At 69.3% G+C, this 113,715-nt stretch carries 101 protein-coding genes (2 of these 101 running past the window's edge); 61 read left to right on the top strand and 40 right to left on the bottom strand.

The window, feature by feature from the left end; translation table 11 throughout:
- The 5 genes from rsmB to FD678_RS16875 all read left to right on the top strand — a co-directional run.
- Positions 1–336, top strand: partial view of a 16S rRNA (cytosine(967)-C(5))-methyltransferase RsmB gene (rsmB, locus tag FD678_RS16855; protein ID WP_140726520.1) — the end only. The gene continues 975 nt to the left of window position 1, outside the view; the window shows 336 of its 1,311 coding nt (coding positions 976–1,311); its start codon lies beyond the left edge, outside the window; it ends in the stop codon at positions 334–336.
- A 45-nt stretch (positions 337–381) separates the two neighbouring features.
- Positions 382–2,103 carry an ArnT family glycosyltransferase gene (locus tag FD678_RS16860; RefSeq protein WP_140726524.1) on the top strand — a complete coding sequence of 574 codons (1,722 nt, stop codon included), beginning with the start codon at positions 382–384 and terminating at the stop codon, positions 2,101–2,103.
- Between the two features lie 112 nt (positions 2,104–2,215).
- Positions 2,216–3,496, top strand: a complete 1,281-nt coding sequence (locus FD678_RS16865; protein ID WP_140726910.1) for an O-antigen ligase family protein — start codon at positions 2,216–2,218, stop codon at positions 3,494–3,496.
- A 308-nt stretch (positions 3,497–3,804) separates the two neighbouring features.
- On the top strand, positions 3,805–4,644 hold the full coding sequence (locus FD678_RS16870; protein WP_140726527.1) for a glycosyltransferase family 2 protein: 840 nt from the start codon (positions 3,805–3,807) through the stop codon (positions 4,642–4,644).
- A gap of 199 nt (positions 4,645–4,843) precedes the next feature.
- Positions 4,844–5,881 carry a CDP-glycerol glycerophosphotransferase family protein gene (locus tag FD678_RS16875; protein ID WP_140726530.1) on the top strand — a complete coding sequence of 346 codons (1,038 nt, stop codon included), beginning with the start codon at positions 4,844–4,846 and terminating at the stop codon, positions 5,879–5,881.
- A gap of 502 nt (positions 5,882–6,383) precedes the next feature.
- Here FD678_RS16875 and FD678_RS16880 read toward each other — a convergent pair.
- The 4 genes from FD678_RS16880 to FD678_RS16895 form a co-directional block, all read right to left on the bottom strand.
- The gene (locus FD678_RS16880; RefSeq protein ID WP_140726533.1) at positions 6,384–7,880 is read right to left on the bottom strand and encodes a PH domain-containing protein; all 1,497 of its coding nucleotides are present in this window, start codon (positions 7,878–7,880) and stop codon (positions 6,384–6,386) included.
- Complete coding sequence (locus FD678_RS20290) at positions 7,877–8,428, bottom strand: PH domain-containing protein (protein WP_218569804.1); 552 nt, start codon at positions 8,426–8,428, stop codon at positions 7,877–7,879. The genes FD678_RS16880 and FD678_RS20290 overlap by 4 nt, the downstream gene beginning before the upstream one ends.
- A gap of 52 nt (positions 8,429–8,480) precedes the next feature.
- Positions 8,481–9,608, bottom strand: coding sequence for a GTP cyclohydrolase II RibA (gene ribA / locus FD678_RS16890; protein WP_140726536.1), 1,128 nt, complete (start codon positions 9,606–9,608; stop codon positions 8,481–8,483).
- Between the two features lie 103 nt (positions 9,609–9,711).
- Positions 9,712–10,626, bottom strand: a complete 915-nt coding sequence (locus tag FD678_RS16895) for a lauroyl acyltransferase (protein ID WP_140726539.1) — start codon at positions 10,624–10,626, stop codon at positions 9,712–9,714.
- A 90-nt stretch (positions 10,627–10,716) separates the two neighbouring features.
- Between FD678_RS16895 and dtd the strand changes: the two genes are divergently transcribed.
- The 3 genes from dtd (at position 10,717) to FD678_RS16910 (ending at position 14,612) form a co-directional block, all read left to right on the top strand.
- Positions 10,717–11,157 carry a D-aminoacyl-tRNA deacylase gene (gene dtd / locus FD678_RS16900; protein WP_140726542.1) on the top strand — a complete coding sequence of 147 codons (441 nt, stop codon included), beginning with the start codon at positions 10,717–10,719 and terminating at the stop codon, positions 11,155–11,157.
- Between the two features lie 141 nt (positions 11,158–11,298).
- Positions 11,299–13,170 (top strand): RNA polymerase sigma factor RpoD, encoded by a 1,872-nt coding sequence (gene rpoD / locus FD678_RS16905; protein WP_140726545.1) that lies wholly within the window; start codon positions 11,299–11,301, stop codon positions 13,168–13,170.
- Positions 13,171–14,150: 980 nt separating this feature from the next.
- The gene (locus FD678_RS16910; RefSeq protein ID WP_140726548.1) at positions 14,151–14,612 is read left to right on the top strand and encodes a hypothetical protein; all 462 of its coding nucleotides are present in this window, start codon (positions 14,151–14,153) and stop codon (positions 14,610–14,612) included.
- Positions 14,613–14,760: 148 nt separating this feature from the next.
- Here the strand turns inward: FD678_RS16910 and FD678_RS16915 are convergent, their stop codons facing one another.
- From FD678_RS16915 to FD678_RS16935, 5 genes are all read right to left on the bottom strand, one after another.
- Positions 14,761–14,940: a hypothetical protein gene (locus FD678_RS16915; protein ID WP_140726551.1), complete on the bottom strand. Its 180-nt coding sequence runs from the start codon at positions 14,938–14,940 to the stop codon at positions 14,761–14,763.
- Between the two features lie 134 nt (positions 14,941–15,074).
- A complete protein-coding gene (locus FD678_RS16920) occupies positions 15,075–15,668 on the bottom strand; it encodes a hypothetical protein (RefSeq protein ID WP_140726554.1) in 594 nt (197 codons plus the stop codon).
- A gap of 14 nt (positions 15,669–15,682) precedes the next feature.
- A complete protein-coding gene (locus FD678_RS16925; protein ID WP_218569805.1) occupies positions 15,683–15,889 on the bottom strand; it encodes a helix-turn-helix transcriptional regulator in 207 nt (68 codons plus the stop codon).
- 31 nt (positions 15,890–15,920) lie between these two features.
- A complete protein-coding gene (locus FD678_RS16930) occupies positions 15,921–16,298 on the bottom strand; it encodes a DUF2513 domain-containing protein (RefSeq protein WP_140726560.1) in 378 nt (125 codons plus the stop codon).
- 5 nt (positions 16,299–16,303) lie between these two features.
- On the bottom strand, positions 16,304–16,810 hold the full coding sequence (locus FD678_RS16935; protein WP_140726563.1) for a hypothetical protein: 507 nt from the start codon (positions 16,808–16,810) through the stop codon (positions 16,304–16,306).
- Between the two features lie 624 nt (positions 16,811–17,434).
- On the opposite strand from FD678_RS16935, the gene FD678_RS16940 reads away from it, so the two are divergent.
- Both FD678_RS16940 and FD678_RS16945 read left to right on the top strand, forming a co-directional pair.
- Positions 17,435–18,154: a hypothetical protein gene (locus FD678_RS16940; protein ID WP_140726566.1), complete on the top strand. Its 720-nt coding sequence runs from the start codon at positions 17,435–17,437 to the stop codon at positions 18,152–18,154.
- A gap of 2 nt (positions 18,155–18,156) precedes the next feature.
- A complete protein-coding gene (locus FD678_RS16945) occupies positions 18,157–18,684 on the top strand; it encodes a PIN domain-containing protein (protein WP_140726570.1) in 528 nt (175 codons plus the stop codon).
- Between the two features lie 235 nt (positions 18,685–18,919).
- Here FD678_RS16945 and FD678_RS16950 read toward each other — a convergent pair whose 3' ends face one another.
- Positions 18,920–19,351, bottom strand: coding sequence for a hypothetical protein (locus tag FD678_RS16950; protein ID WP_140726573.1), 432 nt, complete (start codon positions 19,349–19,351; stop codon positions 18,920–18,922).
- A gap of 229 nt (positions 19,352–19,580) precedes the next feature.
- On the opposite strand from FD678_RS16950, the gene FD678_RS16955 reads away from it, so the two are divergent.
- Positions 19,581–20,009, top strand: coding sequence for a helix-turn-helix domain-containing protein (locus tag FD678_RS16955; protein ID WP_140726576.1), 429 nt, complete (start codon positions 19,581–19,583; stop codon positions 20,007–20,009).
- A gap of 143 nt (positions 20,010–20,152) precedes the next feature.
- Here the strand turns inward: FD678_RS16955 and FD678_RS16960 are convergent, their stop codons facing one another.
- Positions 20,153–20,464, bottom strand: a complete 312-nt coding sequence (locus FD678_RS16960; RefSeq protein ID WP_140726579.1) for an EthD family reductase — start codon at positions 20,462–20,464, stop codon at positions 20,153–20,155.
- Positions 20,465–20,728: 264 nt separating this feature from the next.
- On the bottom strand, positions 20,729–21,568 hold the full coding sequence (locus FD678_RS16965; protein ID WP_140726582.1) for a helix-turn-helix transcriptional regulator: 840 nt from the start codon (positions 21,566–21,568) through the stop codon (positions 20,729–20,731).
- Positions 21,569–21,667: 99 nt separating this feature from the next.
- Here FD678_RS16965 and FD678_RS16970 point away from each other — a divergent pair, with 99 nt between their 5' ends.
- The 12 genes from FD678_RS16970 (at position 21,668) to FD678_RS17025 (ending at position 45,390) form a co-directional block, all read left to right on the top strand.
- Complete coding sequence (locus FD678_RS16970; protein ID WP_140726585.1) at positions 21,668–22,573, top strand: SDR family oxidoreductase; 906 nt, start codon at positions 21,668–21,670, stop codon at positions 22,571–22,573.
- A gap of 548 nt (positions 22,574–23,121) precedes the next feature.
- Positions 23,122–24,759 (top strand): alpha-L-fucosidase, encoded by a 1,638-nt coding sequence (locus FD678_RS16975; RefSeq protein ID WP_140726588.1) that lies wholly within the window; start codon positions 23,122–23,124, stop codon positions 24,757–24,759.
- 22 nt (positions 24,760–24,781) lie between these two features.
- Positions 24,782–27,724: a glycoside hydrolase family 31 protein gene (locus FD678_RS16980; protein WP_218569806.1), complete on the top strand. Its 2,943-nt coding sequence runs from the start codon at positions 24,782–24,784 to the stop codon at positions 27,722–27,724.
- Positions 27,725–27,734: 10 nt separating this feature from the next.
- The gene (locus FD678_RS16985) at positions 27,735–29,660 is read left to right on the top strand and encodes a glycoside hydrolase family 97 protein (RefSeq protein ID WP_218569807.1); all 1,926 of its coding nucleotides are present in this window, start codon (positions 27,735–27,737) and stop codon (positions 29,658–29,660) included.
- 55 nt (positions 29,661–29,715) lie between these two features.
- Positions 29,716–32,139 (top strand): glycoside hydrolase family 127 protein, encoded by a 2,424-nt coding sequence (locus tag FD678_RS16990; protein ID WP_140726591.1) that lies wholly within the window; start codon positions 29,716–29,718, stop codon positions 32,137–32,139.
- A 118-nt stretch (positions 32,140–32,257) separates the two neighbouring features.
- Complete coding sequence (locus FD678_RS16995) at positions 32,258–34,600, top strand: exo-alpha-sialidase (RefSeq protein ID WP_140726595.1); 2,343 nt, start codon at positions 32,258–32,260, stop codon at positions 34,598–34,600.
- Between the two features lie 5 nt (positions 34,601–34,605).
- Positions 34,606–35,994 carry a glycoside hydrolase family 27 protein gene (locus FD678_RS17000; protein ID WP_218569808.1) on the top strand — a complete coding sequence of 463 codons (1,389 nt, stop codon included), beginning with the start codon at positions 34,606–34,608 and terminating at the stop codon, positions 35,992–35,994.
- Positions 35,995–36,203: 209 nt separating this feature from the next.
- Positions 36,204–38,168 (top strand): sialate O-acetylesterase, encoded by a 1,965-nt coding sequence (locus FD678_RS17005; RefSeq protein WP_177497867.1) that lies wholly within the window; start codon positions 36,204–36,206, stop codon positions 38,166–38,168.
- 80 nt (positions 38,169–38,248) lie between these two features.
- On the top strand, positions 38,249–40,318 hold the full coding sequence (locus FD678_RS17010) for a beta-galactosidase (protein WP_140726601.1): 2,070 nt from the start codon (positions 38,249–38,251) through the stop codon (positions 40,316–40,318).
- Positions 40,319–40,478: 160 nt separating this feature from the next.
- Complete coding sequence (locus FD678_RS17015) at positions 40,479–41,687, top strand: glycoside hydrolase family 27 protein (protein ID WP_140726604.1); 1,209 nt, start codon at positions 40,479–40,481, stop codon at positions 41,685–41,687.
- 118 nt (positions 41,688–41,805) lie between these two features.
- Entirely contained in the window at positions 41,806–44,394 is a 2,589-nt protein-coding gene (locus FD678_RS17020) for a glycoside hydrolase family 2 protein (protein ID WP_218569809.1), read from the top strand.
- Between the two features lie 9 nt (positions 44,395–44,403).
- Complete coding sequence (locus FD678_RS17025; protein ID WP_218569810.1) at positions 44,404–45,390, top strand: alpha/beta hydrolase; 987 nt, start codon at positions 44,404–44,406, stop codon at positions 45,388–45,390.
- Positions 45,391–45,435: 45 nt separating this feature from the next.
- Here the strand turns inward: FD678_RS17025 and FD678_RS17030 are convergent, their stop codons facing one another.
- Entirely contained in the window at positions 45,436–46,440 is a 1,005-nt protein-coding gene (locus tag FD678_RS17030) for a LacI family DNA-binding transcriptional regulator (protein WP_140726607.1), read from the bottom strand.
- A gap of 94 nt (positions 46,441–46,534) precedes the next feature.
- On the opposite strand from FD678_RS17030, the gene FD678_RS17035 reads away from it, so the two are divergent.
- The 5 genes from FD678_RS17035 (at position 46,535) to FD678_RS17055 (ending at position 51,272) form a co-directional block, all read left to right on the top strand.
- A complete protein-coding gene (locus FD678_RS17035; RefSeq protein ID WP_140726610.1) occupies positions 46,535–47,587 on the top strand; it encodes a sugar phosphate isomerase/epimerase family protein in 1,053 nt (350 codons plus the stop codon).
- 27 nt (positions 47,588–47,614) lie between these two features.
- Entirely contained in the window at positions 47,615–48,841 is a 1,227-nt protein-coding gene (locus FD678_RS17040) for a nucleoside permease (protein ID WP_140726613.1), read from the top strand.
- 12 nt (positions 48,842–48,853) lie between these two features.
- Complete coding sequence (locus FD678_RS17045; protein WP_140726616.1) at positions 48,854–49,999, top strand: Gfo/Idh/MocA family protein; 1,146 nt, start codon at positions 48,854–48,856, stop codon at positions 49,997–49,999.
- A 99-nt stretch (positions 50,000–50,098) separates the two neighbouring features.
- Positions 50,099–50,956, top strand: a complete 858-nt coding sequence (locus tag FD678_RS17050) for a sugar phosphate isomerase/epimerase family protein (protein WP_140726619.1) — start codon at positions 50,099–50,101, stop codon at positions 50,954–50,956.
- 19 nt (positions 50,957–50,975) lie between these two features.
- Positions 50,976–51,272 carry a c-type cytochrome gene (locus FD678_RS17055; RefSeq protein WP_218569811.1) on the top strand — a complete coding sequence of 99 codons (297 nt, stop codon included), beginning with the start codon at positions 50,976–50,978 and terminating at the stop codon, positions 51,270–51,272.
- 99 nt (positions 51,273–51,371) lie between these two features.
- Here FD678_RS17055 and FD678_RS17060 read toward each other — a convergent pair whose 3' ends face one another.
- From FD678_RS17060 to FD678_RS17125, 14 genes are all read right to left on the bottom strand, one after another.
- On the bottom strand, positions 51,372–52,106 hold the full coding sequence (locus FD678_RS17060) for a 3-keto-disaccharide hydrolase (RefSeq protein WP_218569812.1): 735 nt from the start codon (positions 52,104–52,106) through the stop codon (positions 51,372–51,374).
- Positions 52,107–52,150: 44 nt separating this feature from the next.
- Complete coding sequence (locus tag FD678_RS17065) at positions 52,151–52,699, bottom strand: gluconate 2-dehydrogenase subunit 3 family protein (RefSeq protein WP_140726622.1); 549 nt, start codon at positions 52,697–52,699, stop codon at positions 52,151–52,153.
- Positions 52,699–54,384 (bottom strand): GMC oxidoreductase, encoded by a 1,686-nt coding sequence (locus FD678_RS17070; RefSeq protein ID WP_140726625.1) that lies wholly within the window; start codon positions 54,382–54,384, stop codon positions 52,699–52,701. The genes FD678_RS17065 and FD678_RS17070 overlap by 1 nt, the downstream gene beginning before the upstream one ends.
- Before the next feature lie 29 nt (positions 54,385–54,413).
- Complete coding sequence (locus tag FD678_RS17075) at positions 54,414–55,292, bottom strand: hydroxypyruvate isomerase family protein (protein WP_140726629.1); 879 nt, start codon at positions 55,290–55,292, stop codon at positions 54,414–54,416.
- 490 nt (positions 55,293–55,782) lie between these two features.
- Entirely contained in the window at positions 55,783–57,003 is a 1,221-nt protein-coding gene (locus FD678_RS17080; protein ID WP_140726633.1) for a ferritin-like domain-containing protein, read from the bottom strand.
- Entirely contained in the window at positions 56,960–57,820 is an 861-nt protein-coding gene (locus FD678_RS17085) for a phosphate/phosphite/phosphonate ABC transporter substrate-binding protein (RefSeq protein ID WP_177497869.1), read from the bottom strand. Before FD678_RS17085 ends, FD678_RS17080 begins: the two co-directional genes overlap by 44 nt.
- A gap of 13 nt (positions 57,821–57,833) precedes the next feature.
- The gene (locus FD678_RS17090) at positions 57,834–58,958 is read right to left on the bottom strand and encodes an acyl-CoA dehydrogenase family protein (RefSeq protein ID WP_140726636.1); all 1,125 of its coding nucleotides are present in this window, start codon (positions 58,956–58,958) and stop codon (positions 57,834–57,836) included.
- 243 nt (positions 58,959–59,201) lie between these two features.
- Positions 59,202–59,777 carry a thioredoxin family protein gene (locus tag FD678_RS17095; protein ID WP_140726639.1) on the bottom strand — a complete coding sequence of 192 codons (576 nt, stop codon included), beginning with the start codon at positions 59,775–59,777 and terminating at the stop codon, positions 59,202–59,204.
- Positions 59,778–59,779: 2 nt separating this feature from the next.
- Positions 59,780–60,481: a cytochrome c biogenesis CcdA family protein gene (locus tag FD678_RS17100; RefSeq protein ID WP_140726642.1), complete on the bottom strand. Its 702-nt coding sequence runs from the start codon at positions 60,479–60,481 to the stop codon at positions 59,780–59,782.
- A gap of 185 nt (positions 60,482–60,666) precedes the next feature.
- On the bottom strand, positions 60,667–61,083 hold the full coding sequence (locus FD678_RS17105; RefSeq protein WP_140726645.1) for an organic hydroperoxide resistance protein: 417 nt from the start codon (positions 61,081–61,083) through the stop codon (positions 60,667–60,669).
- 35 nt (positions 61,084–61,118) lie between these two features.
- A complete protein-coding gene (locus FD678_RS17110) occupies positions 61,119–61,628 on the bottom strand; it encodes a cytochrome P460 family protein (protein ID WP_140726648.1) in 510 nt (169 codons plus the stop codon).
- Positions 61,629–61,651: 23 nt separating this feature from the next.
- Positions 61,652–62,665: an alpha/beta fold hydrolase gene (locus FD678_RS17115; RefSeq protein WP_140726653.1), complete on the bottom strand. Its 1,014-nt coding sequence runs from the start codon at positions 62,663–62,665 to the stop codon at positions 61,652–61,654.
- Between the two features lie 38 nt (positions 62,666–62,703).
- The gene (locus tag FD678_RS17120) at positions 62,704–64,044 is read right to left on the bottom strand and encodes an epoxide hydrolase family protein (protein WP_140726657.1); all 1,341 of its coding nucleotides are present in this window, start codon (positions 64,042–64,044) and stop codon (positions 62,704–62,706) included.
- Positions 64,045–64,114: 70 nt separating this feature from the next.
- Entirely contained in the window at positions 64,115–64,849 is a 735-nt protein-coding gene (locus FD678_RS17125; protein WP_140726660.1) for an SDR family NAD(P)-dependent oxidoreductase, read from the bottom strand.
- Positions 64,850–65,173: 324 nt separating this feature from the next.
- On the opposite strand from FD678_RS17125, the gene FD678_RS17130 reads away from it, so the two are divergent.
- The 3 genes from FD678_RS17130 to FD678_RS17140 all read left to right on the top strand — a co-directional run bounded on the left by FD678_RS17130 (position 65,174) and on the right by FD678_RS17140 (position 68,124).
- The gene (locus FD678_RS17130) at positions 65,174–65,968 is read left to right on the top strand and encodes an alpha/beta fold hydrolase (RefSeq protein ID WP_140726662.1); all 795 of its coding nucleotides are present in this window, start codon (positions 65,174–65,176) and stop codon (positions 65,966–65,968) included.
- A gap of 96 nt (positions 65,969–66,064) precedes the next feature.
- Positions 66,065–66,805: a response regulator gene (locus FD678_RS17135; protein ID WP_140726667.1), complete on the top strand. Its 741-nt coding sequence runs from the start codon at positions 66,065–66,067 to the stop codon at positions 66,803–66,805.
- The gene (locus tag FD678_RS17140; RefSeq protein WP_140726670.1) at positions 66,802–68,124 is read left to right on the top strand and encodes a sensor histidine kinase; all 1,323 of its coding nucleotides are present in this window, start codon (positions 66,802–66,804) and stop codon (positions 68,122–68,124) included. Before FD678_RS17135 ends, FD678_RS17140 begins: the two co-directional genes overlap by 4 nt.
- Positions 68,125–68,187: 63 nt before the next feature.
- Here FD678_RS17140 and FD678_RS17145 read toward each other — a convergent pair whose 3' ends face one another.
- The gene (locus tag FD678_RS17145) at positions 68,188–68,532 is read right to left on the bottom strand and encodes a VOC family protein (RefSeq protein ID WP_140726673.1); all 345 of its coding nucleotides are present in this window, start codon (positions 68,530–68,532) and stop codon (positions 68,188–68,190) included.
- A 605-nt stretch (positions 68,533–69,137) separates the two neighbouring features.
- On the opposite strand from FD678_RS17145, the gene mdoH reads away from it, so the two are divergent.
- The 5 genes from mdoH to hemC all read left to right on the top strand — a co-directional run bounded on the left by mdoH (position 69,138) and on the right by hemC (position 75,482).
- Entirely contained in the window at positions 69,138–71,063 is a 1,926-nt protein-coding gene (mdoH, locus tag FD678_RS17150; RefSeq protein WP_140726676.1) for a glucans biosynthesis glucosyltransferase MdoH, read from the top strand.
- A gap of 1,016 nt (positions 71,064–72,079) precedes the next feature.
- Positions 72,080–72,745 (top strand): alpha/beta hydrolase, encoded by a 666-nt coding sequence (locus tag FD678_RS17155; protein WP_140726679.1) that lies wholly within the window; start codon positions 72,080–72,082, stop codon positions 72,743–72,745.
- 3 nt (positions 72,746–72,748) lie between these two features.
- Positions 72,749–73,831 (top strand): sensor histidine kinase, encoded by a 1,083-nt coding sequence (locus tag FD678_RS17160; protein ID WP_140726682.1) that lies wholly within the window; start codon positions 72,749–72,751, stop codon positions 73,829–73,831.
- The gene (locus FD678_RS17165; protein ID WP_256661971.1) at positions 73,812–74,537 is read left to right on the top strand and encodes a LytR/AlgR family response regulator transcription factor; all 726 of its coding nucleotides are present in this window, start codon (positions 73,812–73,814) and stop codon (positions 74,535–74,537) included. Before FD678_RS17160 ends, FD678_RS17165 begins: the two co-directional genes overlap by 20 nt.
- Positions 74,538–74,561: 24 nt before the next feature.
- Positions 74,562–75,482 (top strand): hydroxymethylbilane synthase, encoded by a 921-nt coding sequence (gene hemC / locus FD678_RS17170; protein WP_140726688.1) that lies wholly within the window; start codon positions 74,562–74,564, stop codon positions 75,480–75,482.
- Positions 75,483–75,535: 53 nt separating this feature from the next.
- Here the strand turns inward: hemC and FD678_RS17175 are convergent, their stop codons facing one another.
- A complete protein-coding gene (locus FD678_RS17175) occupies positions 75,536–76,336 on the bottom strand; it encodes a DUF481 domain-containing protein (protein ID WP_140726691.1) in 801 nt (266 codons plus the stop codon).
- 169 nt (positions 76,337–76,505) lie between these two features.
- Entirely contained in the window at positions 76,506–77,123 is a 618-nt protein-coding gene (locus FD678_RS17180) for a hypothetical protein (RefSeq protein ID WP_140726694.1), read from the bottom strand.
- A 95-nt stretch (positions 77,124–77,218) separates the two neighbouring features.
- Between FD678_RS17180 and FD678_RS17185 the strand changes: the two genes are divergently transcribed.
- Positions 77,219–78,184, top strand: a complete 966-nt coding sequence (locus tag FD678_RS17185; RefSeq protein ID WP_140726697.1) for a helix-turn-helix transcriptional regulator — start codon at positions 77,219–77,221, stop codon at positions 78,182–78,184.
- Positions 78,185–78,291: 107 nt separating this feature from the next.
- On the opposite strand, the gene FD678_RS17190 is transcribed toward FD678_RS17185, so the two are convergent.
- Positions 78,292–78,870 carry a lipocalin family protein gene (locus FD678_RS17190; protein WP_140726700.1) on the bottom strand — a complete coding sequence of 193 codons (579 nt, stop codon included), beginning with the start codon at positions 78,868–78,870 and terminating at the stop codon, positions 78,292–78,294.
- A gap of 132 nt (positions 78,871–79,002) precedes the next feature.
- Here FD678_RS17190 and FD678_RS17195 point away from each other — a divergent pair, with 132 nt between their 5' ends.
- Complete coding sequence (locus tag FD678_RS17195) at positions 79,003–79,314, top strand: hypothetical protein (RefSeq protein ID WP_140726703.1); 312 nt, start codon at positions 79,003–79,005, stop codon at positions 79,312–79,314.
- Positions 79,315–79,384: 70 nt separating this feature from the next.
- Positions 79,385–81,493, top strand: a complete 2,109-nt coding sequence (locus tag FD678_RS17200; protein WP_140726706.1) for a prolyl oligopeptidase family serine peptidase — start codon at positions 79,385–79,387, stop codon at positions 81,491–81,493.
- Between the two features lie 53 nt (positions 81,494–81,546).
- On the opposite strand, the gene FD678_RS17205 is transcribed toward FD678_RS17200, so the two are convergent.
- Positions 81,547–82,737 carry a pyridoxal phosphate-dependent aminotransferase gene (locus tag FD678_RS17205; protein ID WP_140726710.1) on the bottom strand — a complete coding sequence of 397 codons (1,191 nt, stop codon included), beginning with the start codon at positions 82,735–82,737 and terminating at the stop codon, positions 81,547–81,549.
- Between the two features lie 80 nt (positions 82,738–82,817).
- Between FD678_RS17205 and FD678_RS17210 the strand changes: the two genes are divergently transcribed.
- From FD678_RS17210 to FD678_RS17245, 8 genes are all read left to right on the top strand, one after another.
- Positions 82,818–83,054: a DUF1653 domain-containing protein gene (locus FD678_RS17210; protein WP_140726714.1), complete on the top strand. Its 237-nt coding sequence runs from the start codon at positions 82,818–82,820 to the stop codon at positions 83,052–83,054.
- A 539-nt stretch (positions 83,055–83,593) separates the two neighbouring features.
- Positions 83,594–85,759: a S9 family peptidase gene (locus tag FD678_RS17215; protein ID WP_140726717.1), complete on the top strand. Its 2,166-nt coding sequence runs from the start codon at positions 83,594–83,596 to the stop codon at positions 85,757–85,759.
- A 33-nt stretch (positions 85,760–85,792) separates the two neighbouring features.
- On the top strand, positions 85,793–86,224 hold the full coding sequence (locus tag FD678_RS17220) for a YbaN family protein (RefSeq protein ID WP_140726720.1): 432 nt from the start codon (positions 85,793–85,795) through the stop codon (positions 86,222–86,224).
- A gap of 57 nt (positions 86,225–86,281) precedes the next feature.
- A complete protein-coding gene (lptM, locus tag FD678_RS17225) occupies positions 86,282–86,536 on the top strand; it encodes an LPS translocon maturation chaperone LptM (protein ID WP_140726723.1) in 255 nt (84 codons plus the stop codon).
- The gene (gene dapF / locus FD678_RS17230) at positions 86,533–87,387 is read left to right on the top strand and encodes a diaminopimelate epimerase (protein ID WP_140726726.1); all 855 of its coding nucleotides are present in this window, start codon (positions 86,533–86,535) and stop codon (positions 87,385–87,387) included. The genes lptM and dapF overlap by 4 nt, the downstream gene beginning before the upstream one ends.
- Entirely contained in the window at positions 87,384–88,058 is a 675-nt protein-coding gene (locus tag FD678_RS17235; protein WP_177497871.1) for a DUF484 family protein, read from the top strand. The genes dapF and FD678_RS17235 overlap by 4 nt, the downstream gene beginning before the upstream one ends.
- The gene (gene xerC, locus FD678_RS17240; RefSeq protein WP_140726733.1) at positions 88,055–89,002 is read left to right on the top strand and encodes a tyrosine recombinase XerC; all 948 of its coding nucleotides are present in this window, start codon (positions 88,055–88,057) and stop codon (positions 89,000–89,002) included. The genes FD678_RS17235 and xerC overlap by 4 nt, the downstream gene beginning before the upstream one ends.
- Before the next feature lie 104 nt (positions 89,003–89,106).
- Positions 89,107–89,580 carry a DUF1203 domain-containing protein gene (locus tag FD678_RS17245; protein ID WP_140726736.1) on the top strand — a complete coding sequence of 158 codons (474 nt, stop codon included), beginning with the start codon at positions 89,107–89,109 and terminating at the stop codon, positions 89,578–89,580.
- A 3-nt stretch (positions 89,581–89,583) separates the two neighbouring features.
- Here the strand turns inward: FD678_RS17245 and FD678_RS17250 are convergent, their stop codons facing one another.
- Complete coding sequence (locus FD678_RS17250; RefSeq protein WP_140726739.1) at positions 89,584–89,976, bottom strand: group III truncated hemoglobin; 393 nt, start codon at positions 89,974–89,976, stop codon at positions 89,584–89,586.
- Positions 89,977–90,121: 145 nt separating this feature from the next.
- On the opposite strand from FD678_RS17250, the gene hslV reads away from it, so the two are divergent.
- Complete coding sequence (gene hslV, locus FD678_RS17255; RefSeq protein WP_140726742.1) at positions 90,122–90,673, top strand: ATP-dependent protease subunit HslV; 552 nt, start codon at positions 90,122–90,124, stop codon at positions 90,671–90,673.
- A gap of 90 nt (positions 90,674–90,763) precedes the next feature.
- Positions 90,764–92,131 carry an ATP-dependent protease ATPase subunit HslU gene (gene hslU, locus FD678_RS17260; RefSeq protein WP_140726745.1) on the top strand — a complete coding sequence of 456 codons (1,368 nt, stop codon included), beginning with the start codon at positions 90,764–90,766 and terminating at the stop codon, positions 92,129–92,131.
- A 741-nt stretch (positions 92,132–92,872) separates the two neighbouring features.
- Here the strand turns inward: hslU and atpC are convergent.
- From atpC to FD678_RS17285, 5 genes are all read right to left on the bottom strand, one after another.
- The gene (gene atpC, locus FD678_RS17265; protein WP_140726748.1) at positions 92,873–93,292 is read right to left on the bottom strand and encodes an ATP synthase F1 subunit epsilon; all 420 of its coding nucleotides are present in this window, start codon (positions 93,290–93,292) and stop codon (positions 92,873–92,875) included.
- Between the two features lie 96 nt (positions 93,293–93,388).
- The gene (locus FD678_RS17270) at positions 93,389–93,844 is read right to left on the bottom strand and encodes a nucleoside deaminase (protein ID WP_140726751.1); all 456 of its coding nucleotides are present in this window, start codon (positions 93,842–93,844) and stop codon (positions 93,389–93,391) included.
- Positions 93,841–94,335, bottom strand: a complete 495-nt coding sequence (locus FD678_RS17275) for a GNAT family N-acetyltransferase (RefSeq protein ID WP_140726753.1) — start codon at positions 94,333–94,335, stop codon at positions 93,841–93,843. Before FD678_RS17275 ends, FD678_RS17270 begins: the two co-directional genes overlap by 4 nt.
- A gap of 23 nt (positions 94,336–94,358) precedes the next feature.
- Positions 94,359–95,438 carry an HlyD family secretion protein gene (locus tag FD678_RS17280; RefSeq protein WP_140726757.1) on the bottom strand — a complete coding sequence of 360 codons (1,080 nt, stop codon included), beginning with the start codon at positions 95,436–95,438 and terminating at the stop codon, positions 94,359–94,361.
- Entirely contained in the window at positions 95,435–97,084 is a 1,650-nt protein-coding gene (locus FD678_RS17285) for an MFS transporter (RefSeq protein WP_140726761.1), read from the bottom strand. Before FD678_RS17285 ends, FD678_RS17280 begins: the two co-directional genes overlap by 4 nt.
- Positions 97,085–97,172: 88 nt before the next feature.
- On the opposite strand from FD678_RS17285, the gene ubiE reads away from it, so the two are divergent.
- The 3 genes from ubiE to FD678_RS17300 all read left to right on the top strand — a co-directional run bounded on the left by ubiE (position 97,173) and on the right by FD678_RS17300 (position 100,825).
- Entirely contained in the window at positions 97,173–97,934 is a 762-nt protein-coding gene (ubiE, locus tag FD678_RS17290; RefSeq protein WP_140726765.1) for a bifunctional demethylmenaquinone methyltransferase/2-methoxy-6-polyprenyl-1,4-benzoquinol methylase UbiE, read from the top strand.
- A gap of 116 nt (positions 97,935–98,050) precedes the next feature.
- Positions 98,051–99,979, top strand: a complete 1,929-nt coding sequence (locus tag FD678_RS17295) for a M1 family metallopeptidase (protein WP_140726770.1) — start codon at positions 98,051–98,053, stop codon at positions 99,977–99,979.
- Positions 99,980–100,108: 129 nt separating this feature from the next.
- A complete protein-coding gene (locus FD678_RS17300; RefSeq protein WP_140726773.1) occupies positions 100,109–100,825 on the top strand; it encodes a hypothetical protein in 717 nt (238 codons plus the stop codon).
- Between the two features lie 186 nt (positions 100,826–101,011).
- Here the strand turns inward: FD678_RS17300 and FD678_RS17305 are convergent, their stop codons facing one another.
- On the bottom strand, positions 101,012–101,944 hold the full coding sequence (locus tag FD678_RS17305; RefSeq protein ID WP_140726776.1) for a carbohydrate kinase family protein: 933 nt from the start codon (positions 101,942–101,944) through the stop codon (positions 101,012–101,014).
- A 275-nt stretch (positions 101,945–102,219) separates the two neighbouring features.
- Between FD678_RS17305 and FD678_RS17310 the strand changes: the two genes are divergently transcribed.
- From FD678_RS17310 to FD678_RS17345, 8 genes are all read left to right on the top strand, one after another.
- Positions 102,220–103,266, top strand: coding sequence for a rod shape-determining protein (locus tag FD678_RS17310; RefSeq protein WP_140726779.1), 1,047 nt, complete (start codon positions 102,220–102,222; stop codon positions 103,264–103,266).
- Positions 103,267–103,386: 120 nt separating this feature from the next.
- Positions 103,387–104,370: a rod shape-determining protein MreC gene (mreC, locus tag FD678_RS17315; protein WP_140726783.1), complete on the top strand. Its 984-nt coding sequence runs from the start codon at positions 103,387–103,389 to the stop codon at positions 104,368–104,370.
- On the top strand, positions 104,367–104,846 hold the full coding sequence (gene mreD / locus FD678_RS17320) for a rod shape-determining protein MreD (RefSeq protein WP_140726786.1): 480 nt from the start codon (positions 104,367–104,369) through the stop codon (positions 104,844–104,846). The genes mreC and mreD overlap by 4 nt, the downstream gene beginning before the upstream one ends.
- An 18-nt stretch (positions 104,847–104,864) precedes the next feature.
- Positions 104,865–106,931, top strand: coding sequence for a penicillin-binding protein 2 (gene mrdA, locus FD678_RS17325; protein WP_140726789.1), 2,067 nt, complete (start codon positions 104,865–104,867; stop codon positions 106,929–106,931).
- The gene (rodA, locus tag FD678_RS17330; RefSeq protein WP_140726792.1) at positions 106,928–108,052 is read left to right on the top strand and encodes a rod shape-determining protein RodA; all 1,125 of its coding nucleotides are present in this window, start codon (positions 106,928–106,930) and stop codon (positions 108,050–108,052) included. Before mrdA ends, rodA begins: the two co-directional genes overlap by 4 nt.
- A gap of 182 nt (positions 108,053–108,234) precedes the next feature.
- Positions 108,235–109,362 carry a lytic murein transglycosylase B gene (gene mltB, locus FD678_RS17335; protein ID WP_140726795.1) on the top strand — a complete coding sequence of 376 codons (1,128 nt, stop codon included), beginning with the start codon at positions 108,235–108,237 and terminating at the stop codon, positions 109,360–109,362.
- Positions 109,359–110,684, top strand: a complete 1,326-nt coding sequence (locus FD678_RS17340; RefSeq protein WP_140726798.1) for a septal ring lytic transglycosylase RlpA family protein — start codon at positions 109,359–109,361, stop codon at positions 110,682–110,684. Before mltB ends, FD678_RS17340 begins: the two co-directional genes overlap by 4 nt.
- A 112-nt stretch (positions 110,685–110,796) precedes the next feature.
- Complete coding sequence (locus FD678_RS17345; RefSeq protein ID WP_140726802.1) at positions 110,797–112,083, top strand: D-alanyl-D-alanine carboxypeptidase family protein; 1,287 nt, start codon at positions 110,797–110,799, stop codon at positions 112,081–112,083.
- Positions 112,084–112,303: 220 nt separating this feature from the next.
- Here the strand turns inward: FD678_RS17345 and FD678_RS17350 are convergent, their stop codons facing one another.
- The gene (locus FD678_RS17350; RefSeq protein ID WP_140726805.1) at positions 112,304–113,371 is read right to left on the bottom strand and encodes a lipid A deacylase LpxR family protein; all 1,068 of its coding nucleotides are present in this window, start codon (positions 113,369–113,371) and stop codon (positions 112,304–112,306) included.
- A gap of 311 nt (positions 113,372–113,682) precedes the next feature.
- Between FD678_RS17350 and FD678_RS17355 the strand changes: the two genes are divergently transcribed.
- Positions 113,683–113,715 carry the 5' end (the start) of a CsgG/HfaB family protein gene (locus FD678_RS17355; protein ID WP_140726808.1) on the top strand. It continues 957 nt past the right edge of the window, so 33 of the gene's 990 nt are visible here — the first part of the coding sequence; it begins with the start codon at positions 113,683–113,685; its stop codon lies off the right edge, out of view.

Consider the following 113,715-nt stretch of genomic DNA (forward strand, 5'->3'; position numbering starts at 1 on the left):
CCGTGCTCGGCCACCGGCATCGTGCGCCGCCAGCCCGACGTGCTGCTGCATCGCCGGCCCGGCGACGTGGACGCGCTGGTCGCGCTGCAGGCGCGGCTGCTGGACGCGCTGTGGACCACGCTGCGCCCGGGCGGGCAACTGCTCTATACCACCTGTTCGATCCTGGCCCGCGAGAACCGCGAGCAGGTCGAGGCCTTCCTGGCACGCACGCCGGACGCGGCGGTGCGCCCGTTGCCCGAACGCTTCGGCCATGCCAGCGGCGCCGGCCGGCAACGGCTGCCCGGCGAGGATGGCTGCGACGGTTTCTTCTATGCCAGTCTCGCCAGGATCGGTTGAGAATCCGCATATTTCCGGATGGACCGTCCACTATCATCTGCGCCCATGCTGAAGACACGTTCGTCCAGGGAGTTCTGGTTGCTGGCGATCACCGCGTTGCTGGTGATCGGGGCGGGATTGGGATTGCGCGATCCATGGCCGTCGGACGAGCCGCGGTTCGCGCTGGTGGCCAAGCAGATGGTGGAGAGCGGCGACTGGCTGTTCCCGCACCGCGGCCACGAGCTGTACTCGGACAAGCCGCCGATGCTGATGTGGCTGCAGGCCACGTTCTACACGCTGCTGCGCGACTGGCGGGTGGCGTTCCTGCTGCCTTCGCTGCTGGCCGCGCTCGGCACGCTGGCCTGCGTGTACGACCTCGGCCGCCGGCTGTGGACGCGCCGGGTGGGCCTGTACGCCGCCTGGGCGTTGCTGTTCACGCTGCACTTCACCTTCCAGGCCAAGAAGGCGCAGATCGACCCGTTGGTCGTGTTCTTCATCACCCTGGCCAACTATGGCCTGCTGCGGCACCTGCTGCAGGGGCCGAACTGGCGCTGGTGGGTGCTGGGCTGGTTCTCCGCCGGCCTGGGCGTGATCACCAAGGGCGTGGGCGTGATCGCGCTGCTGGTGCTGCTGCCGGCGGCGGCGGCATCGGCCATGCAGTGGCGGCGCGTGCGCCTGCACGTGCGCGACCCGCGCTTCTGGCTGGGCCCGGTGGCGTTCCTGGCCGCGATCCTGGCCTGGCTGGTGCCGGTGGTCACCGCTGCGCTGGCGACCCAGGCGCCGGAGTACCGCGCCTATCTCGACGACATCCTGTTCCGCCAGACCGCCGGGCGCTACGCCAAGTCCTGGGACCATGCGCAGCCGTGGTGGTACCACTTCGGCACGATCGCGACGATGTGGGTGCCGACGGTGCTGGCGCTGCCCTGGGCGATCCCGGCCTGGCGCCGGCGGCTGCGCCGCCGCGACGCGCGCTACCTGCTGCCGCTGGCGTGGTGGGCGATGGTGGTGCTGTTCTTCTCGATCCCCAGCGGCAAGCGCGACGTCTACATCCTGCCCGCCTTGCCGATGGTGTGCCTGGCGCTCGCGCCGCTGCTGCCGGGGTTGATGCGCAAGCGCGGATACCAGTGGCTGCTGTTCGCGTTCACCGCGTTGCTGTCGTGCGCCTTCATCGGTGGCGGCCTGGCGATGCTGCTGGGGCATCCGGGCTTCGAGCAGAAGCTGATGGACAGCCGCGGCGTGGGCTCGGACGTGACGCATACGCTGGGCTGGATCGCGGCCGCGGTCGGCACCTGGGGCGTGGCGGGCCTGCTGCTGTGGCGCGTGCGCCGCAGCGCGATCGGCGTGGCCTCGCTGCTGGCCGCGTTCTGGGTGGCCTACGGCCTGGCGATCTATCCGGTGCTCAACGACTCCAGTTCGGCGCGCGGGGTCATGCGCCTGGCCAGCGAACGGGTGCCGGCCGACGGCGAACTCGGGCTGGTGGCATGGAAGGAGCAGAACCTGCTGATGTCGCCGCGTCCGGTGGAGACGTTCGGTTTCCGGGTGCCGTGGGAGGAACAACTGCGTCGCGGCGTGGCCTGGCAGGCGCAGCGCCCGGACCGGCGCTGGCTGCTGGTGCAGGAAGCGGCCCTGCTGCATTGCGTGGATCGCGAGCGCGCGAGCCTGGTCGGCGTGGCCAACCGGCGCGGCTGGTGGCTGGTACCGGCCGGCGCGATCCGGGGGGCTTGCGAGGCCAACGCGGAAGAGCGCGAACGCGAACGCCGCGAGCAGGGCAAGATCGACCAGGAATGATGCCCATGCAGCGCGACGTCCCGGCCGGGCAGGGCATGGATCGCCGCTTAGCTGCCGTTAGTGGAAACCCCTCGAAGATCAGCCCCCTCCGTTCCCGACCGCCCCGCCGATGATGCTGTTCGAATCCCGCCCCTCCGATGCCGCGACGCTCGCCCAGGGCGGCTCGCGCGTGGCGGTCGGGGTGGCGGAATTCGGCCTGTTCGCGCTGGGGGCGACCTCGCTGGCGATGCCGGGCGGGCTGCTGCCGTTCGGCCTGTGCCTGTTGGGCTCCTCGCTGCTGGCCTTCGGGACGCTGCGCTGCGGCGCCCGCGCGATGGGGCAGCCGCTGCGCTGGATGACCTGGCTCGCCCTGGTGGTGATGGCGATGGCGCTGGTGTCGGTGGCGCTGTTCGAGCACGGCCTGCGCGACGTGGACAACCGTTCGCGCTTCATCGTGCTGCCATGGGCGGCGATCTGGGCCTACAGCCTGCGCCCGCGCCTGGTGTGGCTGTGGTGGGGGGCGCTGGCCGGCATCGCCGGCGCGCTGGCGCTCGCGCTGTGGCAGGTGCTGGACGGCGCGCCGCGCGCGGAAGGCTGGACCAACGCGATCGTGTTCGCGGACGTGGTGCTGGTGCTGATGATGCTGGCGGTGTTCTGCCGCCCGCATGGGCGCTGGCCGCTGCTGGTGCTGGCGCTGCTGGCCGGCTGCGTGACCATCGTGCTCAGCGGCAGCCGCGGCGTCTGGCTGGGCCTGCTGTGCCTGCTGGTCGTGGTGGCCTGGAACGCACGCTGGCGCAATGGCCGCAGCCGCCTGCTGGTGCTGAGCGGTGCCGCGGTGCTGGCGGCCACGCTGGTGCTGACCGTGCCCGGCCTGAGCCGGCAGATGCGCCTGGTCGAACTGCAGTCCGACGTGCAGCGGATGGAGCATGGCGACGTGGATTCCTCGGCCGGCGCGCGCCTGGAGCTGTGGCACGTGGCCTACGAGGAATTCCTGGCGCATCCGCTGACCGGGATCGGGATCGGGCATTTCGACGATGCGATGAGGGCGCAGCCGGCATGCCGTGCCGATCCCGGGCTGGAGTACTGCAACCTCGGCCACGCCCACAACGACCTGGCCGAGTGGAGCGCCACCCAGGGCGTGCCCGGCCTGCTGCTGCTGGTCGGCGTGTACGGCCTGCCGCTGTTGCTCCTGCTGCGGCTGCACCGGGCCCGCGGGCCGTCGCCGCGGTTCCGCGGCGCCGCCGCGGCCGGGGCCATGGTGGTGATCGGCTACGTGCTGTGCGGCATGACCCAGTCGATGTTCGCGCACCATCTCACCGCCGGGCTGTACGTCTCGCTGGTGGGCCTCCTGGCCGGCCTGGCGCTGCGCGAGGTGCACGACCGCCGGGCCGCGGCGCGGGCGCCGAACCTATAATGCGCCAAGGGCCTGTTAACGCTATTGAGACAGGTCACGCCGCGCCTGGACGCGTGCGGGGCAAGGAAGGACGAGGAAGCTTATGTCGATAAGAGACCGAGTGATGACGCGGCACCATGCGTGCCCAGGCGCGGCCCTTCGGGTTGCCGTGCCCGGCGCCCAGGCGGCCGCGCGCGGCTTGAGCAGGCGGCCAGCCTGCCGCGGCGCCATGCACGACCGCCTGGGCGCCGGGCACGGCAACGTGACCTGCCCCAATAGCGTTAACAGGCCCTAGGCCGCGGCGCGGCGCGGCGCGACGGATTCCCAGCATGCACGAAGGCACCGGCATCGAGGGCGAGCGGCTTCCGCTCAGCCTGGTGGTGATGACCTACAACGAGGCCGACAACATCGCCCGTTGCCTGGACAGCGTGCCGTTCGCCGCCGAGAAGCTGGTGGTGGACTGCGGCAGCAGCGACGACACCGTGGCGATCGCGCGGGCGCATGGCGCGCGCGTGGTCGTGCAGCCGTGGCTCGGCTTCGGCCCGCAGCGCAACTTCGGCTCGGCGCAGGCCGCGCACGATTGGATCCTGGTGCTGGATGCCGACGAGTTCCTGTCCGAAGCGGGCGTGCGCGAATGCCGCCAGCGGCTGCCGGCGATCCTCGCCGGCGACGCCGCGGCGGTGTGGATGCGCCGCAGCACCTGGTACATGGGCGCGCCGATGCGCTGGTACCGGCCGATGGTCGGCGAGCGGCTGGCGCGGATCTACCATCGCGGCCGCGCGCGCTGGAGCGAGGCGCGCGTGCACGAATCGCTGCAGATGCAGGGCCGAGGCGAGGAACTGCGCGTGCCGTTCAACCACCTGCACAACCCGACCCTGGTGCACAAGGACCTGAAGGTGCTGCGCTACGCCGAGCTGAAGGCGCTGGACTGGCGCGACAAGGGCAAGCCGGTGCGGATGTGGCAGTGCCCGTTCGTGTTCGCCGCCGCCTTCTTCAAGGACTACGTCGTCCGCCTGGGCATGCTCGACGGCTGGCGCGGCTACGTGGTGGCGCAGACCGCGGCCAGCTATGCGGTCTACAAGCGCATGCGCTACTACGAGATGCGCCGCAACCCCGAGTCGGTCAAACTCGCCGCCGCGCAGTTGCGCAAGCACGATCTGGAACGTTGACGATGCAGCGCGGCGTGGATTGTTCCCAAGGTGCGAAGCCATTCGGGCGGCGGCGTGACGCAGTATCGGCACGCCCCGGACGGCTTCCCGGCGGATTGGTCGCCCGGCACCGCGCGCTTGCCCCGGTTGCCTGCCCAGGCCGCACCATGCAGCACCGGCCCGGTGCCGTCGACGACCAACGCATTTCGTGAGAAAGCCCATGCCAAGTCCCAAGCACTACCTTCTCTACGGCTCGGAGCGCTACGCGCTGGCGATCCTGCGCCCGATCCAGGCGGCGATCCGCGCGCGCGGCGACGAGGCGGCCTGGTTCTTCGACGGCCCGGGCGCGGAGGACCTCGCGCCCGACGAGACGCTGCTGACGGTGCGCCAGGTGCGCGAGTGGAAGCCGTATGCGGTGATCACCTCCAGCAACGCGGTGCCGCACTTCTTCCCGGGCGTGAAGGTCGAGACCTTCCATGGCTTCGATGCCGGCAAGCCTCGCCACATCTACATCCGCGGTTTCTTCGACCTGTACTGCACCACCGGTCCGCGCGACACGGCCGCGTTCGGCGCGCTGGCGCGCGAGCTGGGGCACTTCGCGGTCAGGGAAACCGGCTTCCCCAAGATCGATCCGTTCATGAGCCGGCTCGGCGACGCGCCCGAGCCGGTGCGGCAGCCGCCGGTGATCCTGTACCACTCCACGTTCTCGCCGTCGTGGAGCGCGGCGGGGATCCTGTACGACGAGGTCAAGCGGCTGTCGCGCACCGGCGAGTTCCGCTGGATCGTGACCTTCCACCCGAAGATGGACCCGGAGATGGTCGCCCGGTACAAGGCGCTGCAGAACGAGTACCTGACCTTCGCCGAGAACGACAACATCCTCGACCTGTTCCCGCAGGTGGACATGATGTGCTCGGACACGTCGTCGGCGCTCAACGAGTTCCTGCTGACCTACAAGCCGGTGGTGACGTTCAAGAACCGCCGGCCGGGACCGCAGTTGATCGACATCGACGATCCGGCGCAGTTCGAGCCGGCGATCCGGCGCGCGCTGGGGCGGCCGCCGGAACTGATGGCGGCGATCCGCGAGTTCGCCGACCAGTTGCATCCGTACCGCGACGGGCGTTCGAGCGAGCGCGTGCTGGAGGCGATCGACGAGTTCGTCGCGGCGGGCGGCCGCAATCCGAAGCCGAAGCCGGCCAATCTCTGGCGCAAGCTCAAGATCCGCAAGCGGATCGGGTATTGGGGGCGAGCGGGGTACTAGCGGGGCGTTTTCGCTGCCGTTGTGTGGTTTGGGCGTGGGAATCGGAGTCTGTGATTCCTTTGCGCAGTCCCTGCCGCCGTTGTCCCCGCGAAGGAAGGGGGGCCCTTCTCCCGCCGGGACATCAGCCCCCTTTTGGGGGGAAGGTGCCCCGAAGGGGCGGATGAGGGTACGGGCGAAGCCTCACGATCCTTACTACCGTCGTTCCCGCGAAGGTGGGGACCTAGCGTCTTTGCCTTTCACGCTATCGGTCTGTTCTCCGCCATCTATCTACCGTCATCCCCGCGAAGGCGGGAATCCAGGGACGTTGCTTTGGACGCCTTTTTCCGGCGAGCCCATGCACGTCGCCCTTCGGGTTTTTCCCGCCGTCTCCGCCGCTACGGAGGGGCCCGCGCCGCAGTGACATTCATGGGCCGTGGAGGTTGGCGCGCCGCCGCGCGAGGAGGCGTTACCCAATCCAAAGCAAAAGCACGAGCAACAGCAACAGCAACAGCAACAGCCGCTGTCACCACTCCAGCCGGTGTCGTGCGAGGCTGGTGCCCAGGCGTGCGTACAGTGCCTGCGCTTCCGCCAGGGGGATGAAGCGCAGGCGCAGCGGTGGCACGTTGCCGGTGGCGCCGGCGGTGTCCAGCCATAGCGTGGCGGTGCCGGTCAGGCGGTCGAGCGGGGAGCGCACCAGCCGCAGGGCCTGCAGCTTGCCGACCTCGGCGAAGCGCCACCAGCGGGTCCACCAGCCGCCACGTACCGCGACATAGCGCTCGTCCAGCGCATAACCCATGCGCCGGACCTGGTGCCAGGCGCGGAACATCGACCACGGCCACCACGCCAGCACCAGCAGCGACCACGCGCCGAAGCGCAGGAACAGCACGGCGGCCAGCGGCAGCAGCCATAGCGAGGGCAGGCTCAGCCGCCACCAGCAGCGCGTCGCCACGGGGTGCCAGGACGGCGGTGGCCAGTGCGCGCCCGGCAACAGGCGGTGCACGAGCGCGTCGCAGGCCTGCGGCGTGGCGATCGGGGCGAGTTCCTTCAGCGCGCGGCCCTCTTCGCCCTGGCTTTCCGATACGGCCGTGTCCACGCGCAGCTGGCGTCGCCCGAACAGGCGGTGCAGCACGCCTTCCCGCAACGTCCAGGCCTGGATGCGGCGGCGGGCGACGCTGGTGCGCAGTCGCGTCAGCAGGCCGCGCTCCACGGTGAGGCGCCGCTCCGATTCGCTCAGCCGGAAGCCGTGGTACTGCAGCAACGCCAGCATCACCGACAGCAGCCGCATCAGCGCGAGCACGACGACCAGCGCGAACGCGGCGAAGAGCGCGGTGGCCTCCACGCCGGGATGCAGTTGTTCGACGTAGCGGTAGGCCTGTTCGCCATGGTGCTCGACGAAGTCCGAGATCTGCCGTTCCGGGAACATCTGGTAAAGCACGCCGAACGCGGCGGCCACCACCACCATGCCGCGGTTGGAGATCAGGCCCAGCCGCACGATCTCGCCCGGGGACAGCGCCAGCAGTTCCTCGCCCGGCGCCTGCCCTCCTTCCGCGGGCACGGCCTGGCCGCGATGGCGGACCAGCTGCTCCAGCGCGAGCGCCTGGTCCAGGCGCAGCACCCGCATTTCCGCCTCGGGCTTGTCGCCGCCCGCCGATTCCAGCCGCACCTCGGCCACGCCGAACAGGCGGTGCAGCGCGGACTGGTGCACCCCCACGTTGTGGATGCGCGCGAACGGGATGTCGCGCCGGCTGCGGTGCAGCCAGCCGCTGCGGATCGCGATGCCGTCGGCGTCGATGCGGTAGCGATAGGTCAGGTAGCGCAGCACCGATACCGCGACCAGCCCGAGGATCGCGGCCAGGGTGACGAGCGGGGAGATCCATTCGTAGCGTTCGCCGCGGCCGCCGAACACCACCAGCGCGACGATCGGCACGAGGAATTGCTTCAGCTGCTGCAGCAGCACGAACAGCCACGACAGCGGGTGCAGCCGCTGTTCGGGGGCGGCGTCGGGGGAAAGGGCGCTCACAGCGCGTCGTCGTCCTGGTCGAGCTGGCGCGCCAGGCGGTCGCGCAGGCGTTCGGCGTCGTGCTGGTCGAGCCCGGCGATGGCGACGGTATTGAGCCGCGTGCCGGCGGTGTGCACCACCAGCGTGGTCAGCCCGGCGATCCGTTCGAGCGGCCCGCGGCGCAGGTCGAGGTGCTGCACGCGCGTGATCGGCACGCGCGTCTCGGTCTGCCACCAGCGTCCGCGCCGCAGCGCCAGCCCGTCCGCATCCAGGCGCCAGCGCGTCAGTCGCTGGCGCTTGCCGGACAGCCAACCGCCCATGCCCGCGCCGGCCAGCGCGAGCACGGGGATCAGCCACCACAGGCGCGGCGCGAGCGAAAGCAGGAGCGCGGTCGAGGCGATGGCCGCGAACGCGCCGGCCGACAGCGCGCCGGCGGCGGCGGCGAGGCGCACGCTCTGCGTCGGCAGCGCATGCCAGCCCGCATCGCCATCGGGCAGCGGCGGAGGAACGGGAAGGGCCGGATCGGACGTCGGATGCACGTGGCGCCGCAGGTTCGCGAAGGTGCGCACAGCATAACGTCGGCGCGCGAAGGCACGCGTGCCCGACGCGGCGGCGGACCGGCTACTGCGAGGCGAGGATCAGCGCGTCGACGTCGAGCGCATGGCCGGCGCGGGCGGCCTTGGTGCGCAGGTACTGCTCGTTTTCCTGGGTGATCTCGCCGGTGACGGGGACGCGCTCGGTGACCTCGATGCCGGCGGCGCGCAGGCGCTCCACCTTCGAGGGATTGTTGGTCAGCAGGCGGATGCGCGCGATGCCCAGGCCGCGCAGCATGGCCACCGCGCTGCCGTAGCGGCGTTCGTCGGGGCCGAAACCCAGCTGGGCATCGGCATCGATGGTGTCGAGCCCGGCGTGCTGGTAGCCGTAGGCGCGCATCTTCGCGGCGATGCCGGTGCCGCGCCCCTCCTGGTCCAGGTACAGCAGCACGCCGCCGCCGAGTTCCTTGAGCTTGGCCAGGCCGTTCCGCAACTGGTCGCCGCAATCGCACTTGAGCGAGCCGAACAGGTCGCCGGTCAGGCACGAGGAGTGCACGCGCACCGGCACCGGTTGCGACAGGTCGGGCTGCCCGACCACGATCGCCACCTGGTCGCGCTGGGCCACGCCGCCGCGGAACACCACGAACTCGCTCGTGCCGATGTCGCGCAGCGGCACCGGCGTGCGGATGACCAGTTCGTACGTGCTGGCGGCCGCCTTGGCGCAGCCTTCGTCGAGGTCGGCGAGGGCGAGCTGCTGGCAGCCGGCGAAGGCGCCATCGTCGGCGGCGATCTCCACCGCCAGCATCGCCGGCAGCAGCAAGCCCAGGCGCGCGGCCTCGGCGGCGCCGGCGTCGAGCGCGTCCCCCGGATGCCATTGCGGCGGCACCTGGGCGTCGCGCAGGTAGGCCAGCGACGCGAGCCGGTCGTAGGAGACGCCCGCCAGGCCGATGCGGGCGCCCTGCGGCGCGGCCAGGCCGAGGACGCCGGCACGGGTCGGGGTCAGGTACAGGTAGTGGCGTTGCCCGGCGGCCTGCGCGAAGGCCTGGTAGCTGCGCTCGGTGCTGCTGTCCAGCGCCAGCACCGCGCGCGCCTGGCCGGCGTGGGTGACGATCACCGGGCGGCCGGCGCGCAGTTCCGAGGCGGCGCGTTCGGCGCGGATCGCCGCCGGGTCGCCGAAGGCGGCGGGATGGGACGAAGGGGAGGGGGAAGTCGTCATCGGGATTCCTGATGAGGGCGCCGGAGGCCGGTCTCAATCGTGATCGGTATCAGCCTGCCGTGACACTGCGTCGCGCGCATGACCGCAATCGCCGGGCCGCCGGTCAGTGCGGGTGCCGTTCGGTGGCATAAGGGTTGGGCTCGCCGCTGCCCGGCGGGCGCAGCGTGTAGCGCTTGTAGGTCCACTGGTACTGGGCCGGGTCGCGCCGGGCGATGTGCTCGATCCCGGCATTGAGCGCGGTCGCGGCCACGACCGGGTCCGGGTCCGCCAGCAGCGGCGAGGCCGGCTCCACGTGCAGGGCGAACTCCAGTTCCGGGCTGGTGCGTTGGCACCACGCGTAGAGAACGGCGGCCCCGGTGCGCTCGGCCAGCCGGTTGACCAGGGTCATCGTCAGCGCGGGCACGCCGAAGAACGGCGCGAACACCCCGTCGCCCACCTTGGGTTGCTGGTCCGGCAGGATGCCGACCGCGCCGCCGGCCTTGAGCACCTTGAACAGCTGCCGCACCGCCGGCCCTTCCGCCCGCACCTGGGTGACGTTGTCGGCGCCGCGCACGATCTGCAGGAAGCCGTCCCAGGCCGGCGATTCGGGCGGGCGGTACACGATCGCGATCGGTCCGCGCTCGGCCAGCCACTGGTTCAGCAGTTCCCAGTTGCCGAAGTGCGGGGCGGCGACGATCACGCCCTTGCCGGCCGCCAGCGCGGCGTCGTACAGGTCCTGGTTGTGGCGGCTCAGCCGCGCCAGGTTGTCCTTGGCCGGCCAGGTCCAGGTCCGCAGCATTTCCAGCGCCTGGCGGGCGGTCGAATAGAGGATGTCGCGGTGCAGGGCCTCGCGCTGGCCGGGGGGCAGCTCGGGGTAGGCCAGTTCGAGGTTGCGGCGCACGACGCGGCTCTCGCGCGTATTCAGCGTGAGCCAGGTCCAGGCCAGCAGGTCGGACAGGCGCTTGAGCCACGACCAGGGCAGGTGGGCCAGCAACGAGACGCCCCGGTACAGCCACCGGGCACTGAATTCGGCTTTCATCCGCGAATTCTAAACAGGGCCCCGGCGCGGGCGTGACAGTCGCCGCTCGCATCGGCATGCTGCCGGCCCGGAATGCACAGGAGCCAGGCCGTGCTTGCCCTCATCCAACGCGTGTCGCAGGCCTCGGTGGAGGTGGATGGGCACATCGTCGGCCAGATCGGGCCGGGGTTGCTGGCCCTGGTCGGCGTCGAGCCCGGCGACGATCCGGCCCGCATCCGCAGGCTGGCCGAGCGGATGCTGGGCTACCGGGTGTTCGCCGACGACGCGGGCAGGATGAACCGCTCGCTGGCCGACACCGGGGGCGGCTTGCTGCTGGTCAGCCAGTTCACCCTGGCCGCGGATACTTCCTCCGGCATGCGCCCGGGCTTCAGCACCGCCGCCCCGCCGGCCGAGGCTGAACGCGCGTTCAATGAATTGGTGGCGATCTGCCGCGAAAAACACGCCGGCAGGGTGGAAACCGGACGCTTCGGTGCCCATATGGTCGTCAGCCTGGTCAACGATGGCCCGGTGACCTTCCTGCTGCGGCCCTGAAACGCCGCAAGGGGGATGGCCCAGTCGCCCTGCATTCCGGCGCACGGCGGCGGGGACGGTTTGTTGATGAACTATTCTCCGCCTGGCGCGGTATAATGCTAGGTTCTCCTTATTTCTTCCCAGCCGGTGGCGCGATCACTCATGGCGAACGAACGTCCTGCCCAGCAATCCGATATCAAGCAACTGATCAGCAAGGGCCTGGAACAGGGCTACCTGACCTACGCCGAAGTCAACGATCACCTGCCCGACGACCTGGTCGACCCGGAGCAGATCGAGGACATCATCGGCATGATCAACGGCATGGGCATCGATGTCCATGAAGTTGCGCCCGATGCCGAAACCCTGCTGTTGAACGACGGCAACACCGGCGGCCGCGAGGTCGACGACACCGCGGCCGAAGAAGCCGCGGCCGCGCTGAGCGCGCTCGACACCGAGGGTGGCCGCACCACCGACCCGGTGCGCATGTACATGCGCGAGATGGGCACGGTCGAGCTGCTGACCCGCGAGGGCGAGATCGCCATCGCCAAGCGCATCGAGGAGGGCCTGAGCCAGGTCCAGGCCGCGCTCGGCACCTTCCCGCTGTCGATCGAGATGCTCCTGAACGACTACGAGGAGCACAAGGAAGGCCGCAAGCGCCTGGCCGAGGTCATCGTCGGCTTCAACGACCTGATCGAGGAGGCCGATGCCGCCGCGGCGGCCGCCGCCGAACTGGCCGAGGACACCTCGGCCGACGCCGACAGCGATGACGACGAGGACGAGGACGACGTCGGCGGCGGCGACGAGGATGCCGCGCCGACCGGTCCGGACCCGGCCGAGGTCGCCGTCCGCATGGAGGCGCTGGGCACCGAGTACGCCAAGTTCAAGAAGGCCTATGCCAAGCACGGCCCGGAGCACAAGTCCGTGGCCAAGGCGCGCGAGGACGTGGCCGCGATCTTCGTCACCCTCAAGCTGCCGCTCAACCTGACCGACACCCTGGTCAACCAGCTGCGCGGCCAGGTCAACGCGATCAAGGACCACGAGCGCAAGGTGCTGCACCTGGCGACCAACGTCGCCAAGATGCCGCGCAAGGACTTCATCCGTTCCTGGGAAGGCAACCAGACCAACCTGGAGTGGGTGGACGACGCGCTCAAGCGCAAGCAGAAGTGGTCCTCGGCGCTGCGCGAGGTCAAGGACCAGATCATCGCCGAGCAGCAGGCCTCGATCGAGCTGGAGAAGGCCAACTACCTGACCCTGGCCGAGATCAAGGAGATCAGCCGCGCGATGGCCTACGGCGAGGCCAAGGCGCGCAAGGCCAAGAAGGAAATGGTCGAGGCCAACCTGCGCCTGGTGATCTCCATCGCCAAGAAGTACACCAACCGCGGCCTGCAGTTCCTCGACCTGATCCAGGAAGGCAACATCGGCCTGATGAAGGCCGTGGACAAGTTCGAGTACCGCCGCGGCTACAAGTTCTCGACCTATGCCACCTGGTGGATCCGCCAGGCGATCACCCGCTCGATCGCCGACCAGGCGCGCACCATCCGCATCCCGGTGCACATGATCGAGACGATCAACAAGCTCAACCGCATTTCCCGCCAGATGCTCCAGCAGTTCGGCCGCGAGGCCACCCCGGAGGAGCTGGCCAAGGAAATGGACATGCCCGAGGACAAGATCCGCAAGGTGATGAAGATCGCCAAGGAGCCGATCTCGATGGAGACCCCGATCGGCGACGACGAGGACTCGCACCTGGGCGACTTCATCGAGGACACCAACGTGGAGTCCCCGATCGACACGACCACCAACATCAACCTGCAGGAAACCGTGCGCGAAGTGCTGGCCGGCCTGACCCCGCGGGAAGCCAAGGTGCTGCGCATGCGCTTCGGCATCGACATGAACACCGACCACACGCTGGAAGAGGTCGGCAAGCAGTTCGACGTCACCCGCGAGCGCATCCGCCAGATAGAGGCCAAGGCGCTGCGCAAGCTGCGTCACCCGAGCCGCTCGGAGCAGCTGCGCAGTTTCCTCGACATCGATTGATTCTGCTTTTCGCTTTCTGATCGACATTGCGGCCGCGTATGCGGCCGCAGTGCTGTCAGGGGCCGGCTGCTTCCTTTAGCAATTCCTGCTTGCGGCGTAAGCCTCGTGCGCTCTGCGCTACGTAGTTCTGATGCCTGTTGTTGGTGTCGGCGTTCTTGCAGGCGAGCGAGCAAAAGCGTCGCTGGCGCCCGCTGAGTGGGACGTCACAGATAACGCAAAGCCTATCGGATTTCATTCGAGGATCATAAGCGTCCCCGGTAAAAGGGATGCCCCTATCACAACAAATTGGTAGGATGTCGTTACGGGCCTATAGCTCAATGGTTAGAGCAGAGGACTCATCGAAAGGTGACCCCGGCATCGAAAGGGCCGGTGGAAAAACGGGATGAATTCAGGGGAACCGCAGCGGTCTGGCCGGCGGCAATCCTGAGCCAAGCCGGCGGTACACCGTCGGAAGGTGCAGAGACTACCTGAGGGCTACAGTGCCCTTGATGACAGGCTAGAGCGTCCCGCACCCCACCAGCGCAAGCTGCGGGTGAAGAGATAGTCCGCGCCGGGGGAAACTCCGGAACAAGCGAATCCTTTGGTTCCAGGTTCGAGTCCTGGTGGGCCCACCACTGCTTCGCAGGCGCTGCCTCGTCTTGTGTTTTGTAAGCATAAGTTGTCCGTCAGGCCGCGCAGGGGCCCTGTGCGGCGACCGCGACCGCGGGCAAGGCTGGCATCGGCCCCGGCAAGCGCAATCACTCCCACTCTTCAATATTTCCGCTATCTCGCGTCTAGACGGCATATGCAAAAGCTAAGGCGAGCAATGGCGGCATACAAGCCAAACGGCCCTGCTGGACTGAAGTTTTTGCATCGAAGTCGATAGCGCACGCATCCCACGCGTATGGCCGCTCCCGACCCAAAGCTGCCCTTCCTTGGCGAGAGGATAAGTCAACCTGGGACCGTTCCTTCTCATCGAACCGTTCCTTCTCAATGCAGCCATGTCGGGCACTCGCGACGGCGGGACAACCTTGCGCGCCGTGATGCAGTCGCTGCCGAAGGATGGGCAGCGTGCCGTGTCGGCGGCCGTCATCAAGCGCATGGGTCTGCCGACACCGGGACAGGCGAGCATCGGCGCCGACCAGTTCAGCGCGGCGACGTTCCTCACGAACTGGAACCGCCTGAGCCCGGAGGGGCGGCGCGCGCTGTTCGACCGTTACGGGCCGGCTTTCAGTCAAGACATGAGCCGCATTGCCAGCGTGGCCGACAACATCAAGTCCGGCGCCAAGGTGTACGCCAACCCGAGCGGGACCGCGAATCGCTCGGCCTCGATCACCTATGGCGCGGCGCTGGTGGCTTCGCTGCTCGATCCATCGATGGCCACAACCGGCACGCTCGTAGCCGACGATGCGGGTGCGAACCTCACTGCACGAGCCTTTACCAATCCGAGCTTCGTGAAGTAGCTGGCCCACTCCACGGCCTTCCCGAATGCTTCCGTGGTCGCGCAGATCAACGGGCTCCGGCAGATCGCCGAGCGCGAGGACGATGAGGACTTGGCGAAGATCGCCGACGAACTACGGGCGCGCGCGGCAAAATGAGCCGCGCCACCTGTTATCTGTGCTTCTCAGCGCACTCGGAGTCCTTGGTTCTCAGGCAGCAGACGTAGGACCAATCCTCGCTGTGGCTTTCCTGCCGGATGACCGACTGATTCCAGGCGAGCGTTCCGCAGGACTTGAGGTCGATGGTCGGGCCGAGCAGGAACTCGCGCTCTTCCCCCGAGGTCTTGTCCATGTCGTAAGTAGAGGACGTTGTACGTCTGCTCCTCAAGCTGTTTGCAGGTGTATTTCGAATACTTCCGGCATTCGTCCTGTACGCAACCAGCTAGCAACGCTAGCAGCAGAGGGGCAGCCAGCAGCCATGCTCGGCTAGTCACAGCGCTCGTCCTCATCCGTGTCCTCGCAGTCACCATCTTCGATCATCTGCTGCTGGACTTCCTCTGCGTAGGCTTCGCACCCCTCAATGAAGGACTGCGAGTTGCCGCCGCAGTCGTCGGGGTCTTCGATCCCTCTTTGCTCTGCCCATCGGTAACCGGCCTCATGGCCACTGCAATCCTGTGTGCAGGTATAGCCTTGCCAGTAGCGAGGAGCGACCGCCGCACGAACCGGCACGCGCGGAGCGATTGCAGGGCGGGGTGCTGTCATAGGTGCCGCGTAGTACCCGACGACAGCGCAACCGGGAGCAGGCTTCGACGTGTAGAGGGAAGCGCCGGCACCATCGCGGCAGCGGTAGAGGATGGATGGCCCGGCCGGCGCGCTGGCCGGCAACGTCGGTGCTGCTGGTACGACCGTGTAGCGGATCGCTCGTGGGTCAGTGCTGCCCGTCGGTGGCGGCGTGGCCGTGTAGTGGCGCTTCCCGTCCTTCACGTAGGAGTAGACCACGCCATTGTCGGCCTGCTGTGCAGGCGCGCCAAGGGAGGCCAGCAGACCGCTCAGCAACAATGCTCCGCTGGTCCGTCGCATGATCTTCCCCGCCGCTATGGTGAAAGGGTGGACTCGTCCTGCTGGCCAGATTCCGCCACGCTATCACGGTCCCTAATCCGGGCGTCAATCCAAGCATCTACCTCGCTCTCCACCCAGCCCGACATATTCCGGCCTAGCCTCACTTGTTTCGGGAAGCCTGGGAGTGAGTAGATTCTGCTCCGGCTCATGCCTATCCGATGCATTACTTCGGGTAGGCGCATGATTCGCTCGTTCACGGTGGCGTGCCCATTGTTACGGAAAACTGAGCATCTGCTTTACCACGGCAGTCGCCAACTGCTTTAGCAGTTCCAAACTGACCGAGCCGCCTACCTTGGCGGTGCGTTCTTTGACCTTTTCCCATACCGCATCGTCCCGAAGGTCGGCAATGAAGTCATGGCCCTCCGGCGTGAGCCGGGTGATCATCACTGCTAAGGGAACGGTCGGATCGCTGCCGTCCGATGGATAAATAGGCTTCGGGCCTTCCGCAAGGCCGGACTTCACGATTAGGGCGAGGTGATACGCAACCTCTTGCTGCGTGTATCCCTCGACGGCGTGAGAGTTGCTGATGCGACTGGTTGCTTGTTCAAGGTCCAGCATGAGCTTGCGGATCAAATCATCGTCGCGGCGCATAGCGGTCAATTCTCCCCTTCAGTGGATAAGCGCATTGAATTCCCCGGAACATATAGGTCAATGAATCCGGGGTGTTTCGCGTTTGTCAGCCTGGCGAATACGTCTACCCCTTTGGCGAACTCTCTAAATTTCTTCTCTGGCATCTCCATCGCCACGACTTCTTCGCACACGGTGCAGGTAAGAACAGCCTGCCTCTTGGCATGTGTGAACCTGGTTGCCGTCCAAACGCCGCAGCGGAAGCAATTGCATGGCATTACGTCCGGTATGTGCTTTGCCATTGTCAGTACGTCCACATTTGGTGTGCGGCCTCGTCGAACCATAGCTCGATGTCCTCTTTCGGCCCCATGACGGAGCGGATTTTTTTTCGCCTGAGGATAGTTGCTTTCCAGCCACCTCCAGAAATCGAAGAAATAAAGCTTTTGATCGTCAACTTGGGCGTACTCTGGGAGAGTCCGCCACTTCGCGAACAATCCGGGGAACGCTTTTCGAGCTTCGGCTTTGGTCATCTTCATTGAGCTATAGCTCCGGGGTGGCGCGGCCACAGTTGTAGCAGCGACGGAAATTGGACAGTTGTTTCCCGTAATAGACCTTCCCCATTCGCACTCCGCCCAGAGGCCCGCTGCAATACCGGCAGTCCGGGCCATGCCCGCTATCCCATCGGTATAACCGCCACCCGAACACGGCTAAGAGCGTTGCTGTGGCCCCGAACCCCGCGAGCGTAATCCACTGCGCAGGTGTGTTCAGTTGCTCGAAGTACGGTGATGAACCCGCAATGCGCGACACCGCTGACGACAGCAGGATGCCGTCTGCTAGGGCCAGCAGCGGCCACGCCAGGCCGCGTGCGAAGATTGACCACCACCGCATACCCACTCTCCATGAAGGATGACGCTTAGATGCTGGCAGTTGCCTGTCGCACATTCTGAGACAGTGCCAAGCCGCGGCGCGGCGATGCCCGGCGACCCTTGACCCAGCAAGAGCCAAGCCCTGTCCAGTGGGCAGATGTCGCGATGCAGTCGGCTGAGGAGTAGGGTGGGCGGGCGGCCTCGGGTTCCCGCCCGTGTGCCGGTTGGGGCTAGAATCTGACTCTCAGGGCGCGAGACGGGGGAAATCTAGTGTCTGAGCCGCGTTGGACCTACATGCTGCGCATTCCGCACCGCAGCCCGACCCAGATGACAATGGGTCGGCTAGCCGAATACATGCGAGAGTTCTCGCAACTGTTGGGCGTGGAGAATGCGCCGATGTTCGCTGGCATCAAGAATGCAAGCATCGGACTGTGCGCAAAGATTCCAACAGTGCGTAGGGAATCTGCGTGGAAGAACGTGCAGAAGGCGAAAAGCGTTCCCGGCAGCGCGCCTGCACGGCACTTGAACGCCATTGAGAGCATGATCGGCGCAGACAGGTTCCGTGATGTTGAGCTGCGCGACAATACTAATAAGGTCATTTATTTGTTTCAGCCGAAGGTGCAGGTAGAAGTGGTCGCGATGACGATCAAACAGCAGGGTGAAGTGGATGGTGTCGTTACCGGCTTGGTCGGTGCCGACGACACCATGCACCTTTACCTGCGCGACGCTCTGTCGCGTGACTTGCGCTTGATCGTTAAGGACGAGGCCATGGCACGCGCGCTACTGGCCCATTTCCGGAAGGGGCATCTGCGCTTGCGCGTACATGGGACCTGGACTCGGACTGAGGATGGCTGGGTGCCAGAGGCTAGCAAGTGTGTGATAGACGGCTTTGAGGTGCTGGACGAAACTCCTCTCACCGAAGTGTTCTCTCAGCTTGCTTCGATACCCGGAAACGGTTGGTGCGATATCAAGGACCCGGATGCCGAATGGCGTGACCTGCGGGGGATCAATTGATCATGGACGATCTTCCCGCGATTGTCGCCATTGATGCGAACGTGTTGGTTTGCGCCTGCCAGAAGAAAGGAGACAGAAGGGAAAAGGTTTGGCATCTTCTGGAGTCAATCGACAAGAAGAAGGGCAAGGTGACAATTCCAACGCCCGCAATTGCTGAGTTCCTTGTGCATGCGGACCAAGCGGCGCTGGCTGTGCTGGATGCCTTGCAGAAGAAAGCCAGCATCTCCATAGCCAACTTCGATCTCGGAGCGGCTCACGAAAATGCGCAGCTCGATGCTGCTGCTATTGGCAGGAAGGACAAGAGGGATGGGAGCGAGCAACCTTGGCAGAAGGTCAAAATAGACCGCCAGATCGTCGCAATCGCTAAGGCCAATGGCGCAAAGCTGATCGTCTCTGACGATGCAGGTGTTCGGGCAAATGCGACCAGGGTTGGCATTCGAGCCATGCAGATTGACGACCTGCCAATTCCTGATCACGCGCGGCAGCGGAAGCTCCCGATTAAAGAACCGAAGCAACCCCGGAAGAAATAGCTGGTGCCGGGTTGCTGAATCGAGTCGCCTGGCAAAATGGTCGAAGTCGAGGATGATTCCCCAAAAGACAATTTGGGAGTCATCCCCAGCCATTAACGGAAATATTTCAAGCTAAATCAGTGGATTGCGTCTGCTGTTCGGTTGCTGGTGGGCCGCCAAAATGTTCTTGTAAGCATAAGTTGTCTGTCAGGCAGCGACCGCGGGGCAAGGCTGGCACCGGCCCCGGCAAGCGCAATCACTCCCAAAAAATTCGCAGTTGCTTACGATATTTCGGCTGACGGAAAACGAACCCAAATGGCGAGTTCTGCACCAGCGCATCCGCCATGTGGCCGCGAAATATCCTGGGGATCCGTCGGACAGATTCCTCCAGAATTCTCCGCCAAGCCTTGGCGTAATACGGGCTGGAGATTCCCCGGGTTTCCCATACGCCAATGTTGCGCAACGCCCGTTGGACGATCTTCGCGGCTTGCTCCTGCTCCATCCGAGCGGGGTCCGAGGCGATCTGGCGATGAATGCTTCGCAGCGCTCGATAGCGGACCTTGGATTGTTCGAGGGCAAGCCAACGCTTGGCCAGAGTGGGCGATACGGCACCACACTCTTCAATGTTTCCGCCACCTCGCGCGAGACAGCATATGCAAAAGCTAAGGCGAGCAATGGCGGCATGCAAGCCAAACGGCCCCTGCTGGACTGAAGTCTTTGCATCGAAGTCGATAGCGCGCGCATCCCATGTGTATGGCCGCTCCCGACCCAAAGCTGCCCTTCTTTAGCGGGAGGGTAAGTCAACCTGGAGCCGTTCTTTTGGTTCTTTTGGAGTCAACCTGGAACCGTTCTTTTGCACGATTCCGGAACTGGTCGCGGGTTTTTCGCGGCATGAACCCGCGGGGGAACTGCGTCGCTTGCTGGAAGCCACGTGGTCGGCATCGGGCTCGCGCGGCGACATGGATGCCGGCCGGGACACGGTCCGCGCCGCATCGGCGAAGCATGGCGAGCTTAACCCGACCCAATGCGCGGAGGTCGAAAACCTGCTGCGTCGCCGCCTGGCCGACGATATCGGTGTGGCGGACATGGCCCGTGTGGCCGGCCTCGGCACGCAGCACTTCATCGAGCGCTTTCGCAACACTTATGGCACTACGCCTGGCCAGTACTTGATCCGGGAACGGGTTCAGCACGCCAAGCGCCTGTTGGCCGAAACCTCTTTGAGCATCGCCGCGATAGCCGCCGAGTCGGGCTTCTCCAGCCATAGCCATCTGACCGATCGGTTCACGCGCCGCATGGGCATCGGCCCTTCGGAGTACCGCCGGCGCCGGCGAGGACAGGCAACGTAGCTTCTTGCCAAGCCGGCAGGGCTGCGCCTGACTTTGATATCCGGCCTAACCGAGGGAAGGGCGCGATCGGAACGCGCAAGGCCGTGAAGGCTTTCGAAACCGCAATGCCCGGCACGGGCGCCAGATCGACGCGGTCGCGCAAGTCATTCGACGATTTCGCTGATCTGCACGATGGGTACGATGTCCGTGTAGTTGGCGACGTCCGCGACGATCTCCGCGCGATGGGGACCGAACGCCTCCTGGAATGTCTCCAGGGACGGCGAGTAGACGTGGCACGCCGCGACGAACTCCGGCGCGCTTCCAGGCTCACGGCCCGCGAGGCCCTTGTCGATTTCGTAGCGCAGGCAGGCATCGCCGAGCCGTTCCTTGATCAGCGGCAGGTGGCTGGTGCGGTAGTAGTCGTGGTCGAACTTCGAGCCGCGATCGGCCGGGTAGTAGACGCTCATCTTGATCATGGTCGGGCTCCTGGCCGGACGCCTCTCCGCGTCCGGGTGGCCTTTATAGCTCACCGACTCGTGAAGCGCACCCAGATCCTGGGCGAAGCGATCCTGACTAGATCGAGCAGTTCTGGCGCTTTTCGATGCATCGCCAGGTTCCTCGGAAAGGACGCATCGCATCGGCGAGATCACCGTCGATTGACCGGTCCGCACGCCTCCCTGGGGAAACGATGGGCGATCGCTGCCCGCACGCAGTCCGCGCCGGAGGCGCGTGTCCGCGGATCAGGATTCCTGGGCGGGAGGCGAGGCCAGGAGCGCTCGGATCCGTTCGGCGTCGGCGGGCGTGGCGGGGTTGAAGACCATCATCGCCAGGTCCGGTCGGCCATCGACGGCGAAGACTGAGAATTCCAGTTCGAGCCGGCCCGCCTGCGGATGGTGGAGGCGCTTGCGGCCCTCGCTGTAGTCGGCGACGTCGTGGTCGCGCCACAGCGCCTCGAACTCGGGACTGGTCCGCGAGAGTTCCTCGACCAGATCGTCGATCTCGGCGCCGGCGCCGGCGCGCGCGGCATCGGCGCGGAAGGTGCCGACCACGAAGCGGGCGACGCTCCTCCAGTCCTCCTGCGCGGCGCGCACGCGCGCATCCGAGAACATCAGGCGCAGGATGTTGCGGCGTTCCGGCGGAAGCTTGCCGTAGTCGGTCAGCAGCGTCGCGGCCGCGCGGTTCCAGGCCACCACGTCCCAGGTCGCGGTCTTGAGGATGGCGGGGCTGGCGGGCATGGCGTCGAGCACGTTCTGCAGCCGCGACGCGACGCCGTCGAAGCCCTTGTAGCGCGGTTCCGGCGGGCGCCCGAGCGCGAGCATGAACATGTGCTCGCGTTCGGTCTCGGTAAGCATCAGCGCGGCCGCCAGGCGATTGAGGACCTCGGGCGAAGGCGCGCCGCCGCGGCCCTGTTCGAGCCAGGTGTACCAGGTCGGGCTGATGTTCGCGCGCTGCGCGACCTCCTCGCGCCGCAGCCCGGGCGTGCGCCGGCGGCCGCCGTTGAAGCCGAACGTGGCCGGATCGAGCCGGGTGCGGCGTTCGCGCAGGAAATGGCCGAGCGAGTGGCCGGAATCGGTGCTCATGCGCAACCTGTTAGTCGATATACCATGATAAAGACACTGCTTTTATGGGATCCAGCGTAGGCCGATAGTGCCCGTCCGTACAACACCGGGAGCATCTGCATGCGCGTATTTCTCACTGGGGCCACGGGTTTCATCGGGTCCCGCATCGTGCCCGAGCTGACGGCGGCCGGGCACGAGGTCGTCGGCCTGACGCGGTCGGAGGAAGGGGCCCGTCTGCTGGCCGCGGCCGGCGCGAAGGCGTACCGCGGCACGCTGGAGGATCCAGGCAGCCTCCGTGCCGGCGCCGACGCGGCGGATGCCGTGATCCATACGGCCTTCGACCACGACTTTTCCAACTTCGTCGCGAACTGCGAGAAGGACCGGCGCGTGATCGAGGCGCTCGGTTCCGCGCTCAAGGGTTCGAACCGACCGCTGCTCATCACCTCGGGCACCGGCATGGGTGGTGCCGGTGCCGGGCGGCTCGCCAGCGAGGACGTCTTCGACACGGAACATCCCAATCCGCGCGTGGCGTCCGAACTGGCCGGCGCCGCCTTGCTGGAAGCGGGCGTCAACGTATCCGTCGTGCGGCTGCCGCAGGTCCACGACACGGTGAAGCAGGGCCTGGTCACGCCTTACGTGGCGCTCGCGCGCGAAAAGGGCGTCGTCGCCTATCTGGGCGAAGGCACGAACCGGTGGCCGGCGGCGCACGTGCTCGACGTGGCGAGGTTGTATCGCCTGGCGCTGGAGAAAGGGGAGCCCGGCGCGCGCTACCATGCGGTCGCCGAGGAAGGCGTGCCGGTGCGCGAGATCGCGCAGGTGCTCGGCGAAGGCCTCGGGGTCCCGGTGGTCTCCCTCGCACCGGAAAAGGCGGCCGAGCACTTCGGCTGGCTGGCGATGTTCGTCGGTCTCGACCTGCGGGCTTCCAGCGCGCTGACGCGCGAACGGCTCGGCTGGCGGCCCGAAGGACCGGGGCTGATCGACGACCTGAAACGAATGGATTACGCCGCCGCGGCCGTGCATGAGTGAGGAAGCCGAGCCGCCGATGAAGCGGAGCGCGGATACGCGGATACCTCGTGCTTGCAGGAAGCACTGGAGCCTTGGGAAACCAAGGCTCTTTTGTTTTGGGGATCGGAGTCGATGCCTTCCGTCGCGGCAAGCGGGCAAAGAACGATCGGGTCGCAGATCGCCAAGGCATCGCGGAACAAGCCTGCCACCCGAGAGCGGCAGCGCCGATGCCGAACGAAAATCCATGGGGCACTCTGCGCAAGCGAACATCGCGAAGCGGATGCGCTCCGTCGCACCGGCGCGCGGGGAGAACGGCCGACATAGCCGCAGATCTCGCGCGGCAACGATGCATTAGTGACGATATGGATATTTGAAAAATAAAAAACGGGATCGTTCCCATCGGTGCGGACATCGTCGAGCCGCGAATATCGAAGACCACGGCGTATATGGGTTTATGTATATGTGCCCGACATTTGCGCATTTGTGGCATATGCATGCAGGCCACAGAATTCAGCGGCGTTTCAGTCGCACGGGCGTCTGCGCATTCGCCAGGAGGCACTCTTCTTACCATGAAGCTGTCCCGCCGATCTTTCGTTCAGTCCGCCGCCGCCGCGGCCACGCTGCCCATGTGGGGGGCACGCGCAGCAGCGCTGGCGCCGACCTTTTCGCCAACGTGGGATTCGCTGGTGGAGGGTTATCGAACGCCCGATTGGTTCCGCGATGCCAAGTTCGGCATCTGGGCGCACTGGAGCGCGCAGTGCGTGCCCGAGATGGGCGACTGGTATGCCCGCCATATGTACATCCAGGGCCACGGGCAGTACGAGCATCACCTGAAGACCTATGGTCATCCGACCAAGGTGGGCTTCATGGAGATGCAGAACCGCTGGAAGGCCGAGAACTGGGATCCCGAAGCGCTGCTCGATCTATATGTGAAAGCAGGCGCAAAATACTTCGTCGCACTTGCCAACCATCACGACAATTTCGATAACTACGCCTCGAAGTACCACGGCTGGAACAGCGTGCGCGTCGGTCCCAAGCGCGATCTTATCGATATCTGGGCCAAGGCGGCGCGCGCACGCGGCCTGCGCTTCGGCGTCAGCAATCATTCTGCGCACGCCTGGCATTGGCTCCAGACCGCCTACGGCTATGACGCAGAAGGTCCGTTCGCGGGCCAGCGCTACGATGCCTTCCGCCTGACCAAGGCCGATGGCCGCGGCACCTGGTGGGAAGGGCTGGATCCGCAGGAGCTGTACACCGGTCGCAACATGGTGATGCCCGATGGCTTTCATCGCGCACGCAGCGCTGCCGCCTGGCACGATGAGAACACCCGGGTCTGGGACGAGAAGCCGCCACTGCAGAATCCGGCGTTCGTGCGCCAGTGGTTCCTGCGCTGCCGCGACCTGATCGACAGCTACCGCCCGGACCTCCTCTACTTCGACAACTCCGGATTGCCGCTGGGCCAGGCGGGGCTGGACATCGTCGCCCATTACTACAACGCCAGCATGGCCTGGCATGGCGGCAAACTGGAGGCGGTGGTCAATGCCAAGATGCTGCCGCCCGAGCGGCGTGCCGGCGTGGTGGAGGATGTGGAGCGCGGCTTCCGCGAGAACATCGAGCCGTTGCCGTGGCAGACCGATACCTGCCTGGGCGATTGGCATTACTCGCGCTCGGTGTTCGACAAACACGAGTACAAGTCGGCCACCACGATCATCCACCGCCTGTGCGACATCGTGTCCAAGAACGGCAACCTGCTGCTGTCGGTGCCGTTGCGCGGCGACGGCAGCATCGATGCCGACGAGCGCAGGATCCTCACCGAGATCGCCGATTGGATGGGGCGCAATGGCGAGGCGATCCACGGCACGCGCCCCTGGCGCAGCTTCGGCGAAGGGCCGACGCGGGTGAGCGGTGGCATGTTCAGCGAGGGCTCGTCGCAGCCGTTCACGGCCGAGGACATCCGTTTCACCGCCAAGGCGGGCGCGCTCTATGCGATCGCGATGGGATGGCCGCGCGACGGGATATTGCGCATCGCTTCGCTGGCGGAGGAATCGGCGTTGGCGCCGGGTGCCATCGAGCGCGTCGAGGCGGTGGGCTCGCAAGAGAGCCTTCCGTTCCATCGCGACCACAAGGGCCTGGAAATCAGGTTGCCGGAAGCCCTCGCCGGACAAGCGGCGGTCGCGCTGAAGCTGCAAGGTCCGGGGCTCGCGTGAGCCCGCAGCGGGAGCATCGGGCATGATCCATCCGGTCGTTCGCCGCATGCTTGCCGGGAGCCTGGTAGGTGTCGCGCTGGCGGGTGCCGGGATGGCTTCGGCGGCAGAGCCGCCCAGCGCGCTGGACGCGGCGGGGCAACTGCGACGCCTGCCCGCCGAGGCCAAGGCCGGTTTCGGTTGGCTGCGCACCAAGGGCGGCGTCGAGTTCCAGGTGAACGGCACCATCAAGAGCGTGCTCTTCTACGGTCCCGGCATCGTGCGCGTGTCCGCGCACACGGGCGAAGCGTACACGCGGCAACCCAGCCTGGTCGTTATTGCGTCGCCGCAGGATCCCCCGCTGGACGTGGCCGAGTCCGCCGACGCACTCACTGTCGCAGGCCCCGCGCTGCGCGCCATCGTCGACAAGCGCAGCGGGGCGATCGCGTTCCAGCGGCCCGACGGCACGCCGTTGCTCCGCGAACAGGAAGCACCGGTGCTCACGCCGGGCACCGAACCTTCGGGGAGCAAGACCTATGCGGTCGAGCAGCGCTTCGCGCTGGCGGCCGACGAGTCGCTCTACGGCCTGGGCCAGTACAACGAGCCGTACATGGATTACCGCGGCCGCGAAGTGCTGATGGTGCAGACCAACATCGGCATCGTCGTGCCGTTCATGGTGTCCACGCGCCGCTACGGGCTGCTGTGGGACACGTACTCGAAGATGACGTTCTCCGACGGCCCGCAAGGCGCGGTATTCCGCGCCGAGAACGCGCCTGCCGGCGTCGACTACTACGTCGTGGCCGGCGACACGATGGACGGGGTGATCGCGGGCTATCGCCGGCTCACCGGCGCCGCGCCGATGTTCCCGAAATACGCGTTCGGGCTGTTCATGAGCAAGGAGCGCTATACCACGCAGCAGCGGCTGCTGGAGGTGGTGCGGCGCTTCCGCGAGGATCGTTTCCCGCTGGACGTGATCGTGCAGGACTGGCAGTACTGGGGCGGGCAGAAGAACGGCCAGTGGGACGGCAACTGGAGCGGCATGGTCTGGGACCGCGAGCGCTATCCGGATCCCGCCGGCATGGCGCGCACGCTGCACGATACGTTGCATACGCGGTTGATGGTGTCGATCTGGCCGTCGATCGGCAACGACACGGCGCTGGCGCACGAGCTCGATGCGAAGGGGTTGCGTTTCGAGCCGCTGCACTGGATCTCCAGGCGCGCACGCATCTACGACGCCTTCAGCGAAGAAGGCCGCTCCATCTACTTCAAGCATGCCAAGAAGGGCCTGCTCGACAACGGCGTCGATGCCTTGTGGATGGACGGCACCGAGGTGGAGGTGGGGGGCGCGGCGCACGATGCGGGCGAGGTGGAGGCCGACATCAAGCGGCTGGGCCGCAATGCCATGGGCGACTTCGGTCGTTATCTCAACGTCTACAGCCTGGTGGCGACGCGGGGCCTCTACGAAGGCCAGCGCGCGAGCGCCGACCTGGCCGACAAGCGCGTGCTCACGCTTACCCGTTCCGCATGGGCCGGGCAGCAGCGCTATGCGGCGCTGCCCTGGTCGGGCGACACCACGGCCGGGTGGGACGCGCTGCGCGCGCAGATCGCCGGTGGCCTGAACGTCTCGATGGCCGGCCTGCCGTACTGGACCCAGGATACCGGCGGCTTCTTCGTCAACGCGCCGGGCGGCGAGCGCGACCCGGCCTACCGCGAGTTGTTCGCGCGCTGGAACCAGTTCGGCATCTTCAATCCCGTCTACCGCATCCACGGCACCTCGATCGAGCGCGAGCCCTGGGTGTTCGAGGCGCTCGATCCGCCGGTATACCGATCGATCCGCCGGGCCGCCGAACTGCGCTACCGCCTGCTGCCCTACATCTACAGCCTGGCCTGGGCGAGCACGCACGATGGCTACACGATGATGCGCGGCCTGCCGATGGACTTCCCGGACCAGCAGGCGCTGCGCCGCGTCGACGACACCTACATGTTCGGCCCGGCATTCCTGGTGCAGCCGATCACGAGGGCGATGTTCCACGCCGAACTGCCGCCGCCGCCCACGGTGCCCGCGGCACAGTTGCGCACGCCCGATGGACAGCCTGGACTGGAACTCGAGTACTACCGCGGCACGGAGTTCGAGCAGCTCGCCAGCCGCACCGTCGATACGCAGGCCGATCACCATTGGCCGGACGCGCCGCTGGGCAGCGTGCCGCCCGGGCTGGACGGATTGCAGAACTTCTCCGCGCGCTGGCAGGGACGGATCGTCGCCGCCGAGGACGGCGAGCACGAGATCGGCGTAGAGGGCGACGACGGTTTCCGGGTCTGGCTGGACGACAAGCTCGTGGTCGACGAATGGAAGGAAGCCGGCGCACGCTTTGCAGGCGCGCGTATCGTGCTGCGCAAGGGGCAGGCGGTGCGCGTGCGCATCGACTACTTCCAGAAGGGCGCCGCCCGCGTGATGCGGCTGGCCTGGCGCACGCCGAGCGAACGCAGCGCGCTCGTCGAGCGCCAGCGCCGGCTCGACCTGCGGCAGGCCACGCTGCTGCCGGCCGGTACCGACTGGTACGACTTCTGGACCGGTCAGCGCCATGCCGGCGGCGCGAGCGTCGCGCGGCCCTATCCGATCGACGAGTTCCCGCTGTTCGTGCGCGCCGGCTCGATCGTGCCATTGGGCCCGGTGGTCCAGTACGCCGACGAGAAGCCGGATGCACCCTACGAGATCCGCATCTATCCCGGTGCTGACGGCCGCTTCACGCTCTACGACGACGACGGCAAGACCTACCGCTACGAGAAGGGCGAGTACGCCACCACCGTACTGAGCTGGGACGACGCGCGCCGCACGTTGCGCATCGGCGCCCGCGAGGGCGGTTTCCCCGGCATGGCCGGACAGCGCACGTTGAAGGTGCGGCTGATGCCGTCGGCGTCCGACGGTCGCGTGCAGACGGAAGTGGTGTACTTCCGCGGCGAGCCGATCGAACTTCACTTCAAGCCCTGAAGAACACGCCATGAAGATGCAGAAGAAAGTGTTGGCGGCGATGGTCGCCTTGTGCGGGACGGCCACGGCGGGATCCGCCTTCGCGAGCCCGCAGGTGATCGCCTCGCCGCACGGCAAGGCTGCCATCCGCGTCGAGGACGATGCCAGCCGGTTCTCGGTGACGTGGCGCGGGGAGACGGTGGTCGCCGCTTCGCCGCTGGGGCTGGAACTGGAGGGCGCGCCCGCCTTCGGCGCGCTGGCGCTCGAACGCCGCGAGGATGCCGAGGTGGACCGCGAGATCCCGCTGGTGGCGACCAAGGCGTCCGCGGCGCGCGACCGCTACCGCGGCGCGACGTTGACGTTCCGCGAAACGGGCGCCGCGGCGCGCAGGCTCATCATCGACGTGCGCGCCTACGATGACGGCGTCGCGTTCCGGTACCGCATCGAGGACAAGGCGCCGGTGCGCCTGGCCGGCGAGCGCACCGCCTTCGCGCTGCCCGGCGATCCGCAATGCCTGGCGACCAAGTACGAGCCGGCGCACGAGAACCCGTTCGAGCGCCTCGGGTTCTCGCAGCTGTCCGAAGGCGTGCGCTACGACGTGCCGCTGGTATGCACGAGCCGCTCGGGCCGCGCATCGCTGGCGATCACGCAGGCGTACCTGGAAGGCTATACGGGCGCATCGTTGCAGCGCGAGGGCGACGTGGTGCGGGTCAAGCTGTCGCCGGTGCCGGGCCGTGCCGGTCCGGCCTATGTTTCCAGCGGCGGCCTGCGCACCGCGTGGCGCGTGGTGATGCTGGGCGACCGGCCCGGCGACATGATCGGTTCGCAGCTCATCGGCAACCTCAATCCGGCGCCGGACGGCGATTTCGGCTGGGTCGTGCCCGGCAAGGCGGCCTGGGACTGGTGGTCCGGACCGCTGGAAGGCGTGAAGCCCGACGTGGCGACCTACCGCCATTTCATCGACTTCGCGGCCGAGTCGGGGTTCCCTTACTACCTGATCGACGCCGGCTGGTCCTGGGGCTCGGGCCCTTGCTGCGAGGCGCGGCCCGACACCGACATCACCCGTGCCGCCGACGACATCGACATGCCCGCGTTGGCGCGCTACGCCGCCGGCAAGGGCGTCGGGCTGCTGCTGTGGGTCCATTGGGAGCACCTGGCGCCGCGCATGGACGAGGTACTCGACACCTACCAGCGCTGGGGCATCAAGGGCATCAAGGTCGATTTCATGAACCGCGACGACCAGGAGATGGTCGCGTTCTACCAGCGCCTCGCCGCCGCCACCGCCAAGCGGCACCTGCTGTTGGACCTGCATGGCGCCTACGTGCCGGCCGGCCTCCAGCGCACCTATCCCAACTACATCACCCAGGAAGGCGTGCTGGGCGCCGAGTGGAACAAGATGGACCGGCGCGTCACGCCGCAGCACAACCTGATGCTGCCGTACACGCGCATGCTCGCCGGCCCGATGGACTACACGCCCGGCGGCTTCCGCAACGTCGCGCCGAAGGACTTCGAAGTGCGCGCCTCGCTGCCGCTGACCCAGACCACCCGCGGGCAGGCGCTGGCGATGTACGTGGTCTACGACAGCCCGCTGCAGATGGTGTCCGACAGTCCCGAAACGTACCGCGGTGCCGAAGGCTTCGAGTTCGTCCGGCGCGTGCCGACCGCCTGGGACGAGACGCGCTTCCTGTCCGGCGAGCCGGCGCGCGACATCGTACTGGCGCGGCGCTCGGGCACGACCTGGTACGTCGGCGCGATGACCGCCGACGAGGCGCGCACCGCGCGCGTGCCCCTGCAGTTCCTGCCCGCGGGCAAGTACCGCGCGACCGTGTGGGAAGACGGCGCCACACCCGACCAGGTCCGTCGCAGCGAACGCATCGTGACCGCGGGCGACGCGCTTGCCTTGCGCCTTTCGGCGGCCGGCGGCGCGGCTGTGGTCCTGGAGCCGGCCGACCGATGAGCGCGCAGATCCGCGACGCCATCGGTGGCCGCCGTCCTTTGCGGCATCGGTTGCCATGAACGTCGATCGCACCCACGGGCTCAGCCGGCGCGACTTCGTCAAGTCCGTGGCCCTGGCCGCGGCGATCCCGCGCCTCGCGTGGGCCGGCGATGCCGGCGGTGCGGGCGGCGGCGTCCGCATGTTCGCGCTCGCCGACGTCCAGCTCGGCGACGGCGTGTTCGCGCATTCGCATGCGCTCAACCGCCGTTACCTGGCCGCGCTGGAGGTCGATCGCCTGGTCGCGCCCTACCGGGTCGAAGCGGCGCTGGCGCCGCGCGCGCACAAGTATCCGAACTGGGAGTCGATGGGCCTGGAAGGGCACACGGCCGGGCACTACCTGTCGGCCCTGGCGCAGGAGGCCGCCCAGGGCGACGAGGAGATGCGCCGGCGCCTGGATTACATGGTGGCGGAGCTGGCGGCCTGCCAGCAGGCCAACGGCGACGGTTACGTCGGCGCCGTGCCCAACGGCCGCGCGCTGTGGAGCAGCGTCGCGACGGGCACCATCGATGCCGGTTCCTTCTCGCTGGGCAACGCGTGGGTGCCGTTCTACAACCTGCACAAGATGTTCGCCGGCCTGCGCGATGCCTGGTTGCATGCGGGCCAGCGCCAGGCCCGCGAGATGCTCATCGCCTTCGCCGACTGGGCCGACCGCCTGGTGGCCGGGCTCGACGACCGGCAGATGCAGGCGCTGCTCGCCACCGAGCATGGCGGCATGAACGAGGTGCTGGCCGACGTCTGCGCCATCACCGGCGACCGGCGCTACCTGGCCCTGGCGCGCCGCTTTTCGCATCGTGCGCTGCTCGATCCGCTGTTGCGCCGCGAGGACGCGCTGGACGGCCTGCACGCCAATACCCAGATCCCGAAGGTCATCGGCTTCGCCCGCATCGGCGAACTGGACGGCGACCAGGCCTGGATCGACGCGGCCGCCTTCTTCTGGGACACGGTGGTCCAGCGGCGCAGCATCGCCTTCGGCGGCAACAGCACGCGCGAGCATTTCAATCCGGTCGGCGACTTCGGCACGATGGTGGCATCGCCGGAAGGGCCGGAGACCTGCAACAGCTACAACATGCTGCGCCTGAGCATGCAGCTGTACCGGCTGGACCCGCAGCCGCGCTATGCCGATTTCTACGAGCGCACGCTGTTCAACCACATCCTCTCCAGCCAGCATCCGCGGCATGGCGGGCTGGTCTACTTCACGCCGATCCGCCCGCGCCACTACCGGGTCTACTCGCAGCCTCAGGAATGCTTCTGGTGCTGCGTCGGCACCGGCATGGAGAACCACGGCCGCCACGGTGCGTTCGCCTACGCCCACGACGCGCACGCGCTGACCGTCAACCTGTACATGGCCTCGCAGCTGCAATGGCGCGAGCGCGGGCTGGTCGTGCGCCAGGACACGCGATTCCCGGAAGCGCCATCGAGCCGGCTGTCGCTGCAGTTGCGCAAGGCGCAGCGCTTCCGGCTGCGCCTGCGCCACCCGCACTGGTTGGAAGGGCCGCTCGAGGTGCGCGTCAACGGCAAGCCCTGGCCACTGCAGTCCACGCCTTGCTCCTATGCCAGCATCGAGCGCGAGTGGGCCGACGGGGACGTCGTCGAGATCGACTTGCCCATGCGCACCCGCATCGAGGGATTGCCGGATGGCTCGGACTACGTGGCGATCCTGCACGGCCCGGTCGTGCTGGCCGCGCGCACCGGTACCGAGGACCTGGTCGGGTTGATCGCCGACGATGGCCGCGGCAGCCACGTCGCGGCAGGTCCGTTGCTGCCCCTGGATCGCGCGCCGATGCTGGTCGGCGACCGGGATGCACTGGCGGCCCGGGTCAGGCCCGTGCCGGGGCGCCCGCTCGCCTTCGAGGCCGGCGAGCTGATCCAGCCCGCCGCCTTCAAGTCGCTGCGGCTGGAGCCCCTGTCGCAGGTGCATGACGCGCGATACGTCGTGTACTGGCGTACCGCCACCGCGTCCGCCTATCCGGCGCTGTTGCGCAGGATCGAGGACGACGAACGCCAGCGGCAGGCGCTGGAGGATCGCACCCTGGACCACGTGGCGCCCGGCGAGCAGCAACCCGAGGTGGAGCACCGGTACCAAGGCCAGGACAGCAACACCGGCATCCACCTGGGGCGCCACTGGCGCGATACGGGGCGGTGGATTTCCTATCGATTGAAGGCGCGGGACGGCAGCGCCCCGGCTGCCGCCGTGGAACTGTTGCTCGCCTTCGACGGGGGAGACCGCAACCCGGGCTTCGACCTGCTGGTCGACGGGCGCCGGCTGGAGACGATCGCGCTGCAAGGCGGCGCAAGCGGCACGTTCGTCGAGCGCAGGATCGCCCTGCCGCAGGACCTGGCCCGGGCGGCGTTCGGCCAGGGCATCGAAGTGAAGCTGGTCGCCTCGCCGGGGCGGCGCACCAGCGGCCTGTTCGACCTGCGCTTGCTGCGGGGCGATTGAAGACCATGCCCGGAACAACGACGCACGCGTTGCGTGGAGCCGCGATGCCCAGTACGCGGGAAGCCATCGCGAAAGCGCGCCCTCTCACCTTTCCTTCCACCCACTCGGACTCGAACGCATGACAATCGCACGACGTCTGGCCGGATTCCTCCCCCTGTCGCTGTTCCTGCTCCTGTCCGCCTGCGGTGGCGACGGGGGATCGTCGCCGGTGGACGGCAATCCGCCGTCGTCGCCTCCGCCGGCGCCACCACCCACCTCTCCATCGCTGAACGGGCCGACCACCTATCGCTGGGGCAACGTCGCGATGGGTGGTGGCGGCTACGTCTCGGCGGTGGTCCCGAGCAGGACGCAGCGGAACCTGGTCTACGCCCGCACCGACGTGGGCGGCGCGTACCGATGGGACCAGGCCACGGGCCGATGGATCCCCCTGAACGACTTCCTCTCGGAAGACGATGTCGGCCTGATGGGAATCGAGTCGCTCGCGCTCGATCCCAAGGATCCGGCCGTGGTCTACCTGCTGGCCGGCACTTCGTACTTCAGCAACGGCAAGACGGTAGTGATGCGTTCCGGCGACTACGGCGCGACGTTCTCGCGCGTGACCGACGTGACCGCGCAGTTCCACGTCCACGGCAACGGCATGGGGCGCGGCAACGGCGAAAAGATGCAGGTCGACCCCGGCAACAGCAACGTGCTGTACGTGGGCTCGCGCGACAACGGGCTGTTCAGGAGCACCGATGCCGGCGCGAGCTTCGCGCGCGTGGGCTCGCTGCCGGTGACCACCACGCCCAACGAGGCCGGGATCAGCTTCGTGCTGCTGGACCCGACCAGCGTCGCCGGCGGAGTGGCGCAGCGCATCTTCGTGGGCGTGTCGCGCTACGGTTCGGTGGGTCCCAACCTGTACCGCAGCGACAACGCCGGCGGCAGTTTCACGCCGGTGGCCAATGCGCCGTCGGCGTACATGCCGCAGCGCGCGGCGCTGGCGGGCGACGGCAACCTGTACGTCACCTACGGCAACGGGGCCGGCCCGCACGGCAACTGGAGCCAGCCCGAGCCCATGGATGCCGGCCAGGTGTGGCGGTACAGCGTTTCCGGCGGCAACTGGACCAACGTGACCCCCGCGGGCATCAGCGGGGCGTTCTCCGGCGTGTCGGTGGACCCGAACAACCCGCAGCGCGTGCTCGTCTCGACCATCAACACCTGGATGCAGCAGGGCGACAACTGGGGCGACCAGTTCCTGCTCACCACCAACGGCGGCGGCAGCTGGACCAACGTGGTGCAGCGCGGCTTCGCGCTCGATACCGACGGCGTGACCTGGATCGGCGGCAACAGCATCCACTGGGCGAGCAGCATCGAGTTCGACCCGTTCGACACCCGGTCGGCGTGGGTGACCTCGGGCAACGGCGTCTTCCGCAGCGCGAACATCGAGGCCGTCCCGGCCACGTGGACCTTCGCGGTCAGGGGACTGGAAGAGACGGTGCCGCTCGGGCTGGTCAGCGTGCCGGGCGGGCCGCTGCTGTCGGTGATCGGCGACTACGACGGCTTCCGCCACACCAATATCGACGCCTATGCGCCGATCCACACGCCGCGCATGGGCACCACCCCCGGCCTGGCGGTGGCCGCGGCCAACACGCCGGTCGTGGTGCGCTCCAGCATCAAGCAGGTGTTCCGCTCGAGCGACACCGGCGCCACCTGGACCGAAGTGGCGACGAAGCTCCCGAGCGACAGCAGCAACACCCGGGACAGCGTGGTCGCCCTTTCGGCGAACGGCAACGCATTGCTGCACGCCATCCGGATCGGCGACGCCACGACGACCTACCGCTCGACCAACTTCACCAGCGCGAATCCGACCTGGACCACGGTGACCGGCCTGGGCACGAACGCCCTGCGCCCGGTGGGCGACCCGGTCAACGCGAACAAGTTCTATGCCTACGACAACAGCAACGGCGCGGTGCTCGTCAGCACCGACGGCGGCGCCAGCTTCGCCGTGGCCGCCACGCTTGCGGCCGGCGGTTCCACCTGGATACGCCCCGCCCCCGGCCGCGAGGGCGACGTGTGGGTGGCGCTGCGCTCGGGCGGGCTGAGCCGTTCGACCAACTCGGGCGCCTGGTTCGTCAAGCTGGCCAATGTGACCGACTGCAGCGCGGTGGGCTTCGGCAAGGCGATGAGCGGTGCCAGCTACCCGACCGTGTTCATCTGGGGCTCGGTCAATGGCGGCAAGCGCGGCCTGTACCGCTCCACCGACGAAGGCGCGAACTGGATCCGCATCAACGACGACGCCCACCAGTTCGGCGGCCCCGGCAACGCACAGTTCGTCGCTGGCGACATGAACGCGGCGGGCGTGGTCTACATGAGCACCGTCGGGCGCGGCATCGTCTATGGAGCGCCGGTGGCGACGCAGGCGAGCGGGCGCGCGCAAGCGAACGGCGCGCGCTTCCCCGACGGCTCGGGGCCCGCCAAGTGAGCGGCGTGGCCTCCCTGTCCCGGCGCGATGCGATCAAGATGGCGCTGGCCGCCAGCGTGGCCGCACCATGGCCGTCCGCAGCTGCCGGGCAGGGCGGCGCCGGTACCGGCGGGATCGTTGCGCAGGAGGCCGACGGCACGTCCGCGCGTCCGTTCCATGCCTGGGCGGCCACGCCGCCGATGGGCTGGAACAGCTGGGACAGCTTCGGCGCCAGCGTCACCGAGGCCGAGTACCTGGAGAACGCGCGCATCCTCGCCGAGCGCTTCCTGCCCTCCGGCTACGACGTCGCCACCGTGGACATCCAGTGGTACGAGCCCGGCGCGCGCTCGTCCCACTACCGCCCGTTCGCGCCGTTGCAGCTCGATGCCCACGGCCGCCCGCAGCCGGCGCCCAACCGCTTTCCCAGCGCGGCGCGCGGTGCCGGCTTCGCCCCGCTGGCCGCGCAGGTGCACCGTTTGGGCCTGCGCTTCGGCGTGCACATCATGCGCGGCGTGCCGCGCCAGGCGGTGGGCGAGTGCTTGCCGATCGCGGGCAGCCGCTGGCGTTGCGACGAGGTGGCCGATATCCGTTCCACCTGCGCCTGGAACACCGACATGTGCGGCGTGGATCCGGACCACCCCGGCGCCTTCGACTGGTATCGCGCGTGGTTCGCGCAGCTGGCCGGGTGGGGCGTGGATTTCGTCAAGGTGGACGACATCGCCGCCCCGAACTACCACGCGCGCGAAGTCGAACTGATCCGGCGCGCCATCGATGCCACCGGCCGGCCGATGGTGTTGAGCCTGTCGCCCGGCCCTTCGCTGCTGGAGCAGGCGGCGCACCTGCAGGAACACGCGAACCAGTGGCGCGTGTGCAACGACTTCTGGGACACCTGGCCGCAGCTGCGCGACAACCTGGCGAACCTGGTGAAGTGGGCGCCGCATGCGCGTCCGGGGGCCTGGCCGGATGCCGACATGCTGCCGGTGGGCAAGATCGGGCTGCGCAACTTCGACGGCGAAGGCCAGGGCGAGCGCGACACGCGCTTCACGCGCGACGAGCAGGTGCTGATGCTCACCGCATGGACCTGCGCCCGCAGCCCGTTGATCCTGGGCAACGACCTGCGCCAGCTGGACGAATGGACGCTGCGCCTGGTCACCAACCCGGAAGTGCTGGCGCTGCTGCGCGTGCCCGGCGTGCGCGAATGGCACAGCACCTCGCAAGGCCACCGCTTCGTCTGCAGCGGCCCGCAGGGCACCTGGGTGGCGTGGCTGAACGTTGGCGAGGCGCCGTGGAACGCGCCGCTGCCCGCCTGGCTACCCGAAGCGCGCCGCGACTGCTGGGCACGCACCGACCTGCCCGCGGGAACCCGCGACCTCGTCGTGCCACCGCATGGTGCGCGGCTGGTGCGCTGCGCCTGAGGACAGAACGTGGATCCAGGAACCTCGCCATGAAGAACGCTCCCGAGAGGCCGTGGTGCCAAACGTCGCGCACCCGGCCTTCCTCATCGCCGATCGTGCGCGTCCCCATCGGCGGCGCGATGTTCCTGGGCGCCACCGCTTCCGCCCACGGAAGCGACAGGGGCAGCAACGGTGCGGAACTGCGGAACGGTGACTCCACGAGGAACGCGATGAAGAATCCGCTGAAGAAGATCTCCCTCTCCCTGCTGCTCGCTTTGCTGGCCGCCAGCGCGCACGCCGAGGTGCGCCTCGCCAACGTGTTCGGCGAGCACATGGTGCTGCAGCGCGACCGCCCGCTGCAGCTCTGGGGCCAGGCCACGCCGGGCCAGACGCTGACGGTCGAACTCGCCGGCCGCAAGGTCAGCACGCGCGTGGGCGCCGACGGCCGCTGGCGCGTGCGACTCGCCCCGCTGCCTGCCGGCGGCCCGCACCGGCTGCGCGTCGAGGGCGACCAGACCGTCGAGCTGGACGACGTGCTGATCGGCGACGTGTGGCTGCTCGGCGGCCAGTCGAACATGGAGTGGCCGCTGGCGCAGACCGACACCGGGCCGCAGGAGGTGGCGTCGCCGCAGAACCCGCAGCTGCGCCAGTTGCGCGTGCCGCTGCGCGCCAGCGTGACGCCCGAGGCCGAGATCGCGGCCGCGCCCTGGGCGGTGGCCGAGCCGGGCAAGGTGGGCGAGTTCAGCGCGGTCGGCTACCACTTCGCGCGCCAGGTGCAGGCGGTGCAGGGCGTGCCGATCGGCCTGATCCAGACCGCCTGGGGCGGCTCGATGCTGGAGACCTGGGTGCGCCGCGACGCGGCGCTGCAGGACCCCGACCTCGCGCCCGCGGTGCGGGCGCTGCCCGCCGACAACGCCAGCTTCGGCACCGGCCTGCGCCAGCGCGTGCTCGGCCGGGTGGCGGCATGGCAACCGGGCCTGCCGTTGCAGGGCGTGGATGCGGGCGGCTGGTCCGCCGCCGCGGACATCGACCGCGACTGGCCCACGCTGCAGGCGCTGCACTATTGGGAAGGCGAGGGCCTGGCCAACCTGGACGGCGTGGTGTGGATGCGCAAACGGGTGGAACTCACGGCGGCCCAGGCCGCCGGCGCCGCCCAGCTGCACCTGGCCCAGGTGGACGATTGCGACGAGACCTGGGTCAACGGCCAGCGCGTCGGCGGCCAGTGCGGCTGGGAGCAGCCGCGGCGTTATGCGCTGTCCGCCGGCCTGCTGCGCACGGGCGCCAACTGGATCGCCGTGCGCATCACCGACACCGGCGGCAACGGCGGCATCCATGGCGATGCGGCCGACCTGCGCCTGGACACCGCGGCCGGCGCGATTCCCTTGACCGGCGCCTGGCGGGCGCGGGTGGAGCAGGTCGCGGCGCCGGCCGGCCCCGTCGCGAACGACGGGCCAACGCTGGGCCACAACGGCCTGATCGCGCCGCTGCAGGGCCTGGCCGTGCGCGGCGTGCTCTGGTACCAGGGCGAGGAGAACGCCGGCCGCGCCGCCGCCTATGCCGACGGCTTCAAGCGCCTGATCCAGGACTGGCGGCAGCAGTTCGGCGACCCGGACATGCCCTTCCTGTTCGTGCAACTGGCCGCCTGGTTCCCGCTGGCCGACAACCGGCCCGACGGCAACGCCTGGGCCGAACTGCGCGCGAGCCAGGCCGCGGCCCTGGCCTTGCCCCACACCGGCATGGCCACGGCCATCGACGTGGGCGACGCGGTCGACATCCATCCGCGCAACAAACGCACCGTGGGCCAGCGCCTGGCCGCGCTGGCCCTGCACGAGCTGGGCCTGCGCGCGGCGCCGGCCGGCGGCCCGCGCCTGATCAGCCAGTCCGCGCACGGCGGCGAGTTCCGGCTTCGCTTCGGCGACACCGCCGGCGGCCTGCACACCGCGCGCGCCGGCGAGCCACTGCGCGGCTTCTACCTGGCCGGCGCCGACCGCCGCTGGGAGCCGGCCGAAGCCCGCTTCGAGGGCGACGCGATCGTGCTGCGCAGCCCCACGGTGGCGGCGCCGGTGGCCGCACGCTATGCCTGGGTCAACAACCCGAGCGAGGCCAACATCGTCGGCGGCGACGGCCTGCCGCTGCCGCCGCTGCGCACCGACGACTGGCCGCTGGAGTCCGCCGCCCGCCGCTATGGACGCTGACCTCATGACCCATCCCGCGAGCGCTTCCATGAACCGTTTCCCGCGCGGCGCGCGCTTCCCCGCCTGATCCTGGATTTGCGATGACATCGAGAAAAACGATCCTGTGCACCCTGCTGTCGCTCGCAGCGCTGGCCTCGCCGGCCATCCGTGCGCAAAGCGCCGATGGCCGGACCGACTGGCCCGGCGCCGGCCAGCTCTACGTGGGCACCAACTACCAGCCCTTCGACCGCGCCGATCGCGCGCAGATCCAGCGCGACATCGACCGCATGAAGCAGGCCGGCATGAAGGTCGTGCGGATGGGCGACCTGGCCTGGGATTCCTTCGAACCGGAGGAAGGCCGGTTCGACTTCGCGCTGTTCGACTGGATCATGGACCGCATGCAGGCCGCCGGCCTGAAGGTGATCATGGACATCCCCGGGCAACCGGCGCCGATCTGGCTGCACAGGAAGTATCCGGGCGTTGACATCGTCAACCAGTACGGCATCCGCCTCGATCCGGCCGAGCGTTACATGGACGACACCAGCGACCCGGACTATCGGCGCCTGCTGGCGCGCCTGGCCGACACGATGACCAAGCGCTACGCCAAGCACCCCGCGCTGTTCGCCATCGGCTACAACAACGAGAGCGGCAACGGCATGGTGTCGTACTCGGAAGCCGATCGGCAGCGCTTCATCGGCTGGCTCAAGAAGCGCTACGGCACCATCGAGGCGCTGAACAAGGCCTGGGCCACGCAGCGCTGGTCCCGCCGCCTGAACACCTGGGACGAGGTGCGGCTGCCTTACATCGACGGCCCGGGTCCCTACGAGCGCTATCTCGATCTGCGGCGCTTCTGGTCGGAGCAGACCATCGAGGTGCTGGAACTGCTGGAGGCCGTGCGCGAGAGGAACGTGCCCGACAAGCCGGCCATCTCGAACCTGTGGGCCAGCGCCGATCGCAAGGGCTTCGACTACCTGGCCAGCTATCGCCGCTACGTGAGCTACGGCGCGATGGGCTTCTATCCCGGCGATCCGCTCAGCGCGGGATTCGAGGCCACCATGATGCGCGCCGGCATGAACGCGCCGATCTGGTTCAATGAGTTCACGGCCGGCGGGCCCGGCTACTACGGCACGCGCGGCCGTTCGCGCATGTGGGCCCACTTCGGCCTGCTGATGGGCGCCCAGGCGGTGATGCCCTGGACCTGGCACAGCCATCATGGCGGCGAGGAGCAGGCGCTGTTCGGCCTCATCGACCATGACGACCGCCCCTCGTGGAAGCTCGACGAGTTCGCCACCATCGCGGCCGAATTCCGCAAGCTGGAGAAACTCGGCTTCCCGCGCCTGCAGCGGCCCGAGGTGGCGATCGCCTACGCGTTCGACAACGTCATCGCGACCAACCCACCCCGGGAGGGCATGTCCAATACCGTGCGGCCCTACGTGAACCCGGGCTACCTGAAGCAGGCGCACGCCGCCTACGCGCCGCTGTTCCGGGACAACATCGACGTGGCCGTGATCTACCTCGGCAACGAGGACCTGGGCCGCTACAAGCTGGTGGTCGTGCCGGGCATGTACTTGCTGGACAAGGCCTCGGCGGACAACGTGCGCAAGTACGTCGCCGCGGGCGGGACGGTCGTGATGACGGCGCAATCGGCCAAGGTGAACGACCACAACCAGTGGTTCGACACGCCGCTGCCCGGCGGCCTGACCGACGTGTTCGGCCTGCGTACCAACGAGTTCTTCAACGCGGGCAGGGTGCGGGCGCGCATCGGCGGGGCCGACGTGGAGGGCGACAACGGCTTCGTCGAGGTGCTGGAGCCTTCGACCGCCGACGTGCTCGCGCGTTTCACCAACACCGACGGCCAACTGCCGGCGGTCACGGTCAACCGCTTCGGCAAGGGGCGCGCGATCTACGTCGGCACGGTGGCGCAGCCCGCGCTGATGGGAGCGCTGTTCCGCCAGCTCTACCCGAGCCTGGGGCTGGAGGCCGGCCCGAAGACGCCGGAGGGCGTCTACGCGCGGGTCGTGCAGGGGCGCAGCTACTACGTCAACACCACCGGCGAGCCCAAGGACATCCCGATCGAGGGCACGATGAAAGGCATCATCGGCGGGCGCAGCTGGACCGGCACGTTGACCCTGCCGCCGATGGGCGCCGAGTTGCTGGAACCGGGCCGATGAGCCCGCCGGTGCCGCAACCAGGCCTCATGGCATGACTTGCCGCCGTTCCTCGGGCCTTGCCTGGGTGCGGGCGAATGCACGCCGGCCTGGCCGGCGCCCGGCCCGCCAGGCGGCTTCAATCCATTCCATGGTTATCGACATCGCTCAAGAGGAATCGTCCATGCTCCAGCTTGTCCGACGCATCGCGCACGCCGTCATCCTGCTCGGCCTGGCCGCCGCCGCGCACGTCCACGCCCACGAGACGCTCAAGCTCGACGCGCCCAAGCCGCTGCTCGCCGCGGCGCCGCCGATGGGGTGGAACTCGTGGAACAAGTACGGGTGCAACATCGACGAGGCGCTGGTGCGCCGGCAGGCCGATGCGATGGTGGCTTCCGGCATGAAGGATGCCGGCTATCGGTACATCGTCATCGACGACTGCTGGCAGAAGGGCCGCGACGCCGACGGCAACATCGTCGCCGATCCCGAGCGCTTTCCCAGCGGCATCAAGGCATTGGCGGATTACGTGCATTCGAAGGGGCTGAAGTTCGGCCTCTATTCCGACGCCGGCGCGCTCACCTGCGGCGGCCGCCCGGGCAGCGCCGGCCACGAGTTCCAGGACGCGCGCCAGTACGCCAGGTGGGGCGTGGACTACCTGAAGTACGACTGGTGCTACACCGGCCCGCGCAACGCGGAAGCCGCCTACACCATCATGGCCAAGGCGCTGCGCGAGTCGGGGCGCGACATCGTGCTGTCGATCTGCGAATGGGGCGACAACCATCCCGAGCGCTGGGCCCAGCCGGTCGGCCACCTGTGGCGCACCACCGGCGACATCTACGACGCCTGGGAGGGCAAGAAGGGCTACTCGCTCGGCATGACCAACATCCTCGACCTGCAGGCCGAGCTCTGGCGCTACTCCGGGCCGAATGCCTGGAACGATCCGGACATGCTGGAAGTGGGCAACGGTGGCATGACGACCACCGAGTACGAGTCGCACTTCTCGCTCTGGGCGATGCTGGCCGCGCCGTTGATCGCCGGCAACGACCTGTCCACGATGGACGAGGACACCCGCCGCATCCTCACCAACGCGGACGTCATCGCCGTCGACCAGGATCCGCTGGGCCAGCAGGCCAGGCGCATCTGGAAGCAGGGCGACCTCGAGATCTGGGCGCGCCCGCTCCAGGGCGGCGACCACGCCGTGGTGCTGTTCAACCGCGGCAAGGCGCCGTCCGAGATGCGGGTGAGCTGGGACCAACTGCACCTGCCCGCCGGCCTGAAGGCCGACGTGAAGGACCTTTGGAGCAAGAAGGTCTACAGGAACGTGCGCGACGGCTACGGCGGCACGGTCGCCGCGCATGGCGTGATCATGGTGCGCATCACGCCGGTGCCGTGATCGGGCCGGCTGCGACCGTCATCGGAACCGAGGCCGCCGGGTGGAATGGCGGCCGTTCCCACCCCGGGACCGCGGCGCAACGCCGGCTCGGTCCTTCCATCGGACGCGGGATATCGACGTGAAGACGCTTCTCCGCATCGCCGCCGCCTTGTGCATCGGGTTGCTCGCGAACATCGCCGGCGCGACGACGCGCAGCAGCGAGGTCATCAACCGCGACTGGCTGCTCCAGTTGGGCAACCCGCCCGGCGCGCAGGAACCCGGCTACGACACCTCGCAGTGGCGTCGCGTGGACCTGCCGCATTCGTTCTCCGAACCGTACTTCCTCGGCACCGGGTTCTACGTCGGCCATGGCTGGTATCGCAAGCAACTGGACGTGCCGGCCAGCGCCATCGGCAAGCGCATCACCCTGGAGTTCGACGGCGTCTTCCAGGACGCGGTGATATGGGTCAACGGCCACCGGGCCGGCCGCCACGTCGGCGGCTACACCGGCTTCAGCGTCGACATCACGCCGTACGCGAAGGCGGGCCGCAACTTGCTGGCCGTGCACGTCAACAACGAATGGAACGCCCGCGTGGCGCCGCGCGCCGGCGAGCACGTGTTCTCGGGCGGCATCTACCGCAACGTGCGCCTGGTCGTCACCGATCCCGTGCACGTGGCCTGGTACGGCACCTTCGTGACCACGCCGCAGGTATCGGACGCGCGCGCCACCGTGCGCGTGCGGACCGAGGTGCGCAACGAACGCGACAGGGAAGCCCGGGTGACCCTGGTCTCGGACGTGCTGGACGCCACCGGCAAGCGCGTCGCCACGCAGCGCAGCGAGCAGGCCGTGCCCGCCACCGGCATGTTCGACTACGACCAGACCCTGCCCGAGATCGCCCGGCCGCGGCTGTGGTCGCCGGACCAGCCCTATCTGTACACGCTGCTCAGCCAGCTCTACGTGGACGGCCGGCTCGTCGACCGCTTCGAGACGCCGTTCGGCATCCGCACGGTCAAGTTCACCGCCGACCGGGGCTTCTTCCTCAACGGCAAGCATCTCTACCTGGTCGGCGCCAACGTGCACCAGGACCAGGCCGGTTGGGGCGACGGCGTGACCGACGGCGCGGCCCGGCGCGACGTGAAGATGGTCAAGGACGCCGGCTTCAACTTCATCCGCGGCTCGCACTATCCGCACTCGCCGGCCTTCACGAAGGCGACGGACGAACTTGGCATCCTGTTCTGGTCGGAAGCGCCGTTCTGGGGCATCGGCGGCTTCGGCGCCGACGGCAGTTGGCTGTCCAGCGCCTATCCGCCGGACCCGGCGGACAGGCCTGCGTTCGAGGCCAGCGTGCTGCAGCAGGTCGAGGAGATGGTGCGCATCCATCGCAACCGCCCGTCGGTCTTCGTGTGGAGCGCCAGCAACGAACCCTTCTTCACCAAGGGCGATGCGATGGAGGCGATGCGGGATTTCCTCAAGCGCGAGGTGGCGTTCTTCCACCGCATCGACCCGACGCGGCCGGTCGCCATCGGCGGCGCGCAGCGCGGCGGGATCGACAAGCTGGGCGACGTGGCCGGCTACAACGGCGACGGCGCGACGCTGTTCCTGGATCCCGGCGTGCCTTCGGTCGTGTCCGAGTACGGCTCCACCATGGTCAACCGTCCCGGCGACTACGCGCCCGGCTTCGGGCTCATGCCCGATACGCCGGACCAGAAGGACAACCCCCGGCCGTACGCGTGGCGCTATCCCTGGCGCTCGGGCGAAGCGCTGTGGTGCGCGTTCGACCACGGCTCCATCGCCTCCATCGAGTTCGGCTCGATGGGCTTCATCGACTACTTCCGCCTGCCCAAGCGCCAGTACTACTGGTACCGCAGTACCTACGCGGGCGTGCCGCCGCCGGCCTGGCCGGTGGACGGCACGCCCGCGCAGTTGCAGTTGAGCGCCAGCCAGACCGTCATCCACGGCACCCAGGGCCTGGACGATGCCCATCTGGTCGTCACCGTGCAGGACGAGCACGGCCGTGCGCTGAGCAACTCGCCGGACGTGACGCTGACCATCGTCAGCGGCCCGGGCAAGTTCCCCACCGGCCGCCGCATCGCCTTCAGCAACAAGTCGCTGGTCGCGATCCGCGACGGCCAGGCCGCGATCAGCTTCCGCTCCTACTACGCCGGCGAGAGCGTCATCGAGGCGACCTCGCCGGGCCTGAAGCCGGCGCGCATCACGATCACGACGACCGGGCCGGACCGCTTCGTTCCCGGCCAGTCGCCGCTCGCCCCCGACCAGCCCGTCGTCGCCTATCCGCCGTTCACCCGCATCGCGTTCCCGGGCGATCCGGTCAACATCGCGATCAACCGGCCGACCGCCAGCAGCGGCGCCGAGCCTGGCCACGAAGGCCCCAAGGCCAACGACGACCAGGAGCAGACCTGGTGGAAGGCCAGCGCCAAGGACGGTTCCGCCTTCTGGTTGATCCACCTGGAGAACGTCTACGCGTTGCATTGGCTGGCCCTGGTGATGCCCGACGACCAGGGCGCCGACTTTGTCGTCGAGATCAGCAAGGACAACACCGAATGGCAACAGGTCGGGGAGGGCAAGGGCGGGCGCAGGAGCTACGACTTCGCGCTGTTCGACAAGCCTCACGCCGCGGCCTTCCTGCGCATCCGTTTCCCCGACGTCACGCCCGAGCACCCTGCCGCACTGAGCGAGGTGCGGGTGATAGCGCTGCCCGAAAAATGAGGTTCCGACATGCACAACCGTTCAGTACACATCGCGTTTTCCAGTGCGTCCCCGATCGCCGGGTGGTCCATGCGGGTGATCGCGGCGCTGGCCTGTTGCCTGTTCGCCATCGCGGGTGCCGCGTTCGCGCAGGATCGCGCGCCGGATCAAGTACAGGTCACGCCCGAGCGGGCGCGCGCCAACTTCGCCCGGCCCATCGTGCTCGGTCCGGACGACGTACGCGCGTTTCCCGAGGCCCCGGCCGGGTTCCGCGACGAGCGGGCCGGCATCGCACGGGGCAGGGTGGAGACCTTCGCCTACCACTCCGGCGTTACCGGCACCACGCGCCAGGCCAACGTCTACCTGCCGGCCGGCTACTCGGCCAAGCGCAAATACCCGGTGCTCTATCTGCTGCACGGCATCGGCGGCAACCAGGACGAGTGGCGGGGCTATGTGCGCGCGCAAGCGATCCTGGACAACCTGATCGCCGACGGCAAGGCCGTGCCGATGATCGTCGTGATGCCCAATGGGCGCGCGCTGCCGGACGATCGCAGCCCGCCGGAAGACCGCGTGTTCACCCCGGAGAACGCCGCCGGTTTCGCCAGGTTCGAGCGCGACCTGCTCGACTTCCTGATCCCGGCGATCGAGGCGAAGTACCCGGTCCAGGCCGACCGCGAACACCGCGCGATCGCCGGGCTCTCGATGGGCGGCGGGCAGGCGTTGAACTTCGGCCTCGGGCATCCCGATACCTTCGCCTGGATCGGCGCGTTCTCGCCGGCCCCGAATACGCGGCCGCCGGCGGAGCTGCTGCCGGATCCGGAGGATGCGCGCGCGCGGTTCGCGCTGCTGTACCTGTCGTGCGGCAACCGCGATGGCTTGATCAACGTTGCGCAGGGCGTGCAGGCCTACCTGAAGCAGCACCGCATCCCGCACGTCTGGAACGTCGACGACCACGGCCACGACGGCGACAGCTGGGCCAACAACCTCTACTACTTCGCGCAGAAGCTCTTCCGCTGACCCGGCGCGCGCGCCTGTGCCGGCGCCGTGGCACGGCGAGTGCTCCTACGACGCGGGTGCCGCGGTCGACCCGCGCAGCATCAGGTTGAAATCCAGCGTCTGCTGGTGGGGGACTTCCACGGCCTCGACGATGGCGAGCAGGAGGTTGACGGCCCGGATGCCGATCTCGCGCATGGGCTGGGCGATCGTCGTCAACGGCGGCGTGAGGTAGCGCGAGGAGGCCAGGTCGTCGAAGCCGACGATCGAGAAGTCCTCCGGCACGCGGATGCCCAGGTCCCGGCACGCGGCGAGCACGCCCAGCGCCATCTGGTCGCTGAAGCAGAACGCGGCGGTGGGCGCGGGCGACTGGGCCAGCAGCTTGCGTGCCGCCGCGTAGCCGGATTCGACCGAGAAATCGCCCGGTACGGTCGTCATGAGGCGCAGCCGGCCGCGCGCCCTGGCGGCGGCCCGGGCGCCTTCCAGCCGTTGCTGGTGCAGCGGATTGTCGGGTGGACCGCCGACCACGGCGATCCGCTCATGCCCAAGGGCGTACAGGTGTTCCATCGCGGCGCGCGAGGCCGCGGCATTGTCGATATGGACGCTGGGGATGCCCAGCGCCGGGTCGAACTCGCATCCGTTGACGACCGGCGCGGTGGCGCCGAACTGCCTGACGATCTCCCGCGCCGTCGGCGGCAGCCGGTGCCCCAGCACGATCAGGCCGTCCGCCTCGTTGCGGCGGAGCATCTGCGCGTAGCGTTCCTCCCGCTCCGGCAGGTGCTGGGTATCGCCGAGCAGGACGGCGTAGCCGGCCGCCTGCGCGGCTTCCTCGGCCCCCTGCAGGATCTGCGCGAAGAACGGATTGGCGATGTCGGGCACCGTGACCAGGATCTTGCCGCTGCGCTGGGTCTTGAGGGTCCTGGCCGCCGCGTTGGGGACATAGCCCAGCACGGCGGCGGCCTGCTCGATGCGCTGCCGCGTGGCCGGCAGGACCTTCTCCGGCCGGGAGAGCGCGCGGGACACGGTGCCTGCCGAGACTCCGGCATGCCTTGCGATGTCGTAGATGGTGGGCATGCCCTAGTCTGGCCTCCGTCGATGCGGTGCACAACGATTGTTCCGGGGTTCCCATGCTAGGATCGTGCAATCGATTGCATCAAGATGGAATGGCATGAAAACGCTCAAGGGTCCGGCGCTGTTCCTCGCGCAGTTCATCGGTGACAAGCCTCCGTTCGATCGATTGGACACCTTGGCCGGATGGGCCGCCGGGCTCGGCTATTCTGGCGTACAAGTGCCCACCAACGCGCCGCACCTCTTCGATCTCGCCCAGGCCGCGCAGAGCCAGGCCTATTGCGACGACATCGCCGGCATGCTGGCCGGGCACGGCATCCGGATCACCGAGCTGTCCACGCACCTGCAAGGGCAACTGGTCGCGGTCCACCCGGCCTACGACGCCTTGTTCGACGGCTTCGCCCCGCAGGAAAAGCGCGGCGATCCCGCCGCCCGGCAGGGCTGGGCGGTCGAGCAGCTGATGCTCGCGGCCAAGGCCAGCCAGCGCCTGGGGCTCGCCGCGCACGCCACCTTTTCCGGCGCCCTGGCGTGGCCTTATTTCTACCCGTGGCCGCAACGGCCAGCCGGCCTGGTGGAAGAGGCCTTCGCCGAGCTCGGCCGCCGCTGGCGCCCGATCCTGGATGCGTTCGATGCCTGCGGGGTGGACCTGTGCTACGAGCTCCATCCCGGCGAAGACCTGCACGACGGCGCGACCTTCGAGCGGTTCCTCGAAGCCGTCGACGACCACCCGCGCGCCAAGATCCTCTTCGACCCCAGCCACCTGCTGCTGCAGCAGATGGACTACCTGGGCTTCATCGACCGCTATCACGAGCGGATCGGCATCTTCCACGTCAAGGACGCCGAATACCGCGCCAGCGCGCGCAGCGGCGTCTACGGCGGCTACCAGAACTGGATCGATCGCCCGGGGCGGTTCCGGTCGCTGGGCGATGGCCAGGTCGACTTCAAGGCGATCTTCTCCAAGCTGGCCCAGTACGACTTCCCGGGCTGGGCGGTGCTGGAGTGGGAGTGCTGCCTGAAGCATCCGGAAGACGGCGCACGGGAGGGCGCCGCCTTCATCCGCGACCACATCATCCGCGTGACCGAGCGCGCCTTCGACGACTTCGCCGGGAGCGGCACCAGCCCGGAAGCGCTGCGCGGCGTGCTGGGGATCTGAACCAACACCGACCTGGGAGGGGAAGTCATGACGTTCGCCATGTCGCGCCTGAGCGCGATGATGTTCCTGCAGTTCTTCATCTGGGGCGCGTGGTTCGTGACCCTGGGCACGTACCTGGTGCAGGGCCCGCTGCAGGCCAGCGCCAGCCAGGTGGCGACCGCCTTCCTCAGCCAGTCCATCGGCGCGATCGTCGCGCCGTTCCTGGTCGGTCTGATCGCCGACCGCTACTTCGCCGCGCAGCGCATCCTGGCGGTGCTGCACCTGGCCGGCGCGGTGCTGATGTGGATCGCCTCCACGGCGACCGACTTCGGCACGTTCGCGACCTGCGTCATGGTCTACATGCTGCTGTTCATGCCGACGCTGGCGCTGGCCAACAGCATCGCGATGCGGCACATGCAGGCGCCGGAGAAGCAGTTCCCGCCCGTGCGCGTGGCCGGCAGCATCGGCTGGATCGTCGCCGGCGTGCTGATCGGCTGGCTGGGCTGGGAGCAGGCGCATCGGCTCGAACTCACCTTCCGGATGGCCGCGCTCGCCTCGCTGGTCCTCGGCCTGTATGCGCTCAGCCTCCCGCATACGCCGCCGCTGGCGCAGCAGCGCAACGCGGGCCTGGGCAAGATCCTGGGGCTGGACGCGCTGCGCCTGCTGAAGTCGCGCTCCTACCTGGTGTTCTTCCTGGCCTCGATCGCGATCTGCATCCCGCTGTCGTTCTACTACAACTTCACCAATCCCTATCTCAACGACCTCGGCGTGCGCGGCGCCGCCGGCCTGCAGTCGCTGGGCCAGGTGTCCGAGGTGCTGCTGATGCTGGCCATGCCGTTCCTGTTCGCGCGGCTGGGCGTCAAGACCATGCTGGCGGTGGGCATGGGGGCGTGGGTGCTGCGCTACGGCATGTTCGCCTACGGCGATGCCGGCTCCGGCTTCGCGCTGCTGGTGATCGGCATCGTGCTGCACGGCATCTGCTACGACTTCTTCTTCGTCACCGGCCAGATCTACACCGACGCCCACGCCGGCCCCGACTCGCGCAGCAGCGCGCAGGGCTTCATCACGCTGGCGACGTACGGCGTCGGCATGCTGATCGGCACCTTCCTGTCCGGCGCGGTGGTGGAGCACTACACCACCGCGGCCGGCCCGGACTGGCGGCAGATCTGGCTGTTCCCGGCGAGCGTCGCGCTGGTCGTGCTGGTCGCCTTCCTGTTCCTGTTCCGCGAACGGCCGGCCGCCGCCGCCGCGCCGTCCACGCCTTCCGCGCACTGAGGATCCGGATCGATGAGCAAGCTTGGAATCGCCATCATGGGCACCGGGATGATCGGCGCCGTGCACCGCCGCGCGGCGCTGCTGGCCGGCGCCGTCGTCAGGGGCGTGGGCGCCTCGTCGCCGGAGCGCGCCCGGGAAGTGGCGCAGGCCTGGGACGTGCCGCGCGCCTATCGCGACATCGAGGAGGCCGTGGCCGACCCGCAGGTGCAGGTCGTGCACGTGTGCACCCCCAACCACCTGCACCGGGCGATGGCGCAGGCCGCGCTGGAGGCGGGCAAGCACGTGGTCTGCGAAAAGCCGCTGGCCACGACCGCGCAGGATGCGCGGGCGCTGGCGGAGCTGGCCGCATCCACCGGTCTGGTGGCCACGGTGCCCTTCGTCTACCGCTATCACCCGGTCGTGCGCGAGGCGCGCGCGCGCATCGCCCAGGGCGACCTGGGCCCGCTGCGGCTCATCCACGGCAGCTACCTGCAGGACTGGCTGCTGGACCCGGCCAGCAACAACTGGCGCGTCGATCCGGCGCTCGGCGGCGCTTCGCGCGTGTTCGCCGATATCGGCTCGCACTGGTGCGACCTGGTGGAATGGCTCACCGGCGAGCGGTTCGCCGAGGTCAGCGCCGTGTTCGAGACCGTGATCGCCGAGCGGGGCGCCGCCACCAGCAAGAGCTTCACGACGCCTGCGGCCGGCGGCGAGAAGCACGCCGTGTCGAGCGAAGACGTGGCGGCGGCCATGTTCAAGACCGGCAACGGCGTCCTGGCGTCGCTGACCGTGAGCCAGGTCTCGGCCGGGCGCAGGAACCGCCTCTGGTTCGAGATCGACGGCGCCAAGTCCAGCGTGGCGTTCGACCAGGAAGACAGCGAACGGCTCTGGATGGGCTTCCCCGACCAGCGCGAGGAGATCTTCGTCCGCGGCCCGGGCGCGGGAAGCGCCGAACAGCGCAGGCTCGCGGTGCTGCCGGCCGGCCACGCGCAAGGCTACGGCAACTGCTTCGAGGCCTTCGTCCAGGACACCTACCGCGCCATCGCGGGCGAGCGGCCGGAAGGGCTGCCGACGTTCGACGACGGGCTGCGCTCGGCCCTGATCGTCGACGGCGTCATCGCATCGTCCAGGACGCGCGCGTGGACGCCGATCGCCGGCGCGAACCACGGCCAGCGTTGACCCGGCCACCGAACGCGAGAGCGGGCCGAAACGCGCCAACGACCACTCCTACGCCATGAACGCGAGCCATCACCGTCATCAGAATCTCGGGAGGAAACCATGACGATCACCCTGCCGCGCAGCTTCGCGGCCGCCGTACTCATGTTCTGCGTCGCCCTGCCTGTCTTCGCGAAGGACGCCGGGGCCAAGGACAAGCCCATCGCGGTGCAGATGTACACGCTGCGCAACGTCGCTTCGCTCGACGACCAGCTTAAGATCGTCCACGACGCGGGCATCCGCGCGGTGGAGACCGTCGGCACCCAGAACGTCTCCGCCGGCGAGCTGAAGCGGCTGCTGGACAAGTATTCGATCAAGGCGATCTCGGCCCACGTGCAGCTGGCCGAGCTGCGCGGCAACCTCGATGGCGTGGTGGCGTTCAACAAGGCGATCGGCAACGCCACGCTCGTGGTGCCGTACCTGCAGGAAGAAGAGCGCCCGCGCGACGCCGCCGGCTGGGCCGCGCTGGGCAAGGAGCTGGGCGAGATCTCGAAGAAGGTCCAGGCCGCGGGCATGACGCTCGCCTACCACAACCACGATTTCGAGATCGTCGATTTCGGCGGCAAGACCGCGCTCGAACACATGCTCGAGGCGGCCGGTCCCGGCGTCAAAGCCGAGCTCGACCTGGCCTGGGTCGGGCGTGCCGGCCACGATCCGGTGGCACTGCTAGGCGAGCTGCGCGGGCGCGTGTTCGCGGTGCATGCCAAGGACAACGCCCCGCAAGGGCAGGCCAAGGACGAGGGAGGCTTCGCCGCCGTCGGCAAGGGCGTCCTGGACTGGAACGCGATCCTCCCCGCCGCGGCCAAGGCAGGGGTGAAGTGGTACATCATCGAGCACGACCAGCCGCGCGATCCGGCCGCCGTCATCAAGGCCGGCGCGGCCTACCTCGAACAACACCTGCCCGCGGGCGCGGGACGCTGACGCCGTGGGGAATGCCATGTTGAAGCCGATCCTGGCAGCGATCCTGCTGCCCCTCGCCACGACGCTCGCGAGCATGCCTGCCTCGGCGCAGGATGCCGCGGCGGGCGCCAAGCTCTACGCGTCGAACTGCTCCGCCTGCCATGGCGCCGATCGCAGCGGCATGGCCGGGACGTTCCCGGCCCTGACCGACGTCGGCAAGCGGCTCGACCCGAAGCAGATGAAGGAAAAGATCAGGAAGGGCGGCGGGCTGATGCCGCCCTTCCCCCAACTGTCGGAAAAGGATGTCGAGGACATCACGGCCTTCCTGAAGCAGTGAGCGGGAGCGAGGCGGGCGCCTCGCTCTCCGTCTCCGGCGGATGCCGGAAATCAGCTTCGCCGCCATTCCCGCGGAAGCGGGAACGGCGGGGCCTCCTTCCTACAGCTCGCGCACCCAGATGTTGCGGAAGCTGACCTTGGAATCGTGGTCCTGGAGATAGATCGGGGCGCAGCCATGCGGCGCGTAGGAGGGCGCCCCGATGTATTCGGTCTTGCCCGACAGGACGGTGTCGTTCTGCACGAGCACGCCGTTGTGCAACACGGTGATGCGGGCGGGCGAGACGAGCCCGCCGCCTTCGGAGAAGCGCGGCGCCTTCCAGATGACGTCGTACGCCTGCCATTGGCCCGGGGCGCGCGAGGCGTTCACCAGCGGGATCGCCTGCTTGTAGATCGAGGCCGCCTGGCCGTTGGAGTAGGTCGGGTTGTCGTAGCTGTCCAGTACCTGCAGCTCGTAGAGCTCCTGCAGGAATATGCCGCTGTTGCCGCGGTTCTGGCCATCGAATCCCTTGGTCTGGGTGGGGCTGCGCCATTCGATGTGGAGCTGGATGTCGCAGAAGCGCTGCTTCGTGCGGATGCCCTTGCTGCCCGGTACCACGGTGAACGCCCCATCGGCCACGGTCCAGGGCGCCTTGCCGCCCTGTTCGCTCTCCCAGGCGGAGAGGTCCTTGCCGTCGAACAGCACCACGGCGTCGGATGGCGCGGCGCCCTCGGGCGTGGCCACCACCGCCGGGACCGGCTTCCAGACCTCGGTCTTGGCCGGATCGCCCTGTACCTGGGCGGACACGGGGGCCGCGGCCAGGACGCAGGCCGCCATCACGACAGGTTTCTTCAGCATCTTTCCCTCCAGGAGAATCGAATCGCGCGGGTAGCCGGCTTTCCTCAGCTGGTCGCCCAGGCCGGCGTGCCGCGTTCGTAGGCCAGGTCCCCGTCGTAGCGCCCGGGCACGGCGACGTAGCGCAGTGCCTCGGTCGCTCCCGCCTTGGAGGTGAAGAAGCTGAAGATGACCAGTTGCTTGATCATCGTGAAGTAGTGCGGCTTCGCCTGGCTCGGGCCGGCGGGCGCCTTGGCCTCGCTGTCCAGCGCGCTCAGCAGCGCGGTGCGGGCTTCCGGCGCCATCGCCATGAAGCGGCCGCCGGCGCGCTTGTCGATATCGGCCAGGCCGGCGCGGAACGTCGCCTGGTCTTCGGGCGTGTAGCAGTCGGTCACGAATTGCGCCATGAACAGGCCCGCGCCGGCATCCTTCGCCCCCGGCGTCTGGGTCCGCGGCAGGATCGTCTCCGCGATCTCGTCGAGCAGGGCGACGTCGCGCTCGGAGAACGCAGGCTTGCCGTTGGGCAGGGGCGACTGCCCGTAGACGAAGGCCGGCAGGCCGATCATCGCCGCGCCGGTGGCGGCCGCGATCATTTTCAGGAGCTCACGACGTTCCATCACAGGTTCCCCGCTTTGAGTTCGCGCACGGCATGGTCCGCGGCGCGCGCCGTCATGGCCATGTAGGTCAACGATGGGTTCACGCAGGAGCTGGACGTCATGCATGCACCGTCCGTCACATAGACGTTCGGCGCGTCCCAGACCTGGTTGTGCTTGTTCAGGACCGAGGTCTTGGGGTCGCGGCCCATCCTCGCCGTGCCCATCTCGTGTATGGCCATGCCCGGGGCGTAGTCGCCCTCGTACGCCTTGACGTTCTTGACGCCGGCGGCCTCCAGCATCTCGGCGGCATCGGCGCCCATGTCCTTGCGCATGGCCCGCTCGTTCTCGCGGATGGAGACGTTCATCGCCAGCACGGGCAGGCCCCACTTGTCCTTGCGGGTCCGGTCGAGGCTGATCGTGTTGTCGTGGTAGGGCAGCATCTCGCCGAAGGCCGTCATGCCGATGGTCCAGTCCCCGGGCATGGTGAGCGCCTCCTTCAGTCCGGCGCCGACGTTGAGCTCGGCGACGCTGCGCGACCAGCCGGCGCGGCTGGCCCCGCCTTGGTACCCGAACCCGCGGAGATAGTCGCGCTTGTCGCCGCCGACGTTGCGGAAGCGCGGAATGTAGAAACCGCAGGGACGACGGCCGAAGTAGTACTTGTCCTCGTAGCCCTCGACCACGCCGGAGGCGCCGACCTGGAAGTGGTGGTCCATCACGTTGTGGCCCAGTTCGCCGGAAGACGAGCCCAGGCCGCCCTCCCACACGTCGGTGGCCGAGTTCATCAGCACCCAGGTCGAGTTGAAGGCCGAGGCGTTGAGGAAGATGACGTTGGCCGTGTACTGGTAGGTCTGGCCGTTCTCGGCATCGATGATCTCGACCCCGCGCGCCCGCTTGCGGTCCTTGTCGTAGAGCACTTCCTTGACGATCGAGAACGGACGGAGCGTGAGGTTGCCCGTCTTCATCGCCGCCGGCAGCGTCGCCGACTGGGTCGAGAAGTAGGCGCCGAACGGGCAGCCCAGGACGCACTTGTTGCGGTACTGGCAGTTGACGCGGCCCTGCTCGACCTTGGGCTCGGTGATGTTCGCGGTGCGCGAGTGGATCATGTGGCGGGTGCCGCCGAACGCCTTCTTGATCCGCGCCGCCACGTCCTTCTCGACGATGTTCAACGGGATGGGCGGCAGGAACTGGCCATCGGGCAGCACGTCCAGGCCCTCGACGGTGCCGGCGATGCCCGCGAACCTCTCCACGTGGTCGTACCAGGGCGCCAGGTCGGGATAGCGGATCGGCCAGTCGATGGCGATGCCCTCCTTGGCGTTCGCCTCGAAATCCATGTTCGAGAAGCGGTAGCTCTGCCGGCCCCACAACAGCGAGCGGCCGCCGACGTGGTAGCCGCGGAACCAGTCGAACCGCTGGGTCTCGGTGTAGGGGCATTCCTTCTCGTTGGCCCACATCCCCAGCGTGCTTTCGGACAGGCCGTAGTCGCGCTTCAGGACCGGGTAGTCGGCCTTCATGGCCTGGGTCGGGACGTTGCGGTGCGGGTAGTCCCACGACTCCTTCATCGCGTTGACGTAGTCCTTGACGTGCTCGATGTTGCGCCCGCGCTCGAGCATGAGGACCTTGAGCCCCTTCTCGGTCAGCTCCTTGGCGGCCCAACCGCCACTGATGCCCGATCCGACGACGATTGCGTCGTAGTGATTGTCTGCCATGGGTGTGTTTCCCTGGTGGATACGTGGTGTCAGGCGTCGCAGAGGCGTATCGCCTCGCGCAGCGAGGCGACGGGATCCGGCGCCTCGGGAATGAACTCCTGCGCCAGGTAGCCGTCGAAGCCGGTCTCGCGGATCGCACGGCAGATGGCGGGATAGTAGAGCTCCTGGTTCTCGCCGATCTCGTGCCGGCCCGGCACGCCCGCGGTGTGGTAGTGCACGAAGTACTGGTGGTTCCGGCGGATGCTGGCGATGATGTCGCCTTCCATGATCTGCATGTGGTAGATGTCGTAGAGCAACCCGAAGTTGCTCGACCCGATCCGCTTGCACAGCTCGACGCCCCACTCGGAGTGGTCGCAGAGGTAGTCGGGGTGGTCCACCCGGGAGTTCAGCAGCTCCATCACCAGCACGACGCCGCGCTTCTCGGCATGGCCGAGGATGCGCTTGAGCCCCGCCTCGGCGTTCGCCAGGCCTTCCTGGGGATCCATGCCGTTGCGATTGCCGGAGAAGCAGATGAGGTTGCGATAGCCGGCGTCGGCGACCAGGTCGATGTGCCGGGTATAGCGCTCCACCAGCTGGTCGTGGAACTGGGTGGCAGCGAAGCCCTTGTCCAGGCCCAGCTCGGCGCCATTGCACATCGAGCTGACCACGCCGTGCGCCTTCAAGGTGGGCCAGTCTTCCGGGCCGACCAGGTCGATGGCGGAAAAGCCGAGGCTCTTCACCGTCTGGCAAAGCTGGGCGATCGATTGCTGGTTGAACGTCCAGCGGGCGACCGAATGCTTCAGGTTGCCCTTGAGCGGCTTCGCGGCGGCGATCCCGGGGACCGCCCCGGCCACGGTCAGCCCGAGGCCGCCGATCACCGCCGCGCGCAGGGCGTCGCGGCGCGTGGTTTTATGCTCGGAGAAGCTCATCCCGGTTTCCTCGATCGGCGAAGGAAGCATCGTGCGAGGGCACCGGGCGGGGCCTGGCGCTGGATGCGATGGGTGGAGCGGGTCGAACGGATATCCATCGGCTACCGGCCTCCCAACCGGCGCGAATCCTGTGAATTCGTCTGGATGCAATCGATTGCACGATAAGCAGCGAAACGACCGATTGCAAGGCCCGCGAGGCGCGACTTTGTGCTGCAAAGCACAACATCCTGCGCGGTTCGATGCAGGCGACACGCGGGCGAACGCATGGTGGCGCGCGCGCGGGCGCGCATGCCGATCGACGCGGGAGCGCGGCGTTCGCGGACGGCAAGCATCGAGCGGGATGCGGACGGAGGCGTTTCTCGATGCACTGCAACAGAACCGGCGTTCGGAAAGACGTACGGGATCCGATCCCATGATGACGGTCGCCGGCTTCGTCCGCATGCTGCGCGGGCCGCCGGGTTCATCGCACGCGTGAAGCGTTCATGCGGCGCTACATGAAGTTGCGCGTGTGCAACGCGGCCAGGCGTTCGGCTTCGGCGGGTTCGAAGCCGAGCCGGACCAGCCGGGTATAGCGGCCGTCGGCCATTTCGCGCATCAGGGCCTGCACTTGCGCGAACCCCCGCGCGATCGCCGCGGGCGCCAACGCGCCGGCGGCGATCAGGATCAAGGCGTCGAACACTTCCTCGTTGAGGCCGGCGGTGCCGGACAGGTGTTCGTGGCGCTGCTCGATCGCGCGCGCCAGCCGGATGCGCAACGCGGGTTCCTGCTGCAGGCGGTGTTGCAGGTGGGCCATGCCCAGCGCGACGTGGCGCGCCTCGTCGCGCGCGGCCAGCCGCGCGATGTCGCGCGTCAGCGGGTCCGGCGCGCACTCGCGCAGGAAGTGCAGCAGGTTGACGAAGGTGCCTTCGCCCAGCACCGAAAGCAGGAAGGCGGCGACGGAGAAGTCCGGTTCGTCCAGCAGGCTCTTGAGCGAGGCCTGGCCGCCGGCGGTGGACAGCGCCGGTTCGGCACCGCCCATGCGGATGCGGCGCGTGAACACGTCGATGTGGCGCGCCTCGTCGGCCACCTGGATGGCCAAGGCGGCCTGCAGCTCGCGGTAGTGCGGATGGATCTGGCCGAGGAAACGCGCCGGCACCAGCAGCGCGGCGTTCTCGTTCTCGACCATATAGGTCATGACCTGGCGGATCGCGGCTTCGACCTCCGGCGGATGCGCGAAGGTGACGTTCCAGTCCAGCGCCGTCTCCGGATCCCACTGCGCGCTCACCGCCTGCGCGTACAGCATGGCCGCATTGTCGGTCCACAGTTCGTCCTTGCGGTCCAGGCGGAAGGCGAACGCGGGCGAGCCCGCCTCCACCCGCGCACCGCGCGCGGCCAGTCCCCATCCGGGCGCGGCGCGCTCGGCCACGGCACCGGGCAGGCGCGGGTCGGCGTGGCCGGTGTGTGCGGCATCGTGCCAGCGTCCGGACTCGGCATCGCCGCGCACCACGCGGGCCTGGCGGCGCAGGTCGTCTTCCCATTGCAAGGCGTGGCCCTGCGCGCGGCACCAGTCGGCCAGGTGCGCCTGCCAGCCGGGAGCATGCCCGACGACGCGCAGCGCCTGCCCCGGGGCCAGGGCCGCCAGCGCGTGCTTGACCAGCAGGTGCGCGCCGGCGTCGAACCCCAGCGACTCAATATCGATAGTCGGCGGCGACGATGTGCCCACGCTCGTCATAGAACCCCTGTTCGGTGGCGGCGCGTTCCAGCAGGCGGAATCCCTGCGTGCGGCCGTTGCGCCATTGCTTCAGTCCTTCCAGTTCTAGCAGCGGGCGTACCTGCGCGTCGTTCCAGTCCATGGCCAGCAGCAGCTCGCCGAAGCGCCGCGCGGCCTCGGCGTCCACGCCGGGGCTGACGGTCATGGTGCAATGGTCGTACGACCCGGTGGTGGCGAGCACGCGCGTGCCGCCGGCCGGCAGCAGGCCTTCCCTGGCGAAGGCGAGGTGGTTGCCAGCGATCATCCAGCTCGCCTCCACCTCGCCAGCGAGCATCGCCGCGGCGGCATCGCGCTCGCCGCCGACGTGGTCGCCATGCTTGCCACCCAGCACGTCGAAGCGGCGCACCTCGTAGTCGCGGCCGGGGACCAGGCCGGCTTCGTGCTGCAGGTGGTCCAGCGGGATCAGCGTGGCCTGCGGCGAGTCGATGGCGCCGAAGCCCACGCGCTTGCCGCGCAGGTCCGGGAGCGTCCGCACGGGGCTGTCGGCCTTCACCACCAGCACCGATTGCAGGTCCTGGTCGGTGTCGCGCATCGCCAGCGACTGCACGGCCTGGCCGCGGGCGCGCGCGATGCGATCGGCGCGCACCCATGCCAGGGGCGAGTTCCAGGCGAAGGCGATGTCGCCCGCGAACTGGGCCTCCACCTGGGCCTCGTAGTTGGAATAGAGCAGGTAGTCCAGCGCGAAGCCGCGCTGGCTCAGGTAGGCCTTGAAGCCTTCCCAGATGGTGACGACCTTGGGCGCGTAGGCCACGGCGCCGAGCATGTAGGGGCGGGTCATCGCGGGCTCCCGTTCACTGCGCCGCCGCGGCTTCGCACAAGGCGTTGCCGATGAAGTCGTACAGCACGTCGGTGGTGGGGGCCATGATCGAGGCCGCGCGCGCATCGCGGAACAGGCGCTCGATGCCCACGTCCTTGCGGAACGCGGCACCGCCGCAGACGCGCATGGCGATGTCGGTGACCTCCAGCGCGGCCTCGGCGGCGCTGGCCTTCACTTCCAGCACGCGCAGCAGGGTATCGGCGCGGCCGCCGGCGATCGCGGCCAGGGTGTCGTCGCGCAGCGTGCGGGCCTGGTCGGCACGGATCTGCGCACGCGCGAGATAGGCGCGGATGGTGGGCAGTTCGGACAACGACGTGCCGCTTTCGGCGAAGCGGTTGCGCGCGACGTGCGCAACCGCGCGCGCCAGCGTGCCGTCCATGATGCCGATGCAGCCGGAAGCGACCAGGGTGGCGAACACCGGCAACGTATCGGCGTTCATCAGATCGCCGCCTTTGCCATCCTCGCCGAGCAGGTCGGCGTAGGCGATCCGCACGCCCTCGGCCCTGACCGGGGCCGAGGCGTTGCCGCGCAGCCCGAGGCCGTCGAACGGCTGCGGCCGGGCGAGGCCGGGCAGCCTGCTGTCGACCAGCCAGATGCTCGATGCCTCCTCGCCCTGGACGGGGCGCGAGGACCATACGTAGGAATCCGCTTCCGCGGCGGAAGTGACCATGCTCTTGGACGCGTCGAGCACCACCTCGTCGCCCTCGCGGCGGGCGCTGCCCACCGGTGCCCAGAAATGGCTGCGCGATCCGGTTTCCGACCATGCCAGCGTGGTGACGTGGCGGCCGGCGGCGATGGCTTCGCGCAGGTCGCGGGGGCCGTACTTCTCGATGAGCACCGTGCCGGCGTAGTGCATGGTCAGCACCATCGCGGTGGAGGGGCAGTCCTGCGCGATGCGCTGCACCACCTGCGAGGCTTCCGCCATGCCCAGCCCCTGGCCGCCCACGTCCGGCGCGCTCAGCAGGCCGAGCAATCCGGCCTGGCCCAGCGCCTGCAGGGCCGCGCGCGGGTAGCGCGCCTCGCGGTCGGTGGCCTCGGCGGCGGGAGCTATCACGTCGCGGACGATGGGATCGAGCGCTTGCAGGAACGATGGCGTCATGGGATCTCCAGGCAGCAATGGGCAGGAACGGCCGGACCTCGGCCGCGATCGGCTCGCTGGTGAGAGGCGCGCGTGGCGCGCATCGGGCGCCATGCCGCGGGCCAGGCGCGGGATCGGTGCAGACCTGCAACTGCGACCCGTCGGAGGGACGATGGCCGCCCGCCTGGAGGCCCGAGTGTAGCGTCGCCCGGGCCGGCCGGGGAAACGGCAGGCCGCCAGCGGCGGCCCGCCGTGCTGGCCGCGTCACGTGCGCGCCGGCGAGCCCGCTTCGTTCCTGCGGAGCAGCTCGCGGATCCTCGCCTCGGTGGCGTCGTAGCCGCCTTCGCCGAAATGCTGGTAGACGATGCGGCCTTCCTGGTCGATCAGGTACAGCGCCGGCCAGTACTGGTTGCGGTAGGCGTTCCAGGTCTGGTAGCCGTTGTCCTGCGCCACCGGGTAGCCGATGCTGAAGCGCGCCACGGCCGCCTGCAGGTTCTCCAGTTTCCTTTCGTAGCCGTACTCGGGCGTGTGCACGCCGACCACGACCAGGCCCTGGTCCCGGTACTTCTCGTGCCACTGCTTCACGTGCGGGAGCACATGGATGCAGTTGATGCACGAGTACGTCCAGAACTCGACGAGCACCACCTTGCCGCGCAGTTGCCGCAGGCTCTGCGGCGGGCCGTTGAGCCAACGGTCGATGCCCTTGAACTCAGGAGCGAGCGGCGCAGGCGCGGTGTGGGTGGGTTCGACGGGATCGGCGGCCACGTTCGGCGAACAGGCCGAGGCGAAGATGCAGGCGGCCAGCAGGGTCAGCACGGGTTTGATGATGCCGGTGTTCATGGTCAGAGTCCTTGCGAGAGGGAAGGGAGCCACTGCGTGGCCCAGGCGGACACCAGTACGTCGTACTGGAGCAGTTGCAGCACGGCGACGCCGACGGCGACGGCACCGAACATGCGGCGGACGAGCACGGCGCGGCGTTGCAGGAAGGCCAGCCGCGAGGTGACCCAGTTGCCGCCATAGGCGACGAGCAGCATCGGCACGCCCGCACCGGCGGCATACGCGCCGAGCAGCGCGCAGGCGCGGGCCGGCGCTTGCGCGCTCGCGGCCAGCGCCAGCACCGAGGCGAGCACGGGGCCTGCGCAAGGCGCCCATGCCAGCCCCAGCGATGCGCCTATCAACAAGGGCCCGAGCGCGCCGCCGGCCGGCTTGCGCGGCATGCCCGACGCGCGCCCCGCACGCCATTGCCGCAAGCGCGCCACCAGCCAGTCGAAGGGCGCCGGCCAGAAGCAGGACAGGCCGGCGAGGAGCAGCACGCCGATGGAGGCGGTGCGGATGGCGCCCTGCAGCTCGCCGGAAGACGCCGACAACGCTCCGATGAGGATGCCGCTGGCCGCGAAGGTGGCGACGAACCCGGCGATGACCAGCAGCGGTTCGCCGCGTCCGCGGCCGGCGGTCGTCGCCAGCACGATCGGCAGGACGGGCAGGATGCAGGGGGAAAGGAGCGTGGCCATGCCGGCGGCGATGGCCAGGACGTACTCGATCATGGGAAGCCTGCGTGCGGTGGAGTGGCTTCATTCGAGCGCGCGCGTGTCGCTGGAGCATGTCCCCGGAACCGGGTTTTTGTAAGCGAGTTCGTCGGGCCGCACGGCGCCGACGTCGAGGTACGCATGGGGGCGATAAACCGAGCCGCCGGCATCCATGCCGGCGGTGCGGTCGGTACCGGTGCGGGTCAGACGAGCCGGATGCGTACCTCGATGTTGCCGCGGGTCGCCTTGGAGTACGGGCAGGTCCGGTGCGCGGCATCGACCAACGCCTGCGCCTGGTCGCGCGGCAGGCCCGGCAGTGAGACGTCGAGGCGCGCCTGCAGCAGGTAGTCGTCGCCGGCCTTGCCGAGGTCCACTTCGGCATCGATGGCCGTTTCCTTGGGCAGCGCGATCCTGAGCTGGCGTGCGGCGATGCCCATCGCGCCTTCGAAGCAGGCCGACCAGCCGGCGGCGAACAGTTGCTCGGGGTTGGTGCCGGGCCGCCCGCTGCCGGGCGGCGACAGGGCGACGTCGAGTTGGCCGTCGTCGCTGCGGGCGTGGCCTTCGCGGCCGCCGACGACATGGGTGCGGCCGGTGTAGAGAACGGTGTCGATGGACTGCATGGGAACCTCCTGGTGGGTGGGATGCGCCGTGAGGGTCACGGCGCGTAGCGGGTGAACACGTAGTCGCGGTCCTTCACGCGTGCGGCGTGGCAGGCATGGCAAGTGCGGTGCTGGGCTTCGTCGACGGGCTGGCCGCCGACGAAGCGGCCGTAGCCCCAGCCGCCGGTGGCGGCATAGCGCCTGGAATCCTTGACCATCACCTGCACGGTGGTGGCCGCGCCGGGGATCGAGGCCGGGGCAAAGTCCGGCGACGGCTCGTGCTTCCATGCGAGCTTGACCAGCACGCTGCCGTCGGGGAACGGGCGCACGCCGTCGCGGTAGGCGCGCAGTGCGGTGGGATTGGCGAGGACCGCGCGCAGTTCGTCGAGCGGCGCGGCTTCCTGCGCCGGCGCCACCAGCGGCCAATCGCGGTAGCCGTCGGGCAGCTTCACGCCGTAGAGGGGCGCGGCCGGCCGTTCGTCGCCGTGGACGCGCATCGCATGGACCGCGCCCAGCGCGAGGCCGCCGACAGCGCCGAGCAACAAGCCGGCATGGATCGGTTTCATCGCGTTTCTCCTTGTCGTGCCGCTCACATGCGGCTGGCGTCGACGACGGCGCGCGCGAACTCCCGCGGCGCTTCCTGCGGCGGGTTGTGGCCGATGCCGCCGCCGAAGGTGCGGTGCTCGTACTTGCCAGTGAACTTGGCGGCATAGGACGCGGGCAGGGGATGCGGTGCGCCGTTGGCGTCGCCCTCGATGGTGATGGTCGGCACGCTGATCGAGGGGCCCTGGGCGAGGCGCCGTTCCAGCGCGGCGTACTTCGGCTCGCCCTCGGCCAGTCCCAGGCGCCAGCGGTAGTTGTGGACGACGATGGCGACGTGGTCGGGATTGTCGAGCGCCGCGGCGCTGCGCTCGAACGTGGCATCGTCGAACTTCCATTGCGGCGAGGCCAGCTGCCATATCTGGCGGGCGAAGGCGTGCGTGTATTGCGCATAGCCGTCGCGGCCGCGGTCGGTGGCGAAGTAGAACTGGTACCACCATTGCAGTTCGGCCGGCGGCGGCAACGGCTTGCGCCCGGCCTCCTGGCTGCCGATCAGGTAGCCGCTCACCGACACCAGCGCCTTGACGCGTTGCGGCCACAGCGCCGCGACGATGTCGGCCGAGCGCGCGCCCCAGTCGTAGCCGGCGAGCGTCGCGCGCTGGATCCCCAGCGCATCCATCAGCGCGACCACGTCGGAGGCGAGCGCGGCCGGCTCGCCGTTGCGCGGCGTGGCGGGGGAAAGAAAGCGCGTGCTGCCGTAGCCGCGCAGGTGCGGCACGATCACGCGGTATCCCTTGGCGGCCAGCAGCGGCGCGACCTCGGCATAGCTGTTGATGTCGTACGGCCAGCCGTGCAGCAGGATCACGGGCTCGCCGTCGCGAGGGCCCAGTTCGGCGTACCCGATCTCCAGGTCGCCGGCCACCACGTGCTTGTCGGCGACCAGGGCCGGCGCGGGGCCGGTGGAAGGGGCGGCGGCTGCCGCGCCGGCCAGCAGCAGCTGGGCGGCGAGCAGGATCCGGGCCAGGGTGGTGGAGCGGGCGGGCGTGCCGCGGCGTGGTTGCATGATCGTTCTCCTCGGGGACGGGATGGCAGCGGCTGGCGTCAGCGCGCCGCGCGCAACGGGCGCAGGGCCGAGCGCAGTTCGGCGGCGAACAGGTACGGCTGTTCCCAGGCGGCGAAGTGGCCGCCCTTGGGGGCCTGGTTGAAGTAGTAAAGCGTCGGGTAGGCGCGCTCGGTCCAGCTGCGGGGCGCGCGATAGATCTCGCCGGGGAACACGGACACGGCGACCGGCACGGCGATCTGCGTGGTCTTCTGCGCGGCGGCGCTGAAGTTGTTGTTGTTGTTTTCCCAGTAGAAGCGGCCGGCCGCGGTGGCGGTGCCGGTGAGCCAGTACAGGCTGATGTCGTCGAGGACGGCGTCGCGGCCGAGCACTTCCTCCGGCGCGCCATCGGTCCACTGCGCGATCTTGTCGTACATCCATGCCGCCAGGCCGACCGGCGAATCGTCCATCGCGTAGCCGATCGTCTGCGGGCGGGTGACCATCATCGCGCCGTAGGCGGCATTGCGGCCGAAGAAGCGGCTCAACGTGTCGAACGCGGCGCGTTCCTCGCCCGACAGCCCGGCGGGCGCCGGCGTGCCGGCGTTGATCGCGGCGGCCAGCTCGCCCGGGACGGTCGCAGGCATGGTGAGGTGGATGCCGACCAGGCCGGCGGGCGCCTGCCGGCCCATCGCATCGGAGATGACCGAGCCGTGGTCGCCGCCTTGCGAGACGTAGCGGGCATAGCCCAGCCGCTTCATCAGCACATCCCAGGCCCGGCCCACGCGTTCCGGTCCCCAGCCCAGGTCGGTGGGAATGCCGGAAAAGCCGTAGCCCGGAATGGACGGGATGACGACGTCGAACGCGTCCTCGGCACGGCCGCCGAAGGCGGTGGGATCGGTCAGCGGCCCGATCGCGCCGACGAACTCAAGGATGGAGCCGGGCCAGCCATGGGTGAGGAGCACCGGCAACGCGCCGCGGTGCGGCGAGCGCACGTGGATGAAATGGATGTCCACGCCATCGATGGTCGTGACGAACTGCGGCAAAGCGTTGAGGCGCGCCTCGAGCCGGCGCCAGTCGTAGCCCGTGGCCCAGTAGCCCGCCAGCGACTGCAGCCTGGCCAGCTGCAGCCCTTGCGAATCGTCGGCGACGAGTTCGCGGTCGGGCCAGCGCGCCTCCCGCACGCGGCGGCGCAGGTCGGCGAGGTCGCGCGCCGGTACGTGCACCTGGAACGGGCGGATCGCGTCGTCGTGCGCAGCGGCGATGGGCGCATCGCTTGCCGGCGCGTTCGCGGCTCGGGCGGCGGGCAGGGCCGGCAGGCCGGCGCCGGCGGCCGCCAGCGCGGCCACCCCAAGCAAACGGCGGCGCGGAAGATCGATGTTGTCCTGCGGGTGCGGCCTGGACATGGTGTTCTCCTGGTGGACGGGCGCGAGCCGCGCCCGGTGGGATGGGGGGAGAGGGCGGACGCGAGCGGCGTCAGATCGCCCAGCCGCCGTCGAGGGTCAGGCTGGCGCCGGTCATGTAGCCGGCTTCGCCGCCGACCAGGTAGGCGACCAGGGCGGCCACTTCCTCCGGCTTGCCCACGCGCTTGGCGGGGCTGCGTTCCACGACCATGTCGAGGATGTCGGCGGTGATGTCGGTCGCGATCGGGCCGGGCTGCACGTTGTTGATCGTGATGCGGCGCGGCGCCAGGTCCAGCGCCAGCTCGCGCACCAGCGTGGCCACGGCCGACTTGGTCATCGCGTAGACGCTGCTGCCGACGATGCCGCCGCGCACGGCGGTGTTGCTGCCGATGGTGACGATGCGTCCGCCGTCGCGCATGTGCGCGGCCGCGGCCTGGATGGCCAGGAATACGCCGCGCACGTTCACCGCCAGCATCCGGTCGAACGTGTCGAGCGGGAACTGGTCGAGCGGGCTGCCCTGGTACAGGCCGGCATTGGCCACGGCCACCTGCAGCGGGCCGAACGCCTGGGTGGCTTGCCCGACGGCGGCGGCGATCGCCGTCGCGTCGGCGCTGTCGGCGTGGATCGCGATGGCCCGGCCGCCCTCGGCCTGGATCGCGGCCACCACCTCGGCGGCCTTGTCGGGACGCGAAACGTAGGTGAGCGCGACGGCGTGGCCTTCGCGCGCCAGGCGCCGGGCGATCGCGGCGCCGATGCCGCGCGAGCCGCCGAATACCAGCGCGACGGGAGGGGGAGTATCGGTGTGCATGGGCAGGTCCTTTCGGCGGGTCGTGCCAGCGGGGCTCCGTTGGCGTGGTCGCCATTCCAGGCGCCCGGCGTATCTCCCGCGTGTCCGGGCGGCGAGCGATTTGTCAGCGAATGCCGCGGAACGGGTGCCCGATACACACGGATACAAACCGGCCGGCAGGCCGGCGCCGGCACGCAGTGCCTCGCCGTGCGCGAAGGCGCGGATATGTATCGCAACGTATGCGGCGCGGCCGCCGACGCGATCCGTTACGAAGTGGCGCCAGGGCGACACGGCCCGGATACAGCGCGGCGCTGCAATGGGTTCCCCGAAACGAGGAGTCCAGCCATGTTGCGTCCCATCATCCTGGCGGCCTGCGCCGCCGCCGCCCTGGTCCCCGCCGCGCAGGCGCGGGCGCCGCACGCCCCGGCCGACGTTCCCACCGTGGTCCTGGTGCACGGCGCGTTCGCCGATGCCTCCAGCTGGGACAAGGTGAGGGCGCGCTTGCGCATGCAGGGGGTGCCCACGGTCGCGGTCGACAATCCGCTGACCTCGCTCGCCGACGACGTCGCCGCGACGAAGCGCGCCATCGCCGCCGCGCCGGGCAAGGTGGTGCTGGTCGGCCATTCCTGGGGCGGCACGGTGATCACCGAGGCCGGCAACGACCCCAAGGTGAGCGCGCTGGTCTACGTGGCCGCCTTCGCCCCGGACGCCGGCGAAACGTCGGCGCAGCAGGGCGAGCGGTTCCCGGTCGCGCCGGGATTGCAGCGGTTGCAGGAGCGCGACGGGTTCCTGTCGCTGTCGCAGGCCACGGTGGCCGCCGATTTCGCGCAGGACCTCGGGCCCTCCGAGCTCCGGGAGGTCTTCGCGCACCAGCTGCCGCTGAAGGCCGCGGCGTTGTCCGAGCCGGTCGGTGCCGCGGCCTGGCGGACGCATCCCAGCTGGTACGTGGTCTCGCAGAACGACCGCATGCTGTCGCCCGAGCTGCAGGCGGCCACCGCGCAGCGCATCGGCGCGCACCGGCGTACGGTCGCCGCCAGCCACGTCTCGCCGTTGTCGGCGCCGCGCGAGGTCGGCGATGCGATCCTGGAAGCCAGCGGCCTGGCGCCGGCCGGCCATGCGCCAAGCCGCGAGGGCGGTTGACGCGCCTGCGCAAGGTGCCGGGCGCCGCCCGGCTTGGCGCTAACATCGCGCACGGGCCGGCCCCGGTCCGTGCGCCCCGCTCCCGGAGAAGACACGATGTCCCATACCGATCACGTCCTGGTCGTCGACGACGACCGCGATATCCGCCAGATGGTCGGCGACTACCTGCGCAAGAACGGGCTGCGGGTGAGCCTGGCGGCGGACGGGCGCGAAATGCGGGCGACGCTGGAGACCAGCGACATCGACCTGGTCGTGCTGGACGTGATGATGCCCGGCGAGGACGGACTGTCGCTGTGCCGCAACCTGCGCGCAGGCAAGCACCGGGCGGTGCCGGTGGTGATGCTGACCGCGCGCGACGACGAGACCGATCGCATCATCGGCCTGGAGATGGGCGCCGACGACTACGTCATCAAGCCGTTCTCCTCGCGCGAACTGCTGGCGCGCATCAACGCGGTGATCCGGCGCACGCGCATGTTGCCGCCCAACCTGCAGGTGAGCGAGGCGGCGCGCCTGATCGGCTTCGGCCGCTGGCGGCTGGACACCGCCGCGCGCCACCTGCTGGACGAGGACGGCACCGCCTATCCGCTCAGCGGCGCGGAGTTCCGCCTGCTGCGCGTGTTCATCGACCACCCGCAGCGCGTGCTCAGCCGCGACCAGCTGCTCAACCTGACCCAGGGCCGCGATGCGGAGGTGTTCGACCGCTCCATCGACCTGCTGGTCAGCCGCCTGCGCCAGCGATTGGGCGACGGCGCGCGCGAGCAGGCCTACATCAAGACCGTGCGCAGCGAGGGCTATGTCTTCAGCCAGCCGGTCGTGCTGGTCGGCGAGACGGCATGAGCGCGATCGCGCCCGCGAACGGCCGGCGCTGGCTGCCGCGCACCCTGGGCGCGCGCCTGGTGCTGATCCTGGCGACGGGCTTGCTGCTGGCGCACGCCCTCTCGTTCGCGCTGCTGTTCTACGAGCGTGCCGTGGCCACGCGCTCGATGATGCTGACCAACCTGGAACAGGACATCCCGCTCAGCGTCGCCTTGCTGGAACGGCTGTCCCCGGCCGAACGGCAGCAGTGGCTGCCGCGGCTGGAGCGGCGCACCTACCGCTACCTGCTGCGCCCGGCCCAGCCCGGTACCGTCCTGGCCAGCGACCGCTCGCGCCAGGTGACCGGCCTGATCGATGCGTCGCTGGACCACCGTTACGCGCTGCGGCCGCGGGCCGTGTCCGCCTCGCCGGAACGCTACGAAGTCGAACTGACGCTGTCCGACGGCCAGCCGTTGACCATCGAGGTCACGCCCTCGCTGATGCCGCTCGCGCGCTGGCTGCCGTGGGTGCTCGCCGCGCAGGTCGCGCTGCTGCTGGCGTGCGCGTGGCTGGCGGTGCGCCTGGCCACGCGCCCGTTGGTGCAACTGGCCGACGCCGCCGAGCGGCTCGACCCGGCCGCGCCGGGGACGCCATTGCCGCAGGAAGGACCGTCCGAGGTGGTCAAGGCGGCCAGGGCGCTCAACACGCTGCGGGCGCGGGTGGCCGCGCACGTGGCCGAGCGCATGCAGATCCTGGCGGCGATCTCGCACGACCTGCAGACCCCGATCACGCGCCTGCGGCTGCGGGTGGAGGCGATGGACGAAGGGCCGGTGCAGGCGCGCCTGCTCGAGGACGTCGCCCAGCTCGGCCAACTGGTGCGCGAAGGAGTGAACTACGCGCGCAGCGCCAACGTCGCGATGGGGCCGGCGGTGCGGCTGGATCTGCAGGCGTTCCTCGAGAGCGTGGCGGGCGACTACCAGGACGTGGGCAAGCCGGTGCGCTGCGCCCAGGGCGCGAGCGCCTCGCTGCAGACCCATCCCCAGGTCCTGCGCCGCGTGGTGCAGAACCTGATCGACAACGCGCTGGCCTACGCCGGCAGCGCGGAGACCGCCTTGCGCGTTGAGGCCGGCGGACGGATCCGCATCGAGGTGCTGGACCGCGGCCCCGGGATCCCGGACGACCAACTGGAAGCGGTGCTGCAGCCGTTCCACCGCCTGGAGCCTTCGCGTTGCCGCGCGCACGGTGGAACCGGCCTGGGCCTGGCCATCGCGCAGCAGTTGACGCAGGCGCTCGGTGGCGAGCTGCGGCTGGCCAACCGCGAGGGCGGCGGCCTGCGGGCGATGCTGGTGCTGAAGGCCTGAGCGGCGACGCCCGCCGTCCTCCGGCGGTCTGGTGCAAGGGCAGGCCGGCTCCGCGATCGCCGGCTAGCACTGCCACAGGCCGTGGTCGTTGCCGCCCAGGAGATAGATGGCGAAGGTGCCGTGCCCGGGGATTTCCATCGGGGAATGCGCGATCACGCCGCCGGCTCCGGCCACGGCGGCGACCGCCGCTTCGATATCGTCCACCCGCCAGTAGGGGCGCACCACCGGCAGCTCGGTCTCGCGCAGGGGCGCACGCACGCCCACGAGCCCGCCATCGGCCAATGCGGCGGTGCGCGCATGGCCCAATCCCGCATCCGGCTCGCCGAACCGCACCTTGTGTGCGGCGGCATAGGCGGCGCATACCCCGTCCACGTCGTTCGTCACGATCTCGAGATACTGGACCTTCATCTTGCTTGCCTCCGCTTGCGTCGTCGGGCGGGATGCGGCCGCATGGGCGGGCTTCCGGCGGCGACGGCACGGCATCGTTCGCGAAGGATGGGACAGCCGCGCGAAGCCGGCAACCGGCACGGCGGGGCAGGCGACGCGGGGCGATGCCGCGCGCGCTGCGGCCGGGCCTGGGTGCGCTTGCCGCGGGCAGCTCGGACCCGTGCCGCTGCGCGTGCGCGAGACCATCGCACGCGGTTCCTGGTCCGGTGCGGCGATCCGCCCGCCCGGCCGCGCCCCGGCTCCGGCGGGCTCCGCCGGCATTGTCGGGCGCGCCGCGGATGCCGCCATCGCCGCGTTGGGGCAGCGTTTGGGCAATCGGGCGTAGTCTGCCGCGCGGAGCGCCGGGGAGGGGAGCTCCGCGGCGGCGGCGCGGCGTTTCGCGTCCGTCTTACGATCGAGTACTTAGGATGGGCGGCGATTCCGTGTCGCGCTCGAGGAGCATGTGTGCGTCGAAGTGGTGAAGCGTCTGTCCGGGCCGGCCTGCCATGCCGGCATGTCCCGCGCGCCTGGCGGCCTGCCGGCGACGGTGCGATGCTGGCACCTGCCGTGATTGGAGGAGTGCCGTGATGGAACAGGCGAGCCCGTCGGCAACGGCCGAGCCCCGGCGCCTCGATGCCGGGCGTGCGGTGCTTCCGTCGGAAGCGCCGCTGGAGATGCCGGAACAATCGCTGCGCGAGGGCGAGCTGCGGGTGCCGCACCAGCGCACCTCGCCGCCGGGCATGGCGCTGCGCCGCTTCTACCTGGTCGGCGGCACCGCGGCGATGACCGCCGTGGCCAGCTGGATGATGCTCAACGTGATGTGGCCCGGCGGCATCAACGTGCTCGAGGCCTGCCTGCTGGTGTTGTTCGTGCCGCTGTTCGCCTGGATCGCGATGTCCTTCGCCAGCGCGCTGGCGGGCTTCGTCACCGTGGTGGTCGGGGCCGGCCGCAAGCTCGGCATCGATCCCGACGCGCCGTTGCCGCGGCTGCGCACGCGCACCGCGCTGCTGATGCCGACCTACAACGAGGACCCGCGCCGCCTGCTCGCCGGCCTGCGGGCGATCTACGAGTCGGTGGCGGACACCGGGCAGCTCGACCGCTTCGATTTCTTCGTGCTCAGCGATACCACCAAGGAGCCGATCGGGCGCGCCGAGGAGCAGGTCTACGCCGAGCTGTGCGACGCGGTCGGCGGCCACGGCCGCATCTTCTACCGGCGCCGCGCGGACAACGGCGGGCGCAAGGCCGGCAACATCGCCGACTGGGTGCGCCGCTTCGGCGCGGCCTATCCGCAGATGCTGATCCTCGACGCGGACAGCCTGATGACCGGCGACACCATCGTGCGGCTGGTGGACGGCATGGAGCGCAACCCGGACGTCGGCCTGATCCAGACCCTGCCCGAGGTGGTCAACGGACGCACCCTGTTCGCGCGCATGCAGCAGTTCTCCGGGCGCGTGTACGGGCCTGTGGTGGCCTACGGCGTGGCCTGGTGGCACGGCGCCGAGAGCAACTACTGGGGCCACAACGCCGTGATCCGCACCCAGGCGTTCGCCGAGAACGCGGGCCTGCCGGCGCTGCCGGGGCGGCGGCCGTTCGGCGGGCACGTGCTCAGCCACGACTTCGTCGAGGCCGCGCTGATGCGCCGGGGCGGCTGGGCCACGCACATGGTGCCGTACCTGTCCGGCAGCTACGAGGAGGGCCCGCCGACGCTGACCGACCTGCTGATCCGCGACCGCCGCTGGTGCCAGGGCAACCTGCAGCACGCCAAGATCGTCGCCGCGCCGGGCCTGCACTGGGTCAGCCGCATGCACATGATGATCGGCATCGGCCACTACTTCACCGCGCCGATGTGGGCGATGCTGATGCTGATCGGCATCGCGATCCCGCTGCTGGGACAGGGCGCCCTCGACCTCACCGCCGAACTGCCGTTCTCGCCGCTGCGCTACTGGCATTCGCGCGGCGACGGCGGCGTGATGTGGGTGTTCGTGTTCACCATGGCGGTGCTGCTCTCGCCCAAGGTGCTGGGCTACCTGGCCCTGCTGGTCGACCGCAACGAGCGCCGCGCCTGCGGCGGCGCGGTGCGCGCGCTGCTGAGCATCCTGATCGAGACCTTGCTCGCGGCGTTGATGGCGCCGGTGGTGATGTACCGGCAGTCGCGCGGCGTCGCCGAGGTGCTGGCCGGCAAGGACTCCGGCTGGGATGCGCAGCAGCGCGACGACGGCAAGATTTCCTGGCCGGCGCTGGTGCAGAGCTATGGCGGGCTGACCCTGTTCGGCCTGATGGTCGGGTGGATGGCCTACGAGGTCTCGCCGGCGCTGGCGGCGTGGATGGCGCCGGTGATCATCGGCATGGTGCTGTCGATCCCGGTGGTGGCGCTGACGTCGTTGCGCAGCGTCGGCGACGCGCTGTCGCGCTGGGGGGTGTTCCGGATCCCGGAGGAGACGGCGCCGCCGAAGGTGCTGGTGCGGGCGACGGAGCTGCGCAGGGAGGCTGCTCGGTTGCCGCCGTTGTTTTAAGGGGGGGAGTCGGGCGTCCCGGTTGAACCGGGGATTTCTCGATAGTTCGACCCGTCATGTACCGTCGTCCCCGCGAAGGGCTTGCTGCTTGCGAGCCACTGGCTCGCGCGGCACTAAGCGTGATCAGGCTATGCTCGATGGCCGGGGATCGAAGATCTAGCGACTGTTCCCTTCTCCCTGCGGGGTGAAGGCGTGTTGCATGCGAACCATGGGTTCGCATACGCCTGAACGCCTGGTGCGCTACGCCAGGCCGGGGCGCGAAGCGAGGTGCCCCGGAGGGGCGGATGAGGGGTACGGGCGAAGCCTCGCGCTCTTTACTAACGTCATCCCCGCGAAGGCGGGGATCCATGGACGTTGCTTTGGCTCTTGGAGCCTTTGGCAATAGCAATAAAGGCCAAAGCTTTCGCCTTCGGCGAGTCACTTTTCTTTGCTTGTGCAAAGAAAAGTAACCAAAAGAAGCGCTTCACAGCAGCCGAACGGCTGATCAAGCACACCCCGCCTTCGCGCCCGCAGCTGCGCTGCGGGTCCGCGGAGCCGGTGGGATTTTTCGACGGGGCTCGTCCGCTACGCGGCCGAGTCCGGGGCATTCGCCGCGCGGTGAATGCCCGCCCGCCGGGGCGAAGCGGTGCTTCGCCTTTTTCCGGCGAGCCCTGCCCCGGCGAAAAACGACGTGCTCGTCCGCTACGCGGCCGAGTCCGGGGCATTCGCCGCGCGGCGAATGCCCGCCCGCCGGGGCGAAGCAGTGCTTCGCCTTTTTCCGGCGAGCCCATGCACGTCGCCCCTGCGGGGTTTTTCCCGCCGTCTCCGCCGCTTCGGAGGGGCCGCGCCGCAGTGATATTCGTAGGCCATGGAGGTTGGCGCGCCGCCGCGCGAGGAGGTGCTGCCCATCTCGCGCAAAATCACGAGCAACAGCAATACCCTCAGCATCCCGTCTGGGCGGGCCAATGACAGGCCGGAATGAACCTCCCTCTCGGTCACAGGCATAATCCGGCCTGGTTGATCTCCGGGAAATCCGAATGCTGGAAGTGCTTGAGCGCGAGACCGGGCCTGCGCCGGCGTGGAGCGTGGTGTGGCTGCATGGCCTGGGTGCCGATGGATACGATTTCGCGCCCCTGGTGCCGGAGCTGGTGCGGCCGCAGTGGCCGGCGCTGCGGTTCGTGTTCCCGCACGCGCCGGTGCGGCCGATCACGATCAACAACGGCGTGCGGATGCGCGGCTGGTACGACATCGTGGGCATGGATTTCGCCACGCGCGCCGACGCGAAGGGCATCGACGAGTCCGTGGCGCAGGTGGAGGCGTTGATCGCGCGCGAGCAGGAGCGCGGCGTTCCGCCGGAGCGGCTGCTGTTGGCGGGATTCTCGCAGGGCGGCGCGGTGACGCTCGCGGCCGGGCTGCGCCGGACGACGCCGTTGGCCGGCCTGATCGCATTGTCGACCTATCTTCCCGATGCCGCCGGCGCGGCCAAGTGGCGGGTGCCGGGGAGCGAGCGCCAGCCGGTGTTCATGGCGCACGGCAAGGGCGATCCGGTGGTGGCCTACCCCCATGCCGAACGGAGCGTGGCGGCGCTGCGCGCGCTGGGGTTCGAGGTGGAGTGGCACGACTACCCGATGGCCCACCAGGTCTGCGCCGAGGAGATCGGGGCCCTCGGCGATTGGATGGAGCGGCGCTTCGCCGCCGCATAGCCGATGTCCGTGCCGGCCAACCCGCAGCCGTGGATGCCGGACCTGTGCCGGTTGCCGCGCATCGCGGCGATGCTGGGACTGGCCGAACTGGTGGTACTGGTGGTGGCGCTGGTGCCGGATGGCGCGCGCGTTTGGACGATCGGGCGGTTCCTGTCCGCCAGCGGGTTCGCGCTCTGGCTGGCGCTGGTCGTGGCCGCGTTGCTGTGCCTGTCGCGGCGTTGGCTGTCCTCGCTGCCGCAGCGCCTGGGCGCCCTGCTGGCGGTGGCGATGGCCGGGCTGGTCGCGATGCTCGCGGCCGGCGTCGTGCATGCGCTCTACAGCGCGGTCGGGCAGGCGCCGCTGGGAGCGCAGGTCGGGCTGGCGCGCTTCGTCGTCGGCAGCGCCTCCACGGTGATGTTGATCGTGGCGCTGGCCCTGCGCCACTTCTACGTCAGCGACCGTTCGGTGGCGCAGCTCCAGGCGATCGCGCGCGCCGAGGCGGACGCGCTGCAGGCGCGGATCCGCCCGCATTTCCTGTTCAACAGCATGAACCTCATCGCCGGCCTGCTGCGCCGCGACCCGGAGGTGGCCGAGCAGGCGGTGCTCGACCTGTCCGACCTGTTCCGCGCCGCGCTGGGCGCCGGCGAGGGCAACTCCACGCTGCGCGCGGAATGCGAGCTGGCCGAGCGCTACCTGGCGATCGAATCGCTGCGCTTGGGCGGGCGCCTGGCGGTGGACTGGCAGCGCGAGGAGCCGCTGCCGTGGTCGCTGGCGATGCCGCGGCTGGTGCTGCAGCCGCTGGTGGAGAACGCGGTCCTGCACGGCATTTCGCGGTTGCCCGAGGGCGGGACGGTGAGCCTGCGCCTGCGCGCGGCGGACGAGCGCCTGTACGTGGGCATCGTCAATCCCGCGCCCCCGCCGCAGGAGCCGCCGGCGCTGACCCAGGGAGCCGGGCACGCGCAGGCCAGCATCGCGCACCGCCTGGCCTACCGGTTCGGGCCGCTGGCGAGGATGACGGCCGGCTGGACCGACGGCTACTATGCCTGCGAGATCGTGTTGCCGCTGAAACGAGGGGAAACCGTTGAGGGTGCTGATCGCGGACGATGAACCGTTGGCGCGCGAACGCTTGCGCTCGCTGCTGGCGGCGCATGCCCGGGTCCAGGTCGTCGGCGAGGCGGAGAACGGCGACCAGGCGCTGCGGCTGTGCGAGCAGCAGCGGCCGGACCTGGTCCTGCTCGACATCGCCATGCCCGGGCTGGACGGATTGCAGGCCGCGCATGGCCTGCTCGGCGTCCAGCCGCGGCCGGCGGTGGTGTTCTGCACGGCCTACGACGAGCATGCGCTGTCGGCGTTCGACGCGGCGGCGATCGACTACCTGATGAAGCCGGTGCGCCCGGAGCGGCTGGCGGCGGCGCTGGACCGCGCCGGCACCTTCCTGGCCGGGCGCGAACCTTCCCCGCCGCCGGCGGGCCCGGCGCGGCCGCGCACCCAGTTGTGCGCGCGCCTGCGCGGCAGCCTGCGCCTGATCCCGGTCGAGGACATCCGCTACCTGCAGGCCGAGGAGAAATACGTCGTCGTCCACCACGCCCGCGGCGAGGACCTGATCGAGGAGTCGCTCAAGGCGCTGGAGGACGAGTTCCACGAGCGGCTGGTGCGCATCCACCGCAACTGCCTGGTGGCGCGCAGCGAACTGGTGGAACTGCGGCGCGGCGCGGACGGGCAGACCCACGCGGTGCTGCGCAACGTCGCGCAGCCGCTGGAAGTGAGCCGGCGCTGCGTGGCCGTCCTGCGCGAGCAGCTGCGCTACGTCTAGGCCGCGCTCGGCGATAATGCGCGGATGAGCATCCTGCGCATCGCCACCCGCAAGAGCCCGCTCGCCCTGTGGCAGAGCGAGCATGTCGCCGCCCGGCTGCGGCTCCATCACCCCGGCCTGGAGGTCGTGCTGGTGCCGATGAGCACGCGCGGCGACGAGGTGCTGGACCGTTCGCTGGCCGCGATCGGCGGCAAGGGGCTGTTCCTGAAGGAACTGGAGCTGGCCATGCTGCGCGGCGAGGCCGATTGCGCGGTGCATTCGCTGAAGGACGTGCCGATGGAGCTGGAAGCGCCGTTCGCGCTGCCGGCGATCCTGGAACGCGCCGATCCGGCCGATGCGCTGGTCTCCAATCGCCACGACTCGCTGGAGGCGTTGCCGCCCGGCGCGCGCGTGGGCACGTCCTCGCTGCGGCGCCAGGCGCAGTTGCGGGCGCTGCGCCCGGACCTGCGGCTGCTGGACCTGCGCGGCAACGTCAACACCCGCCTGGCCAGGCTCGACGACGGCAGCTACGACGCGATCGTGCTGGCCTGCGCCGGCCTGCAGCGCCTCGGTCTGGGGCAGCGCATCAGCGCCCGGCTGGCGCCGCCGGCGTGGTTGCCGGCGCCCGCGCAGGGCGCGATCGCGGTGGAATGCCGCGGCGACGATGCGCAGGTCGGGGCGCTGCTGGCGGTGCTCGACGACGCCGGCACGCGCCTGTGCGTGGAGGCCGAGCGGGCGATGAACCTCGCCCTGCACGGCAGCTGCCACGTGCCGGTGGCGGCGTTCGCGCAGGCGGATGCGGACGGATTGCGCCTGCACGGCCTGGTCGGGGACGCGACCGATGGCACGCTGGTGCGCGCCGAGGGGCTGGGGCTCGATCCGGAACGGCTCGGTCGCGAGGTCGCGCGGCAGCTGCTGGCCGCGGGGGCCGGCGATCTCCTCGGCGGGAGCCCGCCGGCGGACTGAGCCGGCCGGGCGGGTGGACGGGCGGGTGGACGGGCCGCCCGCGGATCCGGGGCCTACTTGAACGTATAGACCAGGTTGACCGTGGTCAGCGTGTCGGTCTTCTTGTCGTCGTCGTTGACGTGGCTGTTGTGGCGCATCTGCCATGCGGCCTTCAGCGCGAAATGCGAGTTCATGGCCACCTGCACGCCGAAGTCGTTCTGCGCGTAGGAGTTGTAGCTGCCGGACTCGACCAGCAAGGTGTTGGTCAGGTCGGTGTTGTCGGTGATGGCGTACTTGAGGTCGAACAGGCCGCGCCCGATCAGGCCGGTTTCCTCGCGGTCGTCCTCGCGGTTGTGCGCGCGGCGCACGCCCGGGCCGAGCTGCGCGTCCAGGTAGAAGCGCTCGCGGTCGATCAGGCGGGTGCCGTAGCCGATGCCGAAGGTGGCCAGCCGATCGTAGGTGGCGAAGTCGTCGTGTTCGTAGCGGCCGCTGGCGGTGAGCTGGCGGTGCTCGCCCAGCTGCAGCGCGCTGCCGGCGGCGGCGGTATAGCGTTCGGCGGTGGTCTGGCGGTTGCGGGTGACGCTGCCGTCGTCGTTGGTGGTGGTGTACTCGGCGCTGGAGCGCAGCGCGGTGGCGTCGAAGCTGTGGATCCAGTCGCCGTCGGTGTAGCGCAGCTTGATGCGGCCGTTGAGGCTGTCGGTGGTGCTGTTGCCGTGCGCGGAGGCGTAGCCGAGTTCGCCGCTGCTGCCGCTCCAGGGGGAAGGCATCACCGCCGCGGCCGGATCCGTAGGCGTCGCCGGTGCCACGACCTGCGACCAGGCGGCCGGCGCGACGAGCAGCAACGAAAGGACGGACAGCGGAACGCGACGTGACATGGCGAGATTTCCCCCGAGCGGTTCAGGAACGAGAATGTGGAAGCGTTTGCATCATAACGGAACCTTCATGCCGCTCCCGCGGCACGAACCGCGGGTTTTCACGCGCCGTTCGGCCGGCAAGGCATGATGAATGCGCTGGCGCCGCATGGCTCGGGGAGATCGCGCACGCTCACGGCGCGGCGATCGCGATGCCCGGATCGTCGAAGCGCGAGTAGTCGATCGTGACCGTATAGGCATGTTGCCCGGTCTGTCCGGCCTGCACGATGCGCAGCGGCCGGCCGTCGTTCCCGATCCAGTAGAGCATGCCCGGCTGGCCGGCATCGGCCTGCTCGATCCGGTACTTGCGCGCGGGCTGCCCGCCGATGCGGTCCTCTCCCAGCGCCGTCGCCTTCAGCCCGTCGCGGCGTTCGTCCAGGTTCAACGGGTTGCGCCATTGCGCGAGCGTGCCTTCCGGCAGCGGCAAGGTCTGGCGCTTGCCGCCGGCTTCCAGGTACAGGGTGTTGCCGATGATCGTCTGGGTGCCCTGCGGCAGCTGCAGCCGGTAGCGGTCGGGCGCGACGAAATCCATCTCGCTGCGGACCGGCTGCGGCCCGCCGTCCAGGCGCATGCTGGCGTGGAAGCTGCGCGCGGCGAGGAAGCGGTCCATCGAGGCGAGCACCGCATCGGCCGCGTTCCGCTCGACCGCGGCCGCCGGCAGCGCGGCGGACGGCGCGCCGGACTGCGGCGCCCGGGAGCAGGCGGCCAGGGCCAGGCACAGGAGCAAGATGGCGGGGCGGGCGATCGGCATGGTCGGGCACGACGGGGGCGGGGCGGCCCAGGATAGCCGAAGCTATCGGCCGCTCCGGCCACGCCATTGCCGCACGAGTCGGACATAATCGGCGCATGGACCGCTACGAACGCATCAACGCACTGCACCGCCACCTCAAGGCGGCCCGCTACCCCATCACGGTGGCGCGGTTGCAGGAGGAACTCGGCTGTTCCCGCGCCACCGTCTACCGCGACCTGGCCTTCCTGCGCGATGCGCTGATGGCGCCGGTGGAGGGCGACGGCGAGGCCGGCTTCCGCTATGCCGCCGCCGAGAGCGACCGTTTCGAGCTGCCGGGGCTGTGGCTCAGCTCCGAGGAACTGCACGCGCTGCTGGCTTCCCAGCAGCTGCTCGCGCGCACCGGCGGCGGGGTGCTGTCCTCGATGCTGGCGCCGTTGCAGCAGCGCATCGAATCGTTGCTGGCCGCGCAGGCCGGGGTTTCCAGCTGGCCGGTGGAGCGGGTACGGGTGGTGCCGCACCGCGGCCGCAAGCTCGACGAGGCCAGCTTCCGTACCGTCGCCTCGGCGGTGCTCGAGCGCAAGCAGCTCAGCTTCGACTACCGGGCGCGCTCGACCGACGAGGCGACCAAGCGCACCGTCTCGCCGCAGCGGATCACCCATTACCGCGACAACTGGTACCTGGACGCCTGGGACCACGGACGCGAGGGCGTGCGCAGCTTCGCCGTGGACCGCATCCACCATGCGCGGCTGCTCGATGCGCCCGCGCGCGACGTGCCCGACAGCGAACTGGACGAGCAACTGGCGGCCAGCTACGGCATCTTCTCCGGCGCGCCCAAGGGCTGGGCGACCATCGTGTTCAGCGCCAAGGCCGCGCGCTGGGTGGCCGACGAGCACTGGCATTCCAAGCAGCAGGGGCGCTTCCTGCCCGACGGCCGCTACGAGCTGAAGGTGCCGTACAGCGTCTCGCGCGAGCTGCTGATGGACGTGCTGCACTACGGCTCGGACGCGGAGATCGTCGAGCCCAAGTCGTTGCGCGAGCAGGCCAAGGCGTTGCTGCAGCTGGCGTTGAGCAATTACGAATAGGGAAGGGTGTTGTCGCCCCCTCGGGGAGGGGCGTGTTGCTCGCGACCCGCGGGTCCGCCAGCGTCCTAGTCCCCCGCCCGCGCTCGCCCGCCCCGGCGGGCGAGGCTTCAGAGCTTCTTGGGCGCGGCGAAGCCGAGCTTGTCGATCTGGTCCGGGCGCTGCGGCACGCGCTGCAGCTTGTCGGTGTAGATGCCGTATTCGTCGCGCAGCTTGGCGACCAGCTGCCGGTACTGCTCGGTGCCCATGTCCGGCGAGCGGGCGAAGACCCAGGCCAGGTCGCGGCCCGGCCAGGACAGCAGCATCCACGAGTAGTCCGGCGCCACTTCCAGGATGCGCTGGCGGGTCGGGACGATCCGGTAGAACCATACCCGCCAGTCGCGGTTGCCGCTGCCCTCGGCGACCGAGGCGCGCGCGCGGGTTTCCTTTTCCGGCTCGCCGAATCCCTCGCGGTAGACATAGCGGATCCCGACCTTGCCGTCCTCGCGCAGGGTGTACTCGTCGCGGCTGGCGACGTGCCCGCGCTCGAGCGGATTGGGGGTGCGGGCGATCACGTACCAGGTGCCCATCAGCTTCTGCAGGTCCAGCGGCGCCTGTTCGGAGGAAGACGGGGTTTCCTGCGCCTGCGCCTGGGGCAGAGCGATGACGGCGAACAACAGTGCTAGGGCAATCCGGGCGGTCAGGCGCATCGCGAAGGTCGGTTGGAACGGTAGGCCCGCACCTTATACGGTGCAGGAGTGAAGTTCATGGCAATGGTAGGTCGCAATCGGTGAGATGGCGATGGGGGAAGGTGATCCCCACGTTCACCCTGGAGACCTGCGATGCGTTCCACGCCCCGTTCCCCGGCCCGTCGCCCCGATCCGCGCGTACTGCGCCCCGTGCGCCAGCTCGCCCTGGCCGGCCTGGCCCTGGTGATGGTCTGGCCGGCCGCGCGGGGCCACGCCCTATGGTTGGGCTGGCTGCCGTTGTGGCTGGTCGGCATGCCGTGCATGGCCTGGTGGGCCCTGTACGGGTTCCCGCTGCCGCGCTTGGGGCGGACGATCCTGCGCGCGCCGGAGCGCCGCCGGCGCGCGCCCCAGGCCCGGCGCTGGCGGCGCCGGACGGTCCAGCCGGTTTCCGCCCGCACGGCCTGACCTTCGGCATAAGGCCGTCTCCGGGGGCTGTGCTAGCGTCCACAGTTTGTAGTCCGCCTTTGGAGCGTCAATGTCGAAACTCGCCTCGGCCTGCCTGGTGGCAGGCCTGATCACCACCGGAGCCGTCGCCGCGGAGGATGCCGTGCAGAACGACCGTTATGCCTGGCTCGAGGACGTCACCGGCGAGAAGCCGCTGGAATGGGTCAAGGCCCAGAACGCCCGGACCGAGGCCCGCCTGGCCAGCACCCCGGCGTTCAAGCAGATGGAATCGAGCATCCGCGAGGTGCTGGACTCGGACGCCAAGATCCCCGGCGTGCAGAAGATCGGCGAGTACTACTACAACTTCTGGAAGGACAAGCAGCACCCGCGCGGGCTGTGGCGCCGCACCACGCTGGCCGAATACCGCAAGGCCGATCCGCAGTGGGAAACGGTGCTGGACCTGGACGCGTTGAACAAGGCCGAGGGCGAGAACTGGGTCTGGCACGGCGCCGACTGCCTGCGCCCGAAGTACCAGCGCTGCCTGATCGCGCTCTCGCGCGGCGGCGCCGATGCCGACGTGACCCGCGAGTTCGACCTGGCCAGCAAGCAGTGGGTCAAGGACGGCTTCTTCCGTCCCGAGGCCAAGGGCGGGCTGGGCTGGATCGACCAGGACACCGTCTACGTCTATACCGACTTCGGCGACGGCTCGATGACCAGCTCCGGCTACCCGCGCATCGTCAAGCGCTGGAAGCGCGGCACGCCGCTGGATTCGGCCGCGGTCGTGTACGAGGGCAAGCCGACCGACATGTACATCGCGGCGATGCACGACGACACGCCGGGCTTCGAGCGCGATTTCGTCAGCCGTACGCTGGCCTTCTACAACGACGAGCTCTACCTGCGCAAAGCGGACGGCACGCTGGCCAAGGTCGATGCGCCGAACTCGGCCAACAAGAGCGTCAAGCGCGAGTGGCTGACGCTGGAACTGCGCGAGCCGTGGACGGTCGGCGGCAAGACCTACAAGGCCGGTTCGCTGCTGGCGGCGAAGTTCGACGACTTCATGGCCGGCAAGCGCGAGTTCGACGTGCTGTTCGAGCCGACCGACACCACCTCGCTGGCGAGCTTCAGCTGGACCCGGCACCACCTGGTGCTGAACGTGCTGGAGGACGTCAAGAGCCGCCTGAGCGTGCTCACGCCCGGCGACGCGCAGGGCGCGTCCAGGGACCGCTGGAAGAAGAGCGCCTTCGCCGGCGCCCCCGAGTTCGGCACCGTGCAGGTCGGCGCGGTGGACAGCGACGAATCCGATGCGGTCTGGCTCACCGTCACCGACTACCTGACGCCGACCACGCTCGCGCTGGCCGAGATCGGCAAGGCGCCGGAGACGCTGAAGACCATGCCGGCGTTCTTCGACGCCAGCAAGGACGCGATCGAGCAGCACTTCGCCACCAGCCTGGACGGCACGCGCGTGCCGTACTTCCTGGTGCGCCCCAAGGACCTGAAGTTCGACGGCACCGCGCCGACGCTGCTGTACGGCTACGGCGGCTTCGAGATCTCGCTGACCCCGAGCTACTCCGGCGGGCTCGGCCGGGCCTGGCTGGAGAAGGGCGGCGTCTACGCGGTCGCCAACATCCGCGGCGGCGGCGAGTACGGCCCGCGCTGGCACCAGGCCGCGCTGAAGCAGAACCGCCACAAGGCCTACGAGGACATGGCCGCGGTCGCCAAGGACCTGGCCGCGCGCAAGATCACCTCGCCCCGGCACCTGGGCGTGCAGGGCGGCAGCAATGGCGGGCTGATGACCGGCAACATGCTGACCCAGTACCCGGAACTGTTCGGCGCGGTCGTCGTGCAGGTGCCGCTGCTCGACATGAAGCGCTACAGCCACCTGCTGGCCGGCGCCTCGTGGATGGCCGAATACGGCGATCCGGACACGGCCGACTGGGCGTTCATCAAGACGTTCTCGCCGTACCACCTGTTCGATCCCGGCAAGACCTATCCGCCGGTGATCTTCCTGACCTCCACGCGCGACGACCGCGTGCACCCGGGCCATGCCCGCAAGATGGCGGCGAAGATGATCGATGCCGGCAAGGACGTGACCTACTACGAGAACGTCGAGGGCGGCCACGGCGGCGCGGCCGACAACGCGCAGGCCGCGCACATGTCGGCGCTGGCGTACAGCTTCCTGTGGGAGCGGCTGGCGAAGTAAGCGGTCGCCATGCCCGAACGCACGGGGCCGGCGGATCGCCGGCCCCGTGCGTTTCAGCCCGGCCAGCGCGCCAGCCCGCGCCGGATCCGTTCCACCGCTTCCTGCAGCCGCGGCAAGGCCTGGGTATAGGCGATGCGCACGTGCTGGTTCGCGCGATGGTGGCCGAAATCCAGGCCCGGGGTGAACGCCACGTGCTCGGTTTCGAGGAAATGCGCGCAGAACGCCTGGGCGTCGTCGGTGAAGCCGCCGACGTCGGCGTAGAGGTAGAACGCGCCCTGGGGTTCGGCCTCGATGCGGAAGCCGAGCGCCCGCAGCGCCGGCAGCAGGTAGTCGCGGCGTTGCCGGAACTCGTGGCGGCGGGCCTCGAATATCGCGATGGTGTCCGGCGCGAAGCAGGCCAGCGCCGCATGCTGGGCGACCGACGGCGCGCTGATGTACAGGTTCTGCGCCAGCTTTTCCAGTTCGGGCACCGCGGCCGGCGGCGCGACCAGCCAGCCCAGCCGCCATCCGGTCATGCCGAAGTACTTGGAGAAACTGTTCAGCACGAAGGCGTCGTCGTCCACTTCCAGCACGCTCGGCGCGTCCATGCCGTAGGTCAGGCCGTGGTAGATCTCGTCGACCACCAGGTGCCCGCCGCGCGCCCGCAGGGCCTGCGACAGCGCCGCCAACTGGTCGCGCGAAAGCACGCTGCCGGTGGGATTGGCCGGCGAGGCGGCCAGCGCGCCGACGCTGCCGGCGTTCCAGTGCCGGGCGATGAGTTCGGGCGTGAGCTGGTAGTCGCTGTCCGGGCCGACCGGCACCAGCTGCGCGGCGCCTTCGACCAGGCGCAGGAAGTGGCGGTTGCAGGGATAGCCCGGATCGGCCAGCAGCCAGTGCCGGCCGGGGTCGACCAGCAGGCTGGAAGCCAGCAGCAGCGCGCCGGAGCCGCCGGGCGTGACCAGGATGCGTTCGGGATCGATCGACACGCCGTAGCGCGTGGCGTAGAAGCCGGCGATCGCTTCGCGCAGCGCCGGCAGGCCGCGTGCGGCCGTGTAGCGGGTGTGCCCGGCGGCGAGCGCGGCCTGCCCGGCGGCGATGATGGGCGCGGCGGTGGTGAAGTCGGGCTCGCCGATCTCCAGGTGGATGACGTCGTGGCCGGCGGCTTCCAGCGCTTGCGCGCGCGCCAGCAGCGACATCACGTGGAAGGGGGCGATCTCTTGGCTGCGCCGGCTGTAGCCGGGCAGCGGTGCGGTGCGGATGTCCATGTGCGGATGTTAGGCCACTTGGCGCTCCGGCCGCGCGGATGCCGCATACTCGTGCGCCGAAACGATGCCGGTCCGCGTCCATGTCCGATCTCCCTCCGCTTCCGCCGCTGAAGCCTGGCCGTTATCGCCACTACAAGGGCAACGAATACGACGTGGTGGCGGTTGCGCGGCATAGCGAGACGCTGGAACCGGTCGTGGTCTATCGCGCGCTTTATGGCGAGGGCGGGTTGTGGGTGCGCCCGTATGCGATGTTCTGCGAGGAAGTCTTGGTCGATGGCCGTTCGGTCCGTCGGTTCGCGCCGATCGGGGTGGATTAGGCGATTGATAACGACGCCTGCGGCGCGGGTATCGCGTCCCGGGCGAGGCTCCCGTGGAAGGACTTCCACGCCAGTCCCGACGGGCTTTGCCGGTGTTGTTTGAGCGGCTCTAGAAGCAGGGAGCTTTCGGCCTTGCGGGCGAATCAATTTCTTTGCTCGTGCACGCGCGCCGCGGAAGCGGCGCCGCACGGCGGAGCCGAAGAGTGCGGCACATGGATGTGCCGCATAAAGAAAAGTAACCAGAAGAAGCGCTTCGCAGCAGCCGGACGGCTGATCAAGCACGCCCCGGGTCTTTGCGCTGCGCTCCGGCATGTACGTCGCCCTTCGGGTTTTCCGCTGGCTCCGCCGCTGCGAATGGGGCCCGGAGAAGCGAAAAACCAAGACGAGGGCAAAAGCGGGCGCTGCCGGCCGAAATGCCGGTGGCTTGGGGCTCCGTGGGGTGGGCGCGCCCGGTACTTGCGGTACTTGCTCCTGGGCCGAGCCTGTGGACAGACTGGGCGGGCAGGGACGCCATTGCGTTCGTCCAGGGAATCCCCAACATGAGAAACGCCCTTCCGCTCTTGATCGCCAGCCTGATGAGCCTTCCCGCCAGTTCCGCCGCTGCCGCTGCCCTTACCCCGCCGGATGCCGAGAAGCGTCCGCACGTCGTCAAGGCGCCGTTCGGCGCGACCCGCCAGGACGACTACTACTGGCTGCGCGACGACACCCGCAAGGACAAGGCGATGCTGGCCTACCTGGAGGCCGAGAACGCCTACACCGACCAGGTGATGGCCCCGCTCAAGCCGCTGGAAGACAAGCTCTACGAGGAGATCGTCGCGCGCATCAAACAGGACGACGCCAGCGTGCCGTACCGCGAGCGCGGCTGGTGGTACTACACCCGCTTCGAGAAGGGCAAGGATTACCCGGTCCAGGCGCGCCGCAAGGACGGCACCGGCGTGGATGCCCTCTCGATCCAGCAGGCCAATGCCGCCGGCGATTTCGCCAGCGAGCAGGTGCTGCTGGACGTCAACGCGATGGCCGAGGGCAAGGGTTATTTCAGCGTCGGCGATGCCGAGGTGAGCCGCGACAACCGCATCCTGGCCTGGGCGGAGGACGACGTCGGCCGCCGCCAGTACACGGTCCGCTTCAAGAACCTGGAAACCGGCGAGGTCTATCCGGACGAGATCCGCGGCGTGTCGCCCAACCTGGTCTGGGCCGACGACAACAAGACCCTGTTCTACGTCGAGAACGACCCGGAGACGCTGCTGACGGTGCGGGTGAAGAAGCACGTGCTCGGCACGCCGGCCAAGGACGACGCGCTGGTGTACGAGGAAGACGACGACAGCTTCTACATGGGCGTCGGCCGCACCCGCGACGACAAGTACATCACCATCGAGCTGGACAGCACGGTCTCCTCGGAGCTGCGCTATGCGCCGGCGTCGGATCCGCGGGCCTTCGTGGTGCTGGCGCCGCGCGAGCGCGACGTCGAGTACGGCGCCGACCATTTCGACGGGCGCTGGGTGATCCGCACCAACGCCGATGGCGCGAAGAACTTCAAGCTGGTCACCGCGCCGAGCGACGGCACCTCGCGCAAGCAGTGGAAGGACTGGGTCGCGCACGACGACGCGGTGTTCATCGAGGGCTACGCGCTGTTCGACGGCTTCACCGCGATCGAGGAGCGTTCGCAGGGGCTGGAGCGGGTGCGCCTGCTCAAGGCCGACGGCAGCCACGAGTACGTCAAGGCCGACGAGCCGGCCTATTCGATGGGGCTGTCGACCAACGCCGAGCCGGACACGCCCTGGCTGCGCTACGGCTACACCTCGCTGACCACGCCGGCCACGACCTATGAACTGAACGTCGCCACCGGCGAGCGCCGCCTGCTCAAGCAGCAGCCGGTGATCGGCTACGACCCGTCGCGGTACGTCACCGAGCGCGTCTGGGTGACCGCGCGCGACGGCGCCAAGGTGCCGGTGTCGCTGGTCTACAGGAAAGGCTTCAAGAAGGACGGTACCGCCGCGCTGTACCAGTATTCCTACGGCAGCTACGGCATCTCGTCCGATCCGGCCTTCAACCTGCCGGCGGTGAGCCTGCTCGACCGCGGCGTGGTCTATGCGATCGCGCACATCCGCGGCGGCCAGGAGATGGGCCGGCAGTGGTACGACGACGGCAAGCTGCTGCACAAGAAGAACACCTTCACCGACTTCATCGACGTCACCGAGGCGCTGGTGAAGCAGGGCTACGCGGCGCCGGGCCGGGTCGCGGCGATGGGCGGCAGCGCCGGCGGCCTGCTGATGGGCGCGGTGGCGAACATGGCGCCGCAGGACTACCGGGTGATGGTCGCGCAGGTGCCGTTCGTGGACGTGGTGACGACCATGCTCGATCCCAGCATCCCGCTCACCACCAACGAATACGACGAGTGGGGCAATCCCGAGCAGAAGCCGTTCTACGACTACATGCTCGGCTATTCGCCCTACGACAACGTGCGTCGCCAGGCCTATCCGGCGCTGTTCGTCGGCACCGGCCTGTGGGATTCGCAGGTGCAGTACTGGGAGCCGGCCAAGTGGGTGGCGAAGCTGCGCGACGACAACACCGGCGAGCGGCCGATCGTGTTCCGCACCAACATGGAGGCGGGCCATGGCGGCAAGTCCGGCCGTTTCCGCCGTTATCGCGAGCTGGCCGAGTCGTATGCGTTCGTGCTCGACCAGCTCGAAGTCAAGGAGCCGTGACCTGGGCAAGGGGCGGGTGAGGGCGCCAGGGACATGACCGATCCCGGATCTCCCGCCCCGGATCCCGGCCCTCCGGCGGTGCGACCGGTGCGCTTCCGCTGGGCCTGGTGGTTGCTGGCCTACGCCAGCCTGGGCACCGGCATCGTCGGCATCTTCGTGCCGGGCCTGCCGACGACGGTGTTCATCCTGGTCGCGGCCTGGGCCGCGACCCGCGGCTCGGAGAAGCTGCGGCACCGGCTGGTCACCCACCCGCGCTTCGGCCCGGCGATCCTCGACTGGGAGAACCATGGCGCGGTCAGCCGGCGCGGCAAGTGGATGGCCTCGCTGGCGATGGCCGCGTGCGCGGCCATCGTGCTGGCGTTCGTGAGCAGGCCGTGGGTGTGGGCGGTGTCGATCGGGCCGATGGCGGTGGTCGCGATCTGGTTGTGGCTGCGCCCCGAGCCGCCAAGGCGCGATGGGCCGTAGCCGCCCGCGAAGCGTGCGCCGGCCTGCGCGGAACGCGGGGTTGGCTATACTCGACGCATGAGTACGAAGTCTTCCTCCGTCCGTATCGCACTGGCCGGTGCGACCTTCCTCGCGTTGGCCGCCTGCGGCAACAAGGGGCCGTTGGTGATGCCGCAGAAGCCGGTGCCGGTGGAGGCCCAGCCGGCGACGCCGGTGCCCGAGCAGACCCCGCCGGCGCAGGCCGAGCCGACGCAGACCGAGCCGGCCAGCCCGACGACCCCGGCGCCGACCGACGGCACGCCGGCGCCGGTCGACGGCAAAGACGGGCAATGAGCGGTTCCGCTTCCGCCGGGCGCCTGCGCTTCACCAAGATGCACGGCGCCGGCAACGATTTCGTGGTGCTGGACCTGCGCGACGGCACTCCCGCGCCCGATGCGGCGCTCGCCGCGAAGCTGGCCGACCGCCATTTCGGCGTCGGCTGCGACCAGATCCTGACCATCGAGCCGCCGCGCAGCGGGCAGGCCGTGGCTTCGTACCGGATATGGAACGCCGATGGTTCCCACTCCCAGCAGTGCGGCAATGGCGCGCGCTGCGTGGCGGCGTGGCTGGTGCGCGACGGCGCCGCGCAGGGCGACAGCTTCGTGATCGACAGCCCGGTCACAGCGCATCGCGTGGACCGGCTCGGCGAGCACGACTACGCCGTGGCGATGGGCGTTCCGGAGTTCGAGCCGGCGAAGATCCCGCTGGCCGGCTTCGCCCATCCTCGCGAGGAGTACCTGTTGCCGCTGCAGGGCGAGAGCGTGCGCTTCGGCGCGGTCTCGATGGGCAACCCGCACGCGGTGCTGGAGGTCGGCCTGGTCGATGCCGCGCCGGTCGAGCGGTTGGGCCCGCTGCTGCAGCAGAACGCGGCCTTCCCGGAATCGGTGAACGTCGGCTTCGCCCAGGTGGTCGATCCTGGCCATGTCCGGCTGCGGGTGTACGAGCGCGGTTCGGGCGAGACCCTGGCCTGCGGCAGCGGCGCCTGCGCCGCCGCGGTGACGCTGATGCAGCGCGGCCGCGTCGAACGCGACGTGCGCATCGCCTTGCCCGGCGGCGAACTGCGCGTGCGCTGGCCGGCGCCGGATGCGCAGGTGGTGATGTCCGGGCCGGCGACATTCGTCTTCGACGGAGAGTGGATCGGATGAGCGAGACACAGGACAAGATCGGCGCGCACGAGGTGGCCGTCTGGTTGCGGCGGCATCCCGCCTTCCTCAAGCAGTTCCCGGACCTGGCGCTGACGCTGGTGGTGCCGCGCGACGATGGCCCGACCGCCTCGCTCGCCAGCTACCAGTTGGAAGTGTTGCGCGACAAGAACCGCGAGCTGGCACGGCGGCTGTCCGAGCTGGCCGGCAATGCCCAGGTCAACGAGCGGCTGGCGGTGCGCACGCACCAGCTGACGCTGGCGCTGATGAAGCAGGCCACCGCCGCCGATACCTTGCGCGCGATGGCGGCATCGTTGGCCGAGGATTTCAACGGCGAGCTGGTGCGGATCGTGCTGCTGGAACCGGTCGCGGGACTGGAGGAGGCGGAGTGGCTGCAGGCGATCGCGCTGGACGATCCGCGGATGGCGCCGTTCCGCGATTGCCTGAAGGACGGCGAGCCGATCTGCGGCCGGCTGCAGGCCGAGAAACACGCGGTGCTGTACGGCGGGCAGGCCGCGGAGGTGCAGTCCACCGCCTTGCTGCCGCTGCCCGGCGTCGGCCTGATCGCCGTCGGCAGCCGCGACCCGAACCGGTTCTATCCCGGCATGGGCACGCTGTTCCTGCGCATGATGGGCGAAGCGTTGGCGGTGGCGTTGCAGCGGTTCGGGGAATGAGCCGGGAGCCGGGAAAGCAGTCGGTTCCCGGCGAACATGCCGGCGCCCCTCCGGGCCCCGACTCGATCCAGGATTTCCTCTCGCACCTGCAGGTCGAGCGGCGCATGTCGCCGCACACGCTCGACGCCTATCGCCGCGACCTGGCGGCGCTGGCCGAATGGGCCGCCGCGGCGGGCGCCGGCGAGGTGGCCGCGCTCGACGCTTCGCACCTGCGCGAGTTCACCAGCGCCGAGCACCGGCGCGGGCTCTCGCCCAAGAGCCTGCAGCGGCGCCTGTCGGCCTGCCGCAGTTTCTATGCCTGGCTGCTGAAGCAGGGGCGGATCGCCGCCAGTCCCGCGGCCAAGCTGCGCGCGCCCAAGGCGCCGCGCAAGCTGCCGCAGGTGCTCGATGCCGACGAGGCGGTGCGCTTGGTCGAAGTGCCGACCGATGCCCCGCTCGGCCTGCGCGATCGCGCATTGCTGGAACTGTTCTACTCCTCCGGCTTGCGCCTGAGCGAGCTGTGCGCGCTGCGCTGGCGCGACCTGGACCTGGCCGGCGCGACGGTGACGGTGCTCGGCAAGGGCAGCAAGCAGCGCCAGGTACCGGTCGGATCGCACGCGCTGCGCGCGCTGCAGGAATGGAAGGCCGACAGCGGCGGCACGGCGGACGGCCATGTGTTCCCCGGGCGCGGCGGCAAGGCGATCACGTCGCGCGCGGTGCAGATCCGGGTCAAGCAGCTGGCGCTGCGCCAGGGCATGTTCAAGCACGTGCACCCGCACATGCTGCGGCACAGTTTCGCCAGCCACATCCTCGAATCCTCCGGCGACCTGCGCGGCGTGCAGGAGCTGCTGGGGCATTCGGACATCGCCACCACCCAGATCTACACCCACCTGGATTTCCAGCACCTGGCCAAGGTCTACGACGCCGCGCACCCGCGCGCGAAGCGGAAGAAGGACGGCCCCTGAGGGCGCCGCCGGCCATGGCCGGCGACGGAATGCGATGTCCGGGAACGGCGGGCGGCCGGTGGCGCCGGCGGCGAACATGCAGGCCGTTTCCCGTGGAGTTGCCCATGACCGCCTTCCGCCTGTACGCGCTCGATGCCTCGCTGTTCGCTCCCTTGTTCGCGCTCGACGATGCCGCGCTGGGGGCGCGCGGCATCGTGCGTCGCATCGTCGCCTCCGAGCGCGGCACGCCGTGCCGGGTCAGCCTGGAGAACGCCCGCATCGGCGAGGAAGTGCTGCTGCCGTTCGAGCACCACGCGGTGGCGTCGCCGTATCGCGCCAGCGGCCCGATCTTCGTGCGCCGTGGCGCGGCGACGGCGCGGCCGGAGGTGGACGAGGTGCCTCCCTGCGTGTCGACGCGGCTGATGTCGCTGCGGGCCTACGACGCGGCCGGGATGATGGTCGAGGCGGAGGTGCGCGAGGGCCGCGACGTGGCGGCGTGGTTGCGGCAGGCGTTCGACGATCCCGCGGTCGCCTACGTGCACCTGCACAGCGCGCGCCATGGCTGCTATTCCTGCAGGGCCGAGCGCGCCGCGCCCTGAGGCTCAGCCGGCCGGTGCGCGCCGGTTGAGCTGGTAGTGCTGCCAGAAGCGGTTGGCGATTTGCGCCGCGCGCGCATCGGCCTGGGCCTTCATCGCCGGGTTGCCGAGCCCGGCGGTGGTTTCGCCGAAGATCGCCAGCCAGCGCCGGAACAGGTCCGCGCTCAGGCCGGGCAGGGCGAGGTGGCGCGCCATCGGCGCGCCGGAGAAGCGGCGCGTGCCGCGCAGCATCGCCGACCAGAAATCCACCAGGTGGCGCAGGTGCGCGTCCCAGTCGGCGACGTGGCGCTCGAAGATCGGTCCCAGCTCGGGGTCGCGGCGGACCCGGGCGTAGAACGCGTGGACCAGCCGGACCACCTCGTCCTCGCTGCAGCAGGGTTCGGTGACGATCGTATTCATCCACGGAATCGGGCCAGGGGGACGGATATTGTCCCGCATCGGTCCGGAGGCGGGAGGCAACCGCCGCTGACTGCGCGCTTGTGTCGCAGTGCTTGAACCTTCCGGGCGCGTCCCCACCTGAGGAAGAACGTTTCCGGAGCCCCTCATGGACCCCAGCCAGAATCCCCACGTCTTCCACGCCACCACCATCGTCTGCGTCCGCCGCGGCGACAAGGTGGCCATCGCCGGCGATGGCCAGGTCACGCTCGGCCACACCGTGATGAAGGGCAATGCGCGCAAGGTGCGCCGGCTCGGCCGCGACGGCCAGGTGCTGGCCGGTTTCGCCGGCGCCGCCGCCGACGCCTTCACGCTGTTCGAGCTGTTCGAGGCCAAGCTGGAGAAGCACGGCCAGCTGACCCGTGCCGCGGTCGAGCTGGCCAAGGACTGGCGCACCGAGCGCCGCCTCGGCAAGCTCGAGGCCCTGCTGGCAGTCGCCGACAAGGAGACCTCGCTGGTCATCAGCGGCACCGGCGACGTGATCGAGCCGGAGGACGGCATCATCGCGATCGGCTCCGGCGGCAGCTATGCGCTGTCGGCCGCGCGCGCGCTGCTGGCGCACACCGAACTGGACGCGAGGACCATTGCCAGCGAGGCGATCGGCATCGCCGGCGACATCTGCATCTACACCAACCGCAACGTGGTGGTCGAAGAACTGTGATTCGTGATTGGTGATTCGCAAGAGCGATTCACGGCCAGCCACGACGCATCCCGATCCTTCCGACATCCAACTACGAATCACGAATCACAAATGACCAATCACGGCTCTTCTTCCACCATGACCCCGCGCGAGATCGTGCAGGAACTCGACCGCCACATCGTCGGCCAGCACGACGCCAAGCGCGCGGTCGCCATCGCGCTGCGCAACCGCTGGCGCCGCATGCAGCTGCCGGACGAGCTGCGCAACGAGGTGATGCCGAAGAACATCCTGATGATCGGCCCGACCGGCGTCGGCAAGACCGAGATCGCGCGCCGCCTGGCGACGCTGGCGAACGCGCCGTTCGTCAAGGTCGAGGCGACCCGCTTCACCGAGGTCGGCTACGTCGGCAAGGACGTGGAGCAGATCGTGCGCGACCTGGCCGACACCGCGGTCAAGATGTTCCGCGAGCAGGCCAAGGTGCGCGTGCGCACCCAGGCCGAGGAGCGCGCCGAGGACCGCATCCTCGACGCGCTGCTGCCGCGCCGCAGCGGCGGCATCGGCTTCGACCCGGAGGCCGCGCGCAACGAGCCGTCGGCGCAGGACAACGACACCCGCGTCAAGTTCCGCCGCATGCTGCGCAACGGCGAGCTGGACGAGCGCGAGATCGAGCTGGACGTGTCGGTCAACGTCAGCATGGACATCATGACCCCGCCGGGCATGGAGGAGATGGGCCAGCAGCTGCGCCAGATGTTCTCCAACCTCGGCGGCGGCAAGTCGCAGAAGCGCAAGTTGACGATCAAGGCGGCGCGCCCGCTGCTGATCGAGGAGGAGGCCGGCAAGCTGGTCAACGAGGACGACGTGCGTTCCCAGGCGATCGAGGCCTGCGAGCAGCACGGCATCGTGTTCATCGACGAGATCGACAAGGTCGCCAAGCGCAGCGACACCATCGGCGGCGGCGACGTCAGCCGCGAGGGCGTGCAGCGCGACCTGCTGCCGCTGGTGGAAGGGTCCAACGTGTCGACCAAGTACGGCACGGTGAAGACCGACCACATCCTGTTCATCGCCTCCGGCGCGTTCCACCTGGCCAAGCCGAGCGACCTGATCCCCGAGCTGCAGGGCCGCTTCCCGATCCGGGTCGAGCTGGGGGCGCTGACCAAGGCCGACTTCGTGCGCATCCTGACCGAGCCCAAGGCGGCGTTGACTCGCCAGTACCAGGCCCTGCTGAAGACCGAAGGCGTGGACATCACGTTCGCGCCGGACGCGATCGACCGGCTGGCCGAGATCGCGTTCCTGGTCAACGAGCGCCAGGAGAACATCGGTGCGCGGCGCCTGCATACGGTGCTGGAGCGCCTGCTGGATACGCTCAGTTACGAGGCGCCGGACCGGGACGGGCAGTCGATCACGGTGGATCGGGCCTATGTCGATTCGCACCTGGGCGAGCTGGTGCAGGATCCGGACCTGAGTCGTTACATTCTGTGATTCCTGGTTTTGGCATTTGGGTGTGACGTGGGGCGATGAAGTCGTTGCGACCGCTCTGGCGGAGTGTTGAGGTGTGTGGGGATGCGGGATGTCGAACTTTCCCGCCATCCCTCTACCGTCGTCCCCGCGAAGGCGGGGGTGAAGCGCCACTGTTTGCGAGCCATTGGCTCGCGTGGCGCTGAACGCCATCGGGCTATGCCCGATGGCCGGGGATCGAAGATCCAGGGACGTTACTTTGGGGCTTTCAGGGCTTTGACGAGAAAGCTCAAAGCTTTCGCCTACGGCGAGTTACCTTTCTTTGCTTGTGCAAAGAAGGTAACCCAAAGAAAGCACACCCCGCCTTTGCGCCCGCAGCTTTGCTGCGGGTCCGCGGAGCCGGTGGGATTTTTCGACGCGACATCCTGTCGCGGCGAAAAACGACGCACATCCATGTGCGTCGCCCTTCGGGTTTTTCCCGCCGTCTCCGCCGCTTCGGAGGGGCCCCGGTAGGTCAAGGGCAAAAGCAGGAGCAATGGCAACTGCAAAACCTAGCTTCCGCGAGATTTTTGATCAGGGATTCGCAAGCTCGGATGTCCAACTGGGACATGTCGTCCCCGGGGGCTTGCGAACCTCTGTTTCGTGTGGGAGCGGCTTCGGCCGCGAGGGTTTCTGCAGGATGTCTACGCGGATCAGACGGGCAAGTCCTCTCGCGGCTTGCGCCGTTCCTGCGTCCATCGTGCGTGCCGTTGCCTGCTCGGCGTCCTACCGGCGCGTGGGGTATCGCAGGTTCGCGCTGTAGCGGTGCAGCAGCTCCATGTGCAGTTGCGCGTAGGTCTCGTCGGTGAAGTTCCTGGCCATCAGCGAGGCCGCGCGGTCGCGGGCGGCCTGGGCGCGGGCGGCGTCGAGGTCTTCGTTGCGCTCGGCGAGGTCGGCCACCACCAGGACGCGGTCGGGCTGCACTTCGACGTAGCCGCCCGAGATGTAGATGTCCTCCGGCTCGCCCTGCAGCGGTTGCAGGTGCAGCATGCCCTCGCGCAGCAGGACGAGCATCGGGACGTGCCGGGCCATCACGCCGAAGCGGCCTTCGCGGCCGGGCAGGCTGACTTCGCGCACCTGGCCGCTCCAGAGCGAACCGGTCAGGCTGACGACGTCGAGGCTTATGGTGGCCGGCTGGGACGACATGGCTTTCCCTGGTCGCGTTGCATCGCTGCGCTGTTCCCCGCATGCGCGGTCGCGATCGATGCTAGTGCAGCCGGCGTCAAGGCGGATTGATGGAGATCAATCCTCGCCGATGTCCTCGTTCCACACCTCGGGATTGGCGGCGATGTAGCCGCCGAGCAGGTCGATGCATTCCTGGCTGTGCAGGTCGATCACCTCGACGCCGCTCTCGCGCAGCCAGTCGATGCCGCCCCGGAACGTCACCGACTCGCCGACCACCACGGTGCCGATGCCGAACTGGCGCACCAGTCCGCTGCAGTACCAGCACGGCGCCAGCGTGGTGACCATGATGGTGTCCTTGTAGCGGCGCTGGCGGCCGGCCTTGCGGAAGGCGTCGGTCTCGCCGTGCACCGACGGATCGCCTTCCTGCACGCGGCGGTTGTGGCCGCAGCCGAGCAGGCGGCCGTCGTTGTGGTAGAGCGCCGCGCCGATCGGGATGCCGCCCTCGGCCAGGCCCTGGCGGGCCTCGGCGATGGCGGTGTCGAGCAGGGCGCGGTAGTCGGGGGTGGCGATCATCGTGGGTCCTCGAGGGCGACGCCGGGGTCGCGCCGCATGGTGACGTGGGGAATGCCGTCCTCGTCGTAGATCGGCGAGGCCGGGACGAAGCCGTGCGCGGCGTAGTAGCCGCTCAGGTGGGCCTGGGCGCCCAGCCGGATCTCGCTGCCGGGCCAGCGCGCCAGCAACGCGCGCACGCCCTCGCGCATCAGCGCATGGCCCACGCCGGTGCCGCGCCAGGCGGGGGCGACCACCACCCGGCCGATGCTGGGGTGGCGGTGGCCGACCCCGGCGGGCAGGATGCGCAGGTACGCGGCCAGCGCGTCGCCGTGGTGGCCGAGCAGGTGCAGCGCGTCGGGATGGGTGTCCTTGCCGTCCGGATCCAGATAGGCGCAGGCCTGTTCGACGACGAAGATCTCCGAGCGCAGTTTCAGCAGGGCATAGAGCTGGCGCGCGTCGAGCGCATCGAACGCGAGCGTCTGCCAGTGCAGGGTGGGAGCGGTGGCGGGCATGCGCGCATGATAGCGTCGCCCGTTCACTCTCCGCGCCGGTCGCGCGTGTCGATCGAGACCACCACCGACATGCCGGGGCGCAGGCGGCCGGCCAGGGGCTGGCCGGGATCGATGGCGATGCGCACGGGGATGCGCTGGGCGATCTTGACGAAATTGCCGGTGGCGTTGTCCGCCGGCAGCACGGCGAATTCCGAGCCGGTGGCCGGGGAGATCTCCTGCACGTGGCCGTGCAGGCGCGCGCCGTCCAGCGCATCGACGGTGAAGCTCGACGGCTGGCCGATGCGCACGTGCGCCATCTGCGTCTCCTTCATGTTCGCCACCACCCACAGGGTGTCCGGCACCAGCGACATCAGCTGGGTGCCGTTGGTCACGTAGGCGCCCTGGCGCACGCCGAGCTGGCCGAGCTGGCCGGCGCGCGGCGCGACGATGCGGGTGTTGTCGAGATTGATGCGGGCCAGCTCCACCGCGGCGGTGGCGCTGGCGACGGCCGCTTCCAGCGCCTGGCGGTTCACCTCGACGCTGCGCGCCTGCTCGGTGGCGGCCTGCACCGCCGCTTCGGACTGGCGCAGCGCGGCCTGCGCCTGCGCCGCGCTCGCGCGCGCGGTCTCGCGGTCCTGTTCGGAGACCAGCTGCCGGTCGGCCAGCGCCTCGGCGCGGCGCAGCGCCGAGCGGGTGCGGTCGCGCGCGGCCAGGTTGCTGGCGCGCCCGGCCTCCGCCTCGGCCACGCCCGCCTGCGCGCTGCGCAGCTGTTGCTGCCAGTTGGCGAGATTGGCCTGCGCCGTCTGCAACTGCGCTTGGGCCTGGTCGAGCTGCTGGCGGTAGATGCGCTCGTCGATCCGCGCCAGCAGTTGCCCGGCCTGCACGTGCTGGAAATCCTGCACGTCCACCGAGACCACGTACCCGCTCACCTGCGGGGCGATCACCGTGACCTGGCCATGCACCAATGCGTTCTCGGTGGACTGCATCGCGCTGGTGAACGGCGGCAGGCGCCAGGCGTACAGCACCAGGGCGATGCCGGCCAGCGCCAGCAGGACGATGCCTGCGCTGACGGCGATGCGCTTGCGCCGGTCGCCGGCGGGCGGTGCGGTGGCGGGTGTGTTCATCGGGTCGTGGTCGGTGTCGGAACGGGCGGTGCGGCGTCTGTATCGTGCAGGCGGCGCCAGAACAGGTACCACAGGAACCATGCGAGGGTGGCGATGGCGATGCTGCCGATCACCAGGAACACGTCGTTGTAGGCCAGCACGGTCGCCTCGCGGGTGGCCACGCTGCCGAGCAGGCGCACGCCCTCGGCCTGGCGCAAGGCGGGGTCGCCGACCACGCGCCCGTAGGTGCCGGCGTAGGCCTGCACGCGCGCGGCCACCTGCGGGTCGGTGAGCACCAGGTGTTCGACCAGCTGGCTGGAGTGGAACTTCTCGCGCACGATCTGCAGCGTGCCGAGAAAGGCGCTGCCGACCAGCCCGCCCAGGTTCTGGGCCATGCCGAACAGCACGATGAAGCTGATCAGGTTGCCGGGCTGGGTCACCACGCGGCTGATGCCGGCCACCATGGCCGGGGCCACGAAGAAGGTGCCGCCGAACGCCAGCAGGAACTGGCTCAGGTACATCTGCTCGGGGCGGGTGAGGCTGTTGGAGCGCGCGTCCAGGAAGCAGCCGATGCAGATCGCGGCCACCGCGACCACCAGGTGCTGGGTGATGTGCTCGCGCTTGATGAACAGCGCGCTGGCGACGACCCCGCATACCGCGCCGAGCAGCATCAGCCAGAACAGGGCGTGCATCTGCTCGTTGCCCAGGCCCAGCGCCTGGAAGAAGCCGAGCGCGCCCGTGCTCTGCTCGGACAGCGCCAGCCGGATCAGCAGGATCGCGATGCCCAGGCGCAGCATGTCGGCGCTGGCGAGCCAGCGGGTGTTGATCATCGGGTTGCGGCGGTTGTGCTCGATCACTGCCGCCGCCGCGAGCAGCGCGATCGAGGCGGCCAGCACCACGCCCAGCCAGGGCGTGCTGGTCCACCACAGGTAGCGGCCGAGCGAGAGCACCGCGGCCAGCCCGGCCGCGCCGGCGGCGAACAGCGCGAAGGTGGCGAAGTCGGTCTTCTCGAACACCTTGTAGCGGTCGCTGGGCGGAAGCTTGAGCGCGATCACACAGGCCAGCGCGAACATCGCCAGGCCGAACTCGAACAGGTACAGGCCGTTCCATTCGCCCAGTTCCAGCAGCTCGGTCGAGAACACCCGCGCCAGCGGCAGCGCCAGCTGGGTCAGGCCCAGGCCGGTGACCACCGCCCTGAGCCGGTGCTGGGCCGGGAAGGCCTGGATCATGTAGTACAGGCCCAGCGAGCTGAGCGCGGCGCCGACCAGCCCGTGCGCGGCGCGCACGGCGATCGCCGAGCCCAGCGAGTGCACGAACAGGTGCGCCAGCGCGATCAGCGCGTACAGCCACAGGAAGATCTCGGTGAACTTGCGCAGGCCGAACTGCTGGCGGAACTTCACCAGGATCAGGTTGGCCGACATGTTGGTCATCACGTAGGCCGCCGGCAGCCAGGCCATCTCGCTGGCGTAGGCGCCCAGCGCCCCCTGCAGGTAGGGCAGGTTGGCGGTGACCAGCGCGTTGCTCAGCCCGCCGGTCAGCGCGACCACGATCCCGACCAGCCCGTAGGCGATCCGCCGCGGGACCGGGTGCAGCGGCGTCGAGGCGGAGCCGGGCAGCGTCGGCTTCTCGTGGGGTTGCCACTGGCGCGGGACGTACTTGTCGCTCACGGCGGGTCCAGGCCCTGGATCGCGGTCAGTGCGGCCGATTGTGGCACGGGCCGGTCACGATCCCGTCAGCGGTGCGATAATCCGGCCCATGAGCGAATCCCCCTACAAGACCGGCACCACCCATTTCGGCTTCCGCGACGTCGCCGCCAAGGACAAGCAGAAGCTGGTCGGCCAGGTGTTCACCTCGGTCGCGCGCAACTACGACCTGATGAACGACCTGATGAGCCTGGGCATCCACCGGGCCTGGAAGCGCTACTTCGTGGCGACCGCGCAGGTGAAGCCGGGCGACCGCGTGCTGGACCTGGCCGGAGGCACCGGCGACATCGCGGTGCTGCTGCGCGACCGGGTCGGGCCGGAAGGTTCGATCGTGCTGGGCGACATCAACGCCGGCATGCTCTCGGTCGGGCGCGACCGCCTGACCAACCGCGGGCTGGTCTCGGGCCTGGACTACGTGCAGTGCAACGCCGAGGCGCTGCCGTTCCCGGACGCCAGCTTCGACCTGGTGACGATCTCCTTCGGCCTGCGCAACGTCACCGACAAGGACGCCGCGCTGCGCGAGATGTACCGCGTGCTCAAGGTCGGCGGGCAGGCGCGGGTGCTGGAGTTCTCCGAGGTCACCGCCGACTGGTTCAAGCCGATCTACGACTTCCACTCGTTCCAGGTGCTGCCGCGGCTGGGCAAGCTGTTCGCCCGCGACGCCGACAGCTACCAGTACCTGGCCGAGAGCATCCGCAAGCACCCGCCGCAGGACGAGCTGAAGGGGATGATGGCCGACGCCGGGTTCGCGCGCTGCCACTACAAGAACCTGACCGGCGGCATCGTCGCGATCCATTCCGGCTACAAGGTCTGATCGAGGTCGGGACCGGGGATTCGCCAGGGCAGGGCGCTCTTGCGAATCCCCGGTCCCGAATCCCCAATCCCGGCTCTCCGGGTAGAATTCCGGGCTTTCCTGTCCTGGTTCTTCCCATGCGCTCCTCGTTCCTGTTGCTGTCCCTGGCCATGGCCGTCGGTGCGGCCGGGTGTTCCAAAGACCCGGCGTCCACGCCCGAATCCCAGCCCGCCAAGCCCGCCGCCGCGAAGGCGCCCGCCCGCGGCCACGACGAAAGTTCCTACGCCGAGCCGGACAAGGCCGTCATCAAGGACCTGGCGCTGGACCTGAAGATCGACTTCGACAAGAAGGAGATCGCCGGCACCGCGACCTACACGCTGGACTGGAAGGACCGCTCCGCCACGCAACTGGTGCTGGATACCCGCGACCTGGCCATCGAGAGCGTGCAGGGCGACGACGGCAAGGGCGCGCTGGCGCCGCTGCAGTACGCGCTGGCGCCGGCCGACAAGGTGTTCGGCAGCAAGCTGACGATCGAGGCGCCGAACCGCCCGGCCAAGCTGCAGATCGCCTACCGCACCTCGCCCGACGCCTCCGGCCTGCAGTGGCTGGAGCCGTCGATGACCGAGGGCAAGAAGCTGCCCTTCATGTTCAGCCAGTCGCAGGCGATCCATGCGCGTTCGTGGGTGCCGCTGCAGGACACGCCGAGCGTGCGCTTCACCTACAGCGCGCACGTGACCAGCCGCCCCGACGTGATGGTGCTGATGAGCGCCAACAGCGACCCGGATGCGGCGCGCGACGGCGACTACAGCTTCAAGATGGAGCATCCGATCCCGTCCTACCTGCTGGCGATCGCCGCCGGCGACCTGGTGTTCAAGCCGATCTCGGCGCGCTCGGGCGTCTGGGCCGAGCCGGCGATGGCGGACAAGGCCGCCAAGGAGTTCGAGGACACCGAGAAGATGATCGGCGCGGCCGAGCAGCTGTACGGCCCGTATCGCTGGGGCCGCTACGACATGCTGGTGCTGCCGCCGTCGTTCCCGTTCGGCGGCATGGAGAACCCGACCCTCACCTTCGCCACGCCGACCGTGATCGTCGGCGACAAGTCGCTGGTGTCGCTGGTCGCGCACGAGCTGGCGCACAGCTGGTCCGGCAACCTGGTGACCAATGCCAGCTGGAAGGACATCTGGCTCAACGAGGGCTTCACCACCTACGTGCAGGGCCGCATCACCGAGGCGCTGTACGGCCAGGAGATGGCCGAGATGGAGCGCGAGATCGACCAGACCGACCTGCTGGCCGAGGTGAAGGACATGAGCCCGGCCGACCAGGCGCTGGCGCTGCCGCCGCTGACCGAGCGCGACCCGGACGAGGCGCTGAGCAGCGTCGCCTACGTCAAGGGCGCCTGGTTCCTGCAGTTCCTGGAGCAGCGCTTCGGCCGCGAGACGTTCGATCCGTTCCTGCGCGGCTGGTTCGACGACCACGCGTTCCAGAGCGCGACCACCGACCAGTTCGTCGATTACCTCAAGAAGCACCTGCTACCGAAGAGCCCCAACGCGGTCACCCCGGCCGAGCTGGACGCCTGGCTGAACCAGCCGGGCATCCCGGCGTTCGCGCAGAAGGCGCGTTCGCGCGGCTTCGCGATCGTGGACACCGCCCGCATCGCCTGGTCCGGGTCGGGCACGCTGCCCAGCAGCCAGGTCACCGGCGAGTGGGTGACCCAGCAGTGGGTGCACTTCCTCAGCGGCATGGGCGCCACGCTCAAGCCGGAGCAGCTCAAGCAGCTCGACGCCGCCTACCACTTCACCGGCACCCCGAACGGCGAGATCGCCATGCGCTGGTACCCGCTGGCGATCCGCAGCGGCTACACCGAGGCCTGGCCGGCCGCGGGCGAGTTCATCGAGCGGGTCGGCCGCCGCAAGCTGATCCTGCCGGTCTATGCCGAACTGGTGAAGACGCCGGAAGGGCTGGCGTTCGCCAAGCAGGCCTTCGCCAAGGCCAGGCCGGGCTACCACCCGATCACCACCGCCTCGGTCGAGGAAATGCTGGCCAAGGCGGAGAAGCCGGCGCAGTAAAGGCTTCCTTGCCATCCGTGGGAGGGATTTCGGTCCCCGCAGGCGGTACCGGCAAGGCCGGTCGGGACTGAAGTCCCTCCCACGCAGTCTCTCCTGCCGTCTCGACATCGTCCATCGCCGGAGTACGCCATGAAATACCTGTCCGTTGCCGTGCTGTCCCTGCTGTTGCTGTCGGCCTGTACCGACCGCGAGGCGCAACGCCAGGCGCAACTGGCCGCCGAGGCCGAACGGAAGGAGCAGGCCGCCGCCGAGCTGGCGCAGCGCTACGACCGCGCGGTGCAGGACCGCAACTGGGACATGGCGCGCTCCTATGGCGCCGACCTGCTGCAGAGCTATCCCGGTACCGAGGCCGCCCGGAAGGTCGAGCCGGGCTACGCCGAGGTCAAGGCCAAGGGCGACGAGGCCCGCGAGCAGCGCCGCCTGCAGGCGCTGTGGCAGTACAACCAGGTGGCGGTGAAGGGGGGTACCCAGCGCTCGGCGATGATCGACGCCAAGGAGCCGGTCGACGTGGACGGCAGCGGCGCCAAGCGCGTGCAGCTGGTGTTCCGCGACCACCCGCAATGGAAGCGCCACGCCTACCTGGTGCTGCAGGCCGGGGATTTCGACTGCTATCGCGGCTGCAAGGTGCAGGTCGCGGTCGACGGGGGCAAGCCCCGGGCCCTGCCCGCGCACCGCCCCGACACCGACGAGGCGATCGCGATGTTCATCGACGACGACAAGGCCCTGTGGAAGCTGGCCCGCCAGGCCAAGGCCCTGTCCATTACTTTCCCGGTCAAGGCCGGCGGCACGCGTACCGCGGTGTTCGAGACGGCGGGCGTGGACGGCACGCAGATGCCGGGGTGGTGAGCGTTTTCCCCTGGTCCGCCGGAGGGGGAGCGCGAAGGCGCGGAACCCCGGACCGGGCGGACGAGGGGGGAGCCTCGTGCAGTCGGGCATCGCAAGGGGCTTTGCCCGTCCCCGCCCCGAGGGCACGCGCGCCAAGGGCGCGCAAGCCGTGCCTCCTCTCCCCGACGGGGGAGGGGGCAGGCGCGGCTACAGCGAGTAGCCGAACTGCTGGCGGAACTGGTCGTTGAACTCGGCGAAGTCGAAGCGCTGGTTCTGGGTGCCCGGATGCTCGACCTTCAGGGCGCCCATCAGGTTGCCCATGCGGCCGATGGTCAGCCAGTCGTAGCCCTTCTCGATGCCGTAGAGCAGGCCGGCGCGGAACGCGTCGCCGCAACCGGTCGGGTCGACCACGCGGCGCTCGTGCGCGGGCGGGATGTCGTAGGTCTTGCCGGGGGTGTGCACCAGCGCGCCCTTGGGGCCCTGGGTGGTGATGTAGGCCTGCACGCGCTGCACGATGTCCTTCTCGGACCAGCCGGTGCGCTCCTGCAGCAGGTTGGACTCGTAGTCGTTGACCACCACGTAGTCGGCCTGCTCGATGAACTCGCGCAGTTCCGGGCCGTTGAACAGCGGCATCGCCTGGCCCGGGTCGAAGATGAACGGCACGCCCATCTCCCGGAACTCGGCCGCGTTCTGCAGCATGCCCTCGCGCCCGTCCGGGCCGACCAGGCCGATGGTCACGCCCGGCACGTCCTTCACGTGGTTCTCGTAGCTGCGCATCATCGCGCCCGGGTGGAAGGCGGTGATCTGGTTGTTGTCGTGGTCGGTGGTGATGAAGGCCTGCGGGGTGAACAGCTCCTCGATCACCTTCACCCGCGACAGGTCGATGCCCAGCGCCTCGAAGTGCGCCCGGTACGGGCCGAAGTCCGAGCCCACCGTGCCCATCGGGATCGGCTTGCCGCCCAGCAGGTGCAGGTTGTAGGCGATGTTGCCCGCGCAGCCGCCGAACTCGCGCCGCATCCGCGGCACCAGGAACGACACGTTCAGGATGTGCACCTTGTCCGGCAGGATGTGGTTCTTGAACTGGTCCGGGAACACCATGATGGTGTCGTAGGCAAGGGAACCACAAATCAAAGCGGACATCGAGCAGGCCTTTGCGAATGGGAAATCCCGCCGGCCGTGGGACGTGGCCAGGGGGCGGCGGGCGCGCCGCGGCGCAAAGGTTAACGGGTGGGGCGGTCGAGGGCCAGAACCGCGGACGCCGGCCGGGCCGGGCCGGGCCGGGAAAAGCGCGGATTTCCCCGGATTTTTCCTTGCCCGCATGCAGGGGGATTGTTAGGCTAGCCGACTTCGTTTTCTGCCCATTTTTTCGCCACTCGGCACTCCGGCGCGCACTCTCCTCAGGACCGACCTCCCAGATGTTCAAGAAGCTCCGCGGCATGTTTTCCAACGACCTGTCCATCGACCTGGGCACGGCCAATACCCTGATCTACGTGCGCGGCCAGGGCATCGTCCTGAACGAGCCGTCGGTGGTGGCGGTGCGGCAGGACCGCGCGATCGGCGGCACCCGCTCGGTGGCGGCGGTCGGCGCGGAGGCCAAGCAGATGCTCGGCCGCACCCCGGGCCACATCACCACCATCCGCCCGATGAAGGACGGCGTCATCGCCGACTTCACCTACACCGAGGCGATGCTCAAGCACTTCATCAAGAAGGTGCACAAGTCGCGCTTCCTGCGCCCGAGCCCGCGCGTGCTGGTGTGCGTGCCGGCCGGCTCGACCCAGGTCGAGCGCCGCGCCATCAAGGAGTCGGCCGAGGAGGCCGGCGCCCGCGACGTCTACCTGATCGAGGAGCCGATGGCCGCGGCGATCGGCGCCGGCATGCCGGTGACCGAGGCGCGCGGCTCGATGGTCATCGACATCGGCGGCGGTACCACCGAGGTGGCGGTCATCTCGCTGAACGGCATCGTCTACTCGCAGTCGGTGCGCGTGGGCGGCGACCGCTTCGACGAGTCGATCACCAACTACGTGCGCCGCAACCACGGCATGCTGATCGGCGAGGCGACCGCCGAGCGGATCAAGCTGGAGATCGGCTGCGCCTACCCGCAGACCGAGGTGCAGGAGATGGAGATCTCCGGCCGCAACCTCGCCGAGGGCGTGCCGAAGATGATCAAGATCAACTCCAACGAGGTGCTGGAGGCGCTGCACGAGCCGCTGTCGGGCATCGTCTCGGCGGTCAAGCTGGCGCTGGAGCAGACCCCGCCGGAGCTGTGCGCGGACGTCGCCGAGCGCGGCATCGTGCTGACCGGCGGCGGCGCGCTGCTGCGCGACCTGGACCGGCTGATCTCCGAGGAGACCGGCCTGCACGTGCAGGTCGCCGACGACCCGCTCACCTGCGTGGCCCGCGGCGGCGGCCGCGCGCTGGAGCTGGTCGACATGCACGGCAACGAGTTCTTCGCGCCCGAGTGAAGCCGTGGTTCGTGATTGGTGATTCGTGACCGGTCCGGGGCGGCAAGGCCGCTTCTTCCCGGGTAGCGGATCGCCGGCAGCAGTTGCGAATCACAAATCACGAATCACCAATCACGAAAGATGCCTCCCTACGCCGGTCCTCCCGTTGCCTCCCGCGGCGAAGTCGCCAGCACCGTCCGTCTGCTCGCCTACCTGGCGGCGGCGATCGTGCTGATCGCGCTCGACAGCCAGGGCGGCTGGCTATCGCTGCTGCGCGCGCAGGCCAACGTGCTGGTGCAGCCGGTCTGGGCGCTGGCCGGACTGCCAGGCCGGATCGGGACCCAGGTCAAGGACAACGCGGCGACCCATGCGCAGCTGGTCGAGGAGAACCGCCGCCTCCGCAACGAGCTGCTGATCGCCAACGCCCGCCTGACTCGCCTGCGCACCGCCGCGCTCGACAACGCCCAACTGCGCGAACTGCTCAACGTCGCCGAGCGCAACGGCCTGGACGTGCAACTGGCGCCGATCCTCGACGTCGACCTCGACCCGACCCGGCAGCGCCTGATCCTCGATGCCGGCAGCCGCGACGGCGTGAAGGTCGGCCAGGCGGTGATCGATGCCGGCGGCCTGATGGGCCAGGTGATCGAGGTCAGCGTACTGCACTCGACCGTGCTGCTGCTGACCGACCCGGACCATGCGGTGCCGGTCAGCGTCGCGCGCACCGGCGTGCGCCTGATCGTCTACGGCCGCGGCGACCGGCTGGAGCTGCGCGACATCCCGCTCAGCGCCGGCATCGAGGTCGGCGACCAGATCGTCACCTCGGGCCTCGGCGGGCGCTTCCCGGCCGGGTTCCCGGTCGGCACGGTCTCGGCGTTGCGGCCGGACGATTCGCATGCCTTCCTGGTCGGCGAGATCACCCCGGCGGCCAAGCTGGACCGCGGGCGGGACGTGCTGCTGCTGCGTTCCGCAGCAGCGGGATTCGGGATCCGGGATTCGGGAGCCGATGGAAGCGGGAGTGCCACACCTGCGCCGATCCTGGCGGGCCGACCGCCGGCCAAGGGCGGGGAGGCGCCTTCCCCGATCCCGAATCCCGAATCCCCAGCTCCAAGGGAGCCGAAACCATGAGCCGCCAGCGCAAGGCCTGGGTGCTGCCGGTCAGCCTGGTGGTGGCGTTGCTGCTGGGCCTGCTGCCGCTGCCGCTGCCGGTGCAGCCGCTGCGCCCGTACTGGCTGGCGCTGGTGCTGACCTACTGGGTGATCGAGGAGCCCGACCAGGCCGGGCTCGGCCTGGCCTTCATCGCCGGGCTGGCCGCGGACATGGTCTACGGCACCCTGCTGGGCGAGCAGGCGCTGCGGCTGGTGATCATGACCTTCATCCTGCAGCGCTTCCGCGCGCGGCTGCGGTTCTTCCCGATGTCGCAGCAGGCGCTGGCGATCGGCGGCCTGCTGGTCAACGACCGCATCGTCTCGGCGGCGGTGCACCTGGCGGTGGGCGAACCCACCCTGCCATGGAGCTATTGGTGGGCGCCGTTGCTGGGCATGCTGCTGTGGCTGCCGCTGTTCGTGCTGCTCGACGCGCTGCGCCTGGGCAAGCGCGGTTAGGGCCCGCAGGTAGCGCCGATGTCCTCCCGCCGCCAGGTCAAGAACCCGCATGCCGAGGCCGAACAGTTCCGCCGCCGCGCGGTGCTGGGCTTCGCCGCGGTCGTGCTGTGCCTGGCCGGCCTGGCGGGCTGGTACTTCAAGCTGCAGGTGCTCGACCACGAGGTCTACGCCACCCGCTCGGAGGCGAACCGGATCAAGCTGCGCCCGGTGGTGCCCGGGCGCGGGATGATCTACGACCGCAACGGCCGGCTGCTGGCCGAGAACGTGCCGGCCTTCCGCCTGGACGTGACCCCGGACAAGGTCGCCGACATGGACGCGATGCTGGCCGAGCTGGGCAAGGTGATCGCGATCTCCCCGGAGGACCTGGAGCGCTTCAAGCGCGAGCGCAAGGGGCGGCGCAGCTTCATGCCGGTCACCATCAAGCTGCGCATGAGCGACGAGGAGATGGCGCGCTTCGCGGTCGAGCGCTGGCGCTTCCCGGGCGTGGAGCTGGAGCCCTACCTCACCCGGCGCTACCCGTTCGGCGACCTGTTCGCGCATGTGATCGGCTACGTCGGGCGGGTCGACGAGAAGGACCTGGAGACGCTGGGCGAGGGCAATGCCGCGCTCACCCATATCGGCAAGTCCGGGCTGGAGCGCTATTACGAGCAGCAACTGCGCGGCAAGGTCGGCTACGAGCAGGTCGAGACCAACGTGCAGGGGCGCGCGATCCGCACCGTCGGGCGGGTTCCGGCGCAGTCCGGCGCCGACCTGCGCCTGTCGATCGACGCCGACCTGCAGCGCGCGATGGTGGCCGCGTTCGGCGAGTACGAGGGATCGGCGGTCGCGATGGATCCGCGCACCGGCGAGATCCTGGCGATGGTCAGCCTGCCGTCCTACGATCCCAACCTGTTCGTCAACGGCATCTCGCATGCCGACTTCAAGGCGCTCAACGAGAACCCGTCGCGGCCGCAGTTCAACCGGCTGGTGCTGGGCGGCGTCGCGCCCGGCTCGACGATCAAGCCGCTGATGGGCCTAGCCGGCCTGGACAGCGGCGCGCGCCGGCCCGAGGACAAGATCCTGTCCACCGGCATGTTCTACCTGCCGGGCGTGAGCCGCGGCTGGGGCGATTCGCACCGCGGCGGCCACGGCTGGACCGACCTGCGCAAGTCCATCGCGCAGTCGGTCAACACCTACTACTACAAGCTGGCGCTCGACATGGGCATCACCCAGGTCGACAAGTACATGTACAAGTACGGCTTCGGCTCACCGACCGGGATCGACCTGGTCGGCGAGACCGGCGGCATCGTGCCCTCGCCCGACTACAAGCGGAAGACCCGCAAGGAGGCGTGGTATCCCGGCGACACGGTCAACATCGCCATCGGGCAGGGCGACTGGAAGGTGACGCCGCTGCAGCTGGTGCGCGCGGTCGGCGGCATCGCCGACGGGCAGCTGCGCACGCCGCGGCTGGTGATGGCCCAGCGCGGCGGCTTCGACCAGCCGTGGACGCCGCTGCCGCCCGGCCCGACCAAGCCGATCAGCGACAACCCGGGCAACCTGCAATGGGTGCGCGAGGGCATGATGGACACCATGCGCCCGGGCGGCGGCGCCTATTCCGTGGCGATCGGCGCCCCCTACCAAATGGCCGGCAAGACCGGCACCGCGCAGGTGGTCAGCCGCAAGGGCACCGCCGCGGTGAACCCGCGCAGCCTGCCGATGCACCTGCGGCACCGTTCGCTGTTCGAGGGCTTCGCGCCGGCGGACAACCCGACCATCGCGGTGGCGATCGCGGTGGAAGGCGGCGGCTATGGCGTCAGCACCGCCGCGCCGATCGCGCGCAAGATCTTCGATGCCTGGCTGCTCGGCCGCCTGCCCGACGGCCTGGAGCCGCTGGACGCCGAGCGCGGCAGCACCGCGGTGGGCGTGGTGCAGTTCGACGCCGAGGCGCCGCAGGTGCGCCAGGCCGGCGACCAGGCCGCGCTGGCCCTGGAGCCGCTGCCGGTCAGCGTCGGCACGGCCCGGCTGCGCCTGGATCCGGCGCCGGCCCCGGCGGGGCCGGCCGAGCCGCCGCCGATCCCGGACGCAGTGCCGGAGGACGGGCAATGAAGGATTTCCTGCGCTGGCTGCTCGACCTGGGCGCGCGCTTCGCCCGCACGCTCGACTGGCCGCTGTGCCTGGCGCTGGGCGCCTTGATGGCGATGGGCCTGATGGTGATGCACAGCGCGGGCGGGGCGACCGGCGGCAGCGGGCGGCTGGTCGCCGCGCAGGGCGTGCGCTTCGCGATCGGCCTGGTGGCGATGTGGGCGATCTCGCGCGTGTCGGTGCTGCGCCTGCGCGCCTGGACGCCGCTGGTCTATGCCCTGTCGATGCTGCCGCTGCTGGCGGTGTTCGTGCTCGGCACCGGCAAGTACGGCCGCCAGTGGCTGGACCTGAAGCTGTTCTACCTGCAGCCGGCCGAACTGCTGAAGATCAGCCTGCCGATGATGGTGGCCTGGTACCTGCACCGCATGCCGCTGCCGCCGCGGATCCCGACCGTGCTCGCCAGCGCGGTGATCATCGGCGTGCCGACCGCGCTGATCATGCTGCAGCCGGATTTCGGCACCGGCGTGCTGATCGCCGCGTCCGGCGTGTTCGTGCTGCTGCTGGCGGGGCTGCCCTGGTGGTGGGTCGGCATCGGCGTCGGCGGCGTCGCGGCGGTGGCGCCGGTCGCGTGGTTCTGGCTGCTGCGGCCTTACCAGAAGGATCGCATCATGATGTTCCTCAACCCCGAGAACGACGCGCTCGGCGCCGGCTGGAACATCATCCAGTCCAAGATCGCGATCGGCTCGGGCGGTTTGAGCGGCAAGGGCTGGGGGCTGGGCTCGCAGTCGCACCTGAACTTCATCCCCGAGCAGACCACCGACTTCGCGTTCTCGGTGCTGAGCGAGGAGTTCGGCTGGATCGGCGTGGCCACGGTGCTGGCGCTGTACCTGGTGGTGATCGCGCGCTGCCTGTGGATCGCCGCGCAGGCCCGCGACACCTATTCGCGCCTGCTGGCCGGCGCCACCGGCCTGTCCTTCTTCGTCTACGTGATCGTCAACGGCGGCATGATCTCGGGGCTGCTGCCGGTGGTCGGCGTGCCGATGCCGCTGATGAGCTACGGCGGTACCTCGGCGGTCTCGCTGCTGGCCGGCCTGGGCCTGGTGATGGCGGTGAAGACGCACCGGCCGGTGCATGGCGGGTACTGATCCGGCCCGTGGCCGCCTTGCGTGCGTGCCTGATCCCGGGCGGAGGCTTCACCTGTCACGGCGCGATGCCGGCGCGAGCTGAATGCGCGAGCGCGGGTCGAATTGCCTGCTGGCCGACAAAGTTCTTTTGTTTCATGGCCTTATTGCTGGTAATTCATCTTTAACCTGCTAATCTCCGGCGCATGATCCGACCTGCCCTGATCTGCCTGACCTCCCTGACGCTGGCGGCCTGCGCCAGCCAGGCCAAGCCGCCGTCGCCGCCCCCGGCCCCCGTCGTTTCCGGCCGCCCGGCGGCCGTGCCCGCCGAGGCGGCGCCCGAGGCCCCGGCGCTGCCGCCGGTCGATCTCACGCCGGTGCCGTTCGAGACCGCACGCGCCAACTTCGTGCGCGATACCGCCGCCAAGTACGGCATCGACCCGGCGACGATCGAGGCCACGCTGGCGCAGGCGCAGTTCAAGGACGCGATCGTCGCGGCGATGTCGCGCCCGGCCGAGCGGGTCAAGCCGTGGAGCGAGTACCGGCCGATCTTCATCTCCCAGGCGCGGATCGACGGCGGGCGCCGCTTCCTGGCGCAGCACCGCGACGAGCTGGCGCGCGTGGAAGCCGCCACCGGCGTGCCGGCGCAGGTGATCGTCGCCATCATCGGCGTGGAGACCAGCTACGGCGCCAACACCGGCAAGTACCGCGTGCTCGATGCGCTGTACACGCTGGCGTTCCGCTATCCGCGCAGCGGCGACCCGGCCAAGCTCGAGCGCGAGGTGCGCCGCGAACTGTTCTTCCGCGACGAACTGGCGCAGCTGTTCGCGCTCGGCAAGGAAGAAAAGCTCGATATCGCCACGCTGACCGGCAGCTACGCCGGCGCGATGGGCCTGGGCCAGTTCATGCCGTCCAGCTACCGCCAGTTCGCGGTCGACGGCAACGGCGACGGCCGCCGCGACCTGTTCAACAGCTTCGACGACGCCTTCGCCTCGATCGCCAACTACTTCGTCAAGAAGGGCGGCTGGGTGCGCGGCGGGCAGGTCGCGGTCCCGGCCACGCTGGCGCCCGGGCACGAGGAATTCAACCCGACCGACTGGACCCCGACCTGGACGCTGGCCCAGCTGTCGCAGCGCGGCTACCACCCGGCCGCGCCGGTGGTGGCCGGCACGCTGGCCACGCCGGTCAGCCTGGACGGCAGCGCCGGCAAGCAGTACTGGCTGGGCTTCCAGAACTACTACGCGATCACCCGCTACAACATCTCCAAGATGTACGCGATGGCCGTGTTCCAACTGTCCGAGGCCATCGCCGGCAAGGAGCTACCTCCGGCATGAACACCAAGGCGCTGGTTCCGATCCTGATGATCCTGGGCTTGGCGGCGTGCAGCAGCGCGCCGAAGAAATCGCCCGCCCCGGCCTCCGCCGGCAAGGGGGTGAAGGTGGAGGGCAGGGGCCAGGCGCACGTCGCCACGGGATGCCCGTCGACCTCGCCGTACGCGCCCGCCAAGGAAGATCCTTCCACGCGCGGCGACTACGTGGCCGGCGGGCTGTACAAGCCGGGCGTGAAGGATTCCACCCCGGACTACGTGCCCAACGTGGCCTGCATCCCCGAGCCTCTGGTCACCCGCGAGCCGCGCTCGCCGGTAGGCAACAAGTCGCCGTACGAGGTGCTGGGCAAGAAGTACAAGGTGATGGACGGTGCCGACGGCTACGTCGAGCGCGGCACGGCGTCGTACTACGGCGCCAAGTTCCACGGCCGGCTCACCTCCAACAAGGAGGTGTACGACATGTACGCCTTCACCGCCGCGCACAAGACCCTGCCGCTGCCGAGCTTCGCGCTGGTCACCAACCTCGACAATGGCGAGTCGGTGGTGGTGCGCGTCAACGACCGCGGTCCGTTCCACGACGGTCGGCTGATCGACCTGAGCTATGCCGCGGCGGTCAAGCTCGGCATCACCGCGCGCGGCACCGGCAACGTCGAGGTGCGCGGGCTGACCGAGGCCGACAATCCCATGCTGCTGGCGCGGCGCCAGGGCCGTGGCGCCGCGGGGCCGGCGCCGGTGGTGGCCAAGGTGGAGCCGAAGCCGAAGGACAGCGAGATCGACAAGCTGGTCGGCAAGTTGCCGGCCAAGCCGGTGCCGGCACCGGCGCCGGCCGTGGCGGCCGCGACGGCCGGCGCCTCTTCCGCCGAGCGCTGGCGCTACCGGGTCGCCGACGCCAAGACGCCGGGCAGTGCCGACAACTTCGATGCCTGGATGAAGGCGCAAGGCGTGCGCGTGGCCACCGGCAAGCCGGCCGCGGTGGCGCCTTCGCCGGCGCGTGCGCCGGCCGCGGCCGCGACCGGCGTCGCCGTGGAAAGGCCGGCCGCCGTTGCCGCCGCGGTCGAGCCTGCCGCGGACAAGCCCGGCATGGCCGAGGCCGCGCTCGGCAGCATCCTGCTGCAGGTCGCCAGCTTCGCCAGCCGCGAGAATGCCAACCGCGCGCTGGCGCAGCTGGCCTCGGCCGGCATCGTCGGCGCCAGCATCAGCGACATCGCCAGCGGCGGCCGTACGTTGTGGCGGTTGCGCGTGAACGCGCGCGACCACGACAACGCGACGGAACTTGCCAGCCGCATCGCGGGTCTGGGATTCGGGCGCCCGCAGATCGTGGCGCCCTGAATCGCTCGCACGCCGCGCTGCACCGGAGCGGCCGGCCTACAATGATCGTTTCCGCCCGGGCCTTCCGGCCCACCAGTCAGCCAGGCCGCCAGGCCCCAGGAGTTGTTCTTCGATGAAATCCCGTTTTGCGAGTCCCTCACAGGAGCACGTCGCATCCCTCCGCAAGCGCGCACGCCCGGGTGCGCGGACTCTGCTGCTCGCCGGCGTCGCCCTGGCCACCCTGGCCACCCTGGCCATCGGCCTGGTCTCCGCGCAGACCCCGACCCCGCAGCCTGCCGCCGCCAAGCCTGCCGCGCCTGCGCAGGTCCAGATCCCGCCGGCGCCGGCGCCGGCCGTGTCCAAGGCCTGGATCGTGATGGACTACGCCTCCGGCCAGGTGCTGGCGGGCGAGAACATCCATGAGCGCCTCGCGCCGGCCAGCATGACCAAGGTGCTGACCTCGTACGTGATCGCCGCCGAGATGAAGAACGGCAAGATCAGCCGCGACGACCAGGTGATGATGACCGAGAACGCCTGGCGCAAGGGCGGGGCCGGTACCGACGGCAGCTACAGCGGCTTCCCGGTCAACAAGACCGCGCGCCTGGAGGACATGGAGAAGGGCATGGTGGTGCAGTCCGGCAACGATGCCGCGATCGCCCTGGCCGAACACGTCGCCGGCAGCGAGGAAGCGTTCGTCGCGCTGATGAACAGCTACGCCCAGCGCATCGGCATGAAGGATTCGCAGTTCATGGACGCCACCGGCCTGTCGGCCGAGGGCCATTACTCCAGCGCCTACGACATGGCGCTGCTGGGACGCGCGCTGATCCGCGACTTCCCGGAGACCTACGCCTACAACAAGATCAAGGAGCTGACGGTCGGCGGCATCACCCAGCCCAACCGCAACCTGCTGCTGTGGCGCGATCCGTCGGTGGACGGCATCAAGACCGGCCATACCTCCGAAGCCGGCTACTGCATCATCAACTCGGCGATCCGCGGCGACCAGCGCGTGATCACCGTGATCTTCGGCGACACCTCGGAGAAGCAGCGCGCCACCGACTCGCTGGCGCTGCTGAACTGGGCGTTCCGTTTCTACGAGACCCACCGCCTGTACGAGCCTGGCAAGGTCGTGGCCCAGCAGAAGGTGTGGAAGGGCAAGGGCGACCAGGTGCAGCTGGGCGTGGCCGCGCCGCTGCTGGTGAGCGTGCCGCGCGGCCGCTACGACGCGCTCAAGCCGAGCATCGAGGTACCCAAGCAGCTGATCGCGCCGATCAAGCAGGGCCAGCAGATCGGCACCGTCAAGGTCACCCTCGACGGCAAGGTCGTGGCGCAATCGCCGTTGGTCGCCACCGCGGCGGTCGAGGAAGGCGGTTTCTTCAAGCGCCTGTGGGACAGCTTCTGGATGTGGTGGGAATCCGAGTGAACGAAAAAAGCCGGCGCAAGCCGGCTTTTTCTTGTTCCGGATCGAATGTCGCCGGGGGAGGGACTTCGGTCCCGACGAGGCTTTGCCGGCCCTCCGTCGGGACTGAAGTCCCTCCCACGGAAAAGCGAGAAGCCTGCAGGAAAGCATCGGGTCGCTTGACGGCCGAGCCCGGCGAAGACGCTTTCCCGAATCCCGAATCCCGAATCCCGAATCCCGGCCCTCAAAGCATCCGGCTGATCGTGAAGCTGCCGTACACCGGCGTCTCCTTCTGGGTGTCGAACTCGCGGGTGCGGTGGTAGCGCGCGATCGCGAATTTCCAGCGGCCGTACATCACCGCGATGCCGTAGCCGAGGTCGGCCACGAACGGGCGCTTGTCCACGCTGTGGCTGTCGCGGAAGGTATTGCCGTCCAGGGTGATGTCGCGCAGCACCCAGCGTCCATCGGCGGTGATGAAGAAGTGGCCCGACCAGCCGCTGGGGCGGCCGCCATGGCTCGGCGCGGTGTTCTCGCCGGCCGGGCGGATCGGCGTGCTGCCGAAGTCGTCCGGCAGCTTCCAGCCGAAGCGCACCTCGCCGCCGAGGTTGGCATAGGTGGCGCGGTTGCCGACCGTCCCGCCCCAGTGCGTGATCGCATCCCAGCCCCAGCCGCCGGCATTGAGGGTGGCATCGCGCGGCCAGCGCCGCATGCGCTCGTGGACCAGGCCGATCAGCGGCTCGTTGTGGAGCTGGTTGTCCCAGCCCTCGAACTTCTCGTCGCCCAGCACGTCGTGCACCGCGTCCTGGGTCTGCTTGCCCAGCGCCCAGGGGCCGACGATGCCCAGCTGCAGCTGGGTGGTGCGCAGGTGATCGCCGTTGCGGGCGTTGTAGCCGAAGCTGGCCAGCAGAATGCCGGCGTAGGGGCGGTCGTCCGGGATCACGTCGCGGCGGGTGAAGTCCTTCGGCGTGAACAGGCCCTGGCCGATCGAGAACACCATGTTCTGCTGCTCGAACTCGCCCGGATGCAGCTTCTCCAGGTAGCGGTTGATCCACCGCGCCGGCGCTGGCAGGCACGGGTCCTGGGTGTAGTCGGCCAGGTTGGGCGAGACGAAGGTCAGCACCGCGCCGTTGGTATAGCCCTCGTCCTGGTGTTCGCCGCCGAACAGGTCGTTGTCGACGCGGAAATTGATCGCGGGCGGGGTCTGGCGGAGGGTGCTTTCCCGGCATTGGTCGGCGTCGGCAGCCAGGGCGGCGGGGGCATGGACGGCCAGGGCCGCAGCGAGCAGGGGGACCAACGTACGCAGCACGGGCATGACGGTTCCTGTTGGGGGGGGCGGGGGGAGAGGGCAATGGGCCTGTACGCCACGAGTCTATGGCAGCGGTGTGGCCGGCGTGCCAAACAACGAATGCTAGTGGCAAGCGACGCCCGGGGACGAGGCCGGGACGGGCACACATCGTTTTGCCGGTGTCCTCGCCCCGGCGGGCTGTGGCGTGATCGGGCTCACATGCGTATGATCGCGCCCGGAACGCACGTTCCAAGGAACCGGGCTCCTGCGGGAGCCCTCGTCTACCAACGGATCGCGCCCCGGAAAGGGGCGTAGGTACTCTCTAGGGGAACACCAAAATGAGCAGGAGCATCTCCGCTTCGGCCGCGCTG

It is taken from the genome of Pseudomonas sp. Hp2 (genome assembly GCF_006386585.1).
Taxonomy (GTDB): domain Bacteria; phylum Pseudomonadota; class Gammaproteobacteria; order Xanthomonadales; family Xanthomonadaceae; genus Pseudomonas_S; species Pseudomonas_S boreopolis.

Bases quoted from the DNA above. Each gene is read 5' to 3' on its own strand.
- FD678_RS17075 (WP_140726629.1), bottom strand. From the start codon at position 55,292: ATGAGCTTCTCCGAGCATAAAACCACGCGCCGCGACGCCCTGCGCGCG.
- FD678_RS16895 (WP_140726539.1), bottom strand. From the start codon at position 10,626: ATGAAAGCCGAATTCAGTGCCCGGTGGCTGTACCGGGGCGTCTCGTTG.
- FD678_RS17345 (WP_140726802.1), top strand. From the start codon at position 110,797: ATGAAATCCCGTTTTGCGAGTCCCTCACAGGAGCACGTCGCATCCCTC.
- dapF (WP_140726726.1), top strand. From the start codon at position 86,533: ATGAGCGGTTCCGCTTCCGCCGGGCGCCTGCGCTTCACCAAGATGCAC.
- FD678_RS17295 (WP_140726770.1), top strand. From the start codon at position 98,051: ATGCGCTCCTCGTTCCTGTTGCTGTCCCTGGCCATGGCCGTCGGTGCG.
- FD678_RS17350 (WP_140726805.1), bottom strand. From the start codon at position 113,371: ATGCCCGTGCTGCGTACGTTGGTCCCCCTGCTCGCTGCGGCCCTGGCC.
- FD678_RS16970 (WP_140726585.1), top strand. From the start codon at position 21,668: ATGCGCGTATTTCTCACTGGGGCCACGGGTTTCATCGGGTCCCGCATC.
- FD678_RS17310 (WP_140726779.1), top strand. From the start codon at position 102,220: ATGTTCAAGAAGCTCCGCGGCATGTTTTCCAACGACCTGTCCATCGAC.
- FD678_RS17180 (WP_140726694.1), bottom strand. From the start codon at position 77,123: ATGCCGATCGCCCGCCCCGCCATCTTGCTCCTGTGCCTGGCCCTGGCC.
- FD678_RS17035 (WP_140726610.1), top strand. From the start codon at position 46,535: ATGAAAACGCTCAAGGGTCCGGCGCTGTTCCTCGCGCAGTTCATCGGT.
- mltB (WP_140726795.1), top strand. From the start codon at position 108,235: ATGATCCGACCTGCCCTGATCTGCCTGACCTCCCTGACGCTGGCGGCC.
- mreC (WP_140726783.1), top strand. From the start codon at position 103,387: ATGCCTCCCTACGCCGGTCCTCCCGTTGCCTCCCGCGGCGAAGTCGCC.
- FD678_RS17120 (WP_140726657.1), bottom strand. From the start codon at position 64,044: ATGTCCAGGCCGCACCCGCAGGACAACATCGATCTTCCGCGCCGCCGT.
- FD678_RS17040 (WP_140726613.1), top strand. From the start codon at position 47,615: ATGACGTTCGCCATGTCGCGCCTGAGCGCGATGATGTTCCTGCAGTTC.
- FD678_RS17185 (WP_140726697.1), top strand. From the start codon at position 77,219: ATGGACCGCTACGAACGCATCAACGCACTGCACCGCCACCTCAAGGCG.
- FD678_RS16910 (WP_140726548.1), top strand. From the start codon at position 14,151: ATGTCGGGCACTCGCGACGGCGGGACAACCTTGCGCGCCGTGATGCAG.
- FD678_RS16945 (WP_140726570.1), top strand. From the start codon at position 18,157: ATGGACGATCTTCCCGCGATTGTCGCCATTGATGCGAACGTGTTGGTT.
- ubiE (WP_140726765.1), top strand. From the start codon at position 97,173: ATGAGCGAATCCCCCTACAAGACCGGCACCACCCATTTCGGCTTCCGC.
- atpC (WP_140726748.1), bottom strand. From the start codon at position 93,292: ATGTCGTCCCAGCCGGCCACCATAAGCCTCGACGTCGTCAGCCTGACC.
- hslU (WP_140726745.1), top strand. From the start codon at position 90,764: ATGACCAATCACGGCTCTTCTTCCACCATGACCCCGCGCGAGATCGTG.
- FD678_RS17300 (WP_140726773.1), top strand. From the start codon at position 100,109: ATGAAATACCTGTCCGTTGCCGTGCTGTCCCTGCTGTTGCTGTCGGCC.
- FD678_RS16930 (WP_140726560.1), bottom strand. From the start codon at position 16,298: ATGCGCCGCGACGATGATTTGATCCGCAAGCTCATGCTGGACCTTGAA.
- FD678_RS17045 (WP_140726616.1), top strand. From the start codon at position 48,854: ATGAGCAAGCTTGGAATCGCCATCATGGGCACCGGGATGATCGGCGCC.
- FD678_RS17100 (WP_140726642.1), bottom strand. From the start codon at position 60,481: ATGATCGAGTACGTCCTGGCCATCGCCGCCGGCATGGCCACGCTCCTT.
- FD678_RS16935 (WP_140726563.1), bottom strand. From the start codon at position 16,810: ATGAAGATGACCAAAGCCGAAGCTCGAAAAGCGTTCCCCGGATTGTTC.
- FD678_RS17155 (WP_140726679.1), top strand. From the start codon at position 72,080: ATGCTGGAAGTGCTTGAGCGCGAGACCGGGCCTGCGCCGGCGTGGAGC.
- FD678_RS16940 (WP_140726566.1), top strand. From the start codon at position 17,435: ATGCTGCGCATTCCGCACCGCAGCCCGACCCAGATGACAATGGGTCGG.
- FD678_RS17125 (WP_140726660.1), bottom strand. From the start codon at position 64,849: ATGCACACCGATACTCCCCCTCCCGTCGCGCTGGTATTCGGCGGCTCG.
- FD678_RS17095 (WP_140726639.1), bottom strand. From the start codon at position 59,777: ATGAACACCGGCATCATCAAACCCGTGCTGACCCTGCTGGCCGCCTGC.
- FD678_RS16975 (WP_140726588.1), top strand. From the start codon at position 23,122: ATGAAGCTGTCCCGCCGATCTTTCGTTCAGTCCGCCGCCGCCGCGGCC.
- xerC (WP_140726733.1), top strand. From the start codon at position 88,055: ATGAGCCGGGAGCCGGGAAAGCAGTCGGTTCCCGGCGAACATGCCGGC.
- FD678_RS17070 (WP_140726625.1), bottom strand. From the start codon at position 54,384: ATGGCAGACAATCACTACGACGCAATCGTCGTCGGATCGGGCATCAGT.
- FD678_RS16925 (WP_218569805.1), bottom strand. From the start codon at position 15,889: ATGCGCCTACCCGAAGTAATGCATCGGATAGGCATGAGCCGGAGCAGA.
- rpoD (WP_140726545.1), top strand. From the start codon at position 11,299: ATGGCGAACGAACGTCCTGCCCAGCAATCCGATATCAAGCAACTGATC.
- FD678_RS17195 (WP_140726703.1), top strand. From the start codon at position 79,003: ATGCGTTCCACGCCCCGTTCCCCGGCCCGTCGCCCCGATCCGCGCGTA.
- FD678_RS16965 (WP_140726582.1), bottom strand. From the start codon at position 21,568: ATGAGCACCGATTCCGGCCACTCGCTCGGCCATTTCCTGCGCGAACGC.
- FD678_RS17245 (WP_140726736.1), top strand. From the start codon at position 89,107: ATGACCGCCTTCCGCCTGTACGCGCTCGATGCCTCGCTGTTCGCTCCC.
- FD678_RS17110 (WP_140726648.1), bottom strand. From the start codon at position 61,628: ATGAAACCGATCCATGCCGGCTTGTTGCTCGGCGCTGTCGGCGGCCTC.
- FD678_RS17205 (WP_140726710.1), bottom strand. From the start codon at position 82,737: ATGGACATCCGCACCGCACCGCTGCCCGGCTACAGCCGGCGCAGCCAA.
- FD678_RS17010 (WP_140726601.1), top strand. From the start codon at position 38,249: ATGACATCGAGAAAAACGATCCTGTGCACCCTGCTGTCGCTCGCAGCG.
- FD678_RS16870 (WP_140726527.1), top strand. From the start codon at position 3,805: ATGCACGAAGGCACCGGCATCGAGGGCGAGCGGCTTCCGCTCAGCCTG.
- FD678_RS17215 (WP_140726717.1), top strand. From the start codon at position 83,594: ATGAGAAACGCCCTTCCGCTCTTGATCGCCAGCCTGATGAGCCTTCCC.
- hslV (WP_140726742.1), top strand. From the start codon at position 90,122: ATGGACCCCAGCCAGAATCCCCACGTCTTCCACGCCACCACCATCGTC.
- lptM (WP_140726723.1), top strand. From the start codon at position 86,282: ATGAGTACGAAGTCTTCCTCCGTCCGTATCGCACTGGCCGGTGCGACC.
- FD678_RS17025 (WP_218569810.1), top strand. From the start codon at position 44,404: ATGCACAACCGTTCAGTACACATCGCGTTTTCCAGTGCGTCCCCGATC.
- FD678_RS17005 (WP_177497867.1), top strand. From the start codon at position 36,204: ATGAAGAATCCGCTGAAGAAGATCTCCCTCTCCCTGCTGCTCGCTTTG.
- FD678_RS17275 (WP_140726753.1), bottom strand. From the start codon at position 94,335: ATGCCCGCCACCGCTCCCACCCTGCACTGGCAGACGCTCGCGTTCGAT.
- FD678_RS16875 (WP_140726530.1), top strand. From the start codon at position 4,844: ATGCCAAGTCCCAAGCACTACCTTCTCTACGGCTCGGAGCGCTACGCG.
- FD678_RS17160 (WP_140726682.1), top strand. From the start codon at position 72,749: ATGTCCGTGCCGGCCAACCCGCAGCCGTGGATGCCGGACCTGTGCCGG.
- mdoH (WP_140726676.1), top strand. From the start codon at position 69,138: ATGGAACAGGCGAGCCCGTCGGCAACGGCCGAGCCCCGGCGCCTCGAT.
- FD678_RS16995 (WP_140726595.1), top strand. From the start codon at position 32,258: ATGACAATCGCACGACGTCTGGCCGGATTCCTCCCCCTGTCGCTGTTC.
- FD678_RS17200 (WP_140726706.1), top strand. From the start codon at position 79,385: ATGTCGAAACTCGCCTCGGCCTGCCTGGTGGCAGGCCTGATCACCACC.
- FD678_RS17190 (WP_140726700.1), bottom strand. From the start codon at position 78,870: ATGCGCCTGACCGCCCGGATTGCCCTAGCACTGTTGTTCGCCGTCATC.
- FD678_RS16990 (WP_140726591.1), top strand. From the start codon at position 29,716: ATGAACGTCGATCGCACCCACGGGCTCAGCCGGCGCGACTTCGTCAAG.
- FD678_RS17130 (WP_140726662.1), top strand. From the start codon at position 65,174: ATGTTGCGTCCCATCATCCTGGCGGCCTGCGCCGCCGCCGCCCTGGTC.
- FD678_RS16920 (WP_140726554.1), bottom strand. From the start codon at position 15,668: ATGCGACGGACCAGCGGAGCATTGTTGCTGAGCGGTCTGCTGGCCTCC.
- FD678_RS17270 (WP_140726751.1), bottom strand. From the start codon at position 93,844: ATGATCGCCACCCCCGACTACCGCGCCCTGCTCGACACCGCCATCGCC.
- ribA (WP_140726536.1), bottom strand. From the start codon at position 9,608: ATGACGACTTCCCCCTCCCCTTCGTCCCATCCCGCCGCCTTCGGCGAC.
- FD678_RS16985 (WP_218569807.1), top strand. From the start codon at position 27,735: ATGAAGATGCAGAAGAAAGTGTTGGCGGCGATGGTCGCCTTGTGCGGG.
- FD678_RS17175 (WP_140726691.1), bottom strand. From the start codon at position 76,336: ATGTCACGTCGCGTTCCGCTGTCCGTCCTTTCGTTGCTGCTCGTCGCG.
- FD678_RS17030 (WP_140726607.1), bottom strand. From the start codon at position 46,440: ATGCCCACCATCTACGACATCGCAAGGCATGCCGGAGTCTCGGCAGGC.
- FD678_RS17220 (WP_140726720.1), top strand. From the start codon at position 85,793: ATGACCGATCCCGGATCTCCCGCCCCGGATCCCGGCCCTCCGGCGGTG.
- FD678_RS16960 (WP_140726579.1), bottom strand. From the start codon at position 20,464: ATGATCAAGATGAGCGTCTACTACCCGGCCGATCGCGGCTCGAAGTTC.
- FD678_RS17065 (WP_140726622.1), bottom strand. From the start codon at position 52,699: ATGGAACGTCGTGAGCTCCTGAAAATGATCGCGGCCGCCACCGGCGCG.
- FD678_RS17085 (WP_177497869.1), bottom strand. From the start codon at position 57,820: ATGACCCGCCCCTACATGCTCGGCGCCGTGGCCTACGCGCCCAAGGTC.
- hemC (WP_140726688.1), top strand. From the start codon at position 74,562: ATGAGCATCCTGCGCATCGCCACCCGCAAGAGCCCGCTCGCCCTGTGG.
- FD678_RS17280 (WP_140726757.1), bottom strand. From the start codon at position 95,438: ATGAACACACCCGCCACCGCACCGCCCGCCGGCGACCGGCGCAAGCGC.
- FD678_RS17015 (WP_140726604.1), top strand. From the start codon at position 40,479: ATGCTCCAGCTTGTCCGACGCATCGCGCACGCCGTCATCCTGCTCGGC.
- FD678_RS17250 (WP_140726739.1), bottom strand. From the start codon at position 89,976: ATGAATACGATCGTCACCGAACCCTGCTGCAGCGAGGACGAGGTGGTC.
- FD678_RS17140 (WP_140726670.1), top strand. From the start codon at position 66,802: ATGAGCGCGATCGCGCCCGCGAACGGCCGGCGCTGGCTGCCGCGCACC.
- FD678_RS17050 (WP_140726619.1), top strand. From the start codon at position 50,099: ATGACGATCACCCTGCCGCGCAGCTTCGCGGCCGCCGTACTCATGTTC.
- FD678_RS16980 (WP_218569806.1), top strand. From the start codon at position 24,782: ATGATCCATCCGGTCGTTCGCCGCATGCTTGCCGGGAGCCTGGTAGGT.
- FD678_RS17305 (WP_140726776.1), bottom strand. From the start codon at position 101,944: ATGTCCGCTTTGATTTGTGGTTCCCTTGCCTACGACACCATCATGGTG.
- FD678_RS17105 (WP_140726645.1), bottom strand. From the start codon at position 61,083: ATGCAGTCCATCGACACCGTTCTCTACACCGGCCGCACCCATGTCGTC.
- FD678_RS17235 (WP_177497871.1), top strand. From the start codon at position 87,384: ATGAGCGAGACACAGGACAAGATCGGCGCGCACGAGGTGGCCGTCTGG.
- FD678_RS17340 (WP_140726798.1), top strand. From the start codon at position 109,359: ATGAACACCAAGGCGCTGGTTCCGATCCTGATGATCCTGGGCTTGGCG.
- FD678_RS16865 (WP_140726910.1), top strand. From the start codon at position 2,216: ATGCTGTTCGAATCCCGCCCCTCCGATGCCGCGACGCTCGCCCAGGGC.
- FD678_RS17080 (WP_140726633.1), bottom strand. From the start codon at position 57,003: ATGACGAGCGTGGGCACATCGTCGCCGCCGACTATCGATATTGAGTCG.
- mrdA (WP_140726789.1), top strand. From the start codon at position 104,865: ATGTCCTCCCGCCGCCAGGTCAAGAACCCGCATGCCGAGGCCGAACAG.
- FD678_RS17210 (WP_140726714.1), top strand. From the start codon at position 82,818: ATGTCCGATCTCCCTCCGCTTCCGCCGCTGAAGCCTGGCCGTTATCGC.
- FD678_RS17060 (WP_218569812.1), bottom strand. From the start codon at position 52,106: ATGCTGAAGAAACCTGTCGTGATGGCGGCCTGCGTCCTGGCCGCGGCC.
- FD678_RS16860 (WP_140726524.1), top strand. From the start codon at position 382: ATGCTGAAGACACGTTCGTCCAGGGAGTTCTGGTTGCTGGCGATCACC.
- FD678_RS17135 (WP_140726667.1), top strand. From the start codon at position 66,065: ATGTCCCATACCGATCACGTCCTGGTCGTCGACGACGACCGCGATATC.
- mreD (WP_140726786.1), top strand. From the start codon at position 104,367: ATGAGCCGCCAGCGCAAGGCCTGGGTGCTGCCGGTCAGCCTGGTGGTG.
- FD678_RS17115 (WP_140726653.1), bottom strand. From the start codon at position 62,665: ATGCAACCACGCCGCGGCACGCCCGCCCGCTCCACCACCCTGGCCCGG.
- FD678_RS16915 (WP_140726551.1), bottom strand. From the start codon at position 14,940: ATGGACAAGACCTCGGGGGAAGAGCGCGAGTTCCTGCTCGGCCCGACC.
- rodA (WP_140726792.1), top strand. From the start codon at position 106,928: ATGAAGGATTTCCTGCGCTGGCTGCTCGACCTGGGCGCGCGCTTCGCC.
- FD678_RS17145 (WP_140726673.1), bottom strand. From the start codon at position 68,532: ATGAAGGTCCAGTATCTCGAGATCGTGACGAACGACGTGGACGGGGTA.
- FD678_RS17090 (WP_140726636.1), bottom strand. From the start codon at position 58,958: ATGACGCCATCGTTCCTGCAAGCGCTCGATCCCATCGTCCGCGACGTG.